The organism is Microcystis sp. MC19, assembly GCF_003019735.1.
In the GTDB taxonomy this organism is placed as follows: domain Bacteria; phylum Cyanobacteriota; class Cyanobacteriia; order Cyanobacteriales; family Microcystaceae; genus Microcystis.
In genome coordinates, this window is record NZ_CP020664.1 from 1 (window position 1) to 115,343 (window position 115,343).

Annotated in this window: 89 protein-coding genes and 6 pseudogenes; 44 read left to right on the plus strand and 51 right to left on the minus strand. The window is 43.0% G+C overall.

The window, feature by feature from the left end; translation table 11 throughout:
- Positions 1–60 precede the first annotated feature (60 nt).
- Complete coding sequence (gene dnaA, locus B5D77_RS00005) at positions 61–1,395, plus strand: chromosomal replication initiator protein DnaA (RefSeq protein ID WP_008202069.1); 1,335 nt, start codon at positions 61–63, stop codon at positions 1,393–1,395.
- A gap of 251 nt (positions 1,396–1,646) precedes the next feature.
- On the opposite strand, the gene B5D77_RS00010 is transcribed toward dnaA, so the two are convergent.
- Both B5D77_RS00010 and B5D77_RS00015 read right to left on the minus strand, forming a co-directional pair.
- Entirely contained in the window at positions 1,647–2,597 is a 951-nt protein-coding gene (locus tag B5D77_RS00010) for a heme o synthase (RefSeq protein WP_008202059.1), read from the minus strand.
- Between the two features lie 126 nt (positions 2,598–2,723).
- Complete coding sequence (locus B5D77_RS00015; RefSeq protein ID WP_008202058.1) at positions 2,724–3,635, minus strand: heme A synthase; 912 nt, start codon at positions 3,633–3,635, stop codon at positions 2,724–2,726.
- Between the two features lie 314 nt (positions 3,636–3,949).
- Here B5D77_RS00015 and B5D77_RS00020 point away from each other — a divergent pair, with 314 nt between their 5' ends.
- The 3 genes from B5D77_RS00020 to B5D77_RS00035 all read left to right on the plus strand — a co-directional run bounded on the left by B5D77_RS00020 (position 3,950) and on the right by B5D77_RS00035 (position 7,430).
- Positions 3,950–4,915 carry a cytochrome c oxidase subunit II gene (locus B5D77_RS00020; protein WP_106908031.1) on the plus strand — a complete coding sequence of 322 codons (966 nt, stop codon included), beginning with the start codon at positions 3,950–3,952 and terminating at the stop codon, positions 4,913–4,915.
- Between the two features lie 29 nt (positions 4,916–4,944).
- Entirely contained in the window at positions 4,945–6,621 is a 1,677-nt protein-coding gene (gene ctaD, locus B5D77_RS00025; RefSeq protein WP_008202056.1) for a cytochrome c oxidase subunit I, read from the plus strand.
- Between the two features lie 185 nt (positions 6,622–6,806).
- On the plus strand, positions 6,807–7,430 hold the full coding sequence (locus B5D77_RS00035; RefSeq protein WP_002738397.1) for a heme-copper oxidase subunit III: 624 nt from the start codon (positions 6,807–6,809) through the stop codon (positions 7,428–7,430).
- A gap of 337 nt (positions 7,431–7,767) precedes the next feature.
- On the opposite strand, the gene B5D77_RS00040 is transcribed toward B5D77_RS00035, so the two are convergent.
- On the minus strand, positions 7,768–8,958 hold the full coding sequence (locus B5D77_RS00040) for a WG repeat-containing protein (protein WP_008202055.1): 1,191 nt from the start codon (positions 8,956–8,958) through the stop codon (positions 7,768–7,770).
- A gap of 235 nt (positions 8,959–9,193) precedes the next feature.
- On the opposite strand from B5D77_RS00040, the gene B5D77_RS00045 reads away from it, so the two are divergent.
- Positions 9,194–10,066 carry an FkbM family methyltransferase gene (locus tag B5D77_RS00045; protein WP_106908032.1) on the plus strand — a complete coding sequence of 291 codons (873 nt, stop codon included), beginning with the start codon at positions 9,194–9,196 and terminating at the stop codon, positions 10,064–10,066.
- Between the two features lie 360 nt (positions 10,067–10,426).
- Entirely contained in the window at positions 10,427–11,497 is a 1,071-nt protein-coding gene (locus B5D77_RS00050) for a hypothetical protein (RefSeq protein WP_008202052.1), read from the plus strand.
- A gap of 357 nt (positions 11,498–11,854) precedes the next feature.
- On the opposite strand, the gene B5D77_RS00055 is transcribed toward B5D77_RS00050, so the two are convergent.
- The 5 genes from B5D77_RS00055 to sufB form a co-directional block, all read right to left on the minus strand.
- On the minus strand, positions 11,855–13,360 hold the full coding sequence (locus B5D77_RS00055) for an RluA family pseudouridine synthase (RefSeq protein WP_008202050.1): 1,506 nt from the start codon (positions 13,358–13,360) through the stop codon (positions 11,855–11,857).
- A gap of 33 nt (positions 13,361–13,393) precedes the next feature.
- Positions 13,394–14,656, minus strand: a complete 1,263-nt coding sequence (locus B5D77_RS00060) for a SufS family cysteine desulfurase (RefSeq protein ID WP_008202048.1) — start codon at positions 14,654–14,656, stop codon at positions 13,394–13,396.
- Between the two features lie 55 nt (positions 14,657–14,711).
- A complete protein-coding gene (sufD, locus tag B5D77_RS00065) occupies positions 14,712–16,037 on the minus strand; it encodes a Fe-S cluster assembly protein SufD (RefSeq protein WP_106908033.1) in 1,326 nt (441 codons plus the stop codon).
- Between the two features lie 370 nt (positions 16,038–16,407).
- Positions 16,408–17,178, minus strand: a complete 771-nt coding sequence (gene sufC / locus B5D77_RS00070; RefSeq protein WP_008202043.1) for a Fe-S cluster assembly ATPase SufC — start codon at positions 17,176–17,178, stop codon at positions 16,408–16,410.
- A gap of 189 nt (positions 17,179–17,367) precedes the next feature.
- Complete coding sequence (sufB, locus tag B5D77_RS00075; RefSeq protein WP_008202041.1) at positions 17,368–18,810, minus strand: Fe-S cluster assembly protein SufB; 1,443 nt, start codon at positions 18,808–18,810, stop codon at positions 17,368–17,370.
- Between the two features lie 223 nt (positions 18,811–19,033).
- On the opposite strand from sufB, the gene sufR reads away from it, so the two are divergent.
- Entirely contained in the window at positions 19,034–19,672 is a 639-nt protein-coding gene (gene sufR / locus B5D77_RS00080) for an iron-sulfur cluster biosynthesis transcriptional regulator SufR (protein WP_008202039.1), read from the plus strand.
- Between the two features lie 10 nt (positions 19,673–19,682).
- On the opposite strand, the gene B5D77_RS00085 is transcribed toward sufR, so the two are convergent.
- The 5 genes from B5D77_RS00085 to B5D77_RS00105 form a co-directional block, all read right to left on the minus strand.
- Positions 19,683–20,393 (minus strand): Uma2 family endonuclease, encoded by a 711-nt coding sequence (locus B5D77_RS00085; protein WP_106908034.1) that lies wholly within the window; start codon positions 20,391–20,393, stop codon positions 19,683–19,685.
- A gap of 91 nt (positions 20,394–20,484) precedes the next feature.
- The gene (locus tag B5D77_RS00090; RefSeq protein WP_106908035.1) at positions 20,485–22,041 is read right to left on the minus strand and encodes a type II CAAX endopeptidase family protein; all 1,557 of its coding nucleotides are present in this window, start codon (positions 22,039–22,041) and stop codon (positions 20,485–20,487) included.
- Positions 22,042–22,166: 125 nt separating this feature from the next.
- Positions 22,167–23,393 (minus strand): glycosyltransferase family 4 protein, encoded by a 1,227-nt coding sequence (locus tag B5D77_RS00095; protein WP_008202032.1) that lies wholly within the window; start codon positions 23,391–23,393, stop codon positions 22,167–22,169.
- 208 nt (positions 23,394–23,601) lie between these two features.
- Complete coding sequence (purD, locus tag B5D77_RS00100; protein ID WP_106908036.1) at positions 23,602–24,867, minus strand: phosphoribosylamine--glycine ligase; 1,266 nt, start codon at positions 24,865–24,867, stop codon at positions 23,602–23,604.
- A gap of 213 nt (positions 24,868–25,080) precedes the next feature.
- Complete coding sequence (locus B5D77_RS00105) at positions 25,081–26,349, minus strand: hypothetical protein (RefSeq protein ID WP_106908037.1); 1,269 nt, start codon at positions 26,347–26,349, stop codon at positions 25,081–25,083.
- Positions 26,350–26,699: 350 nt separating this feature from the next.
- On the opposite strand from B5D77_RS00105, the gene murF reads away from it, so the two are divergent.
- The 5 genes from murF (at position 26,700) to nusB (ending at position 32,960) form a co-directional block, all read left to right on the plus strand.
- Positions 26,700–28,070 carry a UDP-N-acetylmuramoyl-tripeptide--D-alanyl-D-alanine ligase gene (gene murF, locus B5D77_RS00110; protein ID WP_106908038.1) on the plus strand — a complete coding sequence of 457 codons (1,371 nt, stop codon included), beginning with the start codon at positions 26,700–26,702 and terminating at the stop codon, positions 28,068–28,070.
- Between the two features lie 114 nt (positions 28,071–28,184).
- A complete protein-coding gene (locus B5D77_RS00115) occupies positions 28,185–29,135 on the plus strand; it encodes a hypothetical protein (RefSeq protein ID WP_106908039.1) in 951 nt (316 codons plus the stop codon).
- Between the two features lie 707 nt (positions 29,136–29,842).
- Positions 29,843–30,430 (plus strand): protoporphyrinogen oxidase HemJ, encoded by a 588-nt coding sequence (gene hemJ, locus B5D77_RS00120; protein ID WP_008202023.1) that lies wholly within the window; start codon positions 29,843–29,845, stop codon positions 30,428–30,430.
- Positions 30,431–30,705: 275 nt separating this feature from the next.
- The gene (locus tag B5D77_RS00130) at positions 30,706–32,169 is read left to right on the plus strand and encodes a DNA phosphorothioation system restriction enzyme (protein WP_008202022.1); all 1,464 of its coding nucleotides are present in this window, start codon (positions 30,706–30,708) and stop codon (positions 32,167–32,169) included.
- A gap of 137 nt (positions 32,170–32,306) precedes the next feature.
- A complete protein-coding gene (gene nusB / locus B5D77_RS00135) occupies positions 32,307–32,960 on the plus strand; it encodes a transcription antitermination factor NusB (protein ID WP_002789075.1) in 654 nt (217 codons plus the stop codon).
- 18 nt (positions 32,961–32,978) lie between these two features.
- On the opposite strand, the gene B5D77_RS00140 is transcribed toward nusB, so the two are convergent.
- Together B5D77_RS00140 and gloA are read right to left on the minus strand one after the other, a co-directional pair.
- Positions 32,979–33,452, minus strand: a complete 474-nt coding sequence (locus B5D77_RS00140; RefSeq protein ID WP_106908040.1) for a CYTH domain-containing protein — start codon at positions 33,450–33,452, stop codon at positions 32,979–32,981.
- 10 nt (positions 33,453–33,462) lie between these two features.
- Positions 33,463–33,873 (minus strand): lactoylglutathione lyase, encoded by a 411-nt coding sequence (gene gloA / locus B5D77_RS00145; protein WP_008202018.1) that lies wholly within the window; start codon positions 33,871–33,873, stop codon positions 33,463–33,465.
- Between the two features lie 1,240 nt (positions 33,874–35,113).
- Between gloA and B5D77_RS26420 the strand changes: the two genes are divergently transcribed.
- Positions 35,114–36,370 carry a type II secretion system protein J gene (locus B5D77_RS26420; protein WP_106908041.1) on the plus strand — a complete coding sequence of 419 codons (1,257 nt, stop codon included), beginning with the start codon at positions 35,114–35,116 and terminating at the stop codon, positions 36,368–36,370.
- A 106-nt stretch (positions 36,371–36,476) separates the two neighbouring features.
- On the opposite strand, the gene trpE is transcribed toward B5D77_RS26420, so the two are convergent.
- The 7 genes from trpE to B5D77_RS00185 all read right to left on the minus strand — a co-directional run bounded on the left by trpE (position 36,477) and on the right by B5D77_RS00185 (position 44,274).
- A complete protein-coding gene (gene trpE / locus B5D77_RS00155) occupies positions 36,477–37,997 on the minus strand; it encodes an anthranilate synthase component I (RefSeq protein ID WP_039900045.1) in 1,521 nt (506 codons plus the stop codon).
- Between the two features lie 488 nt (positions 37,998–38,485).
- On the minus strand, positions 38,486–38,911 hold the full coding sequence (locus tag B5D77_RS00160) for a photosystem I reaction center subunit II PsaD (protein ID WP_002740397.1): 426 nt from the start codon (positions 38,909–38,911) through the stop codon (positions 38,486–38,488).
- Positions 38,912–39,079: 168 nt separating this feature from the next.
- Positions 39,080–40,717, minus strand: a complete 1,638-nt coding sequence (locus B5D77_RS00165) for an iron ABC transporter permease (RefSeq protein WP_008202010.1) — start codon at positions 40,715–40,717, stop codon at positions 39,080–39,082.
- 79 nt (positions 40,718–40,796) lie between these two features.
- Positions 40,797–41,606 carry an MBL fold metallo-hydrolase gene (locus tag B5D77_RS00170; RefSeq protein WP_008202008.1) on the minus strand — a complete coding sequence of 270 codons (810 nt, stop codon included), beginning with the start codon at positions 41,604–41,606 and terminating at the stop codon, positions 40,797–40,799.
- A gap of 61 nt (positions 41,607–41,667) precedes the next feature.
- Positions 41,668–42,255 carry an aminodeoxychorismate/anthranilate synthase component II gene (locus B5D77_RS00175; protein ID WP_106908042.1) on the minus strand — a complete coding sequence of 196 codons (588 nt, stop codon included), beginning with the start codon at positions 42,253–42,255 and terminating at the stop codon, positions 41,668–41,670.
- 127 nt (positions 42,256–42,382) lie between these two features.
- Positions 42,383–42,883: a pentapeptide repeat-containing protein gene (locus B5D77_RS00180; RefSeq protein WP_008202006.1), complete on the minus strand. Its 501-nt coding sequence runs from the start codon at positions 42,881–42,883 to the stop codon at positions 42,383–42,385.
- Between the two features lie 2 nt (positions 42,884–42,885).
- A complete protein-coding gene (locus tag B5D77_RS00185; protein ID WP_106908043.1) occupies positions 42,886–44,274 on the minus strand; it encodes an LCP family protein in 1,389 nt (462 codons plus the stop codon).
- 488 nt (positions 44,275–44,762) lie between these two features.
- On the opposite strand from B5D77_RS00185, the gene B5D77_RS00190 reads away from it, so the two are divergent.
- Both B5D77_RS00190 and B5D77_RS00195 read left to right on the plus strand, forming a co-directional pair.
- Positions 44,763–45,440: a C40 family peptidase gene (locus B5D77_RS00190; protein WP_106908044.1), complete on the plus strand. Its 678-nt coding sequence runs from the start codon at positions 44,763–44,765 to the stop codon at positions 45,438–45,440.
- A gap of 151 nt (positions 45,441–45,591) precedes the next feature.
- On the plus strand, positions 45,592–48,696 hold the full coding sequence (locus B5D77_RS00195) for an efflux RND transporter permease subunit (RefSeq protein WP_106908045.1): 3,105 nt from the start codon (positions 45,592–45,594) through the stop codon (positions 48,694–48,696).
- Positions 48,697–49,467: 771 nt separating this feature from the next.
- On the opposite strand, the gene B5D77_RS00205 is transcribed toward B5D77_RS00195, so the two are convergent.
- The 6 genes from B5D77_RS00205 to B5D77_RS00230 all read right to left on the minus strand — a co-directional run bounded on the left by B5D77_RS00205 (position 49,468) and on the right by B5D77_RS00230 (position 56,324).
- Positions 49,468–51,837, minus strand: coding sequence for an endonuclease MutS2 (locus B5D77_RS00205; RefSeq protein WP_008201988.1), 2,370 nt, complete (start codon positions 51,835–51,837; stop codon positions 49,468–49,470).
- Positions 51,838–52,173: 336 nt separating this feature from the next.
- Positions 52,174–52,575, minus strand: coding sequence for a photosystem II protein Psb27 (psb27, locus tag B5D77_RS00210; protein WP_039900038.1), 402 nt, complete (start codon positions 52,573–52,575; stop codon positions 52,174–52,176).
- A gap of 175 nt (positions 52,576–52,750) precedes the next feature.
- On the minus strand, positions 52,751–53,362 hold the full coding sequence (locus B5D77_RS00215) for a HEAT repeat domain-containing protein (RefSeq protein ID WP_008201977.1): 612 nt from the start codon (positions 53,360–53,362) through the stop codon (positions 52,751–52,753).
- Between the two features lie 288 nt (positions 53,363–53,650).
- Positions 53,651–54,145, minus strand: a complete 495-nt coding sequence (locus B5D77_RS00220) for a bleomycin hydrolase (protein ID WP_008201975.1) — start codon at positions 54,143–54,145, stop codon at positions 53,651–53,653.
- A 92-nt stretch (positions 54,146–54,237) separates the two neighbouring features.
- The gene (gene cpeB / locus B5D77_RS00225; protein WP_008201973.1) at positions 54,238–54,798 is read right to left on the minus strand and encodes a C-phycoerythrin subunit beta; all 561 of its coding nucleotides are present in this window, start codon (positions 54,796–54,798) and stop codon (positions 54,238–54,240) included.
- A 161-nt stretch (positions 54,799–54,959) separates the two neighbouring features.
- Entirely contained in the window at positions 54,960–56,324 is a 1,365-nt protein-coding gene (locus B5D77_RS00230) for an ATP-binding protein (protein WP_106908047.1), read from the minus strand.
- A 243-nt stretch (positions 56,325–56,567) separates the two neighbouring features.
- Here B5D77_RS00230 and B5D77_RS00235 point away from each other — a divergent pair, with 243 nt between their 5' ends.
- From B5D77_RS00235 to B5D77_RS00245, 3 genes are all read left to right on the plus strand, one after another.
- Positions 56,568–57,776 (plus strand): RNA-guided endonuclease TnpB family protein, encoded by a 1,209-nt coding sequence (locus tag B5D77_RS00235; protein WP_046660969.1) that lies wholly within the window; start codon positions 56,568–56,570, stop codon positions 57,774–57,776.
- A 24-nt stretch (positions 57,777–57,800) separates the two neighbouring features.
- Positions 57,801–58,493 (plus strand): response regulator transcription factor, encoded by a 693-nt coding sequence (locus tag B5D77_RS00240; RefSeq protein WP_008201967.1) that lies wholly within the window; start codon positions 57,801–57,803, stop codon positions 58,491–58,493.
- Positions 58,494–58,769: 276 nt separating this feature from the next.
- The gene (locus B5D77_RS00245) at positions 58,770–59,072 is read left to right on the plus strand and encodes a hypothetical protein (protein WP_106908048.1); all 303 of its coding nucleotides are present in this window, start codon (positions 58,770–58,772) and stop codon (positions 59,070–59,072) included.
- 59 nt (positions 59,073–59,131) lie between these two features.
- On the opposite strand, the gene B5D77_RS00250 is transcribed toward B5D77_RS00245, so the two are convergent.
- The 3 genes from B5D77_RS00250 to B5D77_RS00260 are packed head-to-tail and all read right to left on the minus strand — an operon-like array spanning position 59,132 to position 63,330.
- A complete protein-coding gene (locus B5D77_RS00250) occupies positions 59,132–61,825 on the minus strand; it encodes a PAS domain S-box protein (RefSeq protein ID WP_106908049.1) in 2,694 nt (897 codons plus the stop codon).
- Positions 61,826–61,846: 21 nt separating this feature from the next.
- Positions 61,847–62,590, minus strand: a complete 744-nt coding sequence (locus tag B5D77_RS00255; protein ID WP_008201963.1) for a phycoerythrobilin:ferredoxin oxidoreductase — start codon at positions 62,588–62,590, stop codon at positions 61,847–61,849.
- A gap of 14 nt (positions 62,591–62,604) precedes the next feature.
- Positions 62,605–63,330 carry a 15,16-dihydrobiliverdin:ferredoxin oxidoreductase gene (locus B5D77_RS00260; protein ID WP_106909929.1) on the minus strand — a complete coding sequence of 242 codons (726 nt, stop codon included), beginning with the start codon at positions 63,328–63,330 and terminating at the stop codon, positions 62,605–62,607.
- A 261-nt stretch (positions 63,331–63,591) separates the two neighbouring features.
- Between B5D77_RS00260 and B5D77_RS26820 the strand changes: the two are divergent.
- The 3 genes and pseudogenes from B5D77_RS26820 to B5D77_RS00270 all read left to right on the plus strand — a co-directional run.
- A pseudogene (locus tag B5D77_RS26820) lies at positions 63,592–63,939 on the plus strand (ISAs1 family transposase); the annotation flags it as partial.
- Between the two features lie 23 nt (positions 63,940–63,962).
- Positions 63,963–64,139, plus strand: a complete 177-nt coding sequence (locus B5D77_RS00265; RefSeq protein WP_106908050.1) for a DUF4089 domain-containing protein — start codon at positions 63,963–63,965, stop codon at positions 64,137–64,139.
- A pseudogene (locus B5D77_RS00270) lies at positions 64,136–65,463 on the plus strand (AtzE family amidohydrolase). Before B5D77_RS00265 ends, B5D77_RS00270 begins: the two are co-directional and overlap by 4 nt.
- An 86-nt stretch (positions 65,464–65,549) precedes the next feature.
- On the opposite strand, the gene B5D77_RS00275 reads toward B5D77_RS00270, so the two are convergent.
- Positions 65,550–66,719 (minus strand): glycosyltransferase, encoded by a 1,170-nt coding sequence (locus B5D77_RS00275; RefSeq protein ID WP_106908051.1) that lies wholly within the window; start codon positions 66,717–66,719, stop codon positions 65,550–65,552.
- Positions 66,720–66,884: 165 nt separating this feature from the next.
- On the opposite strand from B5D77_RS00275, the gene B5D77_RS00280 reads away from it, so the two are divergent.
- From B5D77_RS00280 to B5D77_RS00310, 7 genes are all read left to right on the plus strand, one after another.
- Positions 66,885–68,162, plus strand: a complete 1,278-nt coding sequence (locus B5D77_RS00280) for a glycosyltransferase (RefSeq protein WP_106908052.1) — start codon at positions 66,885–66,887, stop codon at positions 68,160–68,162.
- A complete protein-coding gene (locus B5D77_RS00285) occupies positions 68,149–68,940 on the plus strand; it encodes an MOSC domain-containing protein (protein WP_106908053.1) in 792 nt (263 codons plus the stop codon). The genes B5D77_RS00280 and B5D77_RS00285 overlap by 14 nt, the downstream gene beginning before the upstream one ends.
- Before the next feature lie 302 nt (positions 68,941–69,242).
- On the plus strand, positions 69,243–70,304 hold the full coding sequence (locus B5D77_RS00290; RefSeq protein ID WP_002796707.1) for an Mrp/NBP35 family ATP-binding protein: 1,062 nt from the start codon (positions 69,243–69,245) through the stop codon (positions 70,302–70,304).
- 21 nt (positions 70,305–70,325) lie between these two features.
- Complete coding sequence (gene rodA, locus B5D77_RS00295; protein ID WP_008201951.1) at positions 70,326–71,606, plus strand: rod shape-determining protein RodA; 1,281 nt, start codon at positions 70,326–70,328, stop codon at positions 71,604–71,606.
- Between the two features lie 762 nt (positions 71,607–72,368).
- The gene (locus tag B5D77_RS00300) at positions 72,369–72,521 is read left to right on the plus strand and encodes a microviridin/marinostatin family tricyclic proteinase inhibitor (protein ID WP_008201950.1); all 153 of its coding nucleotides are present in this window, start codon (positions 72,369–72,371) and stop codon (positions 72,519–72,521) included.
- Between the two features lie 278 nt (positions 72,522–72,799).
- Positions 72,800–73,777: an MvdC family ATP-grasp ribosomal peptide maturase gene (locus tag B5D77_RS00305; RefSeq protein WP_106908054.1), complete on the plus strand. Its 978-nt coding sequence runs from the start codon at positions 72,800–72,802 to the stop codon at positions 73,775–73,777.
- Positions 73,778–73,882: 105 nt separating this feature from the next.
- Positions 73,883–74,857 carry an MvdD family ATP-grasp ribosomal peptide maturase gene (locus B5D77_RS00310; protein WP_008201946.1) on the plus strand — a complete coding sequence of 325 codons (975 nt, stop codon included), beginning with the start codon at positions 73,883–73,885 and terminating at the stop codon, positions 74,855–74,857.
- A 389-nt stretch (positions 74,858–75,246) separates the two neighbouring features.
- On the opposite strand, the gene B5D77_RS00315 is transcribed toward B5D77_RS00310, so the two are convergent.
- The 4 genes from B5D77_RS00315 to B5D77_RS00330 form a co-directional block, all read right to left on the minus strand.
- On the minus strand, positions 75,247–75,780 hold the full coding sequence (locus tag B5D77_RS00315) for a GNAT family N-acetyltransferase (RefSeq protein ID WP_106908055.1): 534 nt from the start codon (positions 75,778–75,780) through the stop codon (positions 75,247–75,249).
- Between the two features lie 139 nt (positions 75,781–75,919).
- Positions 75,920–77,983, minus strand: coding sequence for an ABC transporter ATP-binding protein/permease (locus B5D77_RS00320; protein ID WP_106908056.1), 2,064 nt, complete (start codon positions 77,981–77,983; stop codon positions 75,920–75,922).
- A gap of 379 nt (positions 77,984–78,362) precedes the next feature.
- Positions 78,363–78,617, minus strand: coding sequence for a hypothetical protein (locus B5D77_RS00325; RefSeq protein ID WP_002783089.1), 255 nt, complete (start codon positions 78,615–78,617; stop codon positions 78,363–78,365).
- A 98-nt stretch (positions 78,618–78,715) separates the two neighbouring features.
- Complete coding sequence (locus B5D77_RS00330) at positions 78,716–79,660, minus strand: NAD(P)/FAD-dependent oxidoreductase (protein WP_106908057.1); 945 nt, start codon at positions 79,658–79,660, stop codon at positions 78,716–78,718.
- An 800-nt stretch (positions 79,661–80,460) separates the two neighbouring features.
- On the opposite strand from B5D77_RS00330, the gene ltrA reads away from it, so the two are divergent.
- The 3 genes from ltrA (at position 80,461) to B5D77_RS00350 (ending at position 84,465) form a co-directional block, all read left to right on the plus strand.
- Positions 80,461–82,233, plus strand: coding sequence for a group II intron reverse transcriptase/maturase (gene ltrA / locus B5D77_RS00340; protein WP_254053083.1), 1,773 nt, complete (start codon positions 80,461–80,463; stop codon positions 82,231–82,233).
- A 128-nt stretch (positions 82,234–82,361) separates the two neighbouring features.
- Entirely contained in the window at positions 82,362–83,189 is an 828-nt protein-coding gene (locus B5D77_RS00345; RefSeq protein WP_002783091.1) for a YaaW family protein, read from the plus strand.
- Between the two features lies 1 nt (position 83,190).
- Positions 83,191–84,465: an O-antigen ligase gene (locus tag B5D77_RS00350; RefSeq protein WP_106908059.1), complete on the plus strand. Its 1,275-nt coding sequence runs from the start codon at positions 83,191–83,193 to the stop codon at positions 84,463–84,465.
- A gap of 451 nt (positions 84,466–84,916) precedes the next feature.
- Here the strand turns inward: B5D77_RS00350 and B5D77_RS00360 are convergent, their stop codons facing one another.
- Positions 84,917–85,813 carry an AEC family transporter gene (locus tag B5D77_RS00360; RefSeq protein ID WP_106908060.1) on the minus strand — a complete coding sequence of 299 codons (897 nt, stop codon included), beginning with the start codon at positions 85,811–85,813 and terminating at the stop codon, positions 84,917–84,919.
- A gap of 49 nt (positions 85,814–85,862) precedes the next feature.
- Positions 85,863–86,171, minus strand: a pseudogene (locus B5D77_RS00365) (Uma2 family endonuclease); the annotation flags it as partial.
- 116 nt (positions 86,172–86,287) lie between these two features.
- Here B5D77_RS00365 and B5D77_RS00370 point away from each other — a divergent pair.
- Positions 86,288–87,094, plus strand: coding sequence for an IS1 family transposase (locus B5D77_RS00370; RefSeq protein WP_254052957.1), 807 nt, complete (start codon positions 86,288–86,290; stop codon positions 87,092–87,094).
- Between the two features lie 22 nt (positions 87,095–87,116).
- Here B5D77_RS00370 and B5D77_RS00375 read toward each other — a convergent pair.
- Positions 87,117–87,422: pseudogene (locus B5D77_RS00375) on the minus strand (Uma2 family endonuclease); the annotation flags it as partial.
- Between the two features lie 371 nt (positions 87,423–87,793).
- Between B5D77_RS00375 and B5D77_RS00380 the strand changes: the two are divergent.
- Entirely contained in the window at positions 87,794–89,452 is a 1,659-nt protein-coding gene (locus B5D77_RS00380; protein ID WP_104395285.1) for an IS1634 family transposase, read from the plus strand.
- 433 nt (positions 89,453–89,885) lie between these two features.
- Here B5D77_RS00380 and B5D77_RS00390 read toward each other — a convergent pair whose 3' ends face one another.
- The 3 genes from B5D77_RS00390 to B5D77_RS00400 form a co-directional block, all read right to left on the minus strand.
- A complete protein-coding gene (locus B5D77_RS00390) occupies positions 89,886–90,146 on the minus strand; it encodes a hypothetical protein (RefSeq protein WP_369751907.1) in 261 nt (86 codons plus the stop codon).
- Between the two features lie 15 nt (positions 90,147–90,161).
- Positions 90,162–91,025, minus strand: a complete 864-nt coding sequence (locus B5D77_RS00395) for a formylglycine-generating enzyme family protein (protein ID WP_008201924.1) — start codon at positions 91,023–91,025, stop codon at positions 90,162–90,164.
- 175 nt (positions 91,026–91,200) lie between these two features.
- A complete protein-coding gene (locus B5D77_RS00400) occupies positions 91,201–93,627 on the minus strand; it encodes a dynamin-like GTPase family protein (protein ID WP_008201923.1) in 2,427 nt (808 codons plus the stop codon).
- Positions 93,628–93,855: 228 nt separating this feature from the next.
- On the opposite strand from B5D77_RS00400, the gene B5D77_RS00405 reads away from it, so the two are divergent.
- Complete coding sequence (locus B5D77_RS00405) at positions 93,856–95,496, plus strand: phospholipase D-like domain-containing protein (protein WP_008201920.1); 1,641 nt, start codon at positions 93,856–93,858, stop codon at positions 95,494–95,496.
- A gap of 41 nt (positions 95,497–95,537) precedes the next feature.
- Here the strand turns inward: B5D77_RS00405 and B5D77_RS00410 are convergent, their stop codons facing one another.
- The 5 genes from B5D77_RS00410 to B5D77_RS00430 form a co-directional block, all read right to left on the minus strand.
- Positions 95,538–95,849: an MgPME-cyclase complex family protein gene (locus B5D77_RS00410; RefSeq protein ID WP_002783106.1), complete on the minus strand. Its 312-nt coding sequence runs from the start codon at positions 95,847–95,849 to the stop codon at positions 95,538–95,540.
- Positions 95,850–95,916: 67 nt separating this feature from the next.
- Positions 95,917–96,639 carry a pyridoxine 5'-phosphate synthase gene (locus tag B5D77_RS00415; protein WP_172456615.1) on the minus strand — a complete coding sequence of 241 codons (723 nt, stop codon included), beginning with the start codon at positions 96,637–96,639 and terminating at the stop codon, positions 95,917–95,919.
- 59 nt (positions 96,640–96,698) lie between these two features.
- Positions 96,699–97,043, minus strand: a complete 345-nt coding sequence (locus B5D77_RS00420; protein ID WP_106909931.1) for a YbaB/EbfC family nucleoid-associated protein — start codon at positions 97,041–97,043, stop codon at positions 96,699–96,701.
- Between the two features lie 53 nt (positions 97,044–97,096).
- On the minus strand, positions 97,097–97,276 hold the full coding sequence (locus tag B5D77_RS00425) for a hypothetical protein (RefSeq protein ID WP_253860445.1): 180 nt from the start codon (positions 97,274–97,276) through the stop codon (positions 97,097–97,099).
- A gap of 15 nt (positions 97,277–97,291) precedes the next feature.
- On the minus strand, positions 97,292–97,636 hold the full coding sequence (locus B5D77_RS00430; protein WP_106909932.1) for a YbaB/EbfC family nucleoid-associated protein: 345 nt from the start codon (positions 97,634–97,636) through the stop codon (positions 97,292–97,294).
- A gap of 163 nt (positions 97,637–97,799) precedes the next feature.
- On the opposite strand from B5D77_RS00430, the gene B5D77_RS00435 reads away from it, so the two are divergent.
- Entirely contained in the window at positions 97,800–99,092 is a 1,293-nt protein-coding gene (locus B5D77_RS00435) for a DUF4377 domain-containing protein (RefSeq protein WP_008201899.1), read from the plus strand.
- A gap of 267 nt (positions 99,093–99,359) precedes the next feature.
- Here B5D77_RS00435 and B5D77_RS00440 read toward each other — a convergent pair whose 3' ends face one another.
- Positions 99,360–100,181: a hypothetical protein gene (locus tag B5D77_RS00440; protein WP_008201896.1), complete on the minus strand. Its 822-nt coding sequence runs from the start codon at positions 100,179–100,181 to the stop codon at positions 99,360–99,362.
- A 201-nt stretch (positions 100,182–100,382) separates the two neighbouring features.
- A complete protein-coding gene (locus tag B5D77_RS27595) occupies positions 100,383–100,514 on the minus strand; it encodes a hypothetical protein (RefSeq protein WP_256386902.1) in 132 nt (43 codons plus the stop codon).
- A gap of 88 nt (positions 100,515–100,602) precedes the next feature.
- Between B5D77_RS27595 and B5D77_RS00445 the strand changes: the two genes are divergently transcribed.
- The 5 genes and pseudogenes from B5D77_RS00445 to B5D77_RS27870 form a co-directional block, all read left to right on the plus strand.
- Positions 100,603–102,855 carry a ribonuclease R family protein gene (locus B5D77_RS00445; RefSeq protein ID WP_008201895.1) on the plus strand — a complete coding sequence of 751 codons (2,253 nt, stop codon included), beginning with the start codon at positions 100,603–100,605 and terminating at the stop codon, positions 102,853–102,855.
- A 2-nt stretch (positions 102,856–102,857) separates the two neighbouring features.
- A complete protein-coding gene (locus B5D77_RS00450; protein WP_008201894.1) occupies positions 102,858–103,640 on the plus strand; it encodes a DUF3153 domain-containing protein in 783 nt (260 codons plus the stop codon).
- 178 nt (positions 103,641–103,818) lie between these two features.
- Positions 103,819–104,865 (plus strand): class 1 fructose-bisphosphatase, encoded by a 1,047-nt coding sequence (fbp, locus tag B5D77_RS00455; RefSeq protein WP_008201893.1) that lies wholly within the window; start codon positions 103,819–103,821, stop codon positions 104,863–104,865.
- 485 nt (positions 104,866–105,350) lie between these two features.
- Positions 105,351–106,508, plus strand: coding sequence for an IS630-like element ISMae23 family transposase (locus B5D77_RS00465; RefSeq protein ID WP_106908062.1), 1,158 nt, complete (start codon positions 105,351–105,353; stop codon positions 106,506–106,508).
- A gap of 516 nt (positions 106,509–107,024) precedes the next feature.
- Positions 107,025–107,291, plus strand: a pseudogene (locus tag B5D77_RS27870) (Uma2 family endonuclease); the annotation flags it as partial.
- 7 nt (positions 107,292–107,298) lie between these two features.
- On the opposite strand, the gene B5D77_RS00475 reads toward B5D77_RS27870, so the two are convergent.
- Positions 107,299–107,958: an SDR family oxidoreductase gene (locus B5D77_RS00475; protein ID WP_008201892.1), complete on the minus strand. Its 660-nt coding sequence runs from the start codon at positions 107,956–107,958 to the stop codon at positions 107,299–107,301.
- Between the two features lie 124 nt (positions 107,959–108,082).
- Between B5D77_RS00475 and B5D77_RS00480 the strand changes: the two genes are divergently transcribed.
- The 3 genes from B5D77_RS00480 (at position 108,083) to B5D77_RS00490 (ending at position 111,921) form a co-directional block, all read left to right on the plus strand.
- A complete protein-coding gene (locus B5D77_RS00480; RefSeq protein ID WP_008201890.1) occupies positions 108,083–108,787 on the plus strand; it encodes a DUF1997 domain-containing protein in 705 nt (234 codons plus the stop codon).
- A gap of 164 nt (positions 108,788–108,951) precedes the next feature.
- Positions 108,952–110,745 carry a translational GTPase TypA gene (typA, locus tag B5D77_RS00485; protein WP_106908063.1) on the plus strand — a complete coding sequence of 598 codons (1,794 nt, stop codon included), beginning with the start codon at positions 108,952–108,954 and terminating at the stop codon, positions 110,743–110,745.
- A gap of 204 nt (positions 110,746–110,949) precedes the next feature.
- Positions 110,950–111,921 carry a ribose-phosphate pyrophosphokinase gene (locus B5D77_RS00490; protein ID WP_172456653.1) on the plus strand — a complete coding sequence of 324 codons (972 nt, stop codon included), beginning with the start codon at positions 110,950–110,952 and terminating at the stop codon, positions 111,919–111,921.
- Positions 111,922–111,974: 53 nt separating this feature from the next.
- Here the strand turns inward: B5D77_RS00490 and lepB are convergent, their stop codons facing one another.
- Positions 111,975–112,577 (minus strand): signal peptidase I, encoded by a 603-nt coding sequence (gene lepB / locus B5D77_RS00495; protein WP_106908064.1) that lies wholly within the window; start codon positions 112,575–112,577, stop codon positions 111,975–111,977.
- 371 nt (positions 112,578–112,948) lie between these two features.
- On the opposite strand from lepB, the pseudogene B5D77_RS00500 reads away from it, so the two are divergent.
- A pseudogene (locus tag B5D77_RS00500) lies at positions 112,949–115,109 on the plus strand (EF-hand domain-containing protein).
- Positions 115,110–115,343: the final 234 nt, after the last annotated feature.

Sequence of the window (115,343 nt, forward strand, 5' to 3'; positions counted from 1 at the left end):
CTAAACTGATAAGGTTTCCCCACAGCAGCACTAGAGCAACTTTGTTAATCAAAATTAATCGTGGATAGCAGCGCCCAACAACTTTGGCATAATCTCCTAGAGCGTCTAAAATTACTATTAACCCGTCCCGCTTTCGAGACTTGGTTTCAAACGGCGACGGTTAAAGAATGGCAAAACGATCGCTTAGTAATTCAGGCTGCCAATCCTTTTATTCTTAACCATCTTCAGAAAAATTATCTGTCAACAATTGCCGAAGTAGTGGAGGATATCGTCGGTTATCCCGTCGAGATTCAACTAACGGCAGAACAGGGCGATTCGATTGCTATTTTCCAGCCTAACAGTAGCTTAGAATCAGAATTACCCCCCAGTAATCAACTTAACCCTAAATATAATTTTTCCCGTTTTGTTGTCGGTCCAACTAATCGCATGGCCCACGCGGCTGCTTTAGCGGTGGCGGAATTACCCGGACGCGAATTTAACCCGCTTTTTCTCTGTGGTGGGGTGGGATTAGGTAAAACCCATTTAATGCAGGCCATCGGTCATTATCGTCTGGAATTATATCCTCAATCTAGGGTTTTTTATGTATCGACGGAACAATTTACGAATGATTTAATCACCGCTATTCGTCAAGATAGTATGGAAAGTTTTCGTAATCATTATCGCCATGCTGACATATTATTAGTAGATGATCTGCAATTTATTGAAGGAAAAGAATACACTCAAGAAGAATTTTTTCATACCTTTAATACCCTGCACGAAGCGGGAAAACAGGTGGTTTTAGCCTCCGATCGCCTGCCCAAACAGATTCCCAGTTTACAGGATCGTTTAATTTCTCGCTTTTCTATGGGATTAGTCGCCGATATCCAAGCACCGGATATCGAAACTCGTATGGCAATTTTACAAAAAAAGGCCGAGTACGAAAATCTGCGTCTCCCACGAGAAGTTATCGAATATATTGCCGTTAATTATACTTCTAATATTCGCGAATTAGAGGGGGCATTAATCCGGGCTACTACTTATATTTCTATCTCCGGATTGCCGATGACGGTGGAAAATATCGCGCCGGTTTTAAATCCACCAATGGCCAAAATTTCCACTTCTCCTGAGATTATTATGGCGGTAGTAGCGGAAAAGTTTCAACTCTCGATCGCCGATCTAAAGGGAAATTCCCGCCGACGAGAAATTAGTTTTGCCCGACAGATTGGAATGTATTTAATGCGTCAACACACGGATTTAAGCTTACCGCGCATTGGCGAAGAATTTGGCGGCAAAGATCACACCACCGTTATTTATAGCTGTGATAAAATTAACCTTTCCCAGCATCAAGACCGACAATTACAAGACATCTTAGCCCAAGTAATCGAGCGAATTAACTCCCTGAGTCGCAATCAATAGTCGGGGGTAATTATGAATTATGAATTATGAATTATGAATTATGAATTGGGGAGATGGGAGAATTATGAATTATGAATTATGAATTATGAATTGGGAATTATGAATTGGGGAGATGGGAGAATTATGAATTATGAATTATGAATTATGAATTATGAATTGGGGAGATGGGGTTTTTCAGTAAACAGTAATCAGTGAACTGAAAACTCACATCTGATAACTGATAACTGATAACTGATAACTGATAACTGAGATTAACTACAGGAGAATAAACTGGCAATTGTAGCGAGGAGACGAGAGGTCATGGGTAAACTATCGATCACCATAGCTGTACATAATAACATCATGTAAAGAATGGAATATTTAAACAGCGATCGAGCCATGTCCCGGTCAAAAGGATTCTGTTTTAATCGCCAAGCTTTTTTCAGGAAAACAAACCCTAAAATTAAAGCCGCTACACCATAAACCACACCACAGGCAGCCAAGGGATAAATCAGGAGGAAAGTGAAAGGAACGACGATTAAAGTATAGAGCCAAATCTGCTCGCTAGTGGCTTCTTCCCCTTTAACCACGGGCATCATCGGGATATCCACTTCTGCATAATCATCCTTGATCATTAAAGCTAAAGCCCAAAAATGGGGAGGAGTCCAAAGGAAAATAATGGCGAATAAAATCCAAGGAATCCAACCGAGATCGCCCGTTACTGCCGCCCAACCGACGAGGGGAGGAATCGAGCCAGCCGCACCGCCGATAACAATATTTTGGACACTATGACGCTTGAGCAGATGAGTATAAATCAGCATATAAAATGCGATGCCGGTCATTGCTAAAAATCCGCTCAAAGTATTGACAAAAAAGACAAAAAGTGCTAAGGAAAGGGAGGCTAAAACGAGGGCAAAAATGAGGGCGTGGAGGGGTTGCACGCGACCGGAGGGAATAGGACGGGCGCGGGTGCGAAGCATGGTGTGATCGATGTCGCGATCATAGATGCAGTTTAAGGTTTGAGCGGCGGCGGCGGCGAGAGTGCCACCGAGGAGGGTAAGAAAGAGTAAGAGGGGGGAAACCTGACCTTTAGAGGCGATTTCCATAGAAGCGGCCGTAGTAATCAGCAGTAGAGGAATAATTCGGGGTTTGGTGAGTTGATAATAACTTTTAGCGACTTGTAAAAAATTATCGTGGTGGCGAAGGGCTTGAGTTCCAGTCATCGTGATTAAATCCTTAGAGATGGCTTATAAGTAATGGGACAAAATTAACTTCTTGGTTAGGATGGGCAAAAGGCAAGAGGCACTCATGCAAGAGGTGGTTAGATATGTGCAATTAATTGTGTCTGGTTACTTAGGCGCGAAAGAACGATCGCGAAGGGCGAAAGTGGTAAAAGCGACGAGGGTTGCCACCAATAGCGCACCGATGCTATGGTGGGTAATGGTTAAGGGTTCCACCTGTAGATGCAGTTTCAGGGTGGCAACGCCCAAAAATACCTGTAGGGCGACTAATCCCCCGGCACTAAAAGCTAGTTTTCTGAGGAGAGGATGGATAGCGGCAGTTCGCCAAGCGAAGAAAACTAGGGTTAAAACCGAGATAGTGGCGGGAAAAACCCCGATAATGTGGCTATTCATCACGGTGCAGAGTTGGGAAACCGTTAAACACTGATGGGCAGCCCAACGGGAACCGACGAGACCGCCGAGGAGACATTGCAGATAAACTAGACCGGTGGCGACCATTCCCATCCCGGTTAGTTTTCCGACCGTACCTGTGCCACGGTAGGGAGTCAGACCGATAGCAATGACGATTAGGGTGGCAAAAAAGAGCAAAGCTGTGGCTAAATGGGCCGTTACGATGTCAAATCGCAGTAATTGGGTGACGGTTAATCCTCCCAGGACTCCTTGCAGGAGAATTAAAGACAAGGCAGCGATCGCCGAGGGCAACAGCCAAGGGGGAAGATGGCGACGATACCACCAAGACAGACCGACGAGAGCGAGCGTACTAAACCCGATCAAAGAGGCATCGAGACGATGAAACCACTCCAGAAATACCTGTAGATTCATCTGCTGACTGGGAATCCATTGACCGTAACAGAGAGGCCAATCGGGACAAGCTAAACCGGCGTTCATAACTCTGGTGGCAGCGCCCACCACCATGAGGGCGAAAGTAGCGATCGCAATTTTCCAGACTAAGCGGCGCATCCACACCTGAATATTGCCGGTTTCTCTTAGGGGTGTCGGGTTAAAAACAGATTCGGTCATCGGTTTGCCTGTTCTCCAGGAGTCTGTCATCAAAGATCATGGCTTTGTTTGCCAGTTAGTTATCACTGTGAATGAGTTTTTTTACGACCGGTAAAACCTTTTAGATATTCTTTAGATTTCTGGCCATTTCCGTTACATTTGTTTACATAAACTCAGAATAAGATATAAAAATTAGTTATTTAAAATACTTTCCCCGAAAACGATCCCAAAGAAAAGATGAAATTCTCAGAAGATGCCGGTTAAATTTCCCATCTATAGGGGAATCATGTTTTAGCCTTGAATAAGTAGCCACTATTGAAAATATTGAAAAGACCGTGAAAATTCCCAGCAGTATCCTGACGCTCGTACTCGGGATCACCCTAACCTTAATTAGTCTCTGGTATGGCCAAAATCATGGCTTAATGCCTGTGGCCGCTTCCGAAGATGCTCAGGAGATAGATAATATCTTTAATCTGATGATGACCATCGCCACGGGACTATTTTTAATAGTTGAAGGCGTGATTATCTATATAGTGATTCGCTTTCGCCGTAAACCGGGGGATCAAACCGACGGGCCGGCAGTGGAGGGCAATGTCCCCCTAGAAATCTTCTGGACAGCCATCCCGACGGTAATCGTTTTTATCCTTGCCGTCTATAGCTTCGAGATTTATAACAATATCGGCGGTCTCGATCCCTTGATTTCCAAGGGTGGCAAAGGAGAAATCGCCCACCACGGTCATCACCACGGCACGATGATAGCCCTGGGCGGCGATCGCAGAGTAGCCCTAGGTATCGGCAATTCCTACGATGGTGAAGGAGTTCCCCCCCTAGTGGTCAATGTTAAAGGCATTCAATACGCTTGGATCTTCACCTATCCCGAAACTGGCATTGTTTCTGGGGAACTGCACGCTCCCGTCAATCGCCCCGTGCAACTGAATATGGAAGCGGGGGATGTGATCCATGCTTTCTGGGTTCCCCAATTGCGTCTAAAACAGGACGTTATCCCCGGACAGGAAACGGTTTTATCGTTCACATCCAACCAAATTGGTCAATATCCGATCATTTGTGCGGAACTCTGCGGGGCCTATCACGGCGGTATGAAATCTAGCTTTGTGGTTCACTCCCAAGGGGATTACGACCAATGGGTGCAGGATAACACGATCGCCGAAGTTGACAGCGATCAAACCGTAGCTATGACCGCTAAAGATCGCTCTGATAGTCAATATTTGACCCCCTACACCGAAGAAATGGGCATAAATGGTGAAATCCTCGCCCAAGTTGCCCATCAGCAGCAAATGTAATTTTTCTTGTCATCTAAAATCTTGGTATTATGACAGCATCAACGGAAATAACCACCCCAGCAACCGTTCCCGAGGTGATCCATCACCGCAAGTGGACCGATTACTTTACTTTCTGCACCGATCATAAAGTCATCGGGATTCAATATCTGGTGACTGCCTTTCTTTTCTTCTTTATTGGCGGTGCTTTCGCGGAAGTGCTGCGGACGGAATTAGCCACTCCTGACCCCGATTTTGTCTCCCCGGAACTATATAACCAATTCATGACCATGCACGGAACGATCATGATCTTTCTTTGGATCGTTCCGGTTGGGGCAGGTTTTGCCAATTATCTCATTCCCCTGATGATTGGGGCGGAAGATATGGCTTTTCCTCGTCTTAACGCTGTGGCTTTCTGGCTTAACCCCCCCGGCGGGCTGCTATTATTATCCAGTTTCTTTGTCGGCGCACCCCAGTCGGGTTGGACTTCCTACCCACCTTTAAGCTTAATTAGCGGCAAATGGGGGGAAGAATTGTGGATTTTGAGCCTTTTATTGATCGGGACTTCTTCGATTTTAGGCTCGATTAATTTCATCACCACGATCCTGAAAATGCGGATTCCTGAGATGGATTTGTACAGTATGCCGCTATTTTGTTGGGCAATGCTGGCCACCTCGACTCTGGTACTGCTTTCCACCCCCGTTCTCGCTTCTGCTCTTGTTCTCTTGTCCTTTGATTTAATCGCCGGCACGAGCTTTTTTAATCCCGCTGGCGGCGGCGATCCGGTGGTTTATCAGCATATGTTCTGGTTTTACTCCCATCCTGCCGTTTATATCATGATTTTGCCCTTTTTCGGCACGATATCGGAGATATTACCGGTTCATGCGCGTAAACCGATTTTTGGTTATCGAGCGATCGCCTATTCCAGTCTCACCATCTGTTTCTTGGGTTTAATCGTTTGGGCCCACCATATGTTCACCAGCGGCACCCCCGGCTGGTTACGGATGTTTTTCATGGCGGCAACCATGTTAATCGCCGTTCCCACGGGCATTAAAATCTTTAGTTGGTGTGCCACCCTTTGGGGGGGTAAACTTAGTCTCAATACGTCTTTATTATTTGGGATCGGTTTCCTGTCTTCTTTCCTCATCGGTGGTTTGACCGGGATTATGTTGGCTTCCGTTCCCTTCGATATCCACGTCCACGATACCTATTTTGTCGTCGGTCACTTCCACTATGTACTATTTGGTGGTACGGCAATGGCCCTATTTGCTGCCGTTTACCATTGGTTCCCGAAAATGACCGGACGGATGTATAACGAAACTCTCGGTCGTATCCACTTTGTTCTCACTTTTATCGGTTTGAATTTAACTTTCATGCCGATGCACGAATTGGGATTATTGGGTATGAACCGTCGTATTGCTCTGTATGATGTGCAGTTTCAGGGTTTAAATGTTCTTAGTACCGCAGGGGCTTATATTCTCGGTATATCGAGTATTCCCTTCGCTATTAATATGGTCTGGAGTGCCTTTAAAGGTCAACCCGCCGGCCGTAATCCTTGGCGCGCTTTAACCCTAGAATGGCAAACCTCCTCTCCCCCAATTATCGAGAATTTCGAGGAAATGCCGATTCTTTGGTCCGGCCCCTACGATTACGGTATTGATATGGAGGAATCGGAAGAAGAGGAATCAGTACAAGATCTGCTGGCCGAAGTGGGCGCAGAATCGCAATAATCAGTTATCAGTTATCAGTTATCAGTTATCAGTTATCAGTTATCAGTTCACTGATTGCTGTTTACCGAAAAAAAGCTTCCCACTTCCCACTTCCCACTTCCCACTTCCCACTTCCCACTTCCCACTTCCCACTGATCACTGAAAAAAAGCTTCCCGTCTCCCGTGTAAACTAAGGATATTCAATTATGCAAGGTTCAACGCTCGAAGATTCTCAACTCTCTGTCAATTATCATCAGGAAACGGTGGAACACGGACATCATGGCCACCCAGATCATCGCTTATTCGGTGTGGTTTTGTTTCTAGTGGCGGAAAGTTCCATCTTTTTAGGCTTATTTGCCGCTTTCTTGTTCTACCGTACCATGTTACCCGTTTGGCCCCCCGCCGGCACGCCAGAATTAGAGTTAACCCTACCGACAATTAACACGATTATTCTGGTGTCCAGTAGTTTTGTTATGCACATAGGACAAAAGGCGATTAAACAAAACAATAATGCCGGTTTACAATTGTGGTTCGGCATTACTGCTCTGATGGGAATTATCTTCCTTTGTGGTCAAGGATACGAATATTATCACGCTGAATTCGGTCTGACAACTAATGTTTTCACCAGCGCTTTTTATGCCTTAACCGGATTCCACGGTCTCCACGTTACTTTTGGTTTAGTGCTGATTCTATCTGTTCTCTGGCGTTCTCGTCAAAAAGACCACTATTCTAGTCAATCTCACTTTGGTGTGGAAGCAGCAGAATTATACTGGCATTTCGTCGATGTGGTCTGGATTATCCTGTTTTTACTGGTGTATATCTTGAGATAATTTTGGTTATTTAGTAGGAGAAAAGGGCGATCGCTTGATCGCCCTTTTTTGTATATGAGGATCGCCTAAGTCTTTTTCCAGTGCTTCAGCAGTCCAGTATTGCTTAAGCTTTTTCATAGTGCCTCTAGGACAGATACAATGTGTTTTTCGTCAATGCCTTCGGTTAGAAGACCCGACCATGCACAAAAATTAATGACCATTCTAGACGTTTGGTTGTAGAATGGCAACAATTCTTAATTTCCCCTTTACCTTAAATGTGCTAGAAGCTGCTCGGTTGGGGTGCTAGACTACCCTCTGCGGTAATTATGCCCAAATTGAGGTGATTAAACCGCCCTAGTTAAGGGGGTGGAGGACACTTTTTATCAATACAGTATTTTACTACTTTGTCAATTTTGAGAATTCTTGCCCCAAGAGCAATATAACCGTACTTCCCTTCAATTTTTACTGGTGCTAGACCTTCAGCAAAACTGCCCGCATCATCAAATTGGGGGGAAATAACAAATTTGCCGTTTCTGTCGAGATAACCCCAATTAGTAGCAGGATACCAGCCGCCGGCATCTCTACCTCCACCACTGGTGGCTACAGCAGCTAACCCTTCAGAAAAACTCTGCGTCCCTGTCAAATCTACATCATCTTCGGGATCATCTTCGGGCGATTTAATAACTACATTCCCAGTTTTATCGATATAGCTATAATCGCAATAGTTGGCAGCCGAGCAAGCTCCCTCATTCAGTTCTACAGAGGCTAATCCTGATGAGAAATTTCCCGAAACAAAAGTATCAAAATCAGGACGATTAATGACAAATTTGCCTTCTTGATTAATATATCCATTACCAGATTGAGATTGTGCGGCGGCTAAGTCTTCAGAAAAGTTATAAGCAATAGAGAATTTAAAAGGAAGCACTAGCTCTCCTTTTTGGTTAATATAACCGTACTTTTGTTGGTAAGAATAATCTGGTTCTTCTGTCTCTTTTCCTACCACAGCTAACCCTTGAGCAAATTCTGAGGCTGAATCAAACTGAGGGGAAATCATTATCTTCCCTTGCTTGTTAATATAGCCCCATTTATTATCAATTTTCACTGGTGCTAATCCCGATGAAAAGTTACCAGCGTCCTCAAATTGTGGCTCAATTACAGTTTTTCCTGTTTGATTTATGTAACCATATCGCTCTACACTTCCATTCCCATCAGAATCTATGCCAATCCAAGCCAAACCTGATGAAAAATCCCCCGCTTGTTTGAATTGGAGGGGAATTACTATTTTACCTTTTAAGTCAATATAACCATAGTTATCGATCTCTTTGAAACCATAATATGTATCTATATCTAAGGGTTTTCCTGTTCCGACCTTAGCTAATCCTTCCGAAAAAGAGCCAGCATCATCAAACTGTGGAGCAATGACAATTTTCCAATTTATTGGCTGCTGTGTTGCCAAGTTCGTTGTCGCAAGTGAGAACACAGAATAAACAATAGTTAACAATAAGGCTGTCAACAACAATCGGAAGAAAAGCCTAACATTCTTTAACATGACATTTAACGATTCATAACTATAGTCATTTTAATTAAAATCGAGAATATCAATGCCATAGTTCATAAGTACCTAGGCATCGATAGTGATTAGACCCCACAGTGCGGTATTGGGTTTTATTGAGGGGGTGTCGGACCGATGGGGTAGGATAGTAGGACAGAGGAGGAGGCTCGACCGCAGAGAGCGGTATAATTAATATTTAGATGCCTCCATGGCTAACTTGAAGTGAGAGTATATGTTTAAAGAAACTACTTATTTGCATAAGTTCAGTTATTTTCTTGGATTGGTTCGAGAGATTGGCGGCTGGGATTTCCTATCCCGCTATGTAGTACGAGCATTTTATAAAATAACCAAGCTCAACCAGAAAATGGTTCTATTTAATAATGTAGAAATGACTCTGCCCTATGATAGTCGATTCGGAACGGAAATTTTCCTCAAGGGAAGCAAGTTAGATTGGGGATCTGAAATTATCCTTCATCGGTTCTTAGATATTAATAAAGACTTTATTGATGTTGGGGCTAATATTGGTTATTACAGTTTACTGGCTGCTCCTTCATCTAATCAGGTTTATGCCTTTGAACCCGATCCGAGAATGGTTGAACACTTAAAGAGAAATCTTTCCCAGTTTCCCAATTGTCATGTTCTAGAAGAAGCACTTTTTTCCGAGCCTGGCACTATGGATCTTAATTTGAACTCAATACCTGAACTAAATTCGCTGGTTAGGCATAGTACCCAAGAGAACAAGGTGACAGTCAAGGTAAATACTTTAGATCAATTGATGTCTGATTATCCGTCACTGAGTGTTTCCTGTATCAAAACAGATGCTGAAGGGGCAGACTTCGATATACTAATTGGTGGCAAAAATCTTCTAATTCGAGATCAACCTTTGGTCTTGTCGGAAATTTATCCGACAAACAAGCTCCTTGAATTCCTTAAATCTATTGAATTTACCTGTTTTGCTTTCGTCAAATCTAAGGATGAGAATGGAGATAATTTCCAACCAAAATTCATCAAGATTGAAACAAAACCGATCAACTCTCGCATTAAAATGATTTTCTTAGTTCCTCCTAGGCTCTTGTCAAGGTTTGAAGAGCTAAAAGATGTCTAACACTGCTTATTCCTAGGAGTGCGATTGCCATAGCTGTAGAGTGCCTTCCCTGATGTGGCTCCTACTGCCGCACCGATAGTTTTTTGGGAATGCACCATGCTCATTCATTCGAGCAATTGAGCGAAAAAATCGGGTCGAAAACCTCACCTTAAGGCGAAAAGTTTTTGAAGCAGGGCATAAATCCCCGTTACAAAAACTGACCCCTGCCCCCTGCCTTCGTTAACCGTTCTGTTGAAGTTATCAAGGAGTCAAAAATATGAAGATTTGCCAACCATTGAATCAAAGGAGGTAAAGGGCATAATTGAACCTAAAACCCCATACATCGCTCCAGTTTTAGCCAGGAAAAAGAGGTGAATAACAATGAAAAAATCAATTGTTAAATCGATACTTGCTGTATTATTAGCTACTGTTTTTCTGACTTTTCCCTATGGATTAGTTAACAGTGCCTTAGCCCAAACTCTCCCCCCAACTGTTACTATAACACCTTCCCCTCAAACTACCTCCCCAACTGTTACGACAACACCTTCCCCTCAAATTCAATGTGGGACTGGTGCAAAGTTCTCTCTCTTCCCGTTCCTCATAGCATTAGGGGGTGTTTTGGGTTTCTATACAATTACTGTTTTGTCGGTAAGCTTGGACAACAACTATAATTTTAGCAAATTATGGGTTAAGCCTGTAGCTTTGACAGCAGGACAGTTTGGTCAAGCTAGTCTTTCCAATTTTCAAATTTTTGGTTTCACCTTAGTGGTGCTATTTCGACTTCTATACACCCTGGCCAGTTGTGGAGCGCTGAGTGGGCTATCAGATGACATTCTTTTACTACTAGGTATCAGTGCCGTTGGCACAACTGGTTCCAAGGTTATCGCATTGGGAAATAAACGACTGACATTCTCTAATTGGGCCTGGTTGCGAAATCATCAATGGCTGACCATTGGTGAAAAAGGTTACGAGGGGGGAAAACCAAAATTAGACGATGCAAAATGGAGCGACTTAATCAAAAGTGGTGGATCATTGGATGTTTACAGCTTTCAACTATCAGGTTTTAGCTTGTTGGTGGCTGCTAGCTTATTGGTCGGTATTGGTTCAGATCTGGCGAATTTTACTTTACCATCAAACTTTCTTTCTATTCTTGGACTGAGCAACGCTGTCTATCTAGGAGGAAAAGTTACAGAGCCAAATTCTTACGAAGAACTCAACCAAAAAATCGATGAATTACGGACGGAAGAAACCGACTTAATTTCTCAACACCCTAATATTCAACCCGAAAGTTATGGAAAGTATATTGCCAAAGCGCGTATTGTTGCAGCGATGCTCAGGTCATTTTACGGTCAGCAAGGAACTTTTAGTGGTAATCCTACCATTGACCTTAGTAACCTGATGCCATATATTCCTCAAGAAGATCAGAAGTTTCAGTCAGCGATCCCTAAATGACCAAATTGCGCTCCCTAGGGAGCTTGCCCTATTTATTGTCTGGCTGACCTTGTACCCATGTCAGTAAGTGGCTGGTTATAATTAGGGGCTGCTGAATAATGGTAAAACCCTTTTAAAATAAGGCTTTTGACCTGTTAAAGTCCGATGTTAGTGCTGCGAAAATAGGATTGGGACTTTCAAAAACCTTGCATTATCCTTCTTGTGGTACATCGCTTGGTACAAAAAACAAGGGCAACAAAGCCTGAAACGACCGGCCACTGACTCCTGACTCCTACCCCCACCAACAAACTTTTTGCCGCAAACCCTACTTAAATCGGGTTATTATAGCTAGTTTTTGGCTGTTAGCAATTATAGCTCTCAAAAGGGGGTGGGAATGATTAGATCAATTTTAGTTTCGGTCTGAGGATGACGAAAAGATAATTGTTTAGCGTGTAGGTATAAACGGTCAGACTGCTTACCATTATACAAAAGATCGCCTAAAATTCCTATCCCTAATCCCGCTTGACTATGAACGCGAATTTGATGGGTTCTTCCCGTATAGGGAATAAATTCGAGGCGAGAATAATTGCCTTCTTTACCGACAACTTTAAAATAGGTTTGACTAGCTTTCCCCCTTTGCCAATCCACAGTTTGATAGGGTCGATTTTGCGGATTTCCCCAGAGAGGTAGGTCAATTATACCCGATTCTCGCTCAATAATTTCTGATAGTATAGCTTCGTAGATTTTCTCCACTTCTCGCCGTTGAAATTGTTGGGATAAACAACGATAAATATCTAAACTTTTAGCCAGTAATAATATACCAGAAGTTTCTCGATCTAAACGATGAACGGGAATGAGATTTTTTCCCTGACGACGAAAACGATTGACCACGGCATCTTGACTATCTTGATAACGTCCTGCTACCGATAATAATCCCGCAGGTTTATTAATAGCAATTATTCCCTCGTCTTCGTAGATAATTTCTAGGGATGAACGTAAACCAGAGAGTAAAAAACCCATGAGAGGTTGACATCTTTCTTGACAAGCGCCATAAAATTCTCCCTGTTTTCTATCTCGATTCGATTCTCCCCACCAAAATTCGGCCATAGCGATGGGTTTTAATCCTTTCATAGCGGCATAATTTAATAATTTTGGGGCGCAACATTCTCCTGTTCCTGTTGGTAACAAATTACTGCCCATCAATTTAGCCAAGGAGAGAGATTGTCCAGAAAAGTTATTTAAACAGTAGGATTGATACAGCAATTCCTGTAACTGTTTGGAGAGGTTCCTCCGCTGTTGCTTAAGTTCAATAATTCTCTGATTGGCGAAGTTTATTTTCTCAATTAAGGGTTTTAAAACTTGTTTTTGTTCCTGTTTTAATTGCTTTCTTGCTCTTTTTTCCTGACGACTGATATTATTTAAATTTTCTAATTCTTCTGGGTTTAAATCTCCTAAATTTCTTAACCTATATCGTTCCTGTTTATGGTTTTGATGTTGTTGCTGTAAAGCTTGTATTTTGCACTCAAAATTTGCTTGATTGAGTCGATATAAATTAAGTTCGGGAATTGATTGTAGGTCAATAATTTCCTGTTTAATTGTTTCTAAAAGTTGCAAAACTCGCTTTTCTTCCAGCACAATTTTTTCTCTACCCACCAGAGACGGAACCCAGCCATCGGCTTCTCCCTGTCCAGAAAAAGCTTTTAAAACTTCTATTTCGCCAGCGGCATTTTCTCCTAACAAAATTCCATACATTTTACCTTGAGGATTGGTGATAGTTGTCATCAAATCTTGGGCGATTTTTTCAGCCAAAAGAGTGCGGGGCAAGCGCAATAACTCGCCCGTTTCGGGACAAATTCCTTGATAATAATAGGTAACTTCCTTCACTCTTTAAGAACAGGAAAAGGGCTAGAAATCCCCCTAAGAAAAACAATTGGCAAAGAAATCGATAGTTTCCTGTAAAGCGACAATAAAGCTATCAATTTCTTCGCGGGTATTATAAAAATATAGACTCGCCCGAGCGCTGCCGGAAGCATCAAAAAGGCGGTGTAGAGGTTGGGTACAGTGATGACCGGAACGAATAGCAATTCCTTCGTGGTCTAATAAAGTGGCTAAATCACTAGCATGAATCCCTTCCACATTAAAGGCGGCTAAACTAGCCCGACCCTGGCCCGTTAAACTAGGTGATGGCCCGTAAATTCTTAAACCCTCAATTTCTCCTAATTTTTTGAACAAATGGGCGGTTAATTCTTCCTCGTAGGCATGAATATTATCCATCCCTAAACCCATTAAATATTCTACCGCAGCACCGAGAGCAATCGCTTCGCCAATAGCGGGGGTTCCCGCTTCAAATTTGTGGGGCAGTTCGGCACAGGTAAAATGGTCTAAATAGACTTCTGCAATCATTTCGCCACCACCAAAAAAGGGCGGCATTGCCTCTAAAATGGCCTCTTTGCCGTACAAAAATCCAATACCGGTGGGGGCGCACATTTTATGACCACTAGCCACCAACCAATCACAATCCATGGACTGCACATCAATGGCTAAATGGGGGACACTTTGACAGGCATCAATTAATACTTTCGCCCCGACTTGATGGGCAAGGCTGACTATTTCGGCAACGGGATTAATACAGCCTAATGTATTAGAAACATGGAGGACAGCCACTAATTTAGTTTTGTCCGACAATAAGGATTTATATTGTTCTAAATCAAAGCTTTCTTCGCTAGTTAACTGCACATATTTAATCACTGCCCCCGTCTTTTGGCAGACAATTTGCCAGGGGATTAAATTACTGTGGTGTTCCATCACCGAGAGAATAATTTCATCCCCTGCTTTCAGGGTATTTAACGCCCAACTGTAGGCGACTAAATTAATCGCTTCCGTGGCGTTGCGAGTATAGACAATTTCCTGACGAGAAGCGGCATTAATAAACCTAGCCACCTTATCTCTGGCCCCTTCGTAGGCTTCCGTTGCCCGGACACTTAAAGTATGCGCCCCCCGATGCACATTGGCGTTATCTTTTTCGTAATAGTTTCGCAGGGTTTCTAATACTTGAATGGGTTTTTGGGAAGTGGCGGCACTATCGAGATAGATAAGGGGTTTATCGTGTACGTTTTGATGGAGGATAGGGAAATCGGCGCGGACTTTTTGGGCGAGGGTTTTTTCTTGGATAATTGTCATTTTAGTCAGGAGTCAGAGGGGTACTTTGGGCAGGTTGACACCCACCCCGGCAGAGTTATTCCACACTGCGACAGGCGACACATTGCCCCAATCTTTGGCGGAGGGATTCTAGAGGAATTTTAGCTAAAATCTCGGCCGAGAAAGCATCAATTAACAAACTGCGGGCAGTGTCGGCACTTAAGCCCCGGCTTTGCAGATAGAATAAATCATCTGCTTCCAGTTGGCTAACGGTTGCCCCGTGGGAACATTTGACGTTATCGGCGGTAATTTGTAATTCTGGTTTGGTGTTGACTCGTGCCTTGTTAGAAATTAACAAATTCCGATTTAACTGGGAGGCGTTGGTTAATTGGGCAGGTTTGGGAACAAACACTTTACCATTAAAGATGGCGTGAGCGCTACCATCAACGATACATTTATGCAGTTGGTTGGCGATGCCGTGGGGATGGTTGAGATAGATGGCGCTGTGGGTATCGGCGGTTTGTTGTCCGGTAATCATGGCTAATCCGTGCAGATTTGTCTCGGTTTGTTCCCCTTTTTGCAGGATATCGAGGTTATGACGGCAGAGTTTAGCTCCTAGATTTATCTCGTTGAGAGTGTAACGGCTATCGCGTCCTTGTTCAATTATCGTGCGTCCGATGTGAAAACCATCTCCCGATTCCCGTTGTACTCTGGTATGGATGACCTCGGCGTTGGCTTCGAGGTAAATTTCTGTGACAGCGTTGGTAAAATAAGAGTAATTTACAGGTAAATCGGAGCAATGTTCGGCTAAAGCCCCGTAATTCTCGATAATATTGACACTAGCTCCTGTTTCCGCCACGATTAGGCTATGGGGCTGATAAAAGCGGGGAATTTCCTCCACAACGGTGATAAATAGGAGATGTATCGGGGTTGTGACGACGGTGTTAGCGGTGACGTGAATTACTGCCCCATCGCTTAGTCCAGCTTGGTTGAGTGCGGTAAAAAATTCGGGGGTTTTTTCTTTCCCTAGATAGTTGACAAGAACATCTTTTTGTGCATTGGCGAGATTGCTGACGCTGACACCGGGGGGTAAAGCGGAGATATCGGACAATTCAGGCTGATAAATGCCGTTAACGAAGACTAAACGGCTGTTTTTGGCTTCGGGCAGTAAAAAAACAGCTAGGGCATTTTTATCGATTGTAACGGGTTGGGGGACGCGAAAATCGATCGCCCAGAGTTGACTTAAATCGGTGAATTGCCATTCTTCATCTTTTCTGCCAGGAATGGCTAATTCTTGAGCTTTACTGGCTCCCGATTCTCTTAATTCGAGAATTTTACCGTTATCGATAGTGGGAACCGTTTCTCGCGACAATTTTAACAATAATTCTCCTGATTGTTCAGGTTTCGTGATTATGGCTGTCATTGGTAGGTGGGGGTGGGGGTTGGGGTGTGGGAATTATGAATTATGAATTATGAATTATGAATTGGGGAGAGGGTAGAGAGGAGAGGGGGAGAATAAGTAAAAATAATCTCCTGACTTGAAAGAGGGTGTGGGGTGTAGGGTGTGGGGTGTGGGGTGTGGGGTAGTGGGGTAGTGGGGTAGTGGAGCATTTGGCTGAAATTTCCCTAAACCCCTAAATCCCCCCGTAACGCGCACGCAGTGACCACCCTATCTCCCGACTCCTGAATACTGAATACTGAATACTGAATACTGATAACTGATAACTGATAACTGATAACTGAATACTGAATACTGATAACTGGTAACTGGTAACTGATAACTGATAGCTAGATTATTTAACGGCTAATACTTGTTCATCGAGGAAATCGTAGCCAGTTCTTTCTAATTCGAGGGCTAATTCTTTACCGCCACTGGTGACAATGCGCCCATCGTACATAACATGAATAACATCGGGTTCAATGTAGTTGAGCAGACGCTGATAGTGAGTGATAAGTAAAAAAGCGTTATCGGGAGTAGCTAAGTGATTGACTCCCTGGGCAACAATTCGCAAAGCATCGATGTCTAAACCGGAGTCAATTTCATCGAGAATTCCTAAAGTAGGTTCTAATAAAGCCATTTGTAGGATTTCATTACGTTTTTTCTCACCACCGGAGAAACCTTCGTTTAAACTTCTGCCAAGAAAGCTAGGATTCATCTGGACAACTTCTAGTTTTTTCTCGACTAATTCCTCAAAGTCAAAACTATCTAATTCTTCCGAGCCTAGATGTTTTTGTCTGGCATTATAGGCAACGCGAAGAAAATCTAGGTTACTAACGCCGGGGATTTCTAAGGGATATTGGAAAGCGAGAAAGATACCCATAAGCGCTCGTTCATCGGGTTCTTTGTCTAAAAGATTTTCACCTTTATAAATTATTTCTCCCCCAGTTACTTCATAATCGGGATGTCCAGCGATTACTTTGGAAAAGGTACTTTTTCCTGAGCCATTGCGCCCCATAATTGCGTGGGTTTCCCCTGCTTTAATTTCTAGGTTAACTCCTTTGAGAATCTGGTTTCCGTCAATACTAGCGGTCAGATTTTTTACCGATAAAATTACTTCACTCATGAGATGTTTTTCTAGAACAAAAATATTAGTTTTGGTGGTTGACGGCGAATCATCAATTGATGGATAAATTGTCTTAGCTTTTGGTGGGTTACGGCTATCGCCTAACTTAGCTTTTGGTGGGTTACGGCTATCGCCTAACTTAGCTTTTGGTGGGTTACGGCTATCGCCTAACCCACCCTACTTTATTGATTATCCGACGGTTCCTTCTAGCTTGAGACTGAGGAGTTTATCAGCTTCGGCGGCGAATTCCATCGGTAATTTACTGAGGACATCTTTACAGAAACCACTGACTAACATAGAGACAGCATCTTCCTCGGAAATGCCCCGTTGTGCGAAGTAGAATAATTGGTCTTCACCGATTTTAGAAGTAGAAGCTTCGTGTTCTACTTTAGCACTGTTGTTATCCACCTGAATATAGGGAAAAGTGTTAGCTTCGGCATTATCTCCAATCAGCATAGAATCACACTGGGAGTAATTTCTTGCTCCCTTGGCTTTCGGTCCCATTTTCACTAACCCGCGATAACTATTTTGGGAATTACCCGCCGAAATTCCCTTAGAAATAATGGTACTCTTGGTGTTGCGGCCAATGTGAATCATTTTCGTCCCTGTATCGGCCTGTTGTTTGTTATTAGTTAGGGCAATTGAGTAGAATTCCCCGACGGAATTATCGCCGACTAAGACACAACTGGGATACTTCCAAGTAATCGCTGAACCAGTTTCCACCTGCGTCCAAGAAATTTTAGAATTAACTCCTTTACAAAGACCCCGTTTAGTGACGAAATTGTAAATACCTCCCTTACCATTGGCATCGCCAGCGTACCAATTTTGCACCGTCGAATATTTAATATCCGCATTATCGAGGGCGACTAATTCCACGACGGCGGCATGAAGTTGATTACTATCGTACATCGGAGCGGTGCAACCCTCTAAATAACTTACCGATGCCCCTTCTTCAGCGACAATTAAAGTTCTTTCAAATTGTCCGGTCTCACCGTTATTAATCCGAAAATAGGTGGACAATTCCATCGGACAGACGACACCTTTGGGTATAAAAACAAAGGAACCATCGCTAAAAACGGCCGAATTAAGAGCGGCAAAATAATTATCACCCACGGGGACTACACTGCCGAGATATTTTTGTACTAATTCGGGATGTTCCTGTAAAGCTTCCGAAATAGAACAGAAAATAACCCCCTGTTCTGCTAGTTTTTCCTTAAAAGTTGTGGCGATAGAAACGCTGTCAAAGATAGCATCGACGGCGACGTTAGAAAGGCGTTTTTGTTCCGAAAGGGGAATGCCTAATTTTTCAAAGGTTTCGATTAAAGTGGGGTCAACTTCTTCAAGACTGTTGAGTTTTTCTTTTTTCTGTTTGGGTGCAGAGTAGTAGATAATATTTTGATAATCAATGGCAGGATAGGAAACGTGCGGCCAACTGGGTTCGGTCATCTTTTGCCATTGATGGTAGGCCCGGAGACGAAAATCGAGCATGAATTCCGGTTCCTTTTTTTTCGCCGAAATTAGGCGAATAATCTCCTCATTCAAACCGCGAGGGATGGTTTCCGATTCGATATCGGTGATGAAACCGTACTTGTAGGGTTGGTTAACGAGGTTTTTAACGGTGGTTGCACTCATGGGGGTTAGTGTTCTCTCTACGCGGTAGGCAGGGGAGGCAGTTAAACAACTTTCTTGTTGTTTAAATTGATTATATAATAGATTAACAACAAAGCTGTTGTCAAAGTCACGGAAAATTTGAGAGGATGCTGGTAAACCTCTGTTATTCAGGTTACTCTGGAAGGGTAATTGGCCGCTTCTTGACTCTCAGCAATTGTACGCTAAAGCCTCTGTTTTTGGTATCATGACCACGACTCAACCCGCCTCGACGAAAGACGATATTCTACAATATTTGCTCAAAAACGGTCAATCTACCGCCCAAGACTTGGCTGAAGAGTTAAGTATTAGTCCGCAAGCGACGCGCCGCCATCTTAAGGATTTGGAGGGGGAAGGACTGATCGAATATTTTGCGGTACAAAATAAGATAGGACGGCCTCAGCACATTTATCGTCTCAGTCGTCAAGGTCGTAGCCGTTTTCCCCATAATTACGATAATTTCGCCGTTTCTTTCCTCAATACTCTCGTGGAGACGGTGGGAGAGCAACAGGTGGGGGAAATTCTCAAAAAACAGTGGCAACGCAAAGCGGCAGAATATCAATTACGCCTCGGTAAGGGGTCTTTAGGGGAAAGAATGAGAAAATTGCTAGAAATTCGCCAAGAGGAGGGTTATATGGCAGAATTAGTGGCACTGGAAGCAGAAAATAGTTATGTCCTGGCCGAGCATCATTGCGCTATTGCTGAGGTGGCTGGTTCCTATCCCAGTATCTGTGGCCATGAATTAGAAATGTTTGCCATGCTGCTGCCCGATTGTACGATCGAACGGACTCACTGGATCAATCAAGGTGAGCAACGATGTGGTTATCTAATTAAGTGCAAGGGTTGAAAGGGGGAGATTAGAGATTTTCATCGGGATTTATGCCCAATTCCCGCAGTTTAGCCGCTAATTTTGCGGATTTCTGCCTTTCGTGTTCAACTTGGGTTTCTGCCTGTTGTGCCGCTTCTGCGGGAGTGGGTACTAATTCGCCTTCGGGGGTAAAATAGCGCAATTTATTGGCGAATAAACCCAAATATAAGCCTAATTGTTGACTCCAGAGCCGTCCCTGAGCATTGGGGGTAATCGGTTGATATTGACCGCTAATTAGAGTAAATCCTTCAAATTCTAAGCTTTCTGGGTCAAACCAAAAATAATCGGGAGTGCGAAATATATCTTGATAAATTTGTTTTTTCTCCTCTCGGTCAACTTTGGCGGTACTATCGGAGAGAATTTCGATAATTAAATTGGGATATTTGCCCTCTTCTTGCCAAACTACCCAACTTCTGCGGTTAGGATTGGGATTTGTCCCCAAAACCACGAAAAAATCAGGACCACGGCAGAATTCTGACTTTTTCTGGTTGGGACTGTAATAAATGGTTAAATTGCCGGCGGTAAAATAATCTTCTCGCTCGCGCCACCACCATTCTAAACACTGAATTAATAAAATAATTTGTTGTAGATGTAGGTTACTTTCCAAAGGGGGTTCATCACTCCAAAATTCGCCTTCTGGGAAGATTATCTCAGGGTTTACATGAGACTCCACTAGGGGTAAGCTTTGAGCGATAGTCATGGTTTTCCAACAGAGATAGGTTGATAATTAATTAGACGGTATTTGTCATCATCTCTAGACTACCCCGAAAACCAGAGACTTTTTACCTCACCTAACCCGCACCGCTGCCCAATAAAAATAAACTTAACAGGGTGCCACCATTCCAGAGACTATGAACCAACATCGAGGATAATAAATTTTTCGAGCGGGTGTAAACAAAGCCAAGAACACAACCTAGGACGGTTAAAGGCAGCACTTCTGACAAATTTTGGTGAGCAAGGGCAAAAATCAAACTACTAAGAGCAATCGCACCCCAGACGGGTAGATAACGAGTCAAAGAAGCTAGTAAAAAGCCGCGAAAGACAATTTCCTCGAAAAAAGGAGCGGCAAGGGAAGCAGTAAAGCCAAAACAGAGCAAAGCGAAGGTATTCTGGGATTCTAGGGCTAAAGTCAGCAGCGGGTTACTACCCCCTTGTCCTTGCCAAATTAGTTGATTGAGCAAAGAAACGATAATAACCAGGGGTAAAGCGACAAAATAGCCGGCTAATCCCCAGAGAAACCAAGGACTAAAGAGTTTAAAACGAAACCAATCGGGAGGTAAAGGACGAAAAGGCTTGATTGCTAGGTATAAAACCGATAAACTGCTCAATGTTAAGGCTAAATAACTAACTACAACGTATATTGCTTTAGCTTCTAGGTTAAATTTTTCGGGATTGAGACTCAAGAAACTCGATAAAATCCCGAAAATTACCGGTAAAACAATTTGTCCGACGAAAAAGAAACCAATAATTATTCCCCACCAGAGGGTTTCTCCTCCCCACTTAGTTTGCCAAGCGAGACTATCATCTAAAAAGAGCAGCGATTGCCGTTTGCGGAGCAGCCACTGCACTAATAAAAAGACCAACAGCAGAAAACCGATTAAACCGCCGATAAGAGGCAACACAGCCAGTAAAATTAGTTTAATTAAGGCATTAGCCGCCACTTCACTCTGTTCTTCCTCTAAAGCGAGTAAATCCTCTTGACGATTTTCGAGACTATATAATTTTTCCAGAATGGTATAACGAAACCATCCTTGAAAATTGCGCTCGATTCTCGCTTCAGCATCGGGGGCAATTTGGGGGGGTTCACTGTACAATCCCTCTAACAGCAGCGCATTTTTTAAAACAGCAGGTTTATAGTTCTCAAATTCTGATTTTTCCTTGATGTTTTGCCAGATTTGCCTTGCCGCATCCAAGTCACCTTGACTAGCTTGAATGAGACTTAATTTTAGCTCTAAATCCTTTAGGGAATTGATTTCCCGCTCAAGGGATTTTTTTTGTTCGGGATTAACTGCTGATTTTTTTAGTTCGGTGATTGTTTTTTTGGTACTTTTCTGGGCTGATAAATACTGTTCCTCGGCAGTGATATAAGGCTCTTCACCGATCAGGGAAGTTTGAATTAGTTTAAGATTAGCAAATTCCTCGCTATTAGGATCAGCATCGCTGCTTAGAGTCGTAGCTTGTAGATTGAGATTGGTTTGATACAGTTGAATATTCGATTGGATTTGAGGCTGATTAACACTAGAAATTAAAGCTGTAACCACTGGAGTTAAAGCAATAATTGTTAAGACAAAAGCGATCACTTGTTTGAGACTTTGCCAGGGGAGTTTTTTTGAAAAATTATCGAACATGAAAATAGGGAATTGGGAGTTAGGGGTTAGATGGTGGGGTTTTAGGGTTTTAGGGTTTTAGGGTTTTGGGGTTCTAGGGTTTTAGTTGAATTTCCCCATTTCCCCATTCCCCTATTCCCTAATTATTAACTAACTACTTGAGAAAAAAGCTTTTCGTATTGATCCAAAGTCTTTTCAAAGGCATAATTTTCCTCCGCGTATTGTCGTCCCTTTTCTCCTAGTATAGTTGCTAAATCTGGGTTTTTGTATAGCTTTAAAATAGCTGTAGCTAATGCCTCCGGATCTTCAGGATTAACCACCAAACCACCACCACTACGCTCGATCGCCCTAGCAGCAGTTCCATCGGCGGGAACAGAAGCAATAATAGCACGACCACTAGCTAATAATACCTGAATTTTGGACGGCATATTAAAGGAAATAACGTTATGTTTTTGCATCACCATACCCACATCAGCAGCGGCTAACATTTCTGGTAATTTTTCCCGGGGTTGAAAGGGTAATAAAAGCACATTACTGGCCCCCTGTTGTTGGCGATACTTTTCTAGGCGATCGAGGGCCTCTTTTTTACCAACAATTACCACTTTAATCTCAGGAATATTAACTAATTGAACTGCGGCATCGATCAGGGTTTCTAAGGGTTGAGTTAGGGCAATATTGCCAGAATATAAAACAATAAACTTGCCCTCAAGATGATTTTCTTGGCGGAAATAATTATGGTTTTTCGGCAAAGGTTTAATAAAGCTGACATCCACCCAATTAGGAATTTCAATAATTTTCTGACTCGGCACATTTTTAGTGAGGAGATTTTTGGTAAAACCATCGGCAATAACTGAGATTTTGCTGGCAGTTTTGTAGGCAAATTTTTCGAGACGACTAAAAACTTTAATCATTTTCTGATTAGTTAATAATCCCACATGAACTGCCGCATCAGGCAGAATATCCTGCAAATTTAGAATGATCGGTACCCCGTATAATTTACTCAATAAAGCGGCGGGAACGCAAACGGGTAATCCGGGGACAGTTAAGAAAATTAGATCGGGTTTTTCGCCTTTGAGAGCCTGAAAGAAACTCAAAAAAACAAAGCTCAATTCAAAGAAAATTCGATTTTTTAAACTTCTTTGGGGACGGGCCCAGACGTAGGAACGTTGAATTTTAACACCATTTCGTTCTTCTTCTAGATAGATTTTTCCTCGGTATTCGGGATCGATTTCACTATTAGGATACCAAGGAAAAGCGGTTAAAACCCTGACTTGATGACCTCTTTTAACCAATCCCTCCGCCAATTCTGTCATTAGGGGAGCAATGCCGATCGGTTCGGGATAATAGTTATAAGAATAGAGCAAAATTCGCATAGGGATGGCAATTTGGTTGGGCGATTCAGTTTCATGATTTTATCAATAGTTACTGGTTTTTTGACAAATCGGATTCGCCTTTGTCAGGGATTACCCTAGAAAGAGGTGAGGATTCGGTCAGAGATGCGGAAAAAAAGGGAAATTAGCTGATCAATTAATGCTCAAAACCCCTAACTATTCCTCCTTACCCCGGCCTAAATACTGACCCTTATTTTTCTCGTACCCGGTGGCCGATATCACGACGATAATAAATGCCCTGAAAGTGTATCCTTTTCACCGATTGATAGACAAGTTCGATCGCCTGATTAAAATTAGACCCCATAGCCGTGACACCCAAAACCCGGCCGCCATCGGTGAAGATATCGCCGTGTTTTAAAACCGTGCCAGCGTGGAAAACGATCGCCCCTGCGGTTTCAGCGGCCTTAATTCCCGTGATTAACTGGCCTTTTTCGTAGTGGTCGGGATAACCGGCAGACGCAGCCACCACACAAACGGCACTACCGGAGCGCCATTGTAAAGAGGGGAAGTCAGTTAACTTTTGTTGAGCGCAAGCCAGCAGTAGGGGTGCCAGGGGAGTTTCCAGTAGGGGTAAAACCGCTTGGGTTTCGGGATCGCCAAAACGACAGTTAAATTCGAGAACTTTTGGCTCTCCGGCGGGGGAAATCATTAAACCCGCATAGAGGACTCCCCGATAGTCAATGCCGCGTTTTTGCAGGGTAGCGACGATGGGAGCAAGGATGTCTCGGTCCACCGCTTCGATAATGGCGGCGGTGGCTATGGGTGCGGGGGCATAAACTCCCATACCGCCGGTATTTTTGCCGGTATCGCCTTCACCGATGCGCTTATGATCTTGGGCGGGTAGCAGGGAACGAAAACTGATGCCATCGGTGAGGGTGAGGATGGACACTTCTTCCCCCTCTAGGAATTCTTCCACCACGACTTTAGTAAAGCCACTGGTAAAAAGATCATCGATCGCTTCTAGGGCCATATCTACGGTTTCGGCGACAATTACTCCTTTTCCTGCGGCTAATCCGTCGGCTTTCACCACGATGGGCGCTCCTTGCTCTCGGATATAAGTTTTTGCTAATTCTGCATCGGTAAAGGTTTCCGAGGCGGCGGTGATCACTCCGGCTTCGCTCATTAATTCTTTGGCCCAGGATTTGCTCGATTCAATTAGGGCCCCAGTTTGTGTGGGACCAAAAACGGCAATTTCTTGGCCGAGAAGATGATCGGTAATGCCGAGGGAGAGGGGATATTCTGGCCCGACAACCACCAAATCGACGCAATTTTCCTGGGCAAAACGGCTAATTTCGGCAAAAGCCTCCATTGCTAGGGGGATATTTTCACATTGAGGCAAAATTGCCGTTCCCCCATTACCTGGAATACAGAACACTTGTTCTACCTGAGGCGATTGCAGCAGTTTCCAAGCTAGAGCGTGTTCTCGACCACCACTGCCGATAACGATAATTTTCACGGATAAACGCAGCCTAAATGACAATGGTTCAATTATCCCCTAGCTCTGGGGTGCCATGGGCTAGAAGTTGAGATTACTTAACTTTTTTCGATTTGACGGATTCAGGAGTCAGGAGATAGGAGATTATTTTATTTATTCTCCCCACTCCCCCACACCCCACACCCTGCACCCACGAAAAACTTTTTCAGCAGACCCTAGATAGGGAACAGCTGATCACTGGATTTGACGGAGACAGGACAAATCAACTTGGCCGAAATGAATACTAAAAGCTACTTGCAGATTTTCTAGGGATTTAACCAACCAAGGCACCCGATCGCAAGAATAACTCTCGTAGTGGTTAAACAGAATCGAAAAACGTTTATCTAAGTGGGGTTTTGCCTGGGGACAGATCAAAACCAACTTGAGCAATAACCCCACAGTGCGAGTTACCCCCATATTGGTGATCATATCCATAAAAAGGTAATGATCGGGTTTTTGGCCGCTTTCCACCACCAGATAATTTAACAGTTGGCTAGAAGTACGCAGCATCAGAAATTGACTCGGTTTTTGTTGATCGCAATGGGGTAGGGTATTTTGCAGGATATCGTCGAGTTTTTGGTTAAATTGCCCCTTACCGTAGTCTAAGCAGGTAATCAGATAATCGTAGAGATCATTTTTAAAATCTTTATAGGTGCGGGTATAAACTGTATTCGCCAGAAAATTTTGCGAGAGAGCTTTATAAGTATAATTTCCTGCTACCTTCCCCAGATAATGCTTGAGGGCCCGATTTAGTTCCTTATCATTGAGCAGGGTGGGATTTTCTACCGGTTGAATGATTCTCACCGCTTCTTCCCTGATTTTTGGGCTATGGGCCGCCTGTGCCAAACGTACCTGATAGGTGACATAACGAGAGAGATTGACCTCGAAACGGTCCTCGGTTTTTACTTTAATACGTCTAACGGTTTGTCGCTGTTCTCGGGGGCTGTCATCACCGAGTAAATAGTAATCATAGAGGTAGGGATAACGATTAATCAGGGTTCCCAGGGAAGCGGCGGTGTTTTCGCTGTATTTGCCGCTAATAATTCTCGCCAGACGCTGCAGCTTAACGTAGTCATCCGAGAGGGTAAAATTTTTGACCAGATGGCGCAAAGTATTGGGGCTGCTGTAATGTCCCAGACGTGCGGAGGGCAAATTCTCCAGCAGCGATAGCAATTCGGGAATTGCCGGCTGATGGGTGGGCTGGGTTTGCCATCGATTCACTAAAATATGACAGCAGCGGTTAAAGAAATGATCAAAACGAATTTCGGCATCTTTGCCCTTGACAAGACGCTCTAGGGCTAAATAAATAGGAGCTTCTCGATGGCCCCCACCTTCGATAAACAGACGGCGAAAATCCTCGATTAATTGCTCGGGGGAATCGGTCCTGGCGCGGTCGAGCCAATAATCGCACAGTAGCTCTTCTTCGTCTCTTGTTTGTCTTTGTTCAGTGTTTAGACTAGCCATGGTTATTTGATTTAGCCCTCCTAAATCAGTAAGCGGATGGATTTTAGGGCTAGGACCATAAAGGGGTCAATTGTGATTAGATAGTAGATGGTCCCTTCTGATGATGCCCCTTTTTGGGTCATTATACTGATTGAGTCGATCGATTTTAGCTTGGCAAGTTTGGGAAAATTCCCTTTGGCTTACCTAGCCCAGCTTGCGGACTATGCCCAGATTAATAAAATTTTCGGCAGCGTCCCCTACTAATTAAGTTAACAAAAAGAAACCCCGACTAGATGTGATCTAAGTTACCGTTAAACCAAAATCCATGCTCTAGATCATTCGGAATTTACTCCTAAGTATTTTTATTATCTATGCCCTGTCATTTATCCCTCAATCAACTAGATCAATTATTGTCCTTACAAGATAATTGTGACATAAGTTTTAGTCCCGATAGTTTAGTATCTGGCATTAATACCGATAGTCGTAGTATTAAGTCTGGACAAGCATTTTTGGCATTAAAGGGTGATAATTTTAATGGTCATGATTTTATCGATATGGCTATCGAAAAAGGAGCGGCGACCTTGATTGTCGATCAGCCAGTTTCGGTAAATTCCTCTAAAAATATTCCCGTATTCCTAGTCCAGAATACCCTAGAAACCTATCAGCAATTAGCCCATTGGTGGCGGAATCAATTTACTATACCCGTGATTGCTATTACGGGATCGGTGGGGAAAACCACCACTAAAGAATTAATCGCCTCCCTACTAGCCTCCCGGGGAAAGGTACACAAAACCCTGGCTAATTATAACAATGAGATCGGAGTGCCGAAAACTCTCCTGGAACTGGATGAAACTCACGATAGTGCCGTAATCGAGATGGGAATGCGCGGACCGGGAGAAATTGCCCTGCTCGCTCAAATCGCCCAACCGACGATCGCGGTGATTACTAATGTGGGAACCGCTCACATCGGTCGTTTAGGCTCAGAAGCGGCGATCGCCGAGGCTAAATGCGAGTTATTGGCCGAGTCTCCTTCTAGTAGTATAGCTGTTCTTAACCACGATCACCCTTTACTTACTGAAACGGCTAAACGGGTATGGCAGGGGGAAACAATTACCTATGGCTTCTCTGGCGGCGATATAGTCGGAGAATTACTGGATTTAAATACTTTACGAGTCAATGGACTAGATTTTAACTTACCTTTATCTGGTCGTCATCATGCTTTAAATTTTATGGCGGCCCTGGCTGTAGCGAAAATTTTAGGCATCGATTGGACTTCTTTGCAAGAGGGAATTAAGGTTAATTTACCCGGTGGTCGGGCCAAACGTTACCAATTAGAGCCAGATATCCTACTCCTCGATGAAACCTATAACGCGGGTCTAGAATCAATGTTAGCGGCCTTGGATTTACTGAAAGCTACCCCCGGTCAGCGTCATATTGCTGTTTTAGGCACGATGAAGGAGTTAGGGTCTTTTTCGGAGCAATTACATCGCCAAGTGGGTGAGAGGGTGCAAAAACTAGGCATAGATCGCTTGTTTGTCTTGGTAGATGACCCAGAAGCTAAGTTTATTGCTGAGGCCGCTACTGGGGTCGCTTGCGAATGTTTTCAAACTCACGCAGATTTAATTAATCGTTTAAAGGAAGTGATCGCTTCTGGCGATCGCATTTTATGCAAGGCTTCCCATTCCGTCGGGTTAAATCGGGTGGTGGAGGAGTTAATCAGTGATAAGCTGTTCGTAATTTAAATTGCCTGTTGAGATGAGGCAAGAGGCAACACCCCCCCTTGCCCCCCCGACGTCGGGGGGGTGTGCTAATCTAAGAATAAGCGGTTTCTTAGCTGATTGGGGGTTAGGGAATAGGTGTTAGATAATAGAGCATTTTTTAGCAAGAATAGCCGATTAAAAACTGTTTTTTCGGGTATTTTAACGCTAGTTTTCTTTTTTTCGGCCGTGCAAGTCTCTTTTGCTCAACAATCGAGACGACTGGAGACTTATCTCCCGGATCTCAGTGGTTTAGCTTGGGTAGAAGCGGATATTTTTCTAGGGGTTCACGATGCCAAAAATAAGGGCAAAAACAGAGAGCCATCTCAACCAAGACTGAGTCTTTTACAGCTACCTACGCAGGAAAAACCGCTATTATGGCAGGTTTTAAGGGTAGATTGGCCAAATCCAGAGGGATTGAGTAACGATCTCGAAAGTATTACTCATATCCCAGAAACTAATTTATTTTTGTTGGCTGAAAGTGGCGACAAAAAACCTTTTCAAAGACTATTTTTACTAGCATATAACCAGCAAAAAGTCAAGATAGTTGAGCAAATAAATTGGCCCACTGCGGTGGAAAATGTAGAGGCGATCGCTGTTAGTCGCCAAGGCGATCGTTATCTATTTATCTACGCAGAACGGGCCGATAGTCAAGAGAGTACAAAAATTCGCTGGACGGATATCTCGTTCAATCCCTTAAAATTCGGGGAATTTCAGTCGGTAACTTTTCGGAGTCCTTTTGGTAGTGGTAAAAATATTCGCCCCATCTCCGATTTAGCCGTAGATAAGCAAGGTAATATCTACATAGCTTCTGCTGACGATCCAGATAATGCGGGAGTGTTTAGAAGTGCTGTTTACCGTATTGGTCAAGTTACAGCCGATAATAGTCTAATTATTGCCCCTAATCCCCTAAAAATCGCAGAAATCGACGGCTCCAAAGTGGAAGCGGTGACCACCAGAGAATCTCCTAGAGGTGAAGTAGAAGTCTTTATCGGTACAGATGACGAGAATTATGGCGGTTTTCTGCGACCTCTGCTCTTAGATAATTAGCTATGGGTCGTCAGTATTCTCCGAGTAAGGAGTCGGTCGTCAGGAGATTATTTTTATTTATTCTTCCCACTTCATAATTCATAATTCATAATTCATAATTCATAATTCATAATTCATAATTCATAATTCATACTTTGTGCTTTTTGTCAAAAAAACTTTTTTTTTGCAATAAAACTACACAAAAAAAAGATCATCGTTGTGGGTGAAATTGACTCATTTACCTGTCTTAATTAGGATCACCTTCTAGATGTGGCAAGGGTTTCAGACATTGCTGCCCAAAAAAGCACAGAAAGACCCATTATGAAATTCAGTAAAATCGCTGTAACTAGCATAACATCGTTGTTAAATAAAAATCTTTCTCAATTAATTCTTAAGAATTTATAAATATTGCGGAATGTTAATTTAAATATTCTCAAGTTTTTGGATTCAATCAATAATTTTTGCTTATCTTTGTCCAACATTGGGTTAGGAGACAGTTATCAGTTATCAGTTATCAGTTATCAGATGTGAGTTTTTAGTTTATTGTTTACTGAAAAAGCTCCCCACACCCTACACCCTACACCCCACACCCCACACCCTACACCCCTCTCCCTTCTCCCTGCTCCGCAACCCCTATTTTCCGTCTAAACTTTTGTATAGGGATGGTCTGGGAAAGCATGGATAACTCTTAGACTAATTAATTCGGGACTCACATCACAATATAGACTATGGCTTACTATTGGTTTAAAGCATTTCACCTGATTGGGGTAGTTGTTTGGTTTGCGGGACTATTTTATTTAGTACGTTTGTTTGTCTATCATGCGGAGGCAGCAACACAAACCGAACCAGCACAAGCTATTCTGAAAGCACAATACGAGATCATGGAGAAGCGACTCTACAATATCATCACCACACCTGGGATGATTGTCACCGTGGCCATGGCGATCGGTTTAATCTCCACAGAACCGGAAATTTTAAAATCGGGATGGTTACATATTAAATTATCCTTTGTGGCTCTTTTACTGCTCTATCATTTCTACTGTGGTCGCATCATGAAAAAGCTAGAAAAAGGGGAATGTAATTGGACGGGACAGCAATTTCGGGCTTTAAATGAAGCACCAACCCTGTTATTGGTAGTTATTGTCCTTTTGGCAGTATTTAAGAATCAATTACCCCTCGATTTGACCACTTGGTTAATTGTAGCTTTAGTGGTATTAATGGCAGTGACAATCCAACTTTATGCTAAAAAACGTCGCAAAGATCAAGAAAAACTTCGGCAAAATACTCCCCAAAAAGAAGAAGTAGCAACCATGTAAATTATCCTAATCCTTGCCTAGGTTTCTAGGATAACAGTTAAGAGTGGTTTGATAGCTGTGGGATGGTCTTTTTAGTCCATCCCAATTGTATAGGTAGCAACCTTTAGCCTTTAGATTTTTGGCTTTCTGCTATTTTTGAGCTTATACCAAAACTATTTGTAATAGTGTGATGAACTGCCAAGCTATGGATTGTTTCTCGCTGCTGCCGCGCTCCCTTCTCCTGTCTCGGAGTCTCCTAACCCTAACAACAATTTTTGATTTTTACAAGAGGTCCTATGAATAGTTGCTGGATAGATTGGGAAAAAATAACTAGAGATTTTCTTAATTCCCGCAAGCTCAGACAAGTTGCTGAATTGCGAGGATTCTATCGAGTTAATCCCTCTGGTATTCCTAGAATTCCTCCCGATTTGGAATTGAGAGACTACCAAAATACAGCGATTATCAGTTGGTTTCGTAATCGGGGACGAGGAACTTTAAAAATGGCCACCGGCAGCGGTAAAACTATTACTGCTTTAGCTATTGCCATGGAGCTTTACCAAGCGATAGAACTGCAAGTATTATTAGTAATTTGTCCCTATCGTCACCTAGTTAATCAATGGCAACGAGAAGCGGAAAAATTTAATCTTAAACCGATTTTAGCCTACGAAAGTGTCCATACATGGCAAAGTCAACTATCCACAGAGTTATACAATGTGCAAGCGGGTAATCAAAAATTTGTCACTATTTTAACTACTAACTCAACTTTTATTAGCGAGGGTTTTCAATCACAAATAAAATTTTTTCCCGATAAAACTTTAATCGTTGGTGATGAAGCACATAATTTAGGTTCCCCCCGATTAGAGGAATTATTACCCCGTTCTTTAGGTCTAAGGTTGGCTTTATCCGCCACTCCTGAAAGATATTTTGATGAGGAAGGAACTGACGCTATTCTTGAATATTTTGGACAAATTCTACAACCAGAATTTACCTTAGCTGATGCTATTAACAAAGGAGCTTTAGTCAATTATTTTTATTATCCAGTCTTGGTTGAGTTAACCGACGGTGAGGCTTTATTGTACGCAAAATTAACCCAAAGAATCGGCTGGACTTTGCAGAAAAATAGTAATTTAAATGGCAATGAAAATTTAACAGCACTGTTAATGCAAAGATCGCGATTAATTGGTTCAGCAAGTAATAAATTACAGGCTTTACAACAACTGATGCAAGAGCGTTTAGATACGGATCATACTTTATTTTATTGTGGGGATGGTTATGTGGAAAATTATACGGCTAATTATCGTCGTCAAGTAGAGGCAGTTACTCATTTATTGGGCAATCAATTAGGTTATCGAGTTGCTACCTACACCGCAGAAACTTCCCTAGAAGAACGAGAAAAAATTCGCCAACAATTTGAAGAGGGTTATCTGCAAGGATTAGTGGCAATTAGATGTTTAGATGAAGGAGTAGATCTGCCATCAATTCAAAACGCAGTCATTCTGGCTAGTAGCGGTAATCCTCGCCAATTTATTCAGCGTCGCGGGCGAATATTGCGCCCCCATCCCGATAAAAAACAGGCCACTTTATTTGATATGATCGTTATGCCACCGACCTTAGATCGAGAAACTTGGGAAGTAGAAAGGAATTTATTACGCAGGGAATTAAAACGCTTTCTAGAGTTTGCCCAATTAGCTATTAATGCTCAAGAAGCTGAGACTAAATTAGGGGAGATTCAAGATAGATATTGTCTTTTGTCTAATTAAAAGTTAAAAATTCATATTTTTGAAGCTTTTATGCTAGAATAGAAGTTAGTCAAGAATTGATCGCCGAGAAAAATTAACCCAACCGGATAGCGATCAATAAAGTTGTATAATTTTCTTTCCTCTCCTTCTAAATTTCTATGCCTCCCCGTCAACAACCCCGCCGCATTGCTCGAGAACTTGCCCTTTTGAGTTTAAGTCAGATTAAAGGCAATCCTGAAAACCTGGAACAGCAAACTTTAAATGATTTAATTTTAGTCGCAGTTAGAACCTTAACCCTGGAAATTCAAGAAACCTTAGAAACCGCTGCTGCTGAAATTAGTCGTGGTAATGAAAGGATTCTCGCTAGTGATACTAAGGCGACAAATCTAAAAAGCGCTCAAACTATGGTAAAAGAGGCAATTTCTCTTACCCACAATGCCATTAATCGTTTAGGAACCGTGATAGATTTTCCCGAAATTGTCCAGTTATCCAGTCAGTACGAAGTGCGGGAATATGCCCTAGAATTAATCGGTACAGTCTATCGTCGTCGTGCGGAAATCGAACAGGAATTAACCAGCGCTTTAGTGGATTGGCAACTACATCGTTTACCAAGAATCGATCGGGATATCCTGCAAATTGCCGTGGCAGAAATGCTCTATCTCGATATACCTCAAAAAGTAGCAATTAATGAGGCGATCGAATTAGCCAAACGTTATTCTGATGATGAAGGTTATCGTTTTATTAATGGCGTTCTCCGACGGGTAACGAATAAGCTAAACGAAGCAGAAAAAGCCGTATCTACCCAGAGTTAAACTGGTAGGAAATTAATACTACAATGACCAGATTTTATAGGGAAATTTCTGTAAATTGCTATTGTAGTATCGCTCATCTCCCGTGACTTCTTCGCCGATCCAATCAGGAATAGTAATGACTTGATCCTCTTGTTCCAACTCAATTTCAGCCATAATCAAGCCTTGATTGTCTCCCAAAAATTCATCAACTTCCCAAGTAAAATTATCCAGAGAAATGCGATGACGAATCTTTTCGACTAAAGGTTTTTCGCAGAGGTTTTCTAACATGAGTGCCGCATCTTCTAGGGGAATTGCATACTCGAATTCTTGACGACTAATGCTCTCAGTCTTGCCTTTAATGGTTAAATAACCCCGATCTCCAACTACACGAACTCGCACAGTTGTCAATCCATCTTGGGTAGGAATATATCCCTGACGATACAACTTGCCCGCAGCCAGCGATCGCCAGTGATCCCCTTTAACCAGAAACTTCCGTTCAATTTCAACAGTCATAGGTTTTTGATTAAGCCGTAACCACGGCAGCCCCCTGGGTTCCTAGTTGAATTAACTCGATCTTGTAGCCATTAGGATCTTCCACGAAAGCAATCACCGTAGAACCGTGTTTCATCGGGCCTGGCTCCCGGGTGACATTGCCACCAAGGGCTTTAATTTTCTCACAGGTGCTATAGATATCATCCACGCCTAGGGCAATATGACCGTAAGCATTACCGACTTCGTAGTGATCGACTCCCCAATTATAGGTCAGTTCGATGACAGCATGATTAGCTTCATCGCCATAACCGACGAAAGCGAGGGTAAATTGACCATTGGGATAGTCTTTCTGGCGCAATAACTTCATTCCTAGCACGTCGCAGTAAAATTGTAGAGATTCCTGCAAGTTATTGACCCGGAGCATGGTGTGTAAGAGACGCATGATTATTTTGAGATGACATCGATCGAAAAATTACTTATCCTTGATTGTAACCAGTCCTTGGGCCTTCTTATCTCCTTGAGGGTCAACAATTATACTAATACAAATGTACGGCTAACCAGTAAAACCACTTACTCCCAAAAGCGATTAAGTAGTGGTAGAAAATTAATTTCCTAGTCGAGACGGGAGACTCCGAGACAGCTATCAGTTATCAGATTTGAGTTTTAAGTGTGCAGTATTCAATCCGACATTCCGCACATCTTCATATATCTTTATATATTTTTACATTCCCCAAGATGTTTTGACGAAAAACCTTCATTGTAGAAACTACTATTGAGAACATTTTCAATAATTGATTTTTTCTGAGAAAACAAATTACAATCCTTCCCCTTGATGAAAATCGATCATTGTAGCTACAATCCTTACTGGCAAAAGGTTGTAATCAATGTATTAGTAAAAATTATCAATTGAATGTTAAGTACCTAAGCAAAATTAATTACACATATCTAAACACCTCTTGCCTCTTGCCTCTTGCCTCTTGCCTATCTTAACTAGGAAATTAATTTTGCACGACTACTTAAGAAGTGCGGAAGGTGGGTGGCTCTCTTAGGTTTGGTGGGCAAAATGTATTCTAAGATACATTCTTCCTAGCGAGCGAGTGGAAGGAACCACAAAGACACAAAGGACACAAAGATTGATCGATCCTATATAAGTTAAACTTATCACACAGAACCTAGAAGAGCCGGTGGGTTCAATAGAAGTTTCCTACTGTCTTTTCACTGATTACTGATTACTGTTTACCGATCACAGCAAAAGGCTGACGGCTTAGATGTGTAATTAATTTTGCTTAGGTACTGAGAGCAATTTGCAGATCGCACAAGTACAACTACTAGGGTTGAAGTGCTTATGCAGTAAGCTTTTCGTTGATTGCATGGGATGATCCGTCTCGGAAAGGGCTGTAATAGCTGTGATCAAAATCACTCATCGGATCAGATCTAAATCACAATCTCGAAGATTTTCTTGGTCTATCCTGTATTTAGTGATACAGTTAATTAGGTCAAAATATTCTTGATCGGGATTTTTCTAGGGGAATTGTGAAGGAAGTAGGTAGTAGCAAATTTTCACTGGTTTCCGAAAACCCCTTTCGGCTTGATTGACCGATGGTTTAATAAATCTCTGCGACTGCAATAAATGTCAAGTGTCTAAGAAGTATATAAAATGGGAATTGGGACGGGTTAAGACCATGCGTTTTTATTTAGAGTACATCAATCACTTAGGTAGTTTACAGAAAAAATCCCCTAGGTTGGTGAGCCTGTCGAACCAGTTGGTGAGCCTGCCGAACCAGAGTCCTTTGCAAGCGGGTTTCACGATTACAGAAGTTTTACTGGCGGGTTTGATCATGCTGATTGCCGTCTTGGTGTCGGGAATTGGCTTGATTAACCTGCTCAGAAGTAACTATCGAGCTAATGCCGATAGTGAAATCCAAAATAATCTTAATCGTACTCTAGAGTTTGTTTCAGATGACGTGAGACGAGCAAGAATTATCGCTGATACTGACGTTGGGATCAACAGCACTCAAGTCCCCATAGGAGCGCGAGCGGTTCTAGCTTTTCAAATTCCTGATCCCGGCGATCCACGTCTGCTGCTCCCCAACCAGATCGTTTACTATACCAAAGACCCTGAAAATAGTTTGACCGGTCCGCGGGTCTTGTGGCGCTATGGTCCGAACTTGGACGAAAATGGCAACTACGATATTAATTCCGATTGGATACCTTCCCCCGTCACCGATATGTTGGCGGCTGCTAGTAACCCCAATTGTCCTGAGGATTTTAACCTAATCGCCGCCGATCCTAACGCTGTGGACGGTTTTTATGCCTGTGTTCACGAGGATGGTAATCAAGTGATTTTGAATGCCGAGGCTCAGGTAGAGATGACCACTGGAGATGAAGCTAACTATTCTGTCAGCACCAGAGTTTTCCCCAGAGCGGCTTGTGAAATATTTTGTCTCGCAGGCGGCCCTGATGATGGTGGTCCCCCTGATGGTGGTGGTCCCCCTGATGGTCCCCCTGATGGTCCCCCTGATGGTGGTGGTCCCTCTTTTGAGCTGCCGGTTGAAGGTGGGGACACTGATAAGGCAGTTGTACCCATCCTTACCGTGGCAGCAAATGTTAAAGCTGAAGTTATTCAAGGAAATTGTTCCTCCTGTTCTGTTACTACAGGTACCCAAGCGGATCCTTGGCTTGATAGAGGAGGCCCTGCTATTGGACAAGGGATAACTGTTCCGGCAAATGCTGGAGATAGCATTAGGATTGATGTGGATGAGGGGATGTCTAATTTCGATTGGGATGATATTGATCTGGATCAAAACGTAGAGGTATATACCTCTGATAGCACCACTTTACCTGAAAACATCAACAGTCTTAATAATAACCAAGTTTTATTAGTGTTTACGAGTCCGACAAACTCCTATCAGGTTTTAGTAACTATTACCCCTCGCTAAACTTATGGCCATAAGCTGTAACCTTGATGTTATCCTGGTTAGTTAACCCTATTCCTTCTCGGAAATCATGGCCAAATCCCCTTAACTGGCTCCCAACCTAAAAAATCTAACTTAAACAGCGAATTGCCTCTAATAAACCCCTGGCTTTGTTGAGGGTTTCTTCATACTCTTTCTCCGGCTCAGAATCGGCTACTAACCCGGCTCCCGCTTGCACGGAAACCAGATAATTTTGATTACCTTGGGGACGAACAATCATAGTGCGAATCGTGATGGCACTATTTAACTGTCCCTCAAAATCGTAGTAACCATAAACCCCTGAATAGGGACCGCGACGACAGGGTTCTAATTCATGAATAATTTCCATGGCGCGAATTTTCGGGGCCCCACTGACGGTTCCGGCGGGAAAACAAGCTTTTAATAAATCCCAAGCAGTTTTATCGGTTGCTAAATCCCCCACCACATTACTAACAATGTGCATAACGTGGGAATAACGTTCAATGATCATTAATTCATCCACTTTGACCGTACCTTGATCGCAGACCCGGCCTAGATCATTTCTCCCCAAATCCACTAACATAATATGCTCGGCAATTTCTTTGGGATCTTGCAATAAATCCGTTGCTAAAGCCTGATCTTCACTCAAGTTTTGTCCCCGGCGACGGGTGCCAGCAATTGGTCTGACCGTAGCCTTTATTTTACCTAATTCATCCCGTTCTGCCTTAACCATCACTTCAGGACTAGAGCCAATAATCTGCCAATCCTTAAAGTTATAAAAAGCCATGTAGGGAGAAGGATTAATCAGACGCAAGGAACGGTATAAATCGAAGGGATGACCCTGATAATTGGCATTTAAACGCTGGGAAATAACCACCTGAAAGATATCACCCGCTTTGATATAATCCTTGGCTTTTAGGACATTTTCACAGAATTTTTCCTGAGTTGTATTGCTTTCATAGACCAATTCTTTTCCCTGACCAACCGGTAATAATTCTAGGGTTTTGGCATTAGTTGGTAGGGGTAATCGTAACTTCAGAACTAACTGTGTCACTCGATCGCAGGCCGCTTGATAAGCAGCCGCTAAATCGGGATTTTTACCCCGGATATCGGCATAGGCGATCGCCCAAATTTTCCGTTTAACTTGATCGAAAATAATCAGATTATCCACCTGCATCCAAATACCATCTGGTAGATCGGCATCGGTAGCGGGATAAATAGGCACTCGCGGTTCGATCCAATTAATTAATTCATAACCCCAAAAACCAAATAAACCCCCTATTCCTGCGGGTAATTGCGGCAATTTAACCGGTACGATCGGGGCTAAACATTGGGTTAAAATCTCGAAAGGATCCCCCGAAAAAATCTCTTGAGAACCATCGCGAAAAGTTTGGGTGGTGGTGTTTCCCCGCGCTTCCAATACCCAGACGGGATCGCCGCCTAAAAAGCTGTAGCGTCCCAAGGTTTCGCCGCCTTCCACCGACTCTAATAAAAAATTGTAGGCTTGATCGGCACAAATTTTATACCAGGCCGAAACCGGCGTTTCTAGGTCAGCGATCCATTCTTGATAGACGGGAATAAAGTTACCTTGGCCGGCGAGTTGACGAAAGCGATCAAAGTCGGGGAAGATCATATTTTGATGGTTCAGGAAACGGAAGGAATTATGAATTATGAATTATAAATTATGAATTATGAAGGAGTGGGGGAGTGGGGGAATGGGGAAGTGGGGAAGTGGGGAAGTGGGGGAATGGGGAAGTTGTCTCATCACCCTAACACCCCAAAACCCCCCGCAAAGCGCACGCAGTGACCACCCCGACTCCTGACTCCTGACTTTACGAAACCTTTTTCAGCAAACCCTAACTAGCAATTGATTGCCGATTGCGATCAGAGAAATCGGCTCTTCTAGGTTCTGTGTGATCAGTTTAACTTACAATATGATCGATCAATCTTTGTGTCCTTTGTGTCTTTGTGGTTCGTTCCACTCACTCGCCAGCAGGACTGTATCCTAGAATACATTTTACCCACCAAACCTGGGAGAGCCAGAAATCGAGAGTCAGAAGTTAAATCTTAGGGCCAAATAGCTTCTAAATCTAACTCCCCTCTCTCGATTTTAGGGATTATTTATGCTTCGTAGGGAGTGACACCAGAGAACTTAATTGTCGCCGGTTCCGGGTTTTTGCCGATATTGCGGTCTTTTTTGCCGAAAAATTCACGACCAGCGTTAACTTTTTCGGGGAAGACACCATCAGCAGGGTGGAGATACTGCACTTCACCACTGGGGTAAATCCGATAGATTTTGTAATCTTCGATTTTGGGTTTGAATTTCGTCCGGAATTGGGTACCAAGAGCGAGCGCGTGTTCTTTGCGGGCCAAATAGAGGAGATTTTCGCCTTCGTTCATGATAGCGGCGCCACCGGTGGGCATTTCAAAGACTTGTTCTTTGCTGCTTGTCCAGGTGATGGCGTACTTTTCTTCTAGATCGGCTTTGGCGAGTAAACCGCCTGTGCTGCCACCGAACTTAGGAGCTTTTCCAGAAAGTTCTGTCATAGGGTTTTGTTCTCTCTACAAAAATAAAGAAAAGGGGTTTTAGGGAATCCTATCACTGACACCCCCCCTCTCTAGTAGTCTTGTCAAGAACTGTAACATTATTTTGTACTAGACTATAGAACTAAGCTGCTGGCCGATCGCCAACTGGTCTAGGAATCGGCCACCACTTTAATCGATCGCCCGTCGGGAAATTTGCCAACTTAAAAAAATTACCGGAATTAATCCCACTAGGACAATGGCCAGGGCCGGGGCCGCCGCTTCCACCAAACGTTCATCGCTGGCGTATTGATAAACGCGCACCGCTAGGGTATCAAAATTAAAAGGTCTTAAAACCAAAGTGGCTGGTAATTCCTTCATCACATCGACAAAAACTAACATAGCCGCTGTCAATAATCCCCCCGACAAAAGAGGAATATGCACTTTCATTAAAGTGGCACCAGTGCCATAGCCAAGGCTGCGAGAAGCATCATCTAAACTAGGTTTAATTTTACTTAAACTCGATTCTAGTGTGGAGAAAGCTACGGCTAAAAACCGGACAATATAGGCAAAAATCACACAGAAAATCGTGCCGCTCAGAATTAAATTGATATTTAATCCTTGATTGAAAAAGTTATCTAATTTGCCGATAGGAATTAAAACCCCCACCGCGATAACAATGCCGGGTATAGCATAACCAGCGGCCGCAATCCGCACAGATCCCTTAAGAGTTTTATTCGGATTAAGTCTTTCCCCGTAGGCGAGAATTAAAGCTAAAACTACCGCAATAATTGCGCTTAAACTAGCCAGAAAAAAACTGTTTAGTGACAAACTAAAAAAGTCATTATTAAAAGTTTCTTGGGCATGATTAAAGGCTAGATAGGTCAGATAGAAAGCAGGGGCAATAAACCCAAGAAATACTGGTAAAAAACAGGAGATTATTGCCAAAAAACTGCGAACAAATCCTAGTTCGTACTTAGTCGGTGACTGGAAACGATTGGTCATTTCATAGTAACGAGCTTGACGACGGGAGGATTGTTCAAGGAAAACTAAAACGAGGATAAATACCATTAAAACTGTTGATAACTGCCCCGCCGCTATGCGATCGCCCATGCCGAACCAAGTATTATAAATCCCCGTGGTAAAAGCATTAATGCCGAAATACTGCACCGTACCAAAATCGTTCAGAGTTTCCATTAAAGCTAGGGCCAATCCCGCCATAATTGCTGGTCTTGCTAGGGGTAAAGCAACGGTAAAAAAACCGCGCCAAGGATTACATCCCAAGGAGCGACTTGCCTCCACCGTGCAGACAGATTGTTCTAAAAAACCGACCCTTGCTAACAGATAAACGTAGGGATAAAGCACCAGTATTAACATCAGAATCCCCCCCCAAAGAGAACGGATATTAGGAAACCAATAATCTTCGACACTATTCCAACCGAAAACGCTTCTTAAGAAGGTCTGCACCGGACCAAAATAGTCCATCATATTGGTATAAGTATAGGCCAAGAGATAGGCGGGAGCGGCAAGGGGTAGTAGTAATAACCATTGAAATTGTTGACGACCGGGAAATTGACACATCGTTGTTAACCAAGCGGTCCCGACACCGATGATTAAAACGCCGCTGCCCACCCCGCACATTAACCAAAAAGAATTAACTAGATAATCCCAGAGAACAGTTTCGATCAGATGTTGCCAAACTTGACTGGAATTAGTTAATAAACTACTGGCCACCGATAAAATTGGCAGGGAAACAAGCAGGGCAATTAGTAAAACCGCAATTGTCCATCCCTGTCTAAAAAAAGAGCGAGATTCTTTCAGCAAAAACATTTTTAATAAGATTGTTAAAGCAATTTTTAGAGAACTAGGAGATGATCTACAGCAGTACTAGGTTATTGGCTCCTAAAAGTTAGGATTTCTGTAACAGATTGCGGTAGTCAAACACGCGAATGAGAGTCCCTTTTTTGGGTAAATCGGCGGCACGAATCCGTAATTTATTGTCCTCGATTAAACGGATATTTTTATCCTTGACCAACTTGAGAAATTCATCTACAGACACCAATTCACAGGCCTTTTTATCGGCGGCACTGGTAAAATATTGCGTCGGGACAGCAATTCGCGGCTGTAAAACTTCGATCGCCTGTTTTGCTTCTTGGGGATTATAATTTTTTGGACCCCCTCCCACGGGAATAAAAGCTAAATCCGGCGAACCTAGCAGAATTCTTTGTTCTAATTCGATTGGGGCCGCTGCCCCCCCTAAATGGACAATACTAATCCCCGCCTGGGTCCAACGCCAGGCCACATTCATGCCGAAACGTTTGCCACCTACGCGATCATGGGCGATACTAATGCCCTGGAATTTTAATTTACCCAGATCGTAGGCCCCCGGCTCAAACAAAATTTTCGGATTACCTGGTAAACCCTCGGCCGCCCCTTCATCCCAGAGTTGACTACTAATTAAAACGATATCTGCTTCTACTTTTGGCAAAGGAAAACCCGCCGTACAACCGATCGCCCGGAAGGGATTAACGAGGACTCTTTGACCTCCTCCGGTGAATAAAAAGCAACTATGACCCAACCATTGAACTAAGAGGGAATTATCGGGTTTTTGGGGGGAAGTGGGGTTAGGGGGTTTCGGTTTAGTTTCCGCTAAAACTGAGCTTACTGCCACGGTTAAGAAACTTGTCCCCGCCGATAAGATAAAATCTCGCCTTTTCATAAATATAGATGCAGAATTAATCAAGTTAAGGTTAATTTCAGGGGTTGGCGATTAGTAAACACTAGAGGGATCGCAGAAAGTTTCTTAAAAGTTCCTTGCCGGCAGTGGTTAAAATACTTTCGGGATGAAATTGTACTCCTTGAATGTGGGGGTAATCCCGATGACGGACTCCCATGACCGTGCCATCTTCCACCCAGGCCGTGATCTCTAAATTATCTGGCATAGTTGAGCGCTCGATCACTAAACTATGGTAACGGGTGGCAGTAAAAGGATTTTCTAAGCCTTGAAATACCCCTTCACTGTTGTGATAGATTGGCGAAGTTTTGCCGTGCATCAAGACCGGGGCCCGGACCACATCCCCTCCGAATACCTGACCGATACTTTGATGACCGAGACAGACCCCCAAAATTGGCAAATAGGGGCCAAATTTGGCGATTAATTCCAGAGATATGCCCGCATCGACTGGACGACCGGGACCGGGGGAAATCACAATCCCATCCGGCCGCATTTGTTCGATCATGGCCAGATCGATTTTATCATTACGATAGACCTCGATCGGCACGGCGATCGGAAACTCAGTCGCTAATTCTCCTAAATACTGGACTAAATTGTAGGTAAAACTATCATAGTTATCGATGACGATTATCAAGAGTCTCTCTCCTTTCTTTAGCCTCGCTCAGTATTTTCATTCTACACCCCGGCTGTCTCGATCGAGATAGCTGGAGTGTAGGGGGTAGGCTATTTTTGAGCAGTCAGCCAGAATCTGCCCAGAATTGCTAATTACAGCCTAAACTATCCCTCGTGGCCACTCCCGTGACCGGATTAATCCCATCGGCCCGTTCACACATTAACTTGACCTGATAGGCATCAATTACCGCGTTAGTGAAATCGGCCCCGGTAATAATTGTGTCATAAAAACGGCTGCGACTAGCGATCGCATCGGTAAAAATAGTATTGGTTAAATCGGCAAAATCGAGGGTAACTCTATCTACCAAAGAGGCGGTTAAATCGGCCCCTTTTAAGTTAGCTTTTAAGAGGACAGCCTCGGTGAGAATGCTATAGGATAAATCGGCCCCTTCTAGGTTAACTCCCCGCATTGCGGCGGCGGCGAAAACTCCTCCGCGCAAATCCTGATGGGAAAAATCCCGATCTTGCAGCTGGGCAAAACTATAGTTAATCGTTTTATCTTGGGCCAAAGCCACTGGACGGGCTGCGAAAAGTAGCCCAAGAATCGCCAGCAAAATAATTAAAACCAGACTGAAAAAATTTTTCAACATTGTTACTGTTGAGCGTCGAGAAACTGGGCCACATCATCACCCACCCGAATGGTTAGGTCTGAGTCTAAAGCACCAGTGGAGGATGATTCTACTTTACCGATTCCCAATTGATTTTTCAAGACGTTAGCGGACTGAACATCACCTTTTTGGGCAATAATTGCCGTGGTTTCTAGCTTTTGGGAGGAGTCATCGCTAATATAAACATTTGTATAGCCCCGTTTGGCCAGATAATTACGAGTGCGACGGGCTAAACCTTTGGTATGGGTGGCATTTTGAATGGCAATCCGCAGACTATAAACGGAGGTTTCTCCCCCGGAATAGTTATCGGTAAAATTGTTAGCCACAATGGTTCTGATTTCGCGACGGTTCAAAATCCAATAACTGCGACCATCGTATTCCTCAAGGCTATTAAACCGGCCGGGGAGTAGGATCATTCTCAAGTCATCCTGTTTAATTTCCCGGCCAAAATTAGCGATAGCCAGCATTTCCTCGACGGTTAAATTCGTATCGATATATTGTTGTAAAACCTGTACTGCTTTCGGGAGACTGGGGAGAATTGTCGGACTAAAAATCTTTTGCTGTAGTGCTTTTAATAAAATTTGTTGTCTTTGTACGCGACCGACATCGCCGTATTGGGGGTTACGAAAACGGGCAAATTGTTCGGCCTGGTCGCCGTTGAGATTTTGCCAACCCTCTTGTAAATCAATTTCTAATTTTTGGGTGACATCTTTATGATACATTCGTTCGGGTACGTAAACCTCTACACCCCCGACTAAATCGACTAATTCCTTAAAGGCATCGGTAGTCACCCGCACATAGCGATCGATGGTAATATCCCCTAAAGTATTACTGACCACTTCCGCCGCTAGAGTCGGTCCACCGTGAACGTTAGCATCGTTGATTTTAGTGAAACCGTGGCCGGGGATTCTGACCCGGCTATCGCGAGGGATAGACAGCATTCTCACGGTTTTATCGCTAGGATCGAAGCGCACTAGGAGCATGGTGTCGCTGCGACCTTTAAATACATCGTCGCTGTTTTTGGCATCTAAAACTCGATCGATGCCCATAACTAAAATATTAACAGGACGAGAAAGCTGCTGATTGATTAAGCTATTCCAAGCTTGAGCCTCAAGGATGTCTGTTTGGGTGGGAAAAGTCGTTTTTTGGAAGATGGCCCCAATTGGTGCGGGTAAGGGACTAATTAAAGCGACGGCAGCCCCAACAGTGGCGGAAACTAGGGCGGTAAAACTGAGGGTTATTCCCCAAAATAAGCCCTTTTGCAGGGGAGATGCTTTTTTTAAACCGGACATGACTGAACTGACCACCGTGACGGTATTTTCTGAGTTTTGGCTGTATTCTTGCTTTTCAAACCGCCCGGAAACATTGGCCATGGACTAACCTCAACATCTGATTAAAAGCTTACTCTAGGAGGTGACTGCTGATCGATAGAATCTATCTCTAGCCCAAAAGTTCCAGATATTGGTCACTCCCCCCTCGCCGGCTATTGTAACATATTGTTAAGGAACCGGCTATAATAGACCTGTGGTAAAAATCAAAATTTGTCTTGGTTAGTTAGGAGTCAGTAGTCAGGAGTCAGGAGAATTAAGAATGAATAATAAGCGATTGAATGCTCTATTTACAGATTTTATGCAATTTAATCCTTATTTTCGCCGTTTTTGAACCATGAAAAGTTAATTAGGCAAGAGGTTTAATAATTTTTCAGGGATTCGGTTCAGTTATAGATTATATCTGTAACCAAGAATTAAGAGAGGTGGAAACTTGAAGATGACAGAACTAAGGTTACTCCCCTTGTTTTTATCCCTTTGCTTTTGGCTAGTCGGGCATTTTTTTCTTTCAATATAATTCTGACCTAGTTTTTATGAAAATCATCTCTCTTACCCCATCATTCACCCAAGAATATCTCTGTATAAGAGACTTAAATCTCTACAATTCTCCCAGTTGTCAAGAGTTAGCTACCCAAGCACAACGGGGAAGACAATTAAAATTTATTTCCCTAGAAATTACCGAAAAAGGGCTACAAATTCAGCTAAGGGAAGATAATTATTTAGCTTGGTTATGCGGAGAAGATTTAGATGCAATTGCGGTGGCCACCACAGCTTATCAAAAAATTCCTCTAACTCGTTCAGACATAGAAAAACATATTCCTGAGATTATCACTTTTACTCAGGAAGCAAGGAACCGTACCAATCATTATCTCTGGGGTGGAACCCTTGCACCTAATTACGATTGTTCAGGATTAATCCAGGCTGCTTTTGCCACTTTTGGCATTTGGTTGCCGAGGGATTCCTATCAACAGGAGGCTTTTTGTCAAAAAATAAACCGAGAGGAATTACTCCCAGGAGATTTAATTTTCTTTGGTGATAAAAGAGTTAATCATGTGGCTTTATATCTAGGCAATAATCAATATATCCACAGTTCAGGTAAAGAAACAGGTAATAATGGTATCGCTATCAATTTCCTCACCGATGATCAGGATAGCATCAGTCGTCATTATTATCAAAAATTATGGAGTTTCGGTCGAGTTATGCACAATTAATCAGTTATCAGTGGTAATTATGAATTATGAATTATGAATTATGAAGTGGGAAGAATAGATAAAAATAATCTCCTGACTCCTGACTCCTAACTCCTAACTCCTGACTCCTGACTTCTGTCTCCTGTCTCCTCACTCTCCCCCATAGGTAATCATGTTAGAAAACATCTCCCTAAGCGGTCTATCAATTCGTCGTCACATAGGAGTATTGACGTTAACTATAGCAGTTATCATCATCGGTCTTTTTTTTCTAAATCGTTTACAAGTAGATTTGCTTCCTTCTATCACTTATCCCCGCATTAGTTTAAGGATGAATGTCCCCGGAGTGTCCCCAGAAGTTATTCTCGAAGAAGTAACTAAACCCCTAGAAGAGGGAATGAGTGCCACCGAGGGAGTAGTGCAAGTTTATTCAGAAACTCGCGAGGGAAGGATGCGAGTAGATTTATTTTTTCAACCCGGGGGAGACTTAAACGTTGCTTTAAACGAAGCTACCGAAAGTTTTAATCGTGTCCGACAAAATTTACCCGATATTATTGAGGAACCGCGCTTAAATAAATTTGAACCCTCTCGTTTACCCGTCTATGAATTCGCTCTCGTTTCCGATACCCTACCCCTAAAAGATTTAAGATTATTTGCCGATGAAGAATTAGGGAGAGAATTAGGGTTTGTGGGAGGAGTGGCAGTGGTGGATGTGATTGGGGGAGTTAGAGAAGAAATTCAAGTTAATATTGACCTGCAGCGATTACAATTTTTAGGAGTGGGATTAAATCAGGTTTTAGACACCCTAAAAAGACGCAATCAGGACATCTCTGGGGGCCGACTAGAGGGAGAAACAGGGGAACCTTTAACCCGAGCGGTGGGGAAATTTAAAAACGTAGCGGACATTCAAGATTTAGCACTGACCGATAGTAATAATCCCGAAGAAAAAATCTACCTGCGGGATGTGGCCAGAGTTATCGATGGGACAGAAGAACAAAGAATTTTTGTCACCCTAAATGGAAAAAATGCCGTCAGGGTTAGCGTCCAAAAACAACCGAATGCGAATACGATTGCTGTGGTAGAAGGGGTAAAAAAACGCATTGCCGAATTAAAAAAATCTGGGTTAATAACCGGGGGAATGCAAGTCGTCCCCACTACCGATGAGTCTGTATTTATCCAAAACGCAGTCAATAACGTGGTTTCTTCGGGACTAGCGGGGACAATTCTAGCAGGATTGACTGTATTCGTCTTTCTCGGTTCCCTGCGACAGACTTTTATCATTACCCTAGCGATTCCTCTTTCTACCCTCGTCGCAATCATCTGTATGAAGTTATTCGGGTTATCGATAAATGTGTTTAGTTTGGGAGGATTGGCCCTAGGGGTGGGTATCGTGGTAGATAATTCCATTGTCATGCTGGAAAATATTGCCCTCAAAGTTAATCAAAACCAAAATAAGCGAGATTTTTTAGAAATTGCCCGTAATAGCAGCCAAGAGGTAGAATCTGCTTTAGTGGCCTCCACTGCGACTAATCTCGTCTCTATCCTGCCATTTTTATTATTGGGTGGTTTTATTTCCCTGCTGTTTAACGAGATTATCCTCACTATCAGTTTTGCTGTGGCTGCTTCTCTGCTGTGTGCGTTAACCGTTGTTCCCATGTTGGCCAGTCGTTTGTTAAATATGCGGGTTTCTAGTGGTATCCATCGGTTTTGGCTCTTAAGAGTCTTTAGTCAACGTCTAGAAAGTTTAACCATTCTCTACGGTCGTTTTTTAGCTAAAATCATCCACTACAGAATACCTGTTATCCTGCTGGCCTTTTTAATTTTAGGGGGAAGTAGTTTCTATCTCTGGCAATATATCCCCCAGGAAGTCTTTAGTCGTATTCAAACCGGACAGGTGAACCTTTTTGCTCAATTTCCCCCGGGTACCAATTTAAACACTAACCGTCAGGTGATGGGGGAAGTAGAAAAGATTTTATTATCACAACCAGAAACTGAGTATGTTTTTACTACCAGTGGCGGTTCTCTTTTTGGCACAACTACCAATGAAAATATTTTGCGCGCTTCTAGTACGATTAATCTCAAAAAAGGCACTAATACAGAAGCATATATCGAACGCATGAGCAAAGCACTAGAGCAATTAAACCTCGTTAACGTGCGTTTGCGTCTCACTCCCGGTCAAGTGCGCGGTATTATTCTTAATAACTCTCCCTCCGTCGGTGCCGATGTGGATGTGATGTTACAGGGACCCGATGGGAAAACTTTAGAGCAAGCTGGTGAAGAAATCCTCGGTATTCTCGATGAAAAAGTCCCTAGTGCGCGTTTTCGTGCCGATGCTGACCCCAGACAACCAGAAATTCAGATTAAACCCGATTGGACCCGCTTAAATAGTTTGGGATTGAGTACCCTGGAAGTGGGACAAACGCTACGGACCGCTATTCAAGGATCGATCCCCACCCAGCTGCAACGGGGAGAAAGATTAATCGATATCCGAGTGCAATTAGACCCCAACTCGCGGCAAAAAATTAGTGACATATCACAAATACCTATTTTTGTCAATAGGCAAGAAGACTTAAAATTAGCAGATATCGCTAGGATTGAAGGGGGAAAAACCCCCGGAGTCATCCAGAGAATTAATCAGCGTCAAGTTTTTATTATTATCGGCAGTTTAGTCGAGGGAGCGAAATTAAGTGACGCACTCGCGGGGGTACAATCGGTTTTAAACGCTACTCCCTTACCCGATGGTGTCAGCATTTTACCCAGTGCTGCTGCCATATCTAATCAAGAAATTCAGGGTTCTTTGGGGTTATTAGCGGGTTTATCGGTATTTTTAGTCTTTGTGGTCATGGCCGTGCAGTATAACTCGCTTATAGACCCTTTGGTGATTATGTTAACCGTTCCTTTAGCCCTAGCGGGGGGGATTTTTGGGCTATATTGGACTAAAACCCCGATTAATGCCATTGTCATCGTCGGGGTGGTGTTGTTGGTGGGGATTGTGGTTAATAATGCGATTATTATGGTGGAATTGGCGAATCAATTGCGGCAAGAATTCGCTTTTACTCGACTACAAGCTATTTTAAAGGCCGCTCCCCAACGTTTACGACCGATTTTAATGACTACCGTGACCACGGTTTTAGGTTTATTTCCCCTTGCTTTAGGATTGGGAGAGGGGGGAGAATTCCTGCAACCTTTAGGAATTGTCGTTTTTTCGGGTTTGTCTTTGGCAACTCTGTTAACTCTGTTTATTATTCCCTGTTTTTACGTTTTATTCTCTAGAAAATAATCTTCTTGGCAATTATGAATTATGAATTATGAATTATGGCTCTTCGTTACTTGTTATGGTTCGATAGGGGGGCATAAATCGACTAACTCCTTATCTGGCAAAAGATTTAACTGATTAGCTCGCTCTAGATCAAAAACAATTGACAAAAATCGTCCAATGTCTTTCTCTATAAGGGTTCCATCTCTTATAACCCCCGTCCATTACATAACACAAACCGAAGAACCTGAATTATGAAGTGGGATAAAAATAATCTCCCGACTCCTGACTCCCGACTCCTGACTCGGAGAATACTGTCTCCTAACCCAATGTTGGCTAAAGATAAGCAAAAATTATTGATTGACTCCAAAAGCTTGAGAATATTTAAATTAACATTCCGCAATATTTATAAATTCTTAAGAATTAATTGAGAAAGATTTTTATTTAACAACGATGTTGTAATGGTTACAGCGATTTGATAGAATTCCATAGTGGGTTATTTTGTGCTTTTTTGGGCAGCAATGGCTGAAACCTTTGCCACACCTAGAAGGTGATCCTAATTAAGACGGCTAAATTAGTCAATTTCAGTCATAACGATGATCTTTTTTTTGTGTAGTTTTATTGCAAAAAAAAAGTTTTTTTGACAAAAAGCACAAAGTATGAATTATGAAGTGGGGAAGTGGGGAAGTGGGGAAGTGGGGAATTTCAACTAAAACCCTAAAACCCTAAAACCCCATCACCCTATCACCCTATCTCCTGGCTTCTAACCCGACAAAAAACTTTTTGCCGCAAACCCTAAGTTAAATAAGCGATAGTTACCCCCGAACCGCCCTCATTTTGGGGTGCTAATTGAAAGCGTTTTACCTGGGGATGACGGGATAAAAAATCGTGAACACCTTGACGCAATTTCCCCGTACCTTTACCGTGAATAATCCATAATATGCCCGATGAGGTGGCTCTGATGATCGCCTGTTCGATATCCGTTTCTGACTCTGCCACCCTGGAACCGCGAATATCGACGGTATTATTAGCAGTACGAATTAAAGGAGTCTCCTGGGGTTTTGTGGGAGTTTGGGGCAAATTTTTGGCAGGTTTTGGCGCAGTTTCCACTTTTTGACCATCCAAAGACTCAATCTGGTCTAAGGGTAGGGTCATCTTCATCATACCGAAACGCAGGGAAATCTCCTCTGATTCTGGTGAAATTGCTAAAACTTCGGCAGTTTGTCCCAAATTGGGCAAGCGTACCCTTTCCCCCACTTGCGGACGATAATTAACCTTAGTTTTTTCCGTTTTTGGTAATAACCTTTCTGCGATCGCAGTTAACTCCTCTGTGGCTTTTTGGGCATCTTTACCAGTTTTTGTTCCCGCTTGCAATCGGCGAATAACCTCATTAATCTCTGCTTTTGCCGATAATAAAGCTTTTTGTATCTCCTGCTCTTGATAACGTTTTAATTCTCGCTCTCTCTCCTGTAGAGAATTAGCCCGCGTGGACACTTCTGTATAAAATTTCTCCGTTTGTTGGAGTAATTGACTAGCTTCTTGAGCTTTTGACTCCTGTTCCCGTCTTTGCGCTTCCAAACCAGCAATTACTTGATTTATCTCCTCCGATAACCCCCCCAGATGATTTCTCGCTTCGGCCACAATTTCGGGATTCAATCCCAAACGCTGGGCAATAGTTAAAGCATTAGAACGCCCCGGAATGCCCCATAATAGTCGATAAGTGGGGGAAAGAGTGCGATCATCAAACTCTACCGAGGCATTTTCAAAGCGAGAATCTTGATACTTTAACGCTTTTAATTCCCCGTAGTGAGTGGTAGCCACCGTCAGTAAACTATGATCGGCGAGGTATTGTAAAATAGCGATCGCTAAAGGACTTCCCTCGGCCGGATCCGTACCTGCTCCCACCTCATCGAGTAAAACCAAGGAACGAGAATTTAAAGCCGCTAAAATGCGGACAATCCGGCGAATGTGACCCGAAAAAGTCGATAAACTCTGTTGTAAAGACTGTTCATCCCCGATATCGGCTAAAACCTGATCGAACCAGGGTATCTCTACCGGTTCCCGCGCTGGAATAAACAGGCCCGCTTTCGCCATTAAAGCCGCTAATCCGAGGGTTTTTAAAGTAACGGTTTTTCCGCCGGTATTTGGTCCGGTGATGGCAACAACGCGAATTTCTGGGCTAATCTGCACATTTATCGGTACGACCTCCCCCCCCTGTTCGTGGTGTTTTTGCCACCAGAGCAAAGGATGACGCAAGTTCCGTAAAGTAATCGTTTCCGAACCATCGATAAAGTGGGGGGGATTACCCTCTAACCATAAACTGTAACGGGCTCTGGCGGTGGCCAGATCGAGCCTAGTAGCGATCGCTAGTAAATATTCTAAGTCCTCAAAGGCTTCGGCGATCAGATTACTTAACTGCCGCAGGATTTTTTCTTCTTCGATTTGTTCCAGACGACGATATTGCCGTAGTTGATTGCCTTGGTCAACGATAGAGTGAGGTTCAATGTAAAAAGTTGCCCCTGTGCTGGAAGTATCGTGAATTATCCCCGGTATTTGCTCTTTTTGCGCTGCTTTGACGGGAAGCACCCAGCGCTCGCTTCTTTGGGTAATCACCGCTTCTTGGATAGCACCGCCCTGTTTTTGCATGATATCCTGTAATTTTCGGTAAATTCGCTCTCTAATCACCTTCATTTGTCCCCGAATTTCCCGTAATTGGGGACTAGCGCGATCGGATATCCGGCCATCTTCATCGATACAACGGTGTATCTCCTGTTCTATCTCTGGATAGGTGCGAATTTCGGCTACTAACTCTTTTAAAACTGGTATATCTTCCTGTTCATCAATTAAACGCCGTAAACGTCGCACTCCGGCTAAAGTCGTGGCAATATTTAAAAGTTCCTGTCCCGATAATAACCCCCCCAGATGCGCCCTTTCTAGAGCATCGCCGATGTCGGTAATCCCATCAAAGGAAAGACGACTATCTAATTTTTGTTCTAAACTATAAACTTCTTTGGTTTGGCAGAGTAGGTTTAAACTTTCCTCTTTGCTTTCCGGTAACGGCAATTGACGAATCGCAATCGCACCTAGTTTAGTCGCTGTAAAAGTAGCTAGGTGTTGACATAGCCGCGGCCATTCCAATAATTCTAGGGTTTCGTCTTGAATCAATTTTGTAGTTTTTTATAATACGCTTTGTATTTCTAGTCTAACCGGATTTGGTCTGATTTTTACAGGAGTCATTTCAGTCAACAGTAATCAGTCAAGGGAAAAGACAGCACTGTTACTCGCACCTAATACCTGTCACTTAACAATCCCGCCAATCTGTTGACTATCTAAATTACTCGTTAAGACTGCACTGGAGTGCCGGAGTTGGGAGCAGGGAGAGGAAGTTCGAGCATTTGTACTAAAATTTCTAATACGCAGTTTAAATTCAGTACAGCTTATAATATTAGGTCGAGTTCTACTGATAACTGATAACTGATAACTGATAACTGATAACTGTATCTAAATTCCTTTCTGGAGAGAGAATTGCACCTGTTTAAATTCTTGTTTTAAACGTTGTTTGAGTTTGTCGGGGATGGGACGGGAACCGTAGGCGGTATAATAACCAGCTAGAGAGTTTAAGGCTGTTTGCATAGTAGTGAAAGAACGCAAACCCCCGGATTTTTTATCTCGTCGGTAGAGGGAGATGTAATCGTTGATTTGTTCCTTTGCTTGCGACTCAGCTGCCGCTTTATTCGGGTCATCTTTGACTAAATCAAGGGCTGTGGTTAAAGTTTCAATCACCGTCAGGGTATCTTTTCCATAATTGCCCGTTAACCCCGAACTACTAGAACAACCCATCAATCCGATGACAAGGACGAGAACCAAAGCTAATAAGCGAGAAATGTAAGGTTTTAGAGACATATTTTCGATACCATAAGTTAATCCCAAGTCACCTTATCCTATCAGGAAACCGTGACCAGTTCCCCAGGAGAGTCAACCTGCTGCAAAAATCAGGGGTCAACTGGGGGGTAAATAGCCCAAATCTAGGCTTTTTTGGCTTTAAAAGCCCTATTTTTGCCTAAAAGTTGCGATGCCATCAACCCGGAGTGAGTTGATTCTGAACTAATTCCAGCCGCGATAAGGCGCTGGTGGCGGTTTCCCGAAGGTAGATATCCGCTGTTTCATCATTGGCTATGGCTGTCAATACCTCTTTAGATAGATTATCTGGAATCGAACTAACAGCATTAATTATCGACACGGCTAACCCCAAATTCTCCGTATTTTGCAACACTTCCAATAAACTATCCAATGCTGGAACCCCAACCACTCCCAGGGCCATAGCTGCGGCGATATGTACCACTGGATTCGCGTCTGCTAGTGCCGTTTTTAAACCCGCGATTCCCGCCTCTGGAAAGGGGACATCGGGATAATTTACCGCTACCTGGGCCAAGGCCTTGGCACAACTACCGCGCACGGTGACATTATCGCTATTGAGTAACCCTACCAGCAAAGGGGGAACCGTATCCACACCGATCGCGCCTAGGGCTTTGACGGCGGCCCGGCGATAGGTCGTATCCTCTTCATCTAAAATGGCCATTAGGCGATCAATCGTGGTTTCGTCGCGAGTTTCCACCAATTCCCAGATTGCCTGTTCCCGTAGGTGCGGATTGGGGTGCTTTAACTGCTCGAATAAAGATTCTTGGGACATGGTGCTGTTAAAAAGTTCTGTGGGTAGGGGTTGGGGGGTGTGGGGTGTGGGGTGTGGGGTGTGGGGTGTGGGGAGAATAAATAAAAATAATCTCCTGACTTCTGACTTGAAAGAGGGTGTAGGGTGTAGGGTGTGGGGAGAATAAATAAAAATAATCTCCTGACTTCTGACAACCGAGGGCCAAAAATCTGCCAATAACCGAGGGACTCCTAGTTATTCGCTTACCCCCATGATAGGCAAACAATTAACTGCGAGTCCCCCAGTAGTGAACGAGATCGATATCTGTCTCTAGGAGAGAGAATTGATCACATAGTCGAGAAGGGCATTATACTCGGTGAGAGCTTGAGCGGACATATCACGAGGAGCGCAACCGCGATTACGAGCGAAGCTGAGAGCTTCTACATAGGGGGCGGTGGGTAATCCCAAGGCGCGATAAACTTCCCGTTGTCCGGCAATACCCCATTCATCGAGGGGACCGGTGCCACCGACGACTAAACAGTAGTTAACCAGACGTAGGTAGTGTTTGATGTCCCGGAGACACTTTTCTTTGAAAGTATTGGTAGAGTTCGCTTGGCCGGCTTCGTTTAAGTAGGGATACTTTTTGATGCAAGCATCATAGGCTTCTTTGGCTACAGCGTCGAGGTTGCCAGCCAGTTTTTCGGCGGCTTCCAGACGAGCGGTGGCCCGTTGGATAGAGCCTTGTACGGATTCTAGATCGGAGGTGCTGGGGAAACGTCCAGCCGCATCAGCAGAAGCAACGGCAGTAGTAATTACTGATTTCATGTCTTTACTATTTTTAAGTTTGACTTGAGTGAAGAAATTAATTGGCTGATTTTTGCGTAAATAACAGCCAGAAAGCGAGTTTTAGTCTCGTTTTAGCTGAGAGCGGCAATAACTCGATCGAAATAGCTGCTCGCTTCTGCCACTAAGCTGGCGCAACGATCTTCCACAACGGGGGAACCCATTTTGCGAAGTTTAGCACCGGCGAATTTTTCGCTGGGGGTATCTTGAATGTGGGCGGCGGCTTGCGCTTTCATGATCGCTACGGCACGAGCGGCGGATTGTAGGGGTACACCTAAAGCGGTGTAGGTTTCTTTCAAACCGTTTAAGCAACGATCTTCGAGGACGGAAGCATCGCCGGCGAGCAGTGCGTAGGTGACATAGCGTAAGATGATTTCCGCATCACGCAGACAGGCTGCCATGCGACGGTTGGGGTAACAGTTGCCACCAGCTTGAATTAAGCCAGTATTTTCGCAAATCATCCCGGCAACGGCATCGGAAACCATACAACTGGCGTTACTAGCGATCGCATTAACGGCATCAAGACGACGGTTGCCCTGGGCGATGAAGCTACGGAGCGCGTTTAAGTCGGCACCACCGATGGCAGCGGTTTTACTATCGGCGGTTACTACCGCTCTGGAAAAAGCGTCAAGCATGAAGCTCTCCTCAAATTGAGATGAATAGAAGGGGTTTTAGGGTCGATCCAGATTGGACTTTGCGATCGATTAATCTAGAAGATAAAAATTCGCCGTTGCTTTCGTCCCGTTTCTGAGAAAGAAAGTTACATTTTGTAATCTTTTGGCCGCTCAAGCTGGAACTAGGGTGACATGGGCAGTTTAACGGTAAAGCTTGTTCCCTTACCCACTTGGCTATCTAGGGCGATTTCGCCACGGTGGAGTTGGACGCATTTTTTAACCACTGCTAACCCCAATCCCGTGCCGATAATATTTTCCACATTCTGACCCCGATAAAAGGGTTCATAGATCCTGTCTCTATCTTCCTCGGCAATGCCGATCCCGTGATCCCGGACTTGAAAAACAATGCGATCGCTATCTTTCCCCAAAATCAAACTAATCCCTGCTCCCGTGGGGGAATATTTAATCGCATTTAAGAGTAAATTACTTAAAATCGAGTAGAGCAGTTTCTCATCTAGATAAGGACGGCTCATCAATCCCTGACTGACAAATTTAATCGGTGTATTATTTTTATTAATAAATTGAAAATCCTCGACTAAATTTAAACAAAAAGCTTCAATATCGAGCGGTTCTAGTTGACATCTTAGATTTCCAGATTCTGCCCTTGTTAAAATCAAAATATCTGTTAAGAATTGATTCATTAGCTTGACAGAAGACTGGATCCTGTATAGGTTTTTTCTGCTCGACTGATCTGCATCTTTTAAGCCGTTTTCTAATAACTGCGAGGCAGAAAAAATCACGGTCAAAGGGGTTCTGAACTCATGGGATATCATGGAAAAAAGCTGAATTTTTAGGTCAGAAAGTTCTTTTTCCTGTAGTAATAGCCGGTGAATTTCCTCACTTTTTTGTTGCCGTTTCTCTTGCCAAAAAACCAAGAGATAAACTCCGCAAATAATCCCAAAACTGATAAAAGTTCCCAGTAACCCCAACAGAGAATTTTCGCTAATACTATCCCTAGAACTAGCGATGCTACTTCTTAAATTCCTTTTCTGACTAGCTTGTAAATAGGTAAGAAGATTTTGAAACTTATCCCGGACTTCGACACTTTTAACCGTGATTACATCTTGAGAAATATCATCGGATTGATCGAATTTATAGGTAGCGATCGATTGATTAAATAAAGCAATTCGCCGATACATTAAATCCCCGATCTGAGTGACCATTTCCCGCTCGAAATCCGTGCCGTTTTCTAATTGTTTGGCTAGGAGTTGCCAGTTAGATTGCATCAAAGCGATCGCCCGATGATGACGGCCTAATTCACTGGGGCTGCCAGTTTTGATATAATCGCGTCTTCCCGATTCGGCCACCGCCATGTTAGCGTAAAGATTAGCGAGATTATCGATGATCTCGTAGGTAACTTCCACCTCGGCAGCGCGCTGACGCAGGGCGAGGGTATTGCGATAGGAAACTAGGCTAATAGTTCCCATCAATAAGACAGTTAGCCCGAAACCTCCCGCGATCCATTTTCCTTGTTTGAGCCAATTCATCAGCAGTTAACTGACACTATTTCCAGCTTACTCTATCTAAATGGAGCAAGAGGACTCCCGTTAAATTTCTCCTTAATTAAAAATATACCAGAAATTAACGGGAGATGAATTGCCCCCAGAATCTAAACTAACGCGACAGTGTTTCCTAATAAGGAAAGGCTTGATTCTCAAGGTATGTATGAGCTTGACATATTTAAGCGGTAAGTGTTATACTGAAAAGATAGCACAGATGGGGTCAGGCTGATGTTAAATGTTTTAAAAGTGAGAATATACCCAAACAAAAAACAGGAACTAGCCTTAGCTAAAAACTTTGGTTGCGTCCGTTTTGTTTGGAATTACTACTTAAATAAAACTAACAATCAGTACCTAGAGACTGGTAAAGGAATGACCTACTGTGACATGGCAAAAGACCTTACCCAACTCAAGAAACAACTGGATTTTGAATGGTTAGCTGAGGCTACTGCCGCTACCTTGCAGCAATCATTGAAAAACTTAGAATCTGCTTTTAAGAACTTCTTCTCAAAAAGAACAAAATTCCCTAAATTTAAAAGTAAGCACAAAAAACAATCAATCCGTTATCCTGAAAGTTGTTCAATTAGAAATAAGGGAATTAAGCTACCTAAATTAGGGGTTGTAAAAGCTAAGATTTCTCAAGTAATAAATGGTAAGATTAAATCCGTAACTGTTTCTAAAACCAGTACAGATAAATATTTTGCTGCCATCTTGTTTGAGATGGATGACTCAACAACCATTGAAAAACTAAAAATATCAGGGATAGACCTAGGTTTATCTTCTTTAGTTACGGTTTTTGATGGTGAAACAACCTACAAGATTGACCCAATCAAACCTACCAGAAAATATGCTAAACGTTTAAAGCGGAGACAACAAGCATTGTCTCGTAAAGCCAAGGGGTCTAATAATCGCCAAAAAGCCATTAAAGAGGTAGCCAAGGTTCACGAAAAGATAGCAAATACTAGACAGGATTTTCTTCATAAACTCTCCAGAAAGTTATGCGATGAAAACCAAATCGTTGTAGCCGAGAATCTGAATATTAAAGGGTTAGCAAGGACTAAATTAGCCAAATCAATACATGACGCTGGTTTTGGTATGTTGCTTAATTTCTTGGATTACAAGCTAGAAAGAGAGGGAGGAAAACTTGTAGAAGTTGACAGGTTTTATCCGAGTACAAAGCTCTGTTCTTGCTGTGGATTTAAAAATGATTTGTTGACTCTCAGTATTCGTGAATGGATTTGTCCAGAATGTAAGACGCAGCACGATAGAGATGAAAACGCCGCCAAGAATTTAAGGGAAGAAGGTATGAGAATACTGTCAACAAATACCGATGGACAGTCGGAATTTCAAGCTTGGGGAGAAACTGTAAGACTCGTTGGTACTTGTACCGAAAAGCGGGTTTCTGTGAATCAAGAATCCCCCGTCACAGCGTCAGCTTGACAGCGGGAGTGTCAACTCTAGACCATGCGAATTTTAGTAGTAGAAGATGATATGCAACTAGCCGAGATTTTGCGAGAGGCCTTGAGCGAGCGACAATACGTTGTCGATGTGGCTAGAGACGGAGAAGAAGGCTGGAATTGGCTAGAATTAGGCAAATATGATCTTTTAGTTCTCGATGTCACCCTGCCAAAATTAAGCGGAACTTTGCTCTGTCAACGTCTGCGACGAGCGGAATCCCATCATCCCGTCTTTGCTAATGCCACCGTTCCCGTCCTATTATTAACCGCAAGGGATACGGTAATCGATAAAATCGACGGATTAGACGCAGGGGCCGATGATTATGTCACTAAACCCTTCGATTTGGGCGAATTAATGGCGCGGATTCGGGCCTTGATCCGACGCGGCAGCAGCACCAGCAGTGTTTTATTATCTTGGGGGGGTTTGCAATTAAATCCCAGTACCCACGAGGCCAGTTATAACGGTCAACTTCTTTCCCTCACCCCCAAGGAATTCGCTCTCTTAGAATTACTTGTTACCCATGGACGCCGGGTCTTAAGTCGATCGGGTATTATTGAGCGAGTTTGGTCTTTGGACGATTCTCCGGCCGAGGAAACCGTTACTTCCCATATTCGCGGTCTTCGTCACAAGCTAAAATCCCTCGGTGCGCCGGAAGACTTTATTGAAACCGTTCACGGTCTCGGTTATCGTTTAAAGTAATAAGCTGTTTTGAATCTAAATTGCATATTCGATTTTTCCTCCTGCCGACCGCCTCCTGCCTCCTGACTCCTGCCTCCTGACTCCTAACCCCACCAATAAACTTTTTCAGCAAACCCTAGACAGTGGACAAAATCATTTCTGCACGAAATCTGCACGAAGTTTGCAGAGGGTTTCCATAATCATCCATTAAATTAGAAAGTTAGACAGGTGCAGGACTTCTAGACAATCAGAGCGGTCAAACCTGTGACTTTCCTCTCCTACAAGGGGCTGCTTGAGATGATTTATACGCGATTTGACTATCACGGCTGGCAGATTGAATTGATCCTAGAAATGCAGGGTTATTCTTTTCAATGTTGGCGAGTGGATGGCAGCGAAGGAATTAGCGATTGCCTAGTTTATGCCACCTCGGAACAAGCTTTAGCGGCTGCCCGACACCGGGCGGATCTAGAGTCCGCTTGTCTTGCCCTACTGCGATTTCTCAATGATATCGGCGGCCAGAATTATTACCTCACTCGCGATGATCGCGATGCTCTCAGCCGGTCAATTTTAGAATATGCCCGTCTAGGTGATGTTTTCTAATTTCTTCCCCGGAAGTTTTCACCCCATTGAGAATGATTCTCGCTCCAATTTATTGATTTTCAGGCCAGTTTCGGTAATAGAATCGTGACAGTGGTTCCATTGCCGGGGATACTAGCAATTTCGATCGAACCGCCGTGTAGTTCGACGCATTTCTGCACTACTACTAACCCCAAGCCGGTGCCGGCGATGTGACGGACATTTTTTCCGCGATAGAAAGGTTCAAATAACTGTTTTTGATCTTCCATCGAAATGCCCAAACCCCGATCGCGAATCTGTAATTGAATAGCTTTCTCCAAAAAAGTAATAGAACAGTGGACCTGTCCGCCGGTGGGTGAATATTTAATCGCGTTAGTGAGCAGATTTTCTAGGATCGATCGCAATAACTTTTCATCGACGTAGGCGCTAGTATTAGTTTCCTGACAGACAAAAATTAGCGTGTGTTGACTGCCGGCGCTTAACTGCATTTCCTCCAGTAGATGACGGCCAAATTTCTCCAGATCCAGCCATTGGGGATTAAATTCTAACTTACCAGTTTCGGCGCGATTAATAGTGAGAATATCATCGAGTAACTGAACCATATTGCGGACTGACTCTTGAATGCGATGCAGATTCCGTTCTCTTTTTTCGGGATTTTCCCAAGCGCCGGGGGAAGTTTCCAACAACTGGGCCGCGGCCAGTACCGTGCTTAAAGGGGTGCGAAATTCGTGGGAAACCATGGAAAAAAAGTTAGTTTTCAGGGCGCTAAGAGCTTTTTCCCGTTCCAGGGCCATCCGCACCTCATCAAGGCGCTTGCGTTCGGTAATATCGCGAGAATTGATAAAAATTTTCGGGGAAGCAGCACCTTCGATCGCTAGTTCCCCGGTTTCGTTAAAACTTAAGGCCTTAGGCAGGGCCTCAAAAGTGCGCCATTGGCCATCCTGATGACGACGACGGAACTCGATCGAGCGGGTTTCTCCGCTATTGTTGAGAGATTGACTTAACAGGGAACAGACATCGGCCAGATCATCTTTGTGAATATAGGAAAAAAAGTTTTGACCGATTAATTCCGGGGGAGAATAGCCTAAAACCTTCTCAACGGAGGGATTTTCGTAGTAAATCGTGCCGTTAGGACTGATAATTGTGATAATATCGAGGGCATTCTCGATCAGGGAGCGAAAACGTTCTTCACTCTGTCGCAGTGCTTCCTCTGTTTGTTTGCGTTCGCTAATATCCCGTTGAATAGAAATCCAGTGGGTATATTTTCCCCGTTTATCCGCCACCGGCACAATACTAAACTCCACCCAAAATTCACTGCCATCCTTGCGATAGTTGATCGCCTCCCCGGTGACAGGTTGCAAACGCAAGAAAGCATCTCGCACTCTTTTAACAGCTTCGGGATCGGTTTTGGGTCCCTGAAAAATGCGTGGGGTTTGGCCCAGCACTTCCTCGAGACTATAGCCTGTCATTGTGGTGAAAGCTTGGTTAACGTAGAGAATCCGCGGTCCTGGCGGCTCGATCGGTCCGGCTTCGGTGATAATTACCGCATCATTGGTATTGACTACCACCGACTGTAAAAGACGCACCTGTTCCGCTTGTCGCTTCTGTTCGCTGATATCGGCCACCACTGCCACTAACCCGTCGATTTGACCATCACTATCGGTGAGGGGAGCGGCAGAAAAGACGATCTCGATCGCTTTTCCCTCTTTAGTTTGCCGGCCAATTTCCAGACTAGGGGGCGATATTCCCGCTAAAACGCTCTGCCAGAGGTTTTCGTATTCCGGCTCATTTTCCCTAGAAATGACGGGATTGGGGCGATCAATCACTTCTGCTTCCGTCCAACCGAACATCCTTTCGGCCGCCGGATTCCACATTTTCACCCTTTCCTGTAAATCGAGGCTAAAAATTGCCCGGGGAGAGGCGGCGATCAAAGATTGTAGAGTTTGGTTAGTATGACGCAGGGCCACCTCTGTGCGTTGACGTTCGGCGATTTCTTCCCGTAGTGCTTGGTTAGTCCGGGCTAGTTCTTCAGTCCGTTGACGCACCCGATCCTCTAATTCGGCGTTTAGTTGTCCCAGTTGTTCGTAGAGTTCTGATTGCTGAATAGCGATCGCCACTTGGGTGGCTAACTGTTTCATCAGATCGATTTCTAGGGGTTGCCATTGTCGCCGGCCGCGGCAGTGATGGGCGATCAACAGTCCCCAGAGGTGCGGGGTAGATGAATCCTGTTCGCGGAACTGTTGGATAATGGGAACGACTAATTTAGCTTGGACGCGGAACTGGGCCAGGAATTCTACTAGACAGGGTTCCACATCTTCTCGGTTAACATCAGCGATTGCCCTGATTTTGCCCTGGATATATGCCTGATGATATTCCGGGGGAAAAACTTCGGGGGGGAAAGTTTCCCCCAAAATGGCGGGATATTCTGGCAAAACTGACTCAGTAATGGCGCTACCCGTACCGTCGTCATTGAGACGATAAATTAACACGCGATCGGTGAGTAAAAATTGACGCACATCGGCGACGGTGGTGGTTAAAACTTCCCCTAATTTTAAGGATTGCCGAATATTTTGGGCGATCTGATTGATTAAACGCTCCCGCTCGGTTTGTTGTCGTAAAGTTATCTCCACTTGACGACGACTGGCGATCTGACTCTGCAATAAATAATAAATTCCCAAGACCGCTATCCCGGCCAGACCGAGATAGATAATCTTGGGAGTGATGATCGATAGTACACTTACCACGGGAGTTTTTTTGTCTTGATAACCGCTAATCATAGCGGGGTTGATCGGGAAAACTCAACCCATGATCGCCAATTGACGATCTAAATCAAACAGGAAACCGTGAATATATTCTTCTGTCCATTCCTGTCCGTAGAGACGGGTAAACATTCCCCTAGCGGGATCTTTTGCAGCCCGATAGTTAATGTAGGCTAATTGGGCCTTTTCGATCGCCGTTAACTGTTGGCGATCCCTAATCGCTGTCGATGAAGCTACCAGAGTCAAATAAGCTTGTAGATAGTCCTTAAATGCCCCTAAAACCCGCGTTTGCACGGTTTCCGTCTCCGGGGGTCTTGTCCAGAGAAAAGCGGGGGAAAAAAAGCCCTTGGCTTCTTCGGGAAAGTCGCCTCCCCAGGGCAAATCAGCCTGATAGGATCGGAAAATCGGCATAATCGGATCGCTGTATTTTTCTTGGTAATTGCGATCATGGAAAAGTGGCTGCAGATCGATCGCAATCAGATGACCCCCCGGCAAGGTGACTAAATCCGCCCCGAAAAAGGGCAAATCGTACTCTAAACGGGGAAAAATGACAAAATTAAGCACCTGAAGGGAATCACCTCCGCAAACGTGGGCGGCTCGAATTTGCCGCAATTTTGAGGATTGCCAAGCATAGCTGGTGGTAATGACCGTTTCCTGTCTTTTTCCCTTGCCTGTAACCGTTTCCTTCCGTTCAAAGCCGACGGGAATGGGATAGGGTTGTAGGGACAACTGTTCTGACAGCAGGGTGAAAGCGGAGTCTAAAAAGGGTTGATAAAGAGACATGGGCAAGCTTTTTTCTAAGCGTGGATGGCGGTGGCAATGGCATCTTCAAAGAGGAATTGGTGCAGGAATTTTTCTGACCATTCCTGACCGAAATAACTGCTAAATAGACCGGAAGCGGGATCCCGTTCGGCACTATATCGATCGTAGTCTTTTTGGGCGGCGATAATCGGTTCTTGCGCGGCTGCGCTGGTTAGGGGTTGGGCTTTTTCTAACAGTTGCCAATACAGTTGGATAAACTCTTGATAAGCGGGGAAAAGTTGCTTAACTACTGTCTCCGCATCGGTTTTAGCAAAGAGCAGATAGGGGGAAAAATACTGATTAGCGTCGTAGTATTTCATCGGCAAATCTTGAGCTAAATCGGGGTATTTATCCCGGATATATCGCATGGGTTCGATGTATTTGGTTAAATAATCTTGGTCGCGAAAAAGAGGTTGAAAATCGAGAACTACTAATATTTTCTTTTTTCCAAACGCCAAAAAATCAATGCCCAGCAGGGGTAAATCGTAATTGTAACTAGGATAAATGACACTATTAAAAATTTGGGCTGTTTCCCCCGCGTTAATGTAGGTGTAGCGAATTTTGCGGAATTGGGGACACTGATAGCACCAGCTTTCAATCATAGCCGGATTTTTCCCCCGTTGACTAACTTGAAATTCCAACTCTGGCAGAATCGGACGAGTCTGTAACGGGAAGCGTGCGAATAGTTCTCGCTCTAGGTAGTGGAGGAAGGGCTGAAACATATACTCGTCGGTGCTTGGGGTTTTTGCAAGCATAGGCAACCCGCCCGCCTTTTGTCCCGTTTCTGAGAGAGAAGTTAATACTTTGTAATAATTAGTAGCGGGGCGAGTATTGCCGATGCCGTCGGCTTTGAAAAATTGCGTTAAAATTAACGATCATAGCGAGCAATAAAAAAAATTGGCGTTGTCAGATCAGAATATGAAAGATGCAATGCAATCCTTGCTATCAAAGTAATTTGAGTTCCCATCTGATTCGGATCATCTTTCAATTTGACAACGTCGGAAATTCAGTTTTACCTGAGCAGTTTACCTGACTATAGTCCCAAAATTGCCCTGGCCATTCGCCCGCACTGGGGTATTGAAAATTCCTGACATTGGACGCTCGATGTCACTTTTGGGGAAGATGCTTGTCGTGTCCGCTCTCGGCAGGTCCCAGACAATCTGGGACTGGTGCGGCGTTTTGCTGTCAATACCCTCAAGCGAGAATCTACCTTCAAGCGCAGCCTCAGGCAGAAGTCAAAGTGGGCAGCGATGGATAATGATTATATGTTTACCCTGCTGGCGGCTGGCTTACCTGCTTGCACTCAAGAGCTACAATCTAGCTGTCAATAGGCTTTGAGATGCGCTGACCCTGTATGAATAACCCGGAAGAATACATCATGATCACAGCGAAAATCCTAGACTTGACCATTCCCGATCGCTATTTAAATTCTGTGGTTGAAAACTGGCAACGCTTGCAAGAAATCGCCAGTTTAGTGACAGAATTTCCCTTAGAGGATGACGGGGAAAGTGCCCTCAGCTTTGAACCATGACTATTTCTGTAAGCAATTTAGCTCGATCGATCCAAAATCGTCAAACTAGCGCCTTAGAAGTTATTAGCCAGACTTTGGCGGAGATAGGGACGAAAAATCCCCATTTAAATTGCTTTACCGACATTTTACAGCCTAGGGCGCTCGCCCAAGCCCAAAAAATCGATCAAGCGATCGCCAATGGGCAAGCCGTCGGCTCCTTAGCAGGGGTCCCCTTCGCCGTCAAAAACCTCTTTGATATCGAGGGTATTGTCACCCTTGCCGGTTCCAAAATCAATCGAGATCACCCTGTCGCTGGACAAGATGCGATCGCTATTCAACCCCTAGAAGCGGCCGGGGCAGTTTTGGTGGGGGCGACCAATATGGATGAGTACGCTTACGGTTTTGTCACCGAAAATGCCCATTATGGAGCCACTCCCAACCCCCGCGATCCTAGTCGCGTCTCGGGAGGATCCTCCGGCGGTTCCGCCGCTGCCGTTGCCGCTAATTTAGTGCCTCTCGCCCTCGGTTCCGATACTAATGGTTCGGTGAGGGTTCCCGCCGCTTGCTGTGGCGTGGTGGGGCTAAAACCCACCTTTGGGCGCGTATCCCGTCAGGGTCTATTTTTGTTCGTTAGTAGTTTAGACCATCTGGGATTTTTTAGCGACAATGTGGCGGATATGGCGGCTATTTGGAGTCTTTTTGCCAAAAATAACCTTAAAGCTCCTTTAAATGGCTTAGAGGGGGTAAAAATAGCCCTTGCCGATGATTATTTTCAGCAGGGAGCCGAACCAGAAGTAATCGAGGCGGTGACAGCGATCGCCGAACGTTTAGGAGTTACCAAAAAAATCACCATTCCCGAAACCGTCCGCGCTAGGGCAGCCGCCTATATAATTACCGCTTCCGAGGGCGCAAATTGGCATTTACCGCGTTTACAGACCAGATTAGAGGATTTTGACCCCGCAACCCGGGATCGCTTCTTGGCAGGGGCATTAATTCCCTCTAGCTGGTATTTACAGGCTCAACGTTTTCGCCGTTGGTATCGCGATCGTCTGCGAGAGATTTTCAGCGAAGTCGATATTATCCTCACCCCGACGATTCCCTGTATTGCGCCGCAGTTAGGAGTAGAAAAAATGATTATTGACGGGCAAGAGCTATTAGACCTAATTTAGGCAGATTCACCCAACCTTTTTCTTTTATCGGTTTACCTGCCCTTTCGTTGCCGATTAAACGTTCATCCCGGCTACCTTTAGGTTTGCAAATCATCGCCGCACCCGATCGCGAAGACTTAATCCTAAGCGTAGCCAGGGTTTTAGAAGAAATGCTCATCGATATCCAGCATAAGTGAGATTTCAAGGGCGTACTTCCCCTTAAAATCCCTAATTTAGGCACTTATTAAGCGAAAAGGTCAGTTTTCCAGTCTGAGTAAACAATCTACTGACTGGGAGACTCCTTTTCAATCACATCTAACCAAGCGGCGGCTGATCGCTCCCAAGTGTCATTTAGGGCAATTTTCCGACATCTTTCGCGCTCTTGATGCAAAAGCTGGGGATTTTTCAGTAATTCGACAATTTTCCAGGCTATAGCTTCCTGAGTAGCCGGATCGGTTACTTCTCCCGGCACTTTCACACAGTAGTCCTTTTCTCGAAAAACAGCAAAATCCGTCACCACTGGCAGACAACCCACCACTGCCGACTCGCGCACAGAAATACAATCGATCTCACGATAGGTGCAACCGTAGTAATGAATAGCAGAGCGCGCTTTTTCCTCGATTAGTTGACGATAACCCATCATTCCGCGATCAACTACCCCCGCACTAGCTTTAATCAAAGCGATTAAATTATCGCGCCATTCCTTGCGATCGCCAATTTCATCCCGTTTAGTAAAACCATAGTAGAGATGTAACTCGGCTGCGGGAATTGCCGCCTTGATAATCGGCCAGCCATGCTTTAACATCGACTCTAGGCCCCGATAATAACGAGAGGCATAGACTAGACGATAGGGAAGATGCTCACTTTCCGGCACTGTCTCACTTACAGCCAAAAGGGAAGTATCGATACCATTAGGAACAATCGGACATTGATGATCGGGACAGAAATCCAGTAAATCCCGTTGATATTGGCTTTTACAGAAAATTTTGTCGTATCTAGCCAAAATTTCCGGGGTATAGGAGTCTGCCGGCACTTTAATATCGTGCCAATCAAAAAAAATTCGTTCTGCCTTGGTACCCGGACGGCAATAGGTGGGATGACGAGAGATCACCAATGTCTCAAAGTGATCCTGCCAATTCATCTGGTAATAATTAACATAGCGAATACCGTCCTGTTCCCCTTCCATACCCTCACAATTGCCGAAAATCGTCACTTTATAGCCGCGTTTCGTCCATTCCTGCGCTAAAAAAGCCACCGATGCCTGGGTGCCACTGGCCCCCCGTTGCCAAATTTCCGCCGGACGCATGGGACGATATTTTTCTGTGTAAATAACGATCGATTTTTTCGGCCAACGACGGGCGCTCAAACGCTGTTTAATTTGAAATAGGGAAGGTGCGCTGGCCCGTAGCCATTGTTTGAGATTAGATTGTAGGGATGGAGTAGCTTGTGACACTCTTTTTCTCCAAGATCGAGGGAAAATAGGGGCGATGGGTGATAGAGCCTTAGTTTCTCGAATTTAACTCGATTTCTCGACTCAGTAGAACAATTCGAGCCTATCATATAATAGGTTCAAGTCAAAAATCAATCTTTTTATTGCCATCTATCTGCCAGAAAATCTATGAAAATTGTCATCCCGATCGTGTTTTATCGCAAAGGAGGAGTAGAAAGAGTCATTATCTCTTTAATACCTAGCTTATTAGAATACGTCGAACAAATTATTATCGTCCTCCCTCGTAATGAAATTGAATATTTTAAGTCTTTAATGCCTGATTCCGATAAACTTATCTATGAGGATTTTGCTTTTTACCCCCAGAGTTTTGAAACAAAATCAATCTATTTTTATGAGCTTCTAGCGAATTTTTATAAAATCCTAAGACTGAGTTCTATTCATCGTCTTTTCTCTCGTAGAATTGAACTTTTACGCATCGAAGCAAGAATTAATCAGATTATCAAGCGTTACCAAGCTGATCACTGTTTATATGGGATGACTAATCGGATTTCTCCCCCTAATGTCAAGGTTACTTTAAGTGGCATTATTTATGATGTCTTTTGGCAATTTGCTCCCTTAACTTACTCAGAATCCTATCAAGAACCCTACAATGAAGTCTTAAAAGAATGGTTAGATAAGGCCGATCTACTGTTCACAATTTCCCAAAAAACTAAAGACGATGTTTTAAAAGTTTTTCCCAATGCTACCTATGCTAGTAAGTTAAAAGCTGTACCCTTAGCGGGATTTGTCGAGCAGTCTCATACCAAGAGTTATTTAGTCAAAAGTGAGCTAGTTACTTTTTATTTTCCTTCCTCTTTTGGTATCTACAAAGATCATCTGACTTTGCTCAAAGCAGCCATTAAACTAGCGAAACAAGGTCTAAAATTTCAAATAGTTTTTATCGGTAAAGAAACCGATAATCTAGTTAGTGGAAATTTGCAATTATCTCAACAGTCTAAAACCCAAGAATACCAAGAATATCTCAAAGAATGTACCCGACTTTATCGGGAAAATCAAGAAATTTTTGAGAGTCATATCAAGGGATTAGGTTATCAAGACTATGAAACCTTGCAATTTTATTATCAAACCTGTTCCTGTGTGGTATTTCCCTCAAAATACGAAGGTTTTGGATTAGCAATAGCAGAAGCCATTTTACAGGGTATTCCCGTTATCGCTTCCGATTTAGAAGTGTTTCAAGAACAGGTGGAATTATATAATTGTCCTGAAAGAGTGCAATTCTATCCTAGGGGAGATGCGGAAAGTTTAGCTAATTGTTTAGAACAATTTATCCTCAATCCAATTCCTCGCTTGTTACCCGAAGATATTCCCAATAAAATTAATCTCTGGACTTGGGAAGATGTGGCGAAAAAATATGTAGAACTACTGAAAGAAAATGCAGGTTACTGATCTCTATATCTACCCGATTAAATCCTGTCGAGGTATTCAATTATCCCAAGCTGAAGTGACTCCTAAAGGTTTACTCTGGGATCGAGAAATGATGTTAGTGGATGGCAAGGGTAAATTTATCACTCAAAGAGAATATCCGCAATTAGCCACCGTTTCTATCACGATGACAGAGGATAATTTTTCTCTGAAAACATCTCAAGATTCCCTAACTTTTTGTCCTAATTTCACAGGAGAAAAAAGAGCGGTTCAAATCTGGGAATCTCACACCATAGCCATGGATCAAGGGGATGAAATCGCCGAATGGTTCGAGAAAATTCTCGACATTCCTTGTCGTTTAGTGCGACAATCTCCCGATTATCCACGTCCCGCGAATCCTCGCTATGCAGGGAATGATCATACTCCCGTCAGCTTTGCCGATGGTTATCCAATTTTATTAACTAATACTGCTTCTTTAGAGGACTTAAATCGGCGTTTAGTTGCACCAGTGCCGATGAATCGTTTTCGGCCTAATATTGTTATTAGTAGCGATCGAGCTTTTAGCGAAAGTAGTTGGCAAAAGATCACAATTGGAGAGATAAATTATGCCCTAGTTAAACCCTGTAGTCGCTGTATTATCACCACCACCGATCAAGAAACAGGTAGGAGAAATCCCCAGCAAGAACCTTTAAAAACCTTAAGCACTTTTCGCAGTTTCCCGGGGGGAATTATGTTCGGAGAAAATGTCATCCCCGAAAAGACAGGTACAATTAAAGTCGGCGATCCTATTACCGTAATCTAGAGATCTAGAGATATAGGGGGATAGGGGTTATCAGTTATCAGTTATCAGTTATCAGTTATCAGATGTGAGTTTTCAGTTCACTGATTAAGTACCTAAGCAAAATTAATTACACATATCTAACCCCGCTCTTGCCTATTGCCTTTTGCCTCTTGCCTATCTTCACTAGGAAATTAATTTTGCACGACTACTTACTGTTCACTGTTCACAGCAAAAAACTCCCCACTCCCCACTGATAACTGTGCGGGCATCAAGGTTAAGATAAATAACCATAAGAACAATACTTGATTAGAGACACTGAAACCATGCCCCTTGATACCGCATCGATTTTAGAAGTATTACGTCCCGTTCAAGATCCAGAACTGCAAAAAAGCCTAGTGGAATTGAACATGATCCGCAATGTGGCGATCGATGGCGGAAAAGTTAGCTTTACCCTAGTTTTGACCACTCCCGCCTGTCCTTTGCGCGAATTTATCGTGGAAGACTGCCAAAAAGCCGTTAAACAGCTGCCCGGGGTGGAAAGTGTCGCTGTGGAGGTAACTGCCGAAACCCCGCAACAAAAAGCTTTACCCGATCGCCAAGGCGTGGAGGGGGTTAAAAATATTATCGCCGTTTCCAGTGGTAAGGGCGGTGTCGGGAAAAGTACCGTGGCTGTCAATATCGCCGTCGCCTTGGCTCATTTAGGGGCAAAAGTGGGGCTATTAGACGCGGACATCTACGGCCCCAACGCCCCGACAATGTTGGGCTTAAATGACGCACAAGTGACCGTACAGGGCGCAAATGGCGAGATATTGGAACCGGCTTTTAACCATGGCATCAAAATGGTTTCCATGGGCTTTTTGATCAACCCCGATCAACCGGTAATCTGGCGCGGTCCGATGTTAAACGGCATTATCCGTCAGTTTCTCTATCAAGTCAATTGGGGCGATTTAGACTATTTAATCGTCGATATGCCTCCCGGTACCGGGGATGCACAATTAACTTTAATTCAATCGGTCCCCCTAGCCGGTGCGGTGATTGTCACCACTCCCCAGACGGTTTCTTTAATTGATGCGCGTCGGGGTTTAAAAATGTTCCAACAGCTAGGGGCGCGGGTTTTGGGTATCGTGGAAAATATGAGTTATTTTATCCCCCCCGATCAGCCCGATCGCTCCTATGATCTATTTGGGTCCGGTGGTGGGGAAAAAACCTCGCAAGAATTGGGCATTCCTTTACTGGGATGTGTACCTCTGGAGATATCCCTGCGGGAGGGCGGTGATACTGGTGTACCAGTGGTTTTAGGGCAACCAGAATCGGCCTCAGCTAAAGCCCTGATCGCGATCGCTCGTCAGGTGGCGGCGAAAGTATCCGTGGCAGCCTATAGTTAGTTAGTAAATTTGGGGAGAGAAATGGTGAGAAGACAGTCCCTTGTTAGTAGGAAACTAAGCGGTTTTAGTGAGCAGTTTAGCTTTATTTTCCGTGATATAGCCCAAATTGATTGGCTTTTGTTCGTTTTGGTGACGGGTTTAACCGTTTTCGGTGGTTTAATGATTCGTAGTGCCGAAAGACATACCACTGCTCTCGACTGGTGGCAACACTGGTTATTCGGATGCGTGGGAGTGGCGATCGCTTTATTTCTGGCCCGTTGTCGTTACGAAAGTCTGCTGAAATGGCACTGGTTAACCTATCTTCTTACCAATCTCTCCCTAATTGCGGTAATTGTCCTAGGGGTGACGGCGAATGGGGCGCAAAGTTGGATTAATATCGGCAGTTTTAACGTGCAACCGTCGGAATTTGCGAAGGTAGGTTTAATTATCACCCTGGCGGCCCTCCTACATCATCGTCCCGCCGATAATCTTTTTGCGATCGCTCGTGTCTTTGTCGTCACTGCCATCCCCTGGGTGTTAATTATGGCGCAGCCGGACTTGGGGACAGGATTAGTCTTTGGTGCAATTACCCTAGGCATGATTTACTGGGCTAATGCGAAACTACCTTGGATGATTATCCTGTTATCTCCCCTCGCATCGGTTTTTCTGTTTAATTTACTTTTTCCTGCTTGGATTGTTTTAGCAATTATCATCGGTGTACTTGCTTGGTTTACCCTTCCCTACCGTTTTTTATCTACTTTCATCGTGGTGGCAACTAATCTGGCAGTGGGTAAATTGGGCGAGGTTTTTTGGGGTTTATTAAAAGAATATCAAAAAGATCGTTTAACCCTATTTCTTCACCCAGAAAAGAATCCTTTGGGGGGAGGTTATCAATTAATTCAATCCCGCATTGCCATCGGATCCGGAGAATTATTGGGACGGGGATTACACCAAGGCACCCAAACCCAATTAAATTTTATTCCCGAACAGCACACCGATTTTATCTTCTCCGTAGTCGGGGAAGAATTCGGTTTTGTCGGCAGTATTCTAGTTTTAATAGCTTTCTGGTTAGTTTGTTGGCGTTTGTTAGTCATTGCTAATACTGCTAAAGAAAACTTCGGTTCTTTAATAGCGATCGGTGTTCTCTCGATGATCGCTTTTCAGGCAATTCTTAATATTAGTATGACCGTGGGATTAGCCCCGATTACAGGGATTCCTCTACCTTGGTTAAGTTATGGACGTTCATCTTTATTAACCAATTTTATCGCCTTGGGTTTAGTGGAATCCGTGGCTAATTATCGCCCCCGTAAGCGTTTGTACTAAGTAGTCGTGCAGCTATCAGTTATCAGTTATCAGATTTGAGTTTTAAGTGTGGAGTATTAAATAGAAGTTTCCTACTATCTTTTTACTGATTACTGTTTACTGTTTACTGATCACGGCAAAAAGCTGACGGCTTAGATGTATATAGCGTTTTTCAGTCTGCTGAGGTACAAAAGTTATGGGTTTTAGGCAAAAGGCAAGAGGCAGAAGGCAAAAGGGAAGAAAAATAGGTGTACCTCAATAGCTTAGGAAACGCTATAATTAATTTTGCTTAGGTAATTAATATTTGAGCAGATTTAGTAGAGTGGGAAACCCACTTTCCGCACTTCTTAACATTCAATTGATGATTTTTACTAATATATTCCTTCCAAACCCTTGCCAGTAAGAATTATAACTACAATGATGGATTTTGATCAAGGTGAAGAATTGTAAATTTTTTTCTCAGAAAAAATCAATTATTGATAATGTTCTCAATAGTAGTTTCTATAATCAAGGTTTTTCGTTAAAACATCTTGGGGAATGTAAAAACATATACAAGTATATGAAGATATGCTGAATGTCGGATTTAGCAGAAATTGTTCTTAAGTGCTTGACATTGGCCAGATTAGTGCTTAGGATGTTTTCCATCACCCAAACAAAGGCAAATTATCTGCACAATCCCGATTCTGAGAGCCATGCACAGCAAAGCTTTCAAGGGTTAGTACAGGTGGTTAGTTTTGTCTGAGTGATCAAACCTATTCACTCGAAATTACCAGAGGAATAACAATGGCATATCCTAACGATCAACAAGGTAAAGCACTTCCTTTCTTTGCTCGTTTCTTGTCCGTAAGCAAAGAGGAATCTTCCATCAAGTCTCCTTCCCCTGAGCGTGAATATAATGTTACACTCAAATACCCTTCTGACTGGGAAGAGTTTTAAACTCAGGTTACATGAGTAATTGCAGCACTTTTCTTGATTACACCGTACAGACAAAAAGCTAAAGGAGCCACTAAGCAAGGCTTGCAGCCAAAAAAACTGCACGTTGAGATCCTGAGAAGTGCTGTAAAGTAACTTTGGTAATTACTCAAGAAAAAAACCAATACTGCAATAAGTCAAGCAAAAGCAAGACTTTTTGCAGCATTTTCTTGAGATTAGGATCAATAAAGACCGACCCAAAAGCCTTAAGATGGGTTAAAATGTAAGGACTTGCAACTGATATGAAAGAATCGCCTAAAGTTGTTTTATTGTTGACCCATAGCGGCGATTTTTTCACGATTGACCGCGTGGCTGAGGCGATAGAAAAAAAAGGAGCCACACCTTTTCGCTTAGATACCGATAAATTTCCCTTAGAGGTTCAACTAACAGCCCAATTTAATGGGAAAAAAAGTTTTTATCAATTAACCTATAACCATCAATCTATTGATAGTCAACAGGTGCAATCTGTTTGGACAAGACGTATTTGGCAGCCTGAACTAACAGGGGATTTAGATCCTCAGTTTCGGGAGGTTTGTGTGCGAGAATCCCAGACGACTTTGGCCGGTTTTTGGGATAGTTTAAGGTCAGCGCGTTGGTTAGATAATTTAGCGCAAATTGAGAAGGCTAAAAATAAGTTATTACAACTTCGTTTGGCCTCAGAAGTTGGCTTAATTATTCCCCCCACTTTAGTTACCAATAATCCTGATGCTGCCCGGGAGTTTTTTTCCCAGGTTCAGGGAAGAATGGTGAGTAAATTGTTAACTGCGATCGCCCACAGCATGGAATCGCCGGAATTTTTTCTTTATACCAGTAGGGTGAAAGCAGAAGACCTTGAGGAAGCGGAATCTTTACGTTATTGTCCCATGGTTTTTCAAGCGGAAATTCCCAAACAGTTAGAATTGAGAGTTGTCGTGGTTAATGGACAGACATTTGTGGGAGCTTTAGAATCTTCTCAGTATAATAATTCTGCCGTAGATTGGCGAAGACCGGGTATTGATCCTGGTGCTTGGCAACATCATACTTTACCCGATTCACTATTGCAGCAACTTCAGATTTTTATGGCTAATTTAGGGTTGAATTTTGGGGCGTTTGATTTTATCTTAACTCCTAGGGGAGAATACGTTTTTTTAGAAGTTAATCCGGGTGGTGAGTGGGGAATGTTAGAACGGGATTTAGATTTACCTATTTCTCATGCGATTGCCGATTTTTTAGTATGCTAAAAATCAAACCAAAACCTAATCAGGATTTTGAGGATTTTAGGATTATCAAGATTCTCAATCCAAAATCTAATCAGGATTCTCAATCCCAAATCATCAAGGAAATCTATGACCGTTTTAATTGTTACTTTTAGCCACGATAATGAAAGTATTCCTCTGGTAATCAAAGCCATAGAAACGATGGGGAAAAAAGCCTTCCGTTTTGATACCGATCGCTTCCCCACAGAGGTGAAAGTTGATCTTTACTCAGGCGGTCAAAAAGGCGGAATTATTACCGATGGAGAAAAAAAATTAGAGCTAAAAGAAGTTTCTTCTGTCTGGTATCGACGCATGAGATACGGACTAAAATTACCCGATGGGATGGATAGTCAATTTCGCGAAGCTTCTCTTAAGGAATGTCGGTTAAGTATTCGAGGAATGATTGCTAGTTTATCTGGTTTTCATCTTGACCCAATTGCTAAGGTAGATCATGCCAATCATAAACAATTGCAGTTACAAGTGGCGCGACAATTAGGTTTATTAATTCCGGGGACTTTAACTTCTAATAATCCTGAAGCTGTCAAGCAATTTGCTCAGGAGTTTGAAGTGACGGGAATTGTGACTAAAATGCTTTCTCAATTTGCTATTTATGGAGACAAGCAAGAGGAAATGGTTGTTTTTACCAGTCCTGTTACTAAGGAAGACCTAGATAATTTGGAAGGTTTGCAATTTTGTCCAATGACTTTTCAGGAAAACATTCCTAAAGCTTTGGAATTACGCATCACTATCGTCGGTGAACAAATATTTACGGCGGCGATTAATTCCCAACGATTAGACGGTGCTATCTACGATTGGCGAAAAGAGGGAAGAGCGCTCCATCAACAATGGCAACCCTACGATTTACCGAAAACTATTGAAAAACAACTACTAGAATTAGTGAAATATTTGGGTCTTAATTACGGTGCAATTGATATGATTGTCACACCAGATGAACGTTATATCTTTTTAGAAATTAATCCCGTTGGCGAGTTTTTCTGGCTAGAACTTTATCCTCCTTATTTTCCTATCTCCCAGGCGATCGCTGAAATCCTAGTTAACTCATAAACTGGCAAAGACAGAGCCAGAGTATTTCATCGCATCTTTGCTCGTTTTTTATCTGCGGACCAAGACGAGGCTCCGACTCCCGATTCCCCCCGACTACTGACTTGAAAATAGAGGCTGAAATAACGCAAATTCGTCGATCATACTAAATCCGTTCAGTATAGGCTACATATCAGGAGAGATACTCCTGCAAGGGGAGTGACTCTTAAATTATTACAGATGCGTCAGCGGCTGCGTGTAAGCATCCCACCGAAAAACTAATGCGCGGGGGGTTTGGGGGCGGCGCCACGCCCCCAACGGGGGGTTTGGGGGGTAGAACCCCCCAAAAGCTTGGATTGAGTGATCAAGTGGGAAGTAATACGGCCATCCGTTAACCCCACCAACAAACTTTTTCAGCAAACCCTACTTAATTTCCAGACCAAGACTTTCTCTCTCGCTTCTATCAGATTCATGCCGATTTTTTCTAAAACTCGCTTTGAAGCTATATTATCGGGAGCGCAGCCGGCGGTCACTGTTTGCATACCAGGTTGAGAAAGTGTCGAGTCCATCATTGCTTTTGTCGCCTCAGATGCGTAGCCTTGTCGTCGATATAACGGCGCTACTTGATAGCCAATTTCTACAGCATCTGTGGGTAAACCTGTGGCATCAGGAATAATTTTGATCATCACATGACCAATAAGGGTATTTTCTGTTTGATGAATAATTAAACTCCCCCACCCCCACTCATTTTGTAAGGGGAATTGCAGCAAAATATTGGCAATATCAGGGAAAGCTTGAATCAACTCTTGTTCGGCCCAGTCAGCTGCAACTTTTACCCCCAAAATTGTTGCTAATTTATCGATACTTATAATTGCGGCATCGAGAAGTTCAAGCTTGAAGGGGACTAAATATAATCGTTCCGTCACCAGTTTTTCCAGTGCTTTCATTTGATAAAATTCCTATACCAGTTATCAGTTAGTAGCTTGTTAATCAACTTACCCAGCAAAAACCTCATTCTCTAGTTCTCCTGAGAGGGGGAAGTCTGAATACTCTGTCTCAATTTCAATCTGTTTGTCACCCCATTAGCTATATTCTCACCCATTTTAAGGTTTTTGGGTCTTTATCGTAACGATAATTAAAACCATCTTTGGCAGTAATAATTTTACCTAAACTGGCACGACTCCGGACGTTACTTAAAGAATAATCAGTTAGGGACTGCATTTGTTGATGGGACAAACCTTCGGCTATTTCAGAAACTCCTGCAATTTCCGCATCATGCTCAGTTTTAACCTCAGACAAAGGCTCTATTTTTACCGCCGAGAAATTTTCTGATTTTTTTGATGTCATGACCATGTTATTCACTTTTTTGCGCTGATAATCTTCTACAGTTGACAGCTGCCAATGGGAATTTTCTGTTAACTCTAAGACCCATCGATGATAATTAAATAAACTTTCCCGATGACCGACACTAATAAAGGTGGTTTTACTTGCCTGTAATTGCTGATATAAGCTGGCTTCATTGGCCAAATCTAAAGCGCTGGTTGCTTCATCTAAGATAGTAAAGGTAGGTTTAGTGATTAATAGTCGAGCAAAAGCTAATCTTTGCTGTTCTCCGAGGGATAAAATCTGTTCCCAGTTGACTTGTTTATCTAAGCTATTTTTGTCAGTTAATAAATGTTGCAGGTTGACTTTTTTTAAGCTGTCTTCTAATTCTTCATCGCTCACCTGCTCATTGGTATTAGGATAAAGTAATTGCTGGCGTAAAGTGCCAAGGATAATATAAGGACGTTGGGGTAAAAATAACATTTTAGCTAAAGGAGGACGTACTAAACGGCCACTACCTGCCTTCCATAAACCGGCTATTGCTCGTAACAAGGAACTTTTTCCTCGACCACTGGGGCCAATAATGAGTAGGCTTTCTCCCAAAGGGACAGAAACCGATAAATTTTCCACAATTACCTTTTCATAATCGGGAGTTTGTAGGGTAAGATTCTCAAAAGCTATACGATTATCTTCCAGGGTGATAATACGACTTAAGTTGTTCGGCTCTTCACTGGCAACTTTTAAGGCATCTGTCAAAGTAGCTAACCGTTCAATATAACTTGAAACTTTACCCGATGTTCCCCATTCAGTAATTAATTGTCCCAAGGCATTAGAAAAAAGAAAACAACATAAACTAGCTTGACTAATTTCTCCATAATCGATTTCGTTTTCAATAAACATAGGGGTCAAAATAAACATTGAAAATACACTAATCGCTGACTGATAACCTCGATTAAAAAGATTACTAAACCGTTCCCAATTTATCAGTTTTTCGGAGCTTTGAGTAAGCCGTTGAAAACGGCCTTCAATGATTTTTTCTTCCTGCTCTTCTCCCTGAAAAAAAGCAATTGATTCGGCGTGGTTACGCACATGGGTTAAAGCATAACTATAATCGGCCTTATCATTAAGTTCAGATTGATTAATTTTGTTTAATTCTTGAGTTAGATAAATTGCTATTAAATTTCCTGTGATCGTATAAATGATCAGATAAACCGCAATTTGCCGAGAAATTGTCCAAAGAATAATCGCAAAAGTAATCATTTGTAAACCTTTTTCCACGAAGGTAATTAACAACCTTAGGGTCATGGTCGTAATTGGTTCAATTTCTTGAGATAATCTTTGATCGGGATTTTTTAAGTCCGAGGTAAAATCAATATTATAATAAGCGCGATCATTGAGATACTTTTTAACGGTTTGTTTCGTTAACCATTGATACCAATCTAAGGCTACTTTGCGACGAATAAATTGAGAAAAAGCAAATAAACCCGTTGCCACGATAATCAAAAAACTGGATAACCACAACGTATTTAGATATTTAGAAAGGTCTCTATCTTCAATAATAATATCGAGTACATAACGATTCCAGTAACTACTAAAAGCTTCTACCCCCACCGTTGCCAAGATACTTAAAAAAACCAAAGCTGACATCCCCCAAGAAATGAGTACATCTCCAAAGGCACGTCCATTTAACTCCGTTGGATACCAATAGGGTTGAGCCACAATTTTTAGGCTTTCCCAAAATTGACCAAATAGTGAAAAGGGATTATTGGCGGACTGGTCGGACACAACAGGGTTTTCCGTTGCTTGTTTAGTAGTATATTGGGGCATCTAGATGCAATTGGCAGTTCTTTTACTGTTCTCTTGACAACTCGCTATCATATTGTAGCGGCAGAATTACCTCTTGTTGTCTTTTGGTAACATTTTTATCTCGAAGTTGAAAGTGACCTATGGTTCAGTGGTTGATGCTCTCAAAATCACCTTAAGTCATGTGCCGAAATGCTCAGGAGCGGATGGACAATCCCCAGTCTTGTGAATATTCGATTCTGACGACTAAACCGGAATTAGTCGCCACTTACCCAGTCCCAGTCTCTCAGAATACTGCCAACTATGGCGAGAAAGCTCTGAGATAACTAATAACTACTTGACCCACTTTTGTTACTGTGGCAGTTTAGATACTGATTACTGGTCACTAAAAAACCCCTATCTCTCAATCTCCGTGATCCTCAAAATGATTAGCTAGTAGGAATTTTCGACTGGTATTTAACTCTTGCCATAGCTGGTTAATTTTCTCGTAAGCTTCCGTAGAGGTAAGTTTTCCTCCACTGTGTAAACCGGCGATAAAAGAGACTCTCAGGGCGAATTCCTGCAAGTTAGCGTTAAAAACCAGATTTTGTGGCGTGAATAAACCCCTGTAGCTGGTTTTAGGGTAGAGAAAGTTATCTTTAGAATTGAATTTTTCCATTGTGACCAACCCCCCAGTATAGGATATCTACATTATTATATATTTAACCTTTTGTTAACCCAAGCTTAACCTAAGAATTTAAACCTGTCTCTAGATTCTTAAGAGAGTAGCTGCTCAACTTGATTAGCCGCCGCTATCCCAGAAGTTAAGGCCGTTTCTAGGGAAGAATTTCTCGATAAATCTCCTCCTTGACACCAATCACCACAGGCAACTAGAGGTAAAGGACTATTAACACTTAAACAGGGTACAGCTAAACCCTGACGGACTAAAGCATAACGCCAACGGTGAATCTGTGACCAATCCGGGAGAGGCAAAGAAGCACGAGAGAGCAAATCTAGCTTAACTGCTTCTAAATCCTCGCTATCGAGATATTTAACCGCAAAATCGGCACTACTATGCACAACAAAGACATAATCAGGGGATGATTGCCGTTTACTGCTATCAAGTCCTAACCAAGCGATATCGGTGGAGGGAGCAACTGCGGGTAAAGAATCGCCATAACCCGCCATTACCGTTAAACAGGGATAGTAAACGATTGATCGCAATTCTGGCATAGTAGTTATGGGAGAGTTTTCTAACAATAACGCTGCTTGCGGGGCGGGAATAGCCAGGACAATCACCGAAAACTCCCCTCGAATTTGACCGTTATTGTTTAAAAACCATTTTTCTTGATGATTTTCCAGACGAGTAACCAGAAAATCTCGTTCAATTTCTAAACCTTGAGCTAAAAATTTCGCCACGCTATTGATGCCAGAAGGAGCAACATAGCTAGAATCAAACCAAGAAGTAACTAGATTCTCTCTCAGGAGATTATCAATTAAAGCCGCCGTTTTTTCGCCCTGAATAGTCAAAAAAGGCAAGCCATGATCCACAGCCATCTCTTGATTGGCTCGATTAACCCGTCGCGTGGCTAAACGACCACCAATACCTCTAGACTTATCAAATAGCTTAACAGTATAACCTCGATCGCACAACTGACGAGCGCAGGTTAACCCGGCTAAACCCGCACCAATGATCCCAACCTTAATCGAAAAATTTGTCACTAGCCTTCCTAATCCTGTAAACCCTTGAGTTAATATTAGTAGTAATGTGCGAAACGTTTAGGCATGAAATAAGGCTGAAATGCCTGAAATAACCGCCTAGTAAGGTCTTCAGTCCCCCGACTGAATCTAAGAGGTCAACCACGACCAACCTTATAACTGTTTATATGTCCCGACGTTTAGTATCACCCGATACCAAACTAGGCAAAGGGACTCAAGGTCAATACACTTGTAATAAATCTTTACAAGGTGAGAGTAACGGCGATAGCCACCCCCAGATTCAGAAGTCACAACTCTGGGACTGAAGCGGGGAACGGAAGGCTCCGAGGTGTAACCTAACACCAGAATCGAAACCACTGCCAACCATCCATGATTAGGCGTAAGCCAAATGTCTGACGTGAACCATCGTAATTGTATAGCAGTGAAATAGGTTGACACACTGCGTTCAAAAGAATAAGGGGAATAGTGAGGAAATATTACTTTCACTTACACAGACCTTTAAAGTACCCCGGTGGAGAGGACAAATCTAAAGATGGAACGCCCATATAAACGGAACGTGATAAACCCTTTTAGGCTCTGAGTATTGGTCGAAATACCCAGTAGCGATAAGTGTAAGCGCAAGCCTCTAAGGGTGTGTGATGTAACCAAAAGCCAACGCTTGACTGTAATAGTCAGGATATGCTAACGGGTTACGGTTTGATTGTAAGGATAGAGTCTAGTAGGAGTCTATATGACGAAACCCTTGAGAAAGTAAAGGATTCGGGAAACCGAAAACCACTAAGACTACGAATGTATGGAAAGCTATCAATTGGGGGAAAATCCAAAGATACGTTTTCAAGCTCCAAAAGAGGATATACCAAGCGGCTAAATCGGGACAGGATGCAAAGGTTAGAAAGTTACAACGTCTATTGGTGAAATCGTACTACGCTCGGCTATTAGCGGTTCGTAAAGTAACCCAAGATAATCAAGGAAAGAAAACAGCGGGAGTTGATGGGAAGATAGTAATATCCCCAGAACAAAGGCTAAATCTAACCGAAGAAATCAAGGGAACACTGAAGGCAAAACCGCTAAGAAGGGTATGGATTCCTAAACCCGGCAGGGACGAGAAACGCCCACTAGGAATACCGACCATCAAAGACAGAGCTAGACAAGCGTTGATTAAATCGGCACTTGAACCAGAATGGGAAGCAAAAATGGAAGGAACCAGCTATGGTTTCCGACCCGGAAGGTCTGCCCATGACGCAATATCAAGAATATACATCACCATTAATCGAGGTAGCTACTTTGTATTAGATGCTGATATTGCCAAATGTTTTGACCGAATTAATCATGACTCCTTACTGTCTAAAATTCATTGTCCAAGTTCCCTGAAAAGAGACATAAAACAATGGCTCAAAGCAGGAGTATTGGATAACGGCGTATTTGAAGAAACAGAAACAGGGACACCACAAGGAGGGGTAATAAGTCCACTACTTGCTAACATCGCACTGGATGGAATGGCAAGGTTGATTGAAACACTATTCCCCAAAAAGAGTGATAAAACAAATCAAGCTGTATTAATAAGATACGCAGATGACTTCGTAGTGATTTCACCTTCACTCGAAATCATTGAACAGTGCAAAACTGCTATTTCCGAATGGTTAAAACCGATAGGATTAGAACTCAAACCAGAAAAAACCAGAGTGTGTCATACACTCAAACCCATTGAATATAATGGAAAAACGGAAGAACCCGGCTTTGATTTTCTAGGATTCAATATCAGACAATACCCAGCCGGAAAATACAAAGCAGGTAAAATAGCCAAAGGAATACCTAAAACATTCCTAACTCACATTAAACCTAGCCAAAAAGCAGTTAAAGCCCACACAGAAGCGATAAAAGGTGTAATTAAAAAACACAGAACAGCACCTCAAGCAGCCCTGATTAGTCAACTAAATCCAGTCATTAGAGGTTGGGCAAACTACTATTCAGGAGTAGTATCTATGGATACCTTCAAAAAACTAGATAATACAATCTGGTTAATGTTAAGGGCATGGACAGTATCAAGATGCGGTAAAGCGGATTACGAAAAACTGAGAAACTACTTTAAACCGGGTACAGTTAAACTCAGTAATGGGAAAGAAAGACAAGAATCTTGGTTATTCCAAACCAAAGACGGTCATCAATTATGGAAACATAATTGGACACCCATTGTCAGACATACCCTAGTACGCGCCGACGCTTCACCCTACGACGGAAATTGGACTTACTGGGCGACCAGACGAGGACAAGCAATCGACACACCTACAAGAGTAGCCAAACTACTTAAGAAGCAACAAGGCAAGTGTAGCCGATGCGGGCAATACTTTACCCCGTCAGATTTAATTGAAGTTGACCACATTCACCCTATCAGCTTAGGTGGAAAGGATGAATATAAAAACCTTCAATTACTACACCGCCACTGTCACGATGATAAATCGGCATCTGATGGAAGCCTAAAATCATCTAATTCGACATCACCCGATGTTAATGTAGATAATATAAGGTCAACCAAAAGAAGTCAAGCTGTACCCTTAACAAGGGAACAGTCAAACTAGGAGCCGTGTGAGGTGAAAGTCTCATGCACGGTTCTGAATGGGAGGGGAGGTCGGCGACGACCTTCTCGACCCCTAAACAGCACTAGCGAAACTGATTTGATTATTGGGGCTGAGGAGGACAAACCACATTGGACGAACTACGCACAGCTTTGGAGTTAGCCACCGAGGAGGAACTACAGCAAATCACTAACATCCTCTTTTGCCGTCGTTTTAACCCTCTCGATTATCTACGAGCGCCGGACGCAATCGCCGTTCAAAGTCAAGATTGGGATAGTTGGTTAGATAGCGTCGAGGATCGTTTTCGTTATTTGGCGGCCGACGGTGTGACAGTATTAAAAGGTCAAACCGAAAAAGTTAGTTATCGTCAAATTCTCGTCCGTGTCTGTCATTTCCTCAAGGTTCCCTACTCCCAAAAAATGCCGACAACGGAAATTGAAGCGGAAATCTATCTTCATCTGGTTAACAAAGCTTGGAAACGTCTCCCCCCATCGGAACAAAAATCCCTCTCGATTCAAATTCAAAAGGCGCTCGCGGATTGCCGCACTCCCCAACCCTTACCGGTTCACCTACAACACAATCCCCTCGATATAGTCCTCAAAGGCAGTAGCGTCATCGCCGTTAATTCTATCCTGAAACCGATTCTGCTCAAACATATCGCCGGGCAGTTCGCTCTCCATTTTGCCCGCTATCAAGGGGCAAAAACTGCCCTAGTCCAGGGTGGGGCAATTGCCAATCAAATCGCCCTGCAAACCGCTAAACAGGGCATGACTAGGGCGGCGGCCCGCTACGGAGCGGTCAGAACCGTGTTAAGTTTGGTAGGACCGGCTTTATGGGGTTGGTTTATTGCTGATCTCGGTTGGAAGGCGATCGCCACTGACTACGGCCGGATTATCCCGACTATTTTTGCCCTTGCCCAAATTCGTCTGACTCGTGACGATTGTTGGCAACCTGCATAACATGAAAAAGATTTTTTGTCAAGGGTGGGAGTGGAATTTAATACTTTTTTCAGTTTTTATCGCCCTGATCCTGCCGGAGTTAGCGGGTATCGGCATTATTATCGTGTTAATTAGGGTTGTTACTGGCAATTTTCGGGCAATTATCCAGTCACGTCTCAATCAAGGTCTCGGTATCGTCACTCTTTGGTTGATGATTAGTGCCAGTCTGTCCCCAACTCCGGGGGATGCTTGGATTGGTTTAGGAAATTTCCTGCCTTTTTTCTTCTTTTTTAGCAATATTCGGCAATTAATTAAAAAACCCTCTCAATTGCGTCAACTAGCTTGGGCGATGGTTATTCCGTCGGTTTGGGTAGTGGTGATGGGATGGGGACAGATTTTTCTCGGTTGGCAAAAACCGGAAGCATTAAAAGGGATTTTTACCTGGCCCTACGGGGTGGGGGGTGAACCTTTGGGGCGGATGTCTTCGGTTTTTATGTATGCTAATCTTTTGGGGGCTTATTTACTGATAACTCTGATTTTAGCCCTCGGTTTATTAATTCTAACTTGGCGGCAGTGGCACAGACAAAGAAATTGGAATTTAAATCTCAAAATCGGGTTTTTAACTTTAACCATATTGATCGACAGTGTAGGGCTATTTTTAAGCAATTCTCGCAATGCTTGGGCCTTAGCCTTTTTAGGTTGCCTAATTTTCGCCCTTTATCTGGGTTGGAATGCCTTAGTCGCCGGTTTTGTCCTCTTGGGAGGGGTGATTTCTCTTGCTTCTTGGGGACCAAATCCTTTCAGGGATAGTCTGCGTTTCTTGGTTCCTAGGGCGATTTGGGCGCGATTATCCGATGAAATGTTCCCCAATCGCCCTCTAGCTACTCTCAGATCAACTCAATGGCGTTTTACTCTAGAAATGACCCAAGAAAGACCCCTATTCGGTTGGGGATTACGCAGTTTTACACCTCTCTACGAAAAAAGTCAGGGATTATGGTTAGGTCATCCCCATAATTTATATTTGATGTTAATGGCAGAAACGGGAATTATCGGCTTAATTTTATTGTCTGTTTGGGTGGGTTGGATTTATGCCCAAGGGGTGCGTTTATTTATCTTTTTACGGCAACAAAAAGCCGGGGGTGAGTTAATTATCTTTACCTATCTGGTAGCTTTTGGTGCTTGCGTTTTATTTAATCTCGTCGATGTCACCCTCTCCGATGTCAAGATTAATACTATTGTTTGGCTTCTCTTGGCTGCTATTGCCGGGGTGAGTCAAAGGTTAAATTATGAATTATGAATTATGAATTATGAATTATGAATTGGGAAGTGGGGTGTAGGGTGTGGGGTGTGGGGTGTGGGAATTGGGGAATTGGGGAAGTGGGGAATTGGGGAATTGGGGAGAGGGGAGAATAAATAAAATAATCTCCTGAATAAGGGTGCATCCCACACTTGCAGAAATACCAACAATCAGCAATTATCAGTGACTCTTAAATTAGTACAAAAATATGAACAATCGCGTGTAAGCATCTCACAGTTAACCTAATGCGCGGGGGGTTTGGGGGGTAGAACCCCCCAAAAGCTTGGATTGAGTGATAAAACCGAAAGTAATGCCCAATTTTAGGAGAAAGTTTCCCCTTAAAAATCCCAAATTAGTAGATTTACCAAAATGAGATGCACCCCCTGAATACTGATAACTGAATACTGGCTCCCCAAAACGAAAACTTCGCACCTCACCATTAAGATAACTGCTATAAATAGACTTTTAATAACCAAAGAAAGAAAGGAATAGTCAGAAAACTAGCAAGGGTAGTGACCACAACTGTGCGGGCCATTAAAGTAGCCGAACCACCGAATTCTGTGACTAAAATGACGGTATTAACGGCGGTGGGCATGGCACTTTGTAGGATGAGAATTTTTAGATCCATACCGGTTAATCCTAAACTACTGCCGATCGCAAATGCCAAAAGAGGAGCGACTAAAAGACGCAAACAGGTCCCTAATAACTCTAATTTACCGATCGCTAATTTTTGCTGAGATAATTGGATACCTAGGATAATTAAAGCCAAGGGAATTGCCGCTTGTCCCAGATAGCTAACGCTTTTATCTAATTGCAGGGGAAGATGAAAAGGGAAAGTTTGAAAGCCAATGCCGATAAAAATTGACCAGATTAAGGGCAATTGAAAAACTAAGCGAAATCCTGAAAGAAAGCTTTTTCCTTGCAAATAAGCGGGACTAATACCAAATAAAAGAATACTAGAGCCAATCATATAGATTATCGCTCTTTCCAGTCCGGCCGCACCCAGGGCAAAACTAGCCACTGGTAAACCCATATTACCGTTATTGGGCATCACGGCGGCAGCCATGAGGCTTTTGCGGGTATCACCATCGAGACTGAGACAATAGGCGATAATTTCGACGACAATCGCCATTACCAGTGAGATAAGAGCAAAGCCTAGGATAATTAAACCGATATTGCTGCCGGATAAAGTGGTGTGATAGAGTCCATCAATCACCAAAGCGGGGGCAAGAATATATACCGTGATTTGGGAAAGGGAATGCACTTCCACAGTGAGAATTTTTCCTGCTATCACACCGATGAGGATGATAAAACCCACTGGAACAATAGCGGAGAGGATGACAAGCATTAATCAAGTAAAAAGTAAATAGTACATAGAAAAAAACTGATCTGATTTTTTAACAGATTTCTGTTATATCTTCGTATAAAGATTCGATCGCACAGTGAAAATCGATACTAGCTAGATAAATATCTGCTCCTTTGCTGTAGGGATAAAGAACCCAGAATCCTTCATCATTGCGGCGAAAACAATCTACACTGATGCGTTCTTGACTGATAAGAACGTATTCTTCTAAAGTTTCGATCGAACGATAGTCGGCAAATTTATCGCCCCGATCTCGCTTCGCGAGCGCGTTGCGAGCAAAGGCAGCAGTAGTGGGGGATAATACTTCTACAATCAAGCGCGGATAACGGATAAAATCTTCCGAGGGTAATGATTCGGTAGTAGTGGCGTAGCTCTCTTGCTTACCTGGTATGAATTGTGTAAAATATTTATTAATAAAAATAATTGGCTCGAATCAGTCTTTAAACCTCTAGCTTGATCATGACTTTTCTGATAAATATCTTTTTCTGGCTCCTGTCTGGCTTACTGAAATATCAGTCTAGCACCGAACAAAGTCCCCCCCCTAGTTCACCTCCGTTCCCCTGTCCTAATTGTGGTTCTCACCATACGATCAAGAATGGTTCTATTCATAATGGAAAACCCAAACGTCAATGTAAAGAATGTGGTCGTCAGTTTGTGATCAATCCCACTAATAAAACCGTCTCTGACGAAACCAAACAATTAATTGATAAACTCTTGCTCGAACGAATTTCCTTACGAGGAATTGCTAGAGTAACAGGGGTAAGTTGGTCATGGTTACAAAATTATGTCAACAATAAACTGGCGGCTGTCCCCCGTCAAATAAAGGTTTCGGACAAACCAAAAGGTAAATTGGTTATAGAATGTGATGAAATGTGGTCTTTTGTTTTTTCTAAGACGATAAAGGTCTATATTTGGCTGGCAATTGATAGAAATACAAGAGAAATTATTGGTTGCTATTTAGGAGATAGGAGTCGTCAATCAGCCAAAAAACTTTGGGCTAGTTTACCAGGTGTTTACCGACAATGTGCAGTTGCTTACACAGACTTTTGGGAGTCATATAAGACAGTAATTCCCAGTAAACGTCATCGACCAGTCGGGAAAGAAACTGGTCAAACTAATCATATTGAAAGATTAAATAATACCTTTCGACAAAGGATTTCTCGGTTGGTGAGAGAGAGTCTATCTTTCTCTAAAAAAATGGAGAATCACGTTGGGGCTGTTTGGTATTTTATCCATGACTACAATGCACAACTGGCAAAGGATTAAGCCGCCATCACTACTACAGAATCACCACCTCTTCCGAGAAAGACCGATTATCTCGCGAGTCGCAAGTGACCACAAGATCGGGATAAAAATAACTATTAGCTATTTCTAGACGAACTTTCATATCTGTGGCATAGACAAGACAACCACTACCCCGCAGCCGGTTTTTTAAAAGTGTGGCTAAGTTGATAATAATCATACCATGGGCTTTACTTGCACCAGCCATGGCGTAGGTTTGACCGCGAATGTATTCGTGTTTATCCTTGGCTATTCTCTCCGTTGCTAAATAATCTTCCGGGGAAAGATAGTTATAGTCAAAGTTAGCAATCATTTGGTTAAATCACCTTTATTGTCTCTAAAATCAATTCTAACTCTCGATCGAGGAGCGGTACATTTTTAAACCCACATTCCGCACCCTCAACTGTCACAGATCAAAAAAGCCATTAAAGTAGTACATAATAACTAAAATTAATTCAAAGGTTAAAAGGGTTAATGAGAATATATAGCATTAAAAGGGGTATGGAGCGAGAAAGAGAAAATTCAAGAGAAAAAAATAATTGTTCAGAAAACAAGAAATAATTGATTACAATAAGTAGTCGTGCAAAATTAATTTCCTAGTGAAGATAGGCAAGAGGCAAGAGCGGGGTTAGATATGTGTAATTAATTTTGCTTAGGTACTTAGAAGTAGTGGAGGAATCTGTTGTGAAATTAAAACCCCAAGAAATAGAAATTCAGAACATAGACCATCTAGGGATAGTGGCAGGAATAATAGACTCAATCGGAATAGTAGAAATAATAAACGAATTGATAGGAGTCGAAAAAGACGAAAAAGTAAATGCAGGTCAAGTAGTAAAAGCCATGATAATCAACGGGTTAGGATTTGTTTCCAAACCCTTATATATGTTTCCCGAATATTTTGAAACAATCGCCTGTGAACATCTAATAGGAACAGGAGTAAAACCAGAATATCTCAACGACGATAAATTGGGGAGAGTCATGGATAAACTATTTATAAAAGGATTAGATACAATATTTTTCATCATCGCAGTAAAAGCCGCCCAAAAATTTGGAGTATCACTATCAACATCACATCTAGACTCATCATCAATCCACGTACATGGGCAGTATAACACTAGCTTACCAGAAGTAATATTTGAGAATCAAAAAATAGGAAATAACCAAGAATTAGAAGAAATAGCAGTAAAATCACCAAAAGAAATAACCATCACTTATGGTTATTCTCGTGACCATCGGCCGGACTTAAAACAGTTCATCATAGAAATGATATGTTCAGGAGATGGAGACATCCCAATATTTTTGAAACTAGCATCAGGAAACCAAGCAGACTCATCATGTTTTGGTCAAATAGCAGTAGAATATCACAAACAATTAGAAGTTAATAGTCTCATGGTTGCTGACTCTGCCTTATATACAGAATCAAACCTGAAAATGATGTCAGATTTACAGTGGTTATGTCGAGTACCATTAAGCATAAAAGCAGCAAAATCATTAATATCAACAATACCAGAATCAGAATTTATTGATAGTACAATACCAGGATATAAATTAGTATCAAAAACCGAAAATTATGCAGGAATAGAACAAAGATGGTTAGTAGTACAAAGTCAAGAAAGAAGAGAATCAGACCTGCGTAAACTAACCCAAAAAATTACCAAAGCCGAATCAAAAGCGGTTCTTGATTTGAAAAAGTTATCACAAGAGAGATTTGCTTGTGAAGCAGATGCTATCAAGGCATTATCAAAATTATCAACCCAGTTCAAATATCACCAAATTAACGAAAGTAAGGTTACTCCAGCCAAATCTAATAAAAAAGATTCTCTAAATGAAATATCCTACCAAATATCAGCTACAGTCTGCCAGGATGAAAGTAAAATTAATACAGAATTGCTGAGTGCAGGATGTTTTATTATTGCTACGAATGTTTTAGATTCACAGGAACTTAGTGATGATTCTATGCTCAGGGAATATAAAGCTCAACAATCATGTGAACGGGGGTTTGGTTTTCTCAAAGACCCATTATTTTTTGCCGATAGTATTTTCCTTAAAAGTCCTGAGAGAATAGAGTCTATGGGAATGATTATGGGTTTATGTCTCTTGGTTTATACATTGGCTCAACGTCAAATTAGAAATGCTCTGAAAGAGTCTAAATCAACAATTAAAAATCAATTAGGTAAAGCAACTAATTCCCCTACTTTACGCTGGATTTTTCAATGCTTTCATTGTATTCATTTGATTACACTTAATCAGGAGGAACATATTTCTAATTGGAATAAGGACAGAGATTTTATCTTGCGTCTTTTACCAGATGATTGTTTACGTTACTATCAATTAGCCACCTAATTATTATCTCTATCAATTTAATTTCTATGAGTGAACATGAGCTAATATCTTTGATTTATAGCTCCACTTTACTATGTCTATAATTTAGTTTTTTACTTTAATTGATTAGTCTAAATTATGATTTATCTCTTGGATTTCTTCTTTTATTTATCTGTTGACTCCTCTAGGTGGTGTTAATTCTTATTGCTCCTTATTGAGAATAGGTTTTGATGCCATTTTTGGTGCTTTACTGTTTCTCAAATGCCTTTTTTCGCTCCTTATGTTTATTTTTATGCTCACTTTGATTTTTTCTCTCCGTAATTTCTCTCTGTGACAGCTTAGGGTGCGGAATGTGGGTTTAAAAATTGTCTGACCAACACCTGCCAATTTTGCCAGTTGCTCGGCAAATTGTTGAGCTAATTGACCTGCTCGGACAATATCGAGTAAAAAAGCCTTATCCCGCCAGATAAATCCCTTGCGCTGTCCCTAAAATCTCTCGTTGACGAATCCAATTATGACTCTGCTCGATCGATTTTTTCGTTAGCAAATCAACTTTCCGTCCCAATAAATTTTCTAATTCCCGTTTCATCCTCGAAAACTCCAGAAGTCCCCAAGAAACACTATCGGCTCTCTTGGGTTTGGTGGGTAAAATGTACTCTAAGACACATTCCTGCCAGCGAGCGACTGGAACTAACCACAAAGACACAAAGGACACAAAGATTGATCGGTTCTATAAAGGGGAATTATCGCTAACCACACGAAAACCAATATCATAGAGTCCAGCAGTAGCCATAAATTTGACTCGGTAGGCCGAGCGACATTTGTTAGGGCCGTCATTCCAGGAACCCCCGCGTAAAACTCGTCTGTCCCTATCTTCTATGGTGGCTGCTTCGTAGTTATCGCGCCAGTAATCTGCACACCATTCCCTGACATTTCCGTGCAGGTCGTAGAGTCCGAAAGGGTTAGCGACGGCAAACATTCCCACCGGTGTGGTTTCCCTGCGATCGCATCCCAGGCTACCTTCCCCATAACGACCATAACTGCATACTTTCCCGCCATAATCCCAGTCCACCCCGGAATAGTTGGCTAAATCGGTGGAAATTGTCGGGCCAAAGTGAAAAGGGGTGGATGTACCTCCCCGACAAGCGTATTCCCATTCTTTTTCTGCGGGTAAACGATAATTCAGTCCCGTGAGACGGGATAGGCGATCGCAAAATTCCACCGCTTCCCACCAGTTAATTTGTTCTACTGGGCGATCGTAACCTTCAAAATGGGCCGGATAGGGATTAAGTTCAATATTTACTGGTTCTAATTTTGCCACCTCGCGCCATTGTCGTTGGGTAATTGGGTAGCGACTCAGACAAAAAGCCTGAATATTAACCGGAGATTGGGGACTTTGACTCGATTTCCAGCCTAACTCGCTTTTGGGCGCACCGATGAGGTATTGACCGCTAGGGATAGAAATCATCTCTAAAAAGGTTTTTTTGCTTAAAAAATATTGATAACCTCGATTAGTGACTTTTTCCCGTTTAATTTCCTCACCTTTGCTATTAACAGTGACCACCTCATCGGTAAAATCTAACCATTCTCCCATTCTGCACCCCTCTATCGGTTATCGGTTGATCAGGTTCAGCTGCGAGCCTAAAAACATCTCGAAACCTACCAGTTTAAGAATAACAAGACTTCGATCGCTTATCCCCCGATCAGTTTTAATTTTAATTAATTTTTTGGATTGTTCCCCCTCACTTGCCACCTTCCCACTCCCCATATTAATTGCTGGAGTCATTAACAACTTCAGGGACAATCTCTAATTCTTGTTCACCAATTACAGGTAAATGATTTTTCTGTAAACCCATAGCAGTTAAACAAGTATTGAGAGAGTTAATCGCTTGGTTATAATCCTCAATTTTTTGGTGAATTTCTTGCTGTTTGTGGGCATTATTAGCAATTTTTTCCGCCGCTTCCTGTTCTAAGGTTTGTTCTAGATAAGAACGAGCTTGATTGAACTGTTTTAGAATAGTATCCGCTTGTTTTTTCGCCATTGGTATCAATTGATTTTTGAGAGTATTATTAACGGTTTGGCGGAAGTTTTTCTGAATTGTTGCTGATACTTTTGGCTCAAAATCTAACTTAAGTAATTGACGGATAGCAGGTTCGGCATCAAGAATACTTTCACAGTCATAACCCTGGGCAGTTTGTTGGACAGTTTGCCGAAATTGAAAGATCGAAAAAGTGCCTTCGTTGTAAAAATTGTGATTTTCTCTTACATAGCGATCACACTCAGTTTTTGCTTCGGAAATCAAGGCATTAATTAACTGCAATTCCACCTGTTTTAGCTGATTTTCTATGCCACCATCATTACCCAATAAACGATAGATTTGCCGATAATAATCACCTTGCCTTACCGCATCTAAGAGACGCTGACAAAAGCGAGTAATTAAACTGGTTGACTCCTCAATTAACACATCTTCTAGCTGGTTAGACAGATAATAAAAAGCTTCCACTAATACTGCTAATAAAGGTGCTGTAGCATTGCGAGGATGAGCTAAAGTCGCCTGCGAGTAAGCATTTCTAACAGAAAAAGTATTTAATAACTCATCCAATCTTGATACCATTCTCGCTTTCAGTTTCTTAAAGTCTTCCTCAAAGTTGTCATCGCTATTAACCACGATAGCATTGACATAACCCTCGATATGTTTAGTTAATTTCTCTCCCACTTCCTTTAACTCTTGATTGAGGTGATTTAACTCCAGAGCTTTCATCGCCTCAATTTCTCGTGGTTGACTTTCTAAATCACGATAAATACCCTGGTAATGATTTTTGAGAGTAATGCAAAGAGATTGTAAATCATCAGCTAAAGTTGCAAACAATTGCGGACGTTTTTCTTCGGTAAGATAACGAGTAATTGCCCTGCGAAATTCTTCGATACCGCTATCAGCAATTAACTGCTCTAGTAAAGGAGTTCCCCACTCACTTAAAACTCGGAAGTAATTTTTATTAGGAGTTTCATAACCGTGGATGGAAACTTTAAAGGGAGTTGCCAGTAATTTACCAGAGTTGGCACAATAGTTATTAAACTCGCTGACAAATTGCGGTGTTTCTTCTTGTCCTCCTAAATTTTTAACACTTTCGGCAAAGATAGAATCTAACCCATAACGCTGATTAATATTGGTTTGATTTTTCACCTGATACCCATAAAACCCTAAAAGTCCGCTGGTTTTATAAATGCGGGAAGTATCACGAAATTGCGTTTGAATCAGGTTCTCTAAACGCTGTTTTAGTTGGGCTGAGTACCAGGTTTCATCAATGCGGTTAAAAACATAAAAAACTCGATCACGAATACCAGCATTAGAGCTAATTTTTTCGAGTAATTCTGTTTCTTCTGTGGCTAATTCTCCCGCAGAAGCAGCCTTTAAAACACAAACCACTGCTGAAGTATCAGGATGCTCTATTTTACGATAGGCTAATTCGGCATCTTTTTTGACTGGGGCATCAATACCGGGCAAATCTACCAAAACGTTACCATCTTTAAGGAGAGGATGATGACAGTAATATTCTAGACGTTTTAAGACGGCGCTATTGCTACCACGACGGGCAAAACTGGCCGCTTCTGCTAAATTAGAAAAGTGAAATTGTTCCATGGAATAGGTGGCATTATGCAGGGTATGGATCCGCTCACGATTTTGAGTAAATCCTTCAATTAATAATTTTAAACCCTGAGCTTGTTTAGCTCGCTCGGATTTGCCTTCTCCCCCTTCCTGTTCGATAATTTTTTGACAGTATTGGTTTAATTGACTACAGTATTCCGGGGAATTAATGTTACTGGGATTAGTTAATTGCAGATTTTGACAGACGCTATCGACTAAAGTACGAATTTCTGCTTCGCTGAGAAAGGTTAAAACCACTCTTTCCTCATCAGCTTCTGCGTACTCAATATAACATTCTGTACCCGTTGCGTGTCCTTCGGCACTATAGAGCAATTCTCGCTCTAAAAGTGCATTGATTAACATTGATTTCCCGGCACTAAAAGCACCGGCGAAAACGATTTCAAATTTGGGAGAAATGGCTTTTTGTAGGGCAATTTCTATCTTGCTGGTATCCTGTTGATTGCGGAGAGACGATTCGCATTTCAATAGTTCAATTATACTGTTAACATTACCAGCCAGATTACTGCATTGGGGTAAAAGTTCAGTCATGGTAAAACCCAGATCTAGAAGAACAGTGCTATTATTCCCCACATGATAACAAAATTCCCTAACTAGATGTCACATCTTTGCTCAGTAATTTAAGCAATCAAGGACAAGGCCCTAGTCTTGAATCTAGAATCATGATTGATTATAATCAATTTAGTACATACCGATTTCCGAGAACCTCCTTAGGTAAAAATTACCTCCTCACTCCTGAATCCTAGGGGAATGATAATTATGTGGGCAAAAATGGCAATAGATAAATGGAGATTAAAAAAAATTCGGACTATGGGACAGTTAGGATTTTTGTTAGGGACAGTTTTTCTTTTGGGTGGTTGTCATTCTCTGAATGTTATCCCAAATCGTCCGCAACCCTTGCCCCAAGATCAATACATTCAAGTCTATTTTAATCATAATCAAGCCCAGAATTCAAATTATACCGATCCCTATCGCCAAATTAATCGCCAGGGGGACAATCTAGAACAGGTTATTATTGATCATATCAACTCGGCAAAAATTTCGATCGATCTAGCAGTGCAAGAGTTACGTTTACCCGCCATCGCTCAAGCTTTAGTGGAGCGTCAGCAACAGGGAATTAAAGTTAGGGTTATCCTCGAAAACATTTACAATAAACCTATTAATAGTTTAGCCAAAAACCAAGAACAATCAAGCGATCGAGAACAGGAACGTTATCAAAATCTTTTTGATTTAGTTGATATAAATCGAGATGGTAAATTAACTCCAGAGGAAATCGCCCAAAGAGATGCAATTACTATCCTCAAAAAAGCTGGCATTCCCCTAATTGATGATAGCGCTGATCGCTCAAAAGGTAGCGGTTTAATGCACCATAAATTCATGGTTATTGATAATTACACTACTTTAATCAGTTCAGCTAACTACACCTTAAGTGATATTCATGGAGACTTTTCTAATACCCAAACTGTTGGGAATGCCAATCACTTATTAGTAATTACTAATCCCCCACTAGCTAGAGCTTTTCAAAAAGAATTTAATCTGATGTGGGGAAGGGAAGATCAGCATAAATTTGGCTTAGATAAACCCCAGAGAAAACCGCAAACAATCCTTATCGGTAATAGTATTCTGACGGTAAAATTTTCCCCCGATTCTACCGCTTATCCCTGGGCAATTACTAGCAATGGTCTGATCGGTGAAACTTTAAATAAAGCTAAAAAATCCGTGAATTTAGCCCTGTTTGTCTTTACGGAACAGCCTTTAGCTAATATTCTCGCTCAACGACATCAAAAAGGGATAGAAATTAAAGCTTTAATTGATCCTAGTTTTGCCTTCCGATACTATAGCGAAGGATTAGATTTATTAGGAGTTGCTCTCAGTAATAAATGTCGTTATGAACCAGATAATCAGCCTTGGCAAAACCCAATTAATACCCTAGGAGTTCCCGATCTAGCCCGGGGAGATAAATTACACCATAAATTCGGTTTAATCGATGATAAAATTGTGATTACTGGTTCTCATAATTGGTCAAGAGCCGCTAACCATCAAAACGATGAAGCTTTAGTGATTATCGATAATCCCACCGTTGCCGCTCATTTCGATCGAGAATTTCAATATCTGTACCGTACCGCTAAATTAGGACTGCCGGAAACTATTAAAAATCGGATCGAACAGGATAGAAAAAACTGCCCCCAATCTGTAACAATTAAAAGCGATCGCTTAATTAATTTAAACACCGCCACAAAAGAAGAATTAGATAGTTTACCCGGTATCAGTGGCAAATTAGCTGAAAAAATTATCGCAGCCCGGCAACAAAACCCCTTTACTTCCCTAGAAGATTTGGATCGAGTATCGGGAATCGGTCGGGGAAAAATTAACAAGCTGCAAGGCAAAGTTAGCTGGTGATGATTGCCTCGTCTGCATTTTTTGCCACAGACAAAAAAGGGTTATTTTAACGGTTCGGGAATAGTATCGGAAGGAGCTTCAAACTGTCCGGTAATAACGTATTCTAGACGCAATTTTAGCCAAGTAATAAACTGTTGATTGAGAGAAACAATCGCCGCTGCCGGTTGGGGAGTTTTCTTTTTGATATCGGCAAAAGCGGGAGTATCTAAAAAAGCTGGATTGGCAATTAACCAAAAATCAATTTCTTGACCTTTTTCTTGATAATTCCTGATTCTTTCCTTCAAAACTTCCTTTTCGATCGCTTCCTCTTCTAAAAACTTTTGACTGGCTACCAAATAATAATAAGTTGTCATGATCTTTCCTTTAATTTTTCAGTGTAATTGTTCCTGAGTCGGGAGATTAGCTGATAGCTGATGGCTTTTACAATTGTCCACGCATAGCCAATTTCATTTCCCTAACGGCCCGTTCCAACCCGACCAAAACCGCCCGACTGATAATTGTGTGACCAATGTTCAATTCTTCCATATTGGGCAAACAGGCGACATCATAAACATTCCAATAGGTCAAACCGTGACCGGCATTCACCCGCAAACCGAGAGAGGAAGCGTATTCACAACCTTCTTTAAGAATTGTTAATTCTGCTTGACGATCGCTCTCCTGTTGTGCTTCGGCGTATTGACCGGTATGGAGTTCGATCAATTTCGCCCCCGTATTAGCGGCCGCTTGAATTTGGGCAAAATCGGCATCAATAAACCAACTAACGGGGATATTAGCTCCTTGTAGGCGCTCTACAACCCCACAAAAACGGTCAAAATTGCCCAGCATATCGATCCCCCCTTCCGTGGTCACTTCCTGGCGCTTTTCGGGGACAAGGGTGACATAATCGGGTTTAAGATCGAGAGCAATGGCGATCATTTCCTCCGTCGGGGCCATTTCCAGATTTAGATGAGTCCGCACCGTTTGCCGGAGGAGCCGCACATCGCGATCTTGGATATGACGACGATCCTCGCGCAAGTGAACGGTAATGCCATCAGCGCCGCCGATTTCGGCCAAAACTGCCGCCGCCACGGGATCTGGTTCCACGGTTCGACGCGCTTGGCGAATTGTGGCCACATGGTCGATATTGACACCCAAAGTCAGCAAAGTTGAACCTCCTTGTTTGTTAGTCCAACTTTCCATCTTACCATTGCGGTCAAAAGCGATTACATACTGGAGATATTTAAACCCATGGTCAGTTCTTCCATTTTGCCGCGCATAGTTTCCGTGGAGGCATTATAGGCGGCTTTCATGGCTTCTAGAATAGACCCAGCCACAATCTCCACATCTTGGGAGAGGAGAGCAGGATCGATTTCAATCCCCCGGGGTTCTTGGTTGCCACTGAGATACACTGTCACCAAGCCATTTTCACTCTGGCCGGGAATTTCCATAGTTTCTAGTTCTTCTTGCAGAACTTTGGCCCCTTGTTGCACCTGTTGCGCTTTTTGGAAAGCGTCTTGTAATTCTTTAATCTTACCGAGACCGAATCCGAATCCTTGTCCTTGTGCCATAATATTTTTTTTGTTTAAGGGGTCACTCAAGGTTTTTATTCTACTGCTTAAGGTCAACCTGGATCAACTTTTGGCCAAGTAAACGCTAATGCCATCAGCACCGCCGCCACCGGCTCTGCTTCCAAGCCGCGGCGCCCTTGGCCAATTGTGGCCACATGGTCGATATGGACAGCCAAAGTCAGCAAAAAAGTTGAACCTCCTTGTTTGTTAGTCCAACTTTCCATCTTAATCATTGCGGTCAAAAGCGATTACATACTGGGGATATTTAAACCACTGGTCAGTTCTTCCATTTTGGCGCGCATGGTTTCCGTGGAGGCACTATAGGCGACTTTCATGGCTTCTAGAATAGACTCGGCCACAATCTCCAGATCTTGGGAGAGGAGAGCAGGATCGATTTCAATCCCCCGGGGTTCTTGGTTGCCACTGAGATACACTGTCACCAAGCCATTTTCACTCTGGCCGGGAATTTCCATAGTTTCTAGTTCTTCTTGCAGAACTTTGGCCCCTTGTTGCACCTGTTGCGCTTTTTGGAAAGCGTCTTGTAATTCTTTAATCTTACCGAGACCGAATCCGAATCCTTGTCCTTGTGCCATAATATTTTTTTTGTTTAAGGGGTCGCTCAAGGTTTTTATTATACTGCTTAGGATGAACCAGGGTCAACTTTTGACCATTGGAGGACGATAAAACCTCTGCAATCGGGGGGCGACTATCGGCCTTGGCCTCTGATAGAATCAAGCCAAGGGAAGGAGTCGAGAAATGGGGAAAAGTCTTTTTCTACCCTTTATCCCGGGCCGCCGGGCAACCGCCCCAAGCCATAATAGAATTGTTGCTTTGACGAGGAGAATAGCAATTTTGAACGCCAAAAAAACGGGAATTTTCTTGACAATTGCCCTAAGTTGTGCTTTAGCAGCAAAAGTGGCGATCGCTAATACTTCCCCTTTGGAGGGGACTCGATGGAAACTAAGGGGTTGGACAGCCGGAAGTTTGGTCAAAGAAACGGAAATTACCGCCGCTTTCCAGAAAAATATCCTCAGTGGTTCGGCCGGATGCAACCAGTATAATACCGGCTATCAAGTCAACAATGGCACGCTTCAGATCAACCAAGCGATCGCTACTACCAAAAAAGCTTGTCCGGAACCGGAGATGAAACAGGAAAATCAATATCTGGCCGCCTTGCAAGGAGTGGAACAATTCCAAGTGACAGCTAAGGGCGATTTACAATTATTTTATCGTACTCCCGAAGGTTTAGGAATACTCACTTTTACCCCCGCACCGACCACCACACGCACGGAAAAGACAATTTATATCAATTCTAGGAAACAACCCTGCAGCCAAGGCACAACCAAAGACTGTTTACAGATGCGAGAAAAACCAGAGGAAAACTGGAGATTGTTTGCCAATAGTATCGAGGGATTTGATTATAAACCAGGATTTTTCTATCAAATTAAAGTTAGCGTTGAAACCGTCTCCAATCCAGCTAATAATCAAAATTCCGAAACATGGAAACTATTAGAAGTTATTAGCCAAACCCCAGAAAAAGAGACTCCGCGAGCTTGGTTTGATCGACCGTTAACTAATTGGAATAAAGCCAAGGCACCTATCCCAAAATCTCCCGTTAAAACCGTGATCGATAACCAGTGTCGTGAACAGGTTCGTCCGGCAATTACTGCCAATGAACAAGCACTTAATAAAGCAGGATGGTTACTGTACGGGGCCGTGCAAACCTATGGGAAAACTAGCATTATTTCGGCCATGAGTGGAGTGGATGGAATGTGCCGACCGATGGGTTATCAAGACTTTGTTTTTGTCGATGGTAAATTCGCTGGCACTCTTTCCCCGCGACCGATGGATTCTCGCGCTGATGGGGCATCTCAGAGAATTGTTTTACAAAATAGCGATCGAATTATTGTGGTTTTTAATCGCTATAAAGACACGGATCCTCTCTGTTGTCCTTCCCAATTAAGTCGCGTTATTTATCAAATTGAAACAGTCAGCGGATTGCCAGTGGTTGTTCCCAAAGAAGCGGAAACAGAAGCGGTGAGAAATTAATTCAGTTATCAGTTATCAGTTATCAGTTATCAGTTATCAGTTATCAGTTATCAGTGAGATAGGGAAAAAAAGACTGGCAGTTAATAGCTTCCTTTTTTATTATATCTCCCGCAAAAGTGAGTTTTTAATCGCATTTTCCCGAAAAAGATCGCTTTTCTACTGCTAGAAAATAATCTATTTCTTGCTGCTTCTCCTGACTGGGAGAATAATGGCTCGGAGACTCCTCACTTAAGGGAAGATTTTTGATTTATGCAGCAGGTTTAGTAATTAGGCACTGATACTAGATAAGTAGTTATAAAATTCTAATAACTCCTCGTTAGTTAGGAGTAAACGTGACTTTTTGCCATAGGTAGAAATCAGGTATTCCCGACCTTTTTCTGTGGTCCAAGCTAATCGTTTCATCTCCACATCAATTTTAGTTTTAAGGACTGAATAATCGATTTCTTCGGGAATAACAACAACTGGCTCCGGTTCTGGGGGTTCTTCTTCAGTTAAATTCGCTTCTTCTGGCAATTCTGTTAATAAGGAGTAATTATCGGTTTCCGTTTCTAATAATAAAGGCTCTGGTTCTGGTAAAGGAATATCCTTAACTTCGGGTAATTCCGGCTCAATTTTAGCCGGGGGAATATCCTTAACTTGGGGTAATTCTGGTTCAATTTTAGCTGGGGGAATATCCTTAACTTGGGGTAATTCTGGTTCAATTTTAGCTGGGGGAATATCCTTAACTTGGGGTAATTCTGGTTCAATTTTAGCTTCAGGACGAGGTATTTCAGTGACTTTAGCCGTTTTAGTCGATTTTTTGGCACTAGGGACGGGTTTAGGTAAATCTTCCGGTAGAGAAATATTATTGGGGCTGATTTTTTCCACAAGCTGGAGATCGGGGGTGCTTTCAGCCTCTAAAAGCAGTAAAGCCCGTTCTCTGGCTCTATCTTCGGCGATTTCCACCGTATCTGCTGCTGCTAAACCTGTAACAACCGTTTTTCCTTCAATTTCCACGATCGCTTTCACAATATACTTGCCATGATCGATTTGAACTAACTCACTAATCAGGGCAACTTGGGGGTAACGTTGGCGTAACTTTTGCAACATGGTGACTTTTTCGAGTTCTTTTGTACTTATATTAGAATACTCTATCGTAATTATGGAAAAATGTAGCAAGTTCTTGCTAAGATTAAAGGTTAGATAAAATTTTCAGTGCTAGGATTAGCCTTGCCCACAGTAAGAAGATTCTACTAGGCTGAAGCTTCCGCCAGAAAGACGAGCAATGGCCGAAAAGTTTGCCGGTGTTCGCTATTGGCTTATACTAACAAAGGCTTCGATAATGCTCAGGGTAGGTTCGGGTGTTTGATGCTTGGTCAGTTTACCCTCACTGTCACCACCAGCGATCGCAATTACCCCGATAGAGATGATCTCTGGAGTCAATGGTTTAAATCCACCTTCTCATTATTAAGTATTTAAACTTAATTATTCACGATTCCGTCAGTGTCTTGTAAGTAAGGATTATTGTCAGATGGACTTCTCGATCGCCACACTCCTCTCTCATCTTAGTGATGATAAATTAGCTACGGGTAAAATTCTCGAAAAAAAATTAGGCTGCGAAGACGATCCCGAAAGCTGTGAAAAATTGCAAGTGATTCTCGATGCTTTGGAACGTCTGGGAATGGTTGTCAAAGAACGCGGGCGCTATCGTCGCGTGATCGAGGAAAATATCGTAGAAGCAAAGCTGCGCTGTTCCAGTAAAGAATTTTGCTTTGCTATCCAAGATATCGAAGATGCTGATGACATCTACGTCTCGAAAAATCATCTAAGTAACGCTTGGAATGGCGATCGAGTTTTAGTCAAAATCATCCGCGAGGGGACCCGTCGTCGTTCCCCAGAGGGAGAGGTGAGATTAATTCTCGAACGAGCTAACCCTTCGCTTCTAGCGCAAGTAAAACAGGAAAATGAGCAGTTCGTAGCGGTTCCCCTGGATGATCGCCTGAAATTTACCCTTAATCTCCTCGAAAATGGTCAAAACCTCCAAGAAAACATCGATCACCTCGTTCATGTTTCCGTCCTCCGTTATCCCCTAGGGGAAATGCCTCCCATCGGCAAAGTTACTCGCATTCTCGGTTCCACGGCCGAGGCCGCTGCCGACACGGATATCGTCTCCTGTAAACACGATCTACCCCATAATTTTCCGCCAGAAGCCCTCGAAATTGCCGATAATTTAGCCGATTTCTTCGATAGTGGCGAAAAAGAACAACTGCGAGATTTAACCCAACTCTTCACCTTTACCATCGAAGATGACACCCCCCTGGATTATCCCCCGATCATTGAAAATGCCTTTTCTTTAGAGAAAATCAACCAAAATCGCTGGCAAGTCGCCATTCATATCAGCGATGTCACCCGTTACATTGAACGGGGTGGATTATTGGATAAAGTTGCCAAAAAACGGGGAACTGCCGTCTATTTAGGCGAAAAAGTGCTGCCATTAGTTCCAGCTGCCCTTACCAGTCGTTGTTCCCTGTCACCCCAAGAACAGCGCCCCGCTATTTCTATCCTCGTCACCCTCGATGATAAGGGGGAGCTAGTGGAGTACGAAATCACCCGCAGCCTCATCCAAGTGGATCAACATTTTACCTATCAACAGGTGCGCGATCTGCTCAGTGAAGAAGATAGCGCAGCTGCCCCCACCGATACCGTTGAAACCCTGAAAGATTTATTTTTCAGCGTTTGCCCCACCCTAAAATCCCAACGTCTGCAGCGGGGTAGTTTTGATATTCAATTAGACAAAATCTCTCCCTACAAAGACGAAGGACGGGGGGGGACTGTTCTCGCTTCTAATAATTTACCAGCCCGTTCTTTACTGACAGAAGTGGCGATTTTAGCCGGCAAAGTTGTCGCTGAACATTTACAGGCCTTAAAATTGCCCTGTATCTACTGTGGACAATCGGAACCGGATTGGGATGAATTGGAGGATTTACTCAAATTAGCCAATAATTTAGGGGCAGAATTAAATTTAACTGCCGAGGAGGAGATTAAACCCAATGACTATCAAAATCTCACCCGCACTTTTTCCGCTTCCACATCGGTGAAAGTCCTCAATTATCTCCTGCAAGAAACTCTCAAATTAGTTAGATATAGCAGCCATCCTTTACCCCATTTTGGTTTGGCCTATACTGGCAATTATACCCACTGTCTCTCACCCCTGCAAAGATATGCCGATCTTTGGGTACAACGGGTGTTAAAAATCCTATTAACAGAGGGGAAAGATCGCCGCAGCAAAATCGTCAAAGTCGGGGTTAATTTGGGCAGTAATAGCTGTCATGGACAGATTAATTGGAATATTCTACCAAGCCAAATTCAGGAGGAGTTAGAAGAAGAAAGTCACCTCATTGTTTCCCATCTCAATGATCGCTCAAAAATTGCTGAAGATGCGGAAAAAGACCTAGAAGGATTGAAAAAAGCCGAGAAAATGAAAGAAAGAATGGGTCAAGTTTTTCGCGGCTTAATTACCGGTGTACAATCCTATGGTTTCTTCGTGGAAATTTCCGATTTATTAGTGGAAGGGTTGGTTCATGTTTCTTCTCTCAAGGATGATTGGTACGAATATCGCGCCCGTCATAGCTGTTTGGTAGGACGGAAAAATCGCGTTGCCTATCGTCTCGGTGATGAGGTGGAAGTGGAGGTAAAAGATGTAGACTATTATCGTCAGCAAATCGATCTAGTTACGGTTAGCGGTGGCAGTTCAGCAAGTTATGACGACTTAGAAGAAGATTAATTATGAATCAACCAACCACCGAAAAAATCGGTAAAACCCGCTTTATTCTGCCCTTTTTATGCGGTATTTTTCTCTTTTTAACCGGCTGTGTCCGTTACGATGTGGGCATTAATTTTCCCCACCAACACCACGGGGAAATTATTCAACATATCACCCTCGGACAACGTTTAACCAGTCTCAGTCAAACCGAAGCCACTAAATGGTTAAATAGTATCGAACAGAGGGCAAAATTACTTAAGGGGAAAACCGCTCCTATTTCCGAACGGGAAATAATTGTGACTATTCCCTTTAGTAATAGTCAGGAATTAGAGGAAAAATTCAATCAATTTTTTGATCCTAGTTCTTCCTTTAAAATCAAAAATTCTGCTAATACCGATGATAGCAAGTTACTGCAACTAGATTCAAAACTGGCAGTTACAGAACAAGATTGCTTCTTTTTGACCCAGAAAAACTTAAAATTAACCGTTGATTTGCGGGCTTTAGGTGTACTTTCCGAACAGGGAAATATTATCGTTAGCCCCGGTTCCTTAGTCGCTATCGACTTCGCTTTAAAGACTCCCTTTCCTGGTCAAAATATTGAAGATGACTCAGGATTAAATCCCCCAGTAGAACAAGTTGATAATCAGTTAATTTGGCATTTAAAACCGGGAGAAATTAACACCATTGCGGCGGCTTTTTGGGTTCCTAACTACTTAGGTATCGGCACAGTAATTATTGTTTTATTAACAAGTTTTGCCTATTACTTGAAATATAAACGCTGGCCCGGTGTATCCCCATCGACTTAAATTGAGATGGCAACTATTGACCGAGATTTAATTATCAATGAGGGAAAGATTGGCCAACTTATGAAACTGATCTAAAAATTGGCCAACGATAGGGAAAATCTTGGCTAGGATCAAATCATAGTCATAATTGAGACTAGACGGTTTTCCCTTTATTACTTTATTACTGGCAATTACAGTTATGGTTAGCAATATTCCCTTTTCTATCCCCGAACATAGCCTCGATCGAGATTGTACCACCCTCTCCCGTCACGTCCTGCAACAATTACAAAGCTTTTCCCCCGACGCGCAGGATTTAAGCGCAATTATGAGTCGAATTGCCCTAGCCGGGAAATTAATTGCCCGTCGTCTCAGTAAAGCGGGATTGATGGCGGATGTGCTAGGTTTTACTGGAGAAACCAACGTCCAAGGGGAATCAGTCAAGAAAATGGACGTTTTTGCCAATGAGGTATTTATCTCGGTTTTTAAGCAAAGTGGTTTAGTTTGCCGTCTTGCTTCCGAGGAAATGGATAAACCCTATTATATCCCAGAAAACTGTCCCATCGGTCGCTATACCCTACTCTACGACCCGATCGATGGTTCTTCCAATGTGGATATTAACCTAAATGTGGGTTCGATTTTTGCCATCCGTCAACAGGAAGGCAATGATTTAGACGGAGAGGCGCGGGATTTACTGCAAAATGGTCGTCAACAAATCGCCGCCGGTTATATTCTCTACGGACCCTCGACTATTTTAGTTTACTCGATCGGTCGCGGTGTTCATGCCTTTGTCCTTGACCCCAGTTTAGGGGAATTTATCCTCGCCCAAGAGAATATTATTATCCCCGATCACGGTCCGATTTATAGTACCAATGAGGGCAATTTTTGGCAGTGGGATGAGGCAATTCGCGACTATACCCGTTATGTCCACCGCCATGATGGTTACACGGCCCGTTACAGTGGGGCGTTAGTGGGAGATATCCATCGAATTTTAATGCAGGGCGGTGTTTTTCTCTATCCTGGTACTGTTAAAAATCCCCAGGGGAAATTGCGCTTAATTTATGAAACTGCACCCCTTGCTTTTTTAATTGAACAGGCAGGAGGTAAAGCTAGTGATGGGGTGATAAATCTTCTAGATATCGTTCCCGATAAATTACACACCCGCACACCTTTAGTGATCGGTAGTGTCGAAGATGTTAAATTGGTGGAGTCTTTTATCGCCGATCGCCGTCATCGCAATCAACTTTAACTTATAGTTTTATTTCGAGATAAGTAGTCGTGCAAAATTAATTTCCTAGTGAAGATAGGCAAGAGGCAAGAGGCAAGAGGTGGTTAGATATGTGTAATTAATTTTGCTTAGGTACTTAAGTAGCTGGTTATAATTAAATTAAAAATGGATTTTAGGTTCGATCCCCCCTGCCTGTCCTTTAGTCACATCTTTCTTAACATTTCAAACCTTTGTGGCACAAGGCTTTCAAGACTCGGTTAACAATTTGTAATATTCCTTGTTGACACCCTTACTGACAAAGAAAAAACTGAAATCAAGTCAGGATAAGGGTTGGAGTGCTTACTGCAAAAATTGTTAAGAAAGATCCCTATAAGGGATAGCTTGATAAGGGGGGTGCCGATAGGCGGGGGGATCTGACAACTTTTAACGCCTACCTACTTATTGATAAGCTAAAACGCACTTAAACCACCTAAAATAGAAATAGTAACTTGAGAAAATTCCTACTTATGCCAGCCAAAGATTTCCTAGACTTAGAAGAAAAGAAAAACTTACAAAAAGCTCTTAAAGAAGAAGAAAGAGCAGAGGTTAGGGAAAGAATTTTAATGTTTCTCTTGCTAAACGACGGAAAAACTCAACGAGAAATAGCTGAGTTTATTGGCTGTTCACTCAAAACAGTCGCCCATTGGTGTGTTCATGGCGATCCTAACAATATAGAAAGTCTAGAAGATGGGAGAAAAAATGGAAATCATAAAAAAGCCACAGAGGAATATATTAATTTACTATTGAAAATAGTTGATGAAGACCCGAAGGAATTGGGATATGAATTCGGGAGATGGACAGCGGCAAGATTAGCAGAGCATCTAGAAAAGGAAACAGGAATTAAACTGAGTGGCTCGCAAGTGAGAAGAATATTGAGAAGAAAAAAGTATGTGTATATCTGGGCAAAATATAGTCTAGAAGATAAGCAAGACAAGAAATTAAGAAAAGCATTTAAAGAAAAATTAGATGAATATTTAAAGTTAGCGAAAGAAAAGCCAGAGTCAATCCAGGTATGGTTTTGGGACGGGGCTTTCAAGGTGGCGACGCAGGTTCGCCACACAGCCCCTCATGAATGTGGATTTAGTTTGAGAGTAATAAGAAGGAGAGCTTGGACAAAAAAAGGAAAGCGAAAAAAAGTGAATGGGCAAAGAAAAAGAGGAAGGGTGAATGTGATGGGAGCCTTAAGATATAATGATAAAAAAAGAGTCTGTTTTATGATCAAAAAAGGAAATTCAGAAACTTTCCATGAACAATTAAAGAAACTTCATGAAGAGATTCGTCAAGAATGGATAAACTTGGGAAATCTGCCCGAAGATTTTCGAGAAAAGGGGCCGAAGATTATCATTATATTAGACAATGCTAGTTATCACAAAAAGAAAGATGTTATTGAGCAGGTGGAAAAAGAGTTGCCCAATATTAGGCTAGAGTTTTTACCAGCTTATAGTCCAGATTACAACCTAATAGAATTAGTGTGGCATTCCGCTAAAGAATACATAGCTAATCGAGAATTTGAAAATAAAGAAGAACTGGAAAAAGTAGTCAATCAGCTTTTAAATGAAGGGGGATTGATTATTAAATGGAGTAGAAAACTTAAAAATAAGGGTAATGCTGTCAATGTAACTTAAATGCGTAAAAACTTACTAAATCCGTTGAGTACAGGCTACCTGTATCAGCAAAAGCAGATAAGATGTTTGATTATCGAGTCATACCAAATCCGTTTTTAATAGTATGATTAACTCTCAAGTGATGAATTGTTTCTTCCTTGGGAGCATCCCAATTATGTAATGAGTATAAATGCTCGGAAGGGGGAGAAGGCTTTTGTAGTAACGATTCTGGTTTGAATCACACAATTTAGAGAACCGTTAAAAATCTATGAACTCCCGAAAAGGCTTGCCATCTAAGCATTTCGCATCTAAGTACAATTTCTTATTGCAAAAGTGGGATGCTCCCTCTTGAATATCAACCAATGAGAAGAGAATTTCAAGCTAAGTAGGGTTGGCTGAATAATGGTAAAACCCTTTTAAAATAAGGCTTTTGACCTGTTAGAATCCGATGTTCATGCTGCGAAAATCGGATTGGGACTCTCAAAACCTGGCATTATCCTTTCCTGATATGTAGCCTATACTCAACGGATTGAGTATGACTGGCTGATTGAAATTCTCTCTCCCGATCAAAATCAGACTAAAGTTGTTAAAAATATCCTTTATTGTCTAGATCACGGCACTCAAGTGGGTTGGTTAATCGACCCTGAAGAAGAGATTATCTTTGTTTATTTTAGTGATTGAACTATCGCCATTATCAGTTATCATTTATCCGTTAACAGATATAAGTTTTTAGTTTCCAGATTTGAGTTATCAGTTCACTGTTTACTGATTACTGATCACTGTTTACTGATTACTGTTCACTGATTACTGTTTAGGTGACACTTTGAAACAACTGTGACCAATCGAGATTGGGAGCGTCTGAGGGGGCAACAATTTCGAGAATTTTATTGTTAGCGGCGGGATAAAATAGGGATTCTACGCAAACCGAGGCCACTTTCGTGCGGGGAATATTGCCCTCAGAAAGGGTATCAGCGGATGACATTTTAATGGCATTAAGATTATCCTCGTTTTTAAGGCCGCCGGGGCGCACAATCGTGTAGGTTAGTCCACTATTGATTAAATAGGCTTCCGCTTGTTTTTTCCAGAATAAAATTAACCAAAAGAGATTGAGGGGATGGAAAAAGTTAGATACACAGAGGGAAGTAACCAGAACAAAATGCTCGATTCCTTTCTTTTTGGCGGCATCGATGAGATTTTTAGTTCCCAAGTAGTCCACTAACAAAGGTTCCGTGGGATTAAAGCTCGGTCTGGCTCCCGTGGCGCATAGCAAAACGCTACAATCAGCGATTAGTGCCTCTAACTTATCGGCCTGTTGGACATCTCCGACGACGATTTCCACCCCTGCTGGCAAAATTTCCGCCGCTTTCTCGCGGTTTCTCACCAAAGCGCGCACGGGAATCTGACGTTCGACTAATTGGGCAACGATTCGCCGTCCCGTTTCCCCTGTGGCTCCTGCTACAAATGCTTTCATCGCTTCTTGACCAAATAGCTTTTAACAATACGTTACACTAATCTCAATTCTACAAATTTCCCTGATCCTTTGGCGGTTAATCGCCAACTTTTTCTAACAGTATCATTTTCCAGGTTTATAAGTCATGCAGTGTCCCCCCATTAACTCCCTAGCTCGCAAATCTGTAGAAGTCAAAGAAGACAATCAATTTCTCGGTTTTCAAACCCGTTTTGCCGGATGTATGGATATGTATAGCAATCAGGACAAGGTTGCCGATTATCTGGGCGCGCACGAAGGTTGGTTTTGTCGTTGTGCCGAACCGATGAAAACTCTGCCCTTCGGTGACAATGGTTATATTATCACCATCGGTAAATATGGAGCTTTTGGCTATGAACTGGAGCCGAAAATCGCTGTGGTTCTGGAACTTCCCGTCAATGGAGTCTATCATACTCGCAGTGTCCCCATTCCCGATCAACCGTTTTCGGGCTATCTAGTGGATTATCAGGCAATTATGAAACTAGAGGAAATGCCGCTATCTTCTCCTAGTCAGGAAATTGAGGCAATTTTTCGGCAACAGGGACGGGATATTCCGGCGGTTATCACCCAAGTCACCTGGGAACTGCATATGGATGTTATGGTTAAGTTTCCCAAGTTTATTTATAAGATTCCCCGTTCAATTCTCCAAAAAACCGGTGATAAACTGTTGACGCAAATTGTTCGCCAAGTTTCCCCCCGGTTAACCTATAAAGTTCAAGAGGATTTTCACTCTAGCTTCAATTTACCCCTACCCCCCGCCTCCAGTCGTCTTTTCTATCGTCTCGACTCTTGCGAGGGGGGGCTGCTTGCCTAGTATTTGGGGGGCCTGTTGCTGTGTCTGTCAACAGTAAGCAGTAGAGCTTGCTGATGGGAAACCAAGGAAAAATAAAGATTTGCTAACGGTGCTGGTCAGTCTAAGCTAGAATTATTAAGAAATGTTTACTTGTAAAAATAAACCTAAGACTACTTCAATATTTTATGTCTCTGCCTATCCGTAACGTTGCTATCATTGCTCACGTTGACCACGGGAAAACCACCCTCGTCGATGCACTCCTCAAACAGTCGGGAATCTTTCGAGAAGGGGAAGATGTACCCACCTGCGTCATGGATTCCAATGACCTCGAAAGAGAACGCGGTATCACCATTCTGGCCAAAAACACCGCCGTTCGTTACCAAGACACCCTGATTAACATCGTCGATACTCCCGGTCACGCCGACTTTGGTGGCGAAGTGGAACGGGTTTTAGGTATGGTGGACGGTTGTATCCTGATTGTCGATGCTAACGAAGGGCCGATGCCCCAAACCCGTTTTGTGCTGAAAAAAGCCCTAGAAAAGGGATTAAGACCGATTGTCGTGGTTAATAAAATCGATCGCCCTAATGTCGATCCTAACCTAGCCGTGGACAAAGTTTTCGATCTGTTTGTGGAACTGGGCGCCGATGACGACCAATGTGATTTTACTACTCTGTTCGCTTCCGGGATGCAAGGATTCGCCAAAGAAAGCCTCGAAGACGAAGACAAAGATATGCAGCCCCTGTTTGAGGCGATTTTACACCACGTTCCACCACCGGCCGGGGACGTTAACAAACCCCTACAGCTGCAAGTAACCACCCTCGATTACTCGGAATACTTAGGACGCATCGTTATCGGCCGCATCCATAACGGCGTAATTAAAGCCGGTCAACAGGCCGCTTTAGTAAAGGATACGGGCGCAATTGTCAAGGGGAAAATAACAAAACTTCTTGGTTTTGAGGGCCTTAAACGGGTGGAACTAAACGAGGCCAGCGCCGGTAATATCGTTGCTGTGGCTGGTTTTGCTGACGCTAACATCGGGGAAACGGTAACTTTAGCCGATGACCCGCAAGCTTTACCCCTAATTAAAGTCGATGAACCGACCCTACAAATGACCTTCTCGGTGAACGATTCTCCCTTCGCCGGTCAGGAAGGCACTTTTGTCACCTCGCGGCAAATTCGCGATCGTCTGATGCGAGAATTAGAAACTAACGTCGCCCTACGGGTGGAAGAAAGTGATTCCGCCGAGAAATTCCTGGTTTCGGGCCGGGGAGAACTGCATTTAGGCATTCTCATCGAAACCATGCGTCGGGAAGGCTACGAATTCCAAGTGTCGCAGCCGCAGGTTATCTATCGGGAAATTAACGGTCAACCCTGCGAACCCTACGAATACCTCGTTTTAGATGTACCCGAAGAAGCGGTGGGTTCCAGTATCGAACGTCTCGGCCAACGGAAAGGGGAAATGCAGGATATGCAGACGGGCAGCAATGGCCGCACTCAATTGGAATTCGTGATTCCGTCCCGAGGTTTAATCGGTTTCCGGGGGGAATTTATCCGTCTGAGTCGCGGTGAGGGGATTATGAACCATAGTTTTCTGGAATATCGTCCTTTCTCCGGGGAATTAGCCACCCGTTATAATGGCGTGATTACTGCCTTTGAGGAGGGAGTGGCCACTTTCTACGCCCTCAAAAACGCCGAGGACCGGGGGGTATTCTTTATTACTCCTGGGACAAAAGTGTATAAAAACATGATTATCGGCGAAAGCAACCGGCCCCAAGACGTGGAGATCAATATCTGCAAAACTAAACAGTTAACTAACCATCGTTCCGCCACCGGGGATGAATTGGTTCAGTTACAATCCCCCGTGGATATGAGTCTCGAACGCGCCCTGGAATACATCGGACCGGATGAGTTGGTAGAAATTACCCCGAAATCGATCCGTCTGCGTAAATTACCGGTGAAAAAGTTAGCCAAACGTTAATCGGTTTTGACAAAATCTGGCGGCAATTTTGCCATGGCCGTTGCTGCTAAAAGGGGCAGCAATGGCTCGAAGATGATCGGTAATTGGTTATGATTGAGATCTAACAAAGAAATCCACTCAGATTTTCAACAAAACTGAGATGATAGAAAAAAGTGCCTTGAGTTTGAGGGTAAAGAATCTGCTGTGAGCTATTCTGCTACTTTGATGCGACATCCGATGTTTCCCGCCGCGTCGGACAGCAATCGTCTTCGTCTCTTTTCGGGATCCGCTAATGTCTCTCTTGCCCAAGAGGTAGCCCGTTATCTGGGCATGGATGTGGGTCCGATGATTCGTAAACGTTTCGCCGATGGTGAATTGTACATCCAGATTCAGGAATCGATCCGGGGCTGCGATGTCTATTTAATTCAACCCTGTTGCAATCCCGTCAACGATCATTTGATGGAATTGTTAATCATGATTGATGCCTGTCGTCGTGCTTCTGCCCGACAAATTACCGCCGTAATTCCCTATTATGGTTATGCTCGCGCTGATCGCAAAACCGCCGGCCGGGAATCGATCGCCGCTAAACTGGTGGCTAATCTGATCACGGAAGCGGGGGCAAGTCGCGTGTTGGCCATGGATTTGCATTCGTCCCAAATTCAAGGTTATTTCGATATTCCCTTCGATCACGTTTACGGTTCCCCGGTGGTGGTGGACTATCTTCTCAGTAAACAATTACCCGATATCGTCGTCGTCTCTCCCGATGTGGGTGGGGTGGCCAGGGCGCGGGCTTTTGCCAAAAAACTCAGTGATGCTCCCCTAGCAATTATTGATAAACGCCGGCAAACCCATAATGTGGCGGAAGTGATGAACTTGATCGGCGATGTTAAGGATAAAACGGCGGTTTTAGTCGATGATATGATCGATACGGCTGGTACGATCGCTCAAGGGGCGCAGTTACTGAAAGCCAAGGGGGCGCGACAGGTTTATGCTTGTGCCACCCATCCGGTTTTTTCTGGTCCTGCGATCGAGCGTTTATCCAGTGGCATAGTCGAGGAGGTGATCGTTACTAACACGATTCCCGTGCCGCAAGAACATTTTTTCCCGCAACTGAAAGTCTTGCCGGTTGCCCCGATTCTGGGTGAGGCAATATGGCGCATCCATGAGGACAATTCCGTGAGTAATATGTTTAAATAGATGGCCGAATCCCCCTAGTTTTAGGGGGAATTTTTATATTTATTTTCTTGACATTAATTCTGATTTGTGGCAGCGTCGGGGTTGTCAAGTCCTCCCAGACGATTGAAGGGCCAAAAACGCACCACAGCGCGACCGATTAAGTTTTCCCGGGGAACGAAGCCCCAAGCGTGGGAATCATAACTATTATTGCGATTATCGCCCAAAACCAAATATTGATCGGGGGGAACTGTCACCGGTCCGTAAGTATAATTAGGTTCTTCGGCGATATACTTTTCCGCTAAAACTTTACCGTTGACGTAAACTAAACCGTTTTTGACTTGCACCTTATCCCCCGGCAGTCCAATCACCCGTTTAATAAAAGCATCCTGAAAATTTTGAGCTTTGAGAGCGGCTGTCGGACTAAAAACCACTATATCACCCCGTTCTGGCTTGTGAAAATGATAGCTAACTTTCTCGATAATTAGGCGATCATTAATCTGGAGAGTGGGTTCCATGGAAGAAGAGGGAATATAACGGGCCTCAGCCACAAAAGTGCGGATGCCAAAGGCCAAAATTCCAGCCGTGACAATGGTTTTAACTGCTTCTAGCCAAGGGTTTTCTTGGGGTACGGGAGGGGGAGAAGGTTTTTCGGATTTATGGTTCAAGCTTTCAGCCATAGAATTTTAACTTTTGAGAAGGATTAAGCCAATGCGCTCTTTAATTTTCTAGTTTAGTGATAGTAGCAGCGTAGATAATATTTTAAGACAATCCCCATACATCTACCGGATCAATGTTACTTTGTCAAGGCCGCATTCTGCTGCTGGAAAGGGAATTTCCTCGGGGGTAGAAAAAGTAAGATTAGTCCCATTGCTGACGAGATAGAAACTCGTGCTAGTACCATCATGGACGCGAGGGGGCCTGACTTTGTTGCCTGGTGTTATTAGTCCACTGCATTTTCACCCACTGGGATGTTTACAAAAATTCCCGAATGATCGATTGGAAACTTGGATATTAATTTAGCAAAACGACTTGACTCAGATATATGTATATGTTTGCACAAATTCCCGAACGCTCAATGCACTATCTGCGATGGGTTGTGACCATCGCTTGGTTAATTCTGATATTTTCTCTGTTTTTTGACCCGATTTCGGCAAAATTAACCGATTCTAATAATCTTGCTAGTCCCCTGAGAGTTGATCCCGATGTCTGCATTAAAGTGCAGGGGGTTTGCCTACCCCAATCCTCCTATCAGTTAGGTGCGCCGATTTTTTGGGGAATAGTGGTTCCTAGTGGCATTTTTATCTTATTAGTATTCGGTCACGAACTCTGGCGGCGGATCTGTCCTTTATCCTTTCTTTCTCAAATACCACGCGCTTTGGGTAAACAGCGTCAGAAAAAACAGACCGATAAATCGGGAAAAGTCCGCTCTGAAATCTATAAAGTGCCGAAAAACTCTTGGTTAGCTCGGAATTATCTCTATCTACAATTCAGTCTGTTATTTTTGGGTTTATGCGGACGGATTCTCTTTTATGATTCCGATCGCTTAGTCTTGGGTAGCTTTTTAATCTTGACTATTCTAGCGGCGATCTTTGTGGGTTACTGGTATGGGGGCAAATCTTGGTGTAACTATTTCTGTCCCATGAGTCCAGTTCAAAGGATTTACGGTGAACCGAGGGGTTTACTAAATAGTACCGCTCACGAAGACAGTCGCAGTGGGATTACTCAATCCATGTGTCGTATTGTCCGAGAAGATGGTAGCGAACAAAGTGCTTGTGTTGCCTGTCAAAGTCCCTGTATCGATATCGATGCGGAAAGGTCCTATTGGGATGAGATTAATAACAGCGATCGCCAATGGCTTTATTACGGTTATTTTGGCTTAGTTTTTGGCTATTTTATCTATTATTACCTTTATGCTGGCAATTGGGACTATTATTTCTCCGGAGCTTGGGCGCACGACGAAAATCAACTAGAATCCCTCCTTAAACCGGGTTTTTATCTTGCCGGTCAGGCAATTGCGATTCCGAAGTTGGTAGCTGTCCCCTTAACTTTGGCAATCTGCACTTTTTTGGGTTACTTTCTCGGTAAAAAAGTTGAAAATGCCTACAAAGTCGATAGAATTCGCAAAAAGTCGCCTTTAACTACAGAAATTATCCGTCACCGCGTCTTTACTGTCGGAACTTTTCTGATTTTCAATTTCTTCTTTATTTTCGGTGGTCGTCCTTTTATTAATCTTTTGCCAAAATTTTGGCATTATTTGGCTAGTATTTTACTGGCGGTTTTGAGTAGTTTATGGTTATATCGCACTTGGATGCGGGATCCCAGTCGTTACCAACGGGAAGGACTAGCGGGAAGATTGCGTAAACAGTTGGGTAAACTGGGTCTCGATACAGCTAAATATCTCGATGGGCGATCGCTGGAAGCTTTGCACGCGGATGAGGTGTATGTATTGGCCAAGATACTGCCGGATTTCACCCACCAGAAGCGTTTAAAAGCCTATAAAGCCGTGTTAAAAGAGGCTTTGGAGGAGGGATATACTGACTTCGGCCACAGCCTCGAAATCCTCCAACAAATGCGCCTAGAGTTGACGATTACCGAGGCAGAACATCAAGCAATTCTAACGGAGTTGGGTGTGGAATCGGCCGAACTTCTCGATCCGGAAAAGCAGTATAGTCGCGAGGATTGGTTACGTTTGCAGAGTTATCGCGATGCTTTGTTGGAAAGTCTCTTGGTGACTTGGAAAAAAGACCCCGATCGCAAGGTGGGATCGGAATTGCTGGAAGTGTTAACCGGTAAGAGTTCCAGGGAGGCGATCGAGCATTTATTGACGGAATTGCCGGCCGCGGAAACGGAAACTGTCGAGTCTTTGCGTCGCCAGTACAGAGTTACCGGTCAGGAGGAAGAAACGATTCTCCACCGTCCAATTATGGCAAAATATCGCCCGCGCTTTTCAGGTCTTCGATCGTCTATCTTTTAGTAGTGACAGCGATCGTGAGCAACAGGAGAGGATTTTATTGGAAAGATTCCAGCTATTCGATAGTGATAGCTCTGGACAAATTAGCCTTGAGGAGTTAAAAGCTTGTCTTCAGGCGATCGAACCGGGGGTGACAGACAAGGAAATCGAAGCTATGTTACAACAGGCCGATACAAGTCGCGATAATCAGATTAGTTTTCCGGAATTTCGCGATCTACTCCACCAATTCCACAAATAAACTGTCTTCAACGAAGGAGTCTTTATTTGGCTCTTCTAGGTTCTGTGTGATAAGTTTAATTGACATAGGATCGATCGATCTTTGTGTCCTTTGTGTCTTTGTGGTTCGTTCCACCCCCTCGCTCTTGAGAAATGTATCTTAGAATACATTTTACCCACCAAAGCTGGGAGAGCCTTTATTTTCCCTGACTCCTTTAATTCTTTTAAAAAATAGCTGTTCGCAGGCAGGCACGGA

Excerpts from the sequence above, each read along its gene's own strand:
- B5D77_RS00325 (WP_002783089.1), bottom strand. The coding sequence starts at position 78,617 with ATGGAAAAATTCAATTCTAAAGATAACTTTCTCTACCCTAAAACCAGC.
- B5D77_RS00320 (WP_106908056.1), bottom strand. The coding sequence starts at position 77,983 with ATGCCCCAATATACTACTAAACAAGCAACGGAAAACCCTGTTGTGTCC.
- B5D77_RS00250 (WP_106908049.1), bottom strand. The coding sequence starts at position 61,825 with ATGATTAGCGGTTATCAAGACAAAAAAACTCCCGTGGTAAGTGTACTA.
- fbp (WP_008201893.1), top strand. The coding sequence starts at position 103,819 with ATGGTTAGCAATATTCCCTTTTCTATCCCCGAACATAGCCTCGATCGA.
- B5D77_RS00240 (WP_008201967.1), top strand. The coding sequence starts at position 57,801 with ATGCGAATTTTAGTAGTAGAAGATGATATGCAACTAGCCGAGATTTTG.
- B5D77_RS00095 (WP_008202032.1), bottom strand. The coding sequence starts at position 23,393 with ATGCGAATTTTGCTCTATTCTTATAACTATTATCCCGAACCGATCGGC.
- rodA (WP_008201951.1), top strand. The coding sequence starts at position 70,326 with ATGGTGAGAAGACAGTCCCTTGTTAGTAGGAAACTAAGCGGTTTTAGT.
- B5D77_RS00300 (WP_008201950.1), top strand. The coding sequence starts at position 72,369 with ATGGCATATCCTAACGATCAACAAGGTAAAGCACTTCCTTTCTTTGCT.
- B5D77_RS00445 (WP_008201895.1), top strand. The coding sequence starts at position 100,603 with ATGGACTTCTCGATCGCCACACTCCTCTCTCATCTTAGTGATGATAAA.
- B5D77_RS00435 (WP_008201899.1), top strand. The coding sequence starts at position 97,800 with ATGGGGAAAAGTCTTTTTCTACCCTTTATCCCGGGCCGCCGGGCAACC.
- typA (WP_106908063.1), top strand. The coding sequence starts at position 108,952 with ATGTCTCTGCCTATCCGTAACGTTGCTATCATTGCTCACGTTGACCAC.
- B5D77_RS00190 (WP_106908044.1), top strand. The coding sequence starts at position 44,763 with ATGAAAATCATCTCTCTTACCCCATCATTCACCCAAGAATATCTCTGT.
- hemJ (WP_008202023.1), top strand. The coding sequence starts at position 29,843 with ATGGCTTACTATTGGTTTAAAGCATTTCACCTGATTGGGGTAGTTGTT.
- B5D77_RS00010 (WP_008202059.1), bottom strand. The coding sequence starts at position 2,597 with ATGACTGGAACTCAAGCCCTTCGCCACCACGATAATTTTTTACAAGTC.
- B5D77_RS00395 (WP_008201924.1), bottom strand. The coding sequence starts at position 91,025 with ATGGGAGAATGGTTAGATTTTACCGATGAGGTGGTCACTGTTAATAGC.
- B5D77_RS00180 (WP_008202006.1), bottom strand. The coding sequence starts at position 42,883 with ATGTTGAAAAATTTTTTCAGTCTGGTTTTAATTATTTTGCTGGCGATT.
- B5D77_RS00040 (WP_008202055.1), bottom strand. The coding sequence starts at position 8,958 with ATGTTAAAGAATGTTAGGCTTTTCTTCCGATTGTTGTTGACAGCCTTA.
- B5D77_RS00230 (WP_106908047.1), bottom strand. The coding sequence starts at position 56,324 with ATGAATTGGCTCAAACAAGGAAAATGGATCGCGGGAGGTTTCGGGCTA.
- B5D77_RS00315 (WP_106908055.1), bottom strand. The coding sequence starts at position 75,780 with ATGAAAGCACTGGAAAAACTGGTGACGGAACGATTATATTTAGTCCCC.
- B5D77_RS00160 (WP_002740397.1), bottom strand. The coding sequence starts at position 38,911 with ATGACAGAACTTTCTGGAAAAGCTCCTAAGTTCGGTGGCAGCACAGGC.
- B5D77_RS00285 (WP_106908053.1), top strand. The coding sequence starts at position 68,149 with ATGCAGGTTACTGATCTCTATATCTACCCGATTAAATCCTGTCGAGGT.
- B5D77_RS00480 (WP_008201890.1), top strand. The coding sequence starts at position 108,083 with ATGCAGTGTCCCCCCATTAACTCCCTAGCTCGCAAATCTGTAGAAGTC.
- B5D77_RS00130 (WP_008202022.1), top strand. The coding sequence starts at position 30,706 with ATGAATAGTTGCTGGATAGATTGGGAAAAAATAACTAGAGATTTTCTT.
- B5D77_RS00255 (WP_008201963.1), bottom strand. The coding sequence starts at position 62,590 with ATGTCTCTTTATCAACCCTTTTTAGACTCCGCTTTCACCCTGCTGTCA.
- B5D77_RS00235 (WP_046660969.1), top strand. The coding sequence starts at position 56,568 with ATGTTAAATGTTTTAAAAGTGAGAATATACCCAAACAAAAAACAGGAA.
- B5D77_RS00420 (WP_106909931.1), bottom strand. The coding sequence starts at position 97,043 with ATGGCACAAGGACAAGGATTCGGATTCGGTCTCGGTAAGATTAAAGAA.
- murF (WP_106908038.1), top strand. The coding sequence starts at position 26,700 with ATGCCCTGTCATTTATCCCTCAATCAACTAGATCAATTATTGTCCTTA.
- B5D77_RS00165 (WP_008202010.1), bottom strand. The coding sequence starts at position 40,717 with ATGTTTTTGCTGAAAGAATCTCGCTCTTTTTTTAGACAGGGATGGACA.
- B5D77_RS00245 (WP_106908048.1), top strand. The coding sequence starts at position 58,770 with ATGATTTATACGCGATTTGACTATCACGGCTGGCAGATTGAATTGATC.
- gloA (WP_008202018.1), bottom strand. The coding sequence starts at position 33,873 with ATGCGTCTCTTACACACCATGCTCCGGGTCAATAACTTGCAGGAATCT.
- B5D77_RS00290 (WP_002796707.1), top strand. The coding sequence starts at position 69,243 with ATGCCCCTTGATACCGCATCGATTTTAGAAGTATTACGTCCCGTTCAA.
- B5D77_RS00015 (WP_008202058.1), bottom strand. The coding sequence starts at position 3,635 with ATGACCGAATCTGTTTTTAACCCGACACCCCTAAGAGAAACCGGCAAT.
- B5D77_RS00220 (WP_008201975.1), bottom strand. The coding sequence starts at position 54,145 with ATGAAATCAGTAATTACTACTGCCGTTGCTTCTGCTGATGCGGCTGGA.
- psb27 (WP_039900038.1), bottom strand. The coding sequence starts at position 52,575 with ATGTCTCTAAAACCTTACATTTCTCGCTTATTAGCTTTGGTTCTCGTC.
- ctaD (WP_008202056.1), top strand. The coding sequence starts at position 4,945 with ATGACAGCATCAACGGAAATAACCACCCCAGCAACCGTTCCCGAGGTG.
- B5D77_RS26420 (WP_106908041.1), top strand. The coding sequence starts at position 35,114 with ATGCGTTTTTATTTAGAGTACATCAATCACTTAGGTAGTTTACAGAAA.
- B5D77_RS00450 (WP_008201894.1), top strand. The coding sequence starts at position 102,858 with ATGAATCAACCAACCACCGAAAAAATCGGTAAAACCCGCTTTATTCTG.
- B5D77_RS00105 (WP_106908037.1), bottom strand. The coding sequence starts at position 26,349 with ATGGCTAGTCTAAACACTGAACAAAGACAAACAAGAGACGAAGAAGAG.
- B5D77_RS00215 (WP_008201977.1), bottom strand. The coding sequence starts at position 53,362 with ATGTCCCAAGAATCTTTATTCGAGCAGTTAAAGCACCCCAATCCGCAC.
- sufC (WP_008202043.1), bottom strand. The coding sequence starts at position 17,178 with ATGAGTGAAGTAATTTTATCGGTAAAAAATCTGACCGCTAGTATTGAC.
- lepB (WP_106908064.1), bottom strand. The coding sequence starts at position 112,577 with ATGGCTGAAAGCTTGAACCATAAATCCGAAAAACCTTCTCCCCCTCCC.
- B5D77_RS00140 (WP_106908040.1), bottom strand. The coding sequence starts at position 33,452 with ATGACTGTTGAAATTGAACGGAAGTTTCTGGTTAAAGGGGATCACTGG.
- B5D77_RS00085 (WP_106908034.1), bottom strand. The coding sequence starts at position 20,393 with ATGACTATCGCTCAAAGCTTACCCCTAGTGGAGTCTCATGTAAACCCT.
- B5D77_RS00310 (WP_008201946.1), top strand. The coding sequence starts at position 73,883 with ATGACCGTTTTAATTGTTACTTTTAGCCACGATAATGAAAGTATTCCT.
- B5D77_RS00360 (WP_106908060.1), bottom strand. The coding sequence starts at position 85,813 with ATGCTTGTCATCCTCTCCGCTATTGTTCCAGTGGGTTTTATCATCCTC.
- B5D77_RS00265 (WP_106908050.1), top strand. The coding sequence starts at position 63,963 with ATGAATAACCCGGAAGAATACATCATGATCACAGCGAAAATCCTAGAC.
- B5D77_RS00370 (WP_254052957.1), top strand. The coding sequence starts at position 86,288 with ATGACTTTTCTGATAAATATCTTTTTCTGGCTCCTGTCTGGCTTACTG.
- B5D77_RS00185 (WP_106908043.1), bottom strand. The coding sequence starts at position 44,274 with ATGGCCAATGTTTCCGGGCGGTTTGAAAAGCAAGAATACAGCCAAAAC.
- sufB (WP_008202041.1), bottom strand. The coding sequence starts at position 18,810 with ATGAGTGCAACCACCGTTAAAAACCTCGTTAACCAACCCTACAAGTAC.
- B5D77_RS00280 (WP_106908052.1), top strand. The coding sequence starts at position 66,885 with ATGAAAATTGTCATCCCGATCGTGTTTTATCGCAAAGGAGGAGTAGAA.
- nusB (WP_002789075.1), top strand. The coding sequence starts at position 32,307 with ATGCCTCCCCGTCAACAACCCCGCCGCATTGCTCGAGAACTTGCCCTT.
- B5D77_RS00195 (WP_106908045.1), top strand. The coding sequence starts at position 45,592 with ATGTTAGAAAACATCTCCCTAAGCGGTCTATCAATTCGTCGTCACATA.
- B5D77_RS00410 (WP_002783106.1), bottom strand. The coding sequence starts at position 95,849 with ATGACAACTTATTATTATTTGGTAGCCAGTCAAAAGTTTTTAGAAGAG.
- B5D77_RS00465 (WP_106908062.1), top strand. The coding sequence starts at position 105,351 with ATGCCAGCCAAAGATTTCCTAGACTTAGAAGAAAAGAAAAACTTACAA.
- B5D77_RS00045 (WP_106908032.1), top strand. The coding sequence starts at position 9,194 with ATGTTTAAAGAAACTACTTATTTGCATAAGTTCAGTTATTTTCTTGGA.
- B5D77_RS00260 (WP_106909929.1), bottom strand. The coding sequence starts at position 63,330 with ATGTTTCAGCCCTTCCTCCACTACCTAGAGCGAGAACTATTCGCACGC.
- B5D77_RS00350 (WP_106908059.1), top strand. The coding sequence starts at position 83,191 with ATGAAAAAGATTTTTTGTCAAGGGTGGGAGTGGAATTTAATACTTTTT.
- B5D77_RS00170 (WP_008202008.1), bottom strand. The coding sequence starts at position 41,606 with ATGAAAAGGCGAGATTTTATCTTATCGGCGGGGACAAGTTTCTTAACC.
- B5D77_RS00035 (WP_002738397.1), top strand. The coding sequence starts at position 6,807 with ATGCAAGGTTCAACGCTCGAAGATTCTCAACTCTCTGTCAATTATCAT.
- B5D77_RS00305 (WP_106908054.1), top strand. The coding sequence starts at position 72,800 with ATGAAAGAATCGCCTAAAGTTGTTTTATTGTTGACCCATAGCGGCGAT.
- cpeB (WP_008201973.1), bottom strand. The coding sequence starts at position 54,798 with ATGCTTGACGCTTTTTCCAGAGCGGTAGTAACCGCCGATAGTAAAACC.
- sufR (WP_008202039.1), top strand. The coding sequence starts at position 19,034 with ATGACCACGACTCAACCCGCCTCGACGAAAGACGATATTCTACAATAT.
- B5D77_RS00060 (WP_008202048.1), bottom strand. The coding sequence starts at position 14,656 with ATGACAATTATCCAAGAAAAAACCCTCGCCCAAAAAGTCCGCGCCGAT.
- B5D77_RS00090 (WP_106908035.1), bottom strand. The coding sequence starts at position 22,041 with ATGTTCGATAATTTTTCAAAAAAACTCCCCTGGCAAAGTCTCAAACAA.
- B5D77_RS00430 (WP_106909932.1), bottom strand. The coding sequence starts at position 97,636 with ATGGCACAAGGACAAGGATTCGGATTCGGTCTCGGTAAGATTAAAGAA.
- B5D77_RS00425 (WP_253860445.1), bottom strand. The coding sequence starts at position 97,276 with ATGATTAAGATGGAAAGTTGGACTAACAAACAAGGAGGTTCAACTTTT.
- B5D77_RS00400 (WP_008201923.1), bottom strand. The coding sequence starts at position 93,627 with ATGACTGAACTTTTACCCCAATGCAGTAATCTGGCTGGTAATGTTAAC.
- B5D77_RS00475 (WP_008201892.1), bottom strand. The coding sequence starts at position 107,958 with ATGAAAGCATTTGTAGCAGGAGCCACAGGGGAAACGGGACGGCGAATC.
- sufD (WP_106908033.1), bottom strand. The coding sequence starts at position 16,037 with ATGACAGCCATAATCACGAAACCTGAACAATCAGGAGAATTATTGTTA.
- B5D77_RS00050 (WP_008202052.1), top strand. The coding sequence starts at position 10,427 with ATGAAAAAATCAATTGTTAAATCGATACTTGCTGTATTATTAGCTACT.
- trpE (WP_039900045.1), bottom strand. The coding sequence starts at position 37,997 with ATGATCTTCCCCGACTTTGATCGCTTTCGTCAACTCGCCGGCCAAGGT.
- B5D77_RS00490 (WP_172456653.1), top strand. The coding sequence starts at position 110,950 with ATGCGACATCCGATGTTTCCCGCCGCGTCGGACAGCAATCGTCTTCGT.
- B5D77_RS00405 (WP_008201920.1), top strand. The coding sequence starts at position 93,856 with ATGTGGGCAAAAATGGCAATAGATAAATGGAGATTAAAAAAAATTCGG.
- B5D77_RS00440 (WP_008201896.1), bottom strand. The coding sequence starts at position 100,181 with ATGTTGCAAAAGTTACGCCAACGTTACCCCCAAGTTGCCCTGATTAGT.